The sequence below is a fragment of the Nocardioides albertanoniae genome (assembly GCF_006716315.1).
GTDB classification, from domain to species: domain Bacteria; phylum Actinomycetota; class Actinomycetes; order Propionibacteriales; family Nocardioidaceae; genus Nocardioides; species Nocardioides albertanoniae.
The window spans coordinates 2,880,816-2,990,580 of the sequence record NZ_VFOV01000001.1 but is presented as its reverse complement, the minus strand read 5'-3'; the positions used below and the strand labels follow the sequence as shown (position 1 = coordinate 2,990,580).

119 protein-coding genes and 1 pseudogene (2 of these 120 only partly in view) are annotated in these 109,765 nt (G+C 68.2%); 61 read left to right on the top strand and 59 right to left on the bottom strand.

Annotation, left to right across the window (positions count from 1 at the left end; genetic code table 11):
* The 5 genes from FB381_RS14410 to FB381_RS14390 form a co-directional block, all read right to left on the bottom strand.
* Window positions 1-359, bottom strand: the 5' end (the start) of a protein-coding gene (locus FB381_RS14410; RefSeq protein ID WP_141780919.1) for an ABC transporter permease. The gene continues 646 nt to the left of window position 1, outside the view; 359 of the gene's 1,005 nt are visible here — the first part of the coding sequence; its start codon is at window positions 357-359; its stop codon lies off the left edge, out of view.
* Complete coding sequence (locus tag FB381_RS14405; protein ID WP_141780918.1) at window positions 356-1,978, bottom strand: sugar ABC transporter ATP-binding protein; 1,623 nt, start codon at window positions 1,976-1,978, stop codon at window positions 356-358. Before FB381_RS14405 ends, FB381_RS14410 begins: the two co-directional genes overlap by 4 nt.
* A 20-nt stretch (window positions 1,979-1,998) precedes the next feature.
* Window positions 1,999-3,069 (bottom strand): ABC transporter substrate-binding protein, encoded by a 1,071-nt coding sequence (locus FB381_RS14400; protein ID WP_141780917.1) that lies wholly within the window; start codon window positions 3,067-3,069, stop codon window positions 1,999-2,001.
* 257 nt (window positions 3,070-3,326) lie between these two features.
* Window positions 3,327-4,388, bottom strand: a complete 1,062-nt coding sequence (locus FB381_RS14395) for a LacI family DNA-binding transcriptional regulator (protein ID WP_211352437.1) — start codon at window positions 4,386-4,388, stop codon at window positions 3,327-3,329.
* Window positions 4,385-6,217, bottom strand: coding sequence for a glycoside hydrolase family 2 protein (locus FB381_RS14390; protein WP_141780916.1), 1,833 nt, complete (start codon window positions 6,215-6,217; stop codon window positions 4,385-4,387). Before FB381_RS14390 ends, FB381_RS14395 begins: the two co-directional genes overlap by 4 nt.
* A 91-nt stretch (window positions 6,218-6,308) precedes the next feature.
* On the opposite strand from FB381_RS14390, the gene FB381_RS14385 reads away from it, so the two are divergent.
* The 3 genes from FB381_RS14385 to FB381_RS14375 are packed head-to-tail and all read left to right on the top strand — an operon-like array spanning window position 6,309 to window position 9,453.
* On the top strand, window positions 6,309-7,655 hold the full coding sequence (locus tag FB381_RS14385) for an extracellular solute-binding protein (protein ID WP_211352436.1): 1,347 nt from the start codon (window positions 6,309-6,311) through the stop codon (window positions 7,653-7,655).
* Window positions 7,656-7,666: 11 nt separating this feature from the next.
* The gene (locus tag FB381_RS14380) at window positions 7,667-8,590 is read left to right on the top strand and encodes a carbohydrate ABC transporter permease (RefSeq protein ID WP_141780914.1); all 924 of its coding nucleotides are present in this window, start codon (window positions 7,667-7,669) and stop codon (window positions 8,588-8,590) included.
* Window positions 8,587-9,453 carry a carbohydrate ABC transporter permease gene (locus tag FB381_RS14375; RefSeq protein ID WP_141780913.1) on the top strand — a complete coding sequence of 289 codons (867 nt, stop codon included), beginning with the start codon at window positions 8,587-8,589 and terminating at the stop codon, window positions 9,451-9,453. The genes FB381_RS14380 and FB381_RS14375 overlap by 4 nt, the downstream gene beginning before the upstream one ends.
* A 69-nt stretch (window positions 9,454-9,522) precedes the next feature.
* Here the strand turns inward: FB381_RS14375 and FB381_RS14370 are convergent, their stop codons facing one another.
* The 4 genes from FB381_RS14370 to FB381_RS14355 form a co-directional block, all read right to left on the bottom strand.
* Window positions 9,523-11,085, bottom strand: coding sequence for an AbgT family transporter (locus FB381_RS14370; RefSeq protein ID WP_141780912.1), 1,563 nt, complete (start codon window positions 11,083-11,085; stop codon window positions 9,523-9,525).
* A gap of 5 nt (window positions 11,086-11,090) precedes the next feature.
* Entirely contained in the window at window positions 11,091-12,083 is a 993-nt protein-coding gene (locus FB381_RS14365) for a CE1 family esterase (RefSeq protein ID WP_141780911.1), read from the bottom strand.
* Between the two features lie 97 nt (window positions 12,084-12,180).
* The gene (locus tag FB381_RS14360; protein ID WP_141780910.1) at window positions 12,181-12,942 is read right to left on the bottom strand and encodes a creatininase family protein; all 762 of its coding nucleotides are present in this window, start codon (window positions 12,940-12,942) and stop codon (window positions 12,181-12,183) included.
* Window positions 12,939-13,634 (bottom strand): FadR/GntR family transcriptional regulator, encoded by a 696-nt coding sequence (locus tag FB381_RS14355; RefSeq protein WP_141780909.1) that lies wholly within the window; start codon window positions 13,632-13,634, stop codon window positions 12,939-12,941. The genes FB381_RS14360 and FB381_RS14355 overlap by 4 nt, the downstream gene beginning before the upstream one ends.
* 94 nt (window positions 13,635-13,728) lie before the next feature.
* On the opposite strand from FB381_RS14355, the gene FB381_RS14350 reads away from it, so the two are divergent.
* The gene (locus FB381_RS14350) at window positions 13,729-14,487 is read left to right on the top strand and encodes an ArsR/SmtB family transcription factor (protein WP_141780908.1); all 759 of its coding nucleotides are present in this window, start codon (window positions 13,729-13,731) and stop codon (window positions 14,485-14,487) included.
* A gap of 28 nt (window positions 14,488-14,515) precedes the next feature.
* A complete protein-coding gene (locus FB381_RS14345; protein ID WP_141780907.1) occupies window positions 14,516-14,815 on the top strand; it encodes a DUF1905 domain-containing protein in 300 nt (99 codons plus the stop codon).
* Between the two features lie 24 nt (window positions 14,816-14,839).
* On the opposite strand, the gene FB381_RS14340 is transcribed toward FB381_RS14345, so the two are convergent.
* Complete coding sequence (locus FB381_RS14340) at window positions 14,840-15,772, bottom strand: esterase/lipase family protein (RefSeq protein ID WP_211352435.1); 933 nt, start codon at window positions 15,770-15,772, stop codon at window positions 14,840-14,842.
* A gap of 163 nt (window positions 15,773-15,935) precedes the next feature.
* On the opposite strand from FB381_RS14340, the gene FB381_RS14335 reads away from it, so the two are divergent.
* A complete protein-coding gene (locus FB381_RS14335) occupies window positions 15,936-16,250 on the top strand; it encodes a hypothetical protein (RefSeq protein ID WP_141780906.1) in 315 nt (104 codons plus the stop codon).
* 10 nt (window positions 16,251-16,260) lie between these two features.
* On the opposite strand, the gene FB381_RS14330 is transcribed toward FB381_RS14335, so the two are convergent.
* Together FB381_RS14330 and FB381_RS14325 are read right to left on the bottom strand one after the other, a co-directional pair.
* A complete protein-coding gene (locus tag FB381_RS14330; RefSeq protein ID WP_141780905.1) occupies window positions 16,261-17,478 on the bottom strand; it encodes an FAD-dependent monooxygenase in 1,218 nt (405 codons plus the stop codon).
* Window positions 17,475-18,872 carry an MFS transporter gene (locus FB381_RS14325; RefSeq protein ID WP_141780904.1) on the bottom strand — a complete coding sequence of 466 codons (1,398 nt, stop codon included), beginning with the start codon at window positions 18,870-18,872 and terminating at the stop codon, window positions 17,475-17,477. The genes FB381_RS14330 and FB381_RS14325 overlap by 4 nt, the downstream gene beginning before the upstream one ends.
* Window positions 18,873-18,978: 106 nt before the next feature.
* Here FB381_RS14325 and FB381_RS14320 point away from each other — a divergent pair, with 106 nt between their 5' ends.
* Entirely contained in the window at window positions 18,979-19,614 is a 636-nt protein-coding gene (locus FB381_RS14320) for a TetR/AcrR family transcriptional regulator (RefSeq protein ID WP_141780903.1), read from the top strand.
* Between the two features lie 93 nt (window positions 19,615-19,707).
* Here FB381_RS14320 and FB381_RS14315 read toward each other — a convergent pair whose 3' ends face one another.
* Together FB381_RS14315 and FB381_RS14310 are read right to left on the bottom strand one after the other, a co-directional pair.
* A complete protein-coding gene (locus FB381_RS14315) occupies window positions 19,708-20,082 on the bottom strand; it encodes a DUF3618 domain-containing protein (protein WP_141780902.1) in 375 nt (124 codons plus the stop codon).
* A complete protein-coding gene (locus FB381_RS14310; protein ID WP_141780901.1) occupies window positions 20,079-20,537 on the bottom strand; it encodes a phage holin family protein in 459 nt (152 codons plus the stop codon). The genes FB381_RS14315 and FB381_RS14310 overlap by 4 nt, the downstream gene beginning before the upstream one ends.
* A 226-nt stretch (window positions 20,538-20,763) precedes the next feature.
* Between FB381_RS14310 and FB381_RS14305 the strand changes: the two genes are divergently transcribed.
* Window positions 20,764-22,212, top strand: a complete 1,449-nt coding sequence (locus FB381_RS14305; RefSeq protein ID WP_141780900.1) for an MFS transporter — start codon at window positions 20,764-20,766, stop codon at window positions 22,210-22,212.
* A gap of 3 nt (window positions 22,213-22,215) precedes the next feature.
* Here FB381_RS14305 and FB381_RS14300 read toward each other — a convergent pair whose 3' ends face one another.
* From FB381_RS14300 to zwf, 3 genes are all read right to left on the bottom strand, one after another.
* The gene (locus tag FB381_RS14300; protein WP_141780899.1) at window positions 22,216-23,496 is read right to left on the bottom strand and encodes a cation:proton antiporter; all 1,281 of its coding nucleotides are present in this window, start codon (window positions 23,494-23,496) and stop codon (window positions 22,216-22,218) included.
* 62 nt (window positions 23,497-23,558) lie between these two features.
* Window positions 23,559-24,575, bottom strand: a complete 1,017-nt coding sequence (locus FB381_RS14295) for a 5'-3' exonuclease (RefSeq protein WP_246088118.1) — start codon at window positions 24,573-24,575, stop codon at window positions 23,559-23,561.
* Between the two features lie 97 nt (window positions 24,576-24,672).
* A complete protein-coding gene (gene zwf / locus FB381_RS14290) occupies window positions 24,673-26,112 on the bottom strand; it encodes a glucose-6-phosphate dehydrogenase (RefSeq protein ID WP_141780898.1) in 1,440 nt (479 codons plus the stop codon).
* A 155-nt stretch (window positions 26,113-26,267) separates the two neighbouring features.
* Between zwf and FB381_RS14285 the strand changes: the two genes are divergently transcribed.
* The 8 genes from FB381_RS14285 to FB381_RS14250 all read left to right on the top strand — a co-directional run bounded on the left by FB381_RS14285 (window position 26,268) and on the right by FB381_RS14250 (window position 31,717).
* A complete protein-coding gene (locus FB381_RS14285; RefSeq protein WP_141780410.1) occupies window positions 26,268-26,555 on the top strand; it encodes a WXG100 family type VII secretion target in 288 nt (95 codons plus the stop codon).
* Window positions 26,556-26,649: 94 nt separating this feature from the next.
* Entirely contained in the window at window positions 26,650-26,946 is a 297-nt protein-coding gene (locus FB381_RS14280; protein WP_170225164.1) for a hypothetical protein, read from the top strand.
* Window positions 26,943-28,076 carry a TrbC/VirB2 family protein gene (locus FB381_RS14275; protein WP_141780896.1) on the top strand — a complete coding sequence of 378 codons (1,134 nt, stop codon included), beginning with the start codon at window positions 26,943-26,945 and terminating at the stop codon, window positions 28,074-28,076. Before FB381_RS14280 ends, FB381_RS14275 begins: the two co-directional genes overlap by 4 nt.
* The gene (locus FB381_RS14270; protein ID WP_141780895.1) at window positions 28,073-28,762 is read left to right on the top strand and encodes a hypothetical protein; all 690 of its coding nucleotides are present in this window, start codon (window positions 28,073-28,075) and stop codon (window positions 28,760-28,762) included. Before FB381_RS14275 ends, FB381_RS14270 begins: the two co-directional genes overlap by 4 nt.
* On the top strand, window positions 28,740-29,390 hold the full coding sequence (locus FB381_RS14265) for a hypothetical protein (RefSeq protein WP_141780894.1): 651 nt from the start codon (window positions 28,740-28,742) through the stop codon (window positions 29,388-29,390). Before FB381_RS14270 ends, FB381_RS14265 begins: the two co-directional genes overlap by 23 nt.
* A gap of 22 nt (window positions 29,391-29,412) precedes the next feature.
* Window positions 29,413-30,291, top strand: a complete 879-nt coding sequence (locus FB381_RS14260; RefSeq protein ID WP_141780893.1) for a hypothetical protein — start codon at window positions 29,413-29,415, stop codon at window positions 30,289-30,291.
* 93 nt (window positions 30,292-30,384) lie between these two features.
* A complete protein-coding gene (locus FB381_RS14255; RefSeq protein ID WP_141780892.1) occupies window positions 30,385-31,188 on the top strand; it encodes an aminotransferase class IV in 804 nt (267 codons plus the stop codon).
* Between the two features lie 49 nt (window positions 31,189-31,237).
* Complete coding sequence (locus FB381_RS14250; RefSeq protein WP_170225163.1) at window positions 31,238-31,717, top strand: GNAT family N-acetyltransferase; 480 nt, start codon at window positions 31,238-31,240, stop codon at window positions 31,715-31,717.
* Between the two features lie 75 nt (window positions 31,718-31,792).
* On the opposite strand, the gene FB381_RS14245 is transcribed toward FB381_RS14250, so the two are convergent.
* The gene (locus tag FB381_RS14245) at window positions 31,793-32,458 is read right to left on the bottom strand and encodes a hypothetical protein (RefSeq protein ID WP_141780890.1); all 666 of its coding nucleotides are present in this window, start codon (window positions 32,456-32,458) and stop codon (window positions 31,793-31,795) included.
* A gap of 277 nt (window positions 32,459-32,735) precedes the next feature.
* Between FB381_RS14245 and aceB the strand changes: the two genes are divergently transcribed.
* The 7 genes from aceB to FB381_RS24110 all read left to right on the top strand — a co-directional run bounded on the left by aceB (window position 32,736) and on the right by FB381_RS24110 (window position 42,201).
* Window positions 32,736-34,331 (top strand): malate synthase A, encoded by a 1,596-nt coding sequence (gene aceB, locus FB381_RS14240; RefSeq protein ID WP_141780889.1) that lies wholly within the window; start codon window positions 32,736-32,738, stop codon window positions 34,329-34,331.
* A gap of 7 nt (window positions 34,332-34,338) precedes the next feature.
* Window positions 34,339-35,799 carry an FAD-linked oxidase C-terminal domain-containing protein gene (locus FB381_RS14235; protein ID WP_141780888.1) on the top strand — a complete coding sequence of 487 codons (1,461 nt, stop codon included), beginning with the start codon at window positions 34,339-34,341 and terminating at the stop codon, window positions 35,797-35,799.
* Window positions 35,799-37,013 (top strand): FAD-binding oxidoreductase, encoded by a 1,215-nt coding sequence (locus FB381_RS14230; protein ID WP_141780887.1) that lies wholly within the window; start codon window positions 35,799-35,801, stop codon window positions 37,011-37,013. The genes FB381_RS14235 and FB381_RS14230 overlap by 1 nt, the downstream gene beginning before the upstream one ends.
* Window positions 37,013-38,353, top strand: a complete 1,341-nt coding sequence (glcF, locus tag FB381_RS14225) for a glycolate oxidase subunit GlcF (protein WP_141780886.1) — start codon at window positions 37,013-37,015, stop codon at window positions 38,351-38,353. Before FB381_RS14230 ends, glcF begins: the two co-directional genes overlap by 1 nt.
* Before the next feature lie 70 nt (window positions 38,354-38,423).
* Window positions 38,424-40,046 carry an L-lactate permease gene (locus FB381_RS14220; protein ID WP_141780885.1) on the top strand — a complete coding sequence of 541 codons (1,623 nt, stop codon included), beginning with the start codon at window positions 38,424-38,426 and terminating at the stop codon, window positions 40,044-40,046.
* A 267-nt stretch (window positions 40,047-40,313) separates the two neighbouring features.
* Complete coding sequence (locus FB381_RS14215; protein WP_141780884.1) at window positions 40,314-42,023, top strand: sodium:solute symporter family protein; 1,710 nt, start codon at window positions 40,314-40,316, stop codon at window positions 42,021-42,023.
* 46 nt (window positions 42,024-42,069) lie between these two features.
* A complete protein-coding gene (locus tag FB381_RS24110) occupies window positions 42,070-42,201 on the top strand; it encodes a putative transporter small subunit (RefSeq protein WP_211352434.1) in 132 nt (43 codons plus the stop codon).
* 60 nt (window positions 42,202-42,261) lie between these two features.
* On the opposite strand, the gene FB381_RS14210 is transcribed toward FB381_RS24110, so the two are convergent.
* The 3 genes from FB381_RS14210 to FB381_RS14200 form a co-directional block, all read right to left on the bottom strand.
* The gene (locus FB381_RS14210) at window positions 42,262-42,546 is read right to left on the bottom strand and encodes an EthD family reductase (protein WP_170225162.1); all 285 of its coding nucleotides are present in this window, start codon (window positions 42,544-42,546) and stop codon (window positions 42,262-42,264) included.
* 65 nt (window positions 42,547-42,611) lie between these two features.
* Window positions 42,612-43,379: a ParB N-terminal domain-containing protein gene (locus FB381_RS14205; protein ID WP_141780882.1), complete on the bottom strand. Its 768-nt coding sequence runs from the start codon at window positions 43,377-43,379 to the stop codon at window positions 42,612-42,614.
* Between the two features lie 72 nt (window positions 43,380-43,451).
* Window positions 43,452-43,940, bottom strand: a complete 489-nt coding sequence (locus FB381_RS14200) for an Lrp/AsnC family transcriptional regulator (RefSeq protein WP_246088117.1) — start codon at window positions 43,938-43,940, stop codon at window positions 43,452-43,454.
* Window positions 43,941-44,057: 117 nt separating this feature from the next.
* On the opposite strand from FB381_RS14200, the gene FB381_RS14195 reads away from it, so the two are divergent.
* Window positions 44,058-45,245: a trans-sulfuration enzyme family protein gene (locus tag FB381_RS14195; RefSeq protein ID WP_141780880.1), complete on the top strand. Its 1,188-nt coding sequence runs from the start codon at window positions 44,058-44,060 to the stop codon at window positions 45,243-45,245.
* 12 nt (window positions 45,246-45,257) lie between these two features.
* Here FB381_RS14195 and FB381_RS14190 read toward each other — a convergent pair whose 3' ends face one another.
* Entirely contained in the window at window positions 45,258-45,470 is a 213-nt protein-coding gene (locus tag FB381_RS14190) for a hypothetical protein (RefSeq protein ID WP_141780879.1), read from the bottom strand.
* 197 nt (window positions 45,471-45,667) lie between these two features.
* Here FB381_RS14190 and FB381_RS14185 point away from each other — a divergent pair, with 197 nt between their 5' ends.
* The gene (locus tag FB381_RS14185) at window positions 45,668-47,371 is read left to right on the top strand and encodes an alpha-glucosidase (RefSeq protein WP_246088116.1); all 1,704 of its coding nucleotides are present in this window, start codon (window positions 45,668-45,670) and stop codon (window positions 47,369-47,371) included.
* Between the two features lie 40 nt (window positions 47,372-47,411).
* Here FB381_RS14185 and FB381_RS14180 read toward each other — a convergent pair whose 3' ends face one another.
* On the bottom strand, window positions 47,412-48,977 hold the full coding sequence (locus FB381_RS14180) for a glycoside hydrolase family 13 protein (RefSeq protein WP_141780878.1): 1,566 nt from the start codon (window positions 48,975-48,977) through the stop codon (window positions 47,412-47,414).
* 121 nt (window positions 48,978-49,098) lie between these two features.
* On the opposite strand from FB381_RS14180, the gene FB381_RS14175 reads away from it, so the two are divergent.
* Both FB381_RS14175 and FB381_RS14170 read left to right on the top strand, forming a co-directional pair.
* Window positions 49,099-49,332 carry a hypothetical protein gene (locus tag FB381_RS14175; RefSeq protein ID WP_141780877.1) on the top strand — a complete coding sequence of 78 codons (234 nt, stop codon included), beginning with the start codon at window positions 49,099-49,101 and terminating at the stop codon, window positions 49,330-49,332.
* The gene (locus FB381_RS14170) at window positions 49,329-49,751 is read left to right on the top strand and encodes a VOC family protein (RefSeq protein ID WP_141780876.1); all 423 of its coding nucleotides are present in this window, start codon (window positions 49,329-49,331) and stop codon (window positions 49,749-49,751) included. The genes FB381_RS14175 and FB381_RS14170 overlap by 4 nt, the downstream gene beginning before the upstream one ends.
* Before the next feature lie 26 nt (window positions 49,752-49,777).
* On the opposite strand, the gene FB381_RS23925 is transcribed toward FB381_RS14170, so the two are convergent.
* Window positions 49,778-49,921 (bottom strand): hypothetical protein, encoded by a 144-nt coding sequence (locus tag FB381_RS23925; protein WP_170225160.1) that lies wholly within the window; start codon window positions 49,919-49,921, stop codon window positions 49,778-49,780.
* A gap of 71 nt (window positions 49,922-49,992) precedes the next feature.
* Here FB381_RS23925 and FB381_RS14165 point away from each other — a divergent pair, with 71 nt between their 5' ends.
* The 7 genes from FB381_RS14165 (at window position 49,993) to FB381_RS14135 (ending at window position 58,332) form a co-directional block, all read left to right on the top strand.
* On the top strand, window positions 49,993-50,238 hold the full coding sequence (locus tag FB381_RS14165; protein ID WP_141780875.1) for a hypothetical protein: 246 nt from the start codon (window positions 49,993-49,995) through the stop codon (window positions 50,236-50,238).
* Window positions 50,239-50,307: 69 nt separating this feature from the next.
* The gene (locus FB381_RS14160) at window positions 50,308-50,730 is read left to right on the top strand and encodes a DUF5709 domain-containing protein (RefSeq protein WP_141780874.1); all 423 of its coding nucleotides are present in this window, start codon (window positions 50,308-50,310) and stop codon (window positions 50,728-50,730) included.
* 68 nt (window positions 50,731-50,798) lie between these two features.
* On the top strand, window positions 50,799-52,025 hold the full coding sequence (locus FB381_RS14155) for a cytochrome P450 (RefSeq protein ID WP_141780873.1): 1,227 nt from the start codon (window positions 50,799-50,801) through the stop codon (window positions 52,023-52,025).
* Window positions 52,022-53,032, top strand: a complete 1,011-nt coding sequence (locus FB381_RS14150) for a TIGR03557 family F420-dependent LLM class oxidoreductase (RefSeq protein ID WP_141780872.1) — start codon at window positions 52,022-52,024, stop codon at window positions 53,030-53,032. Before FB381_RS14155 ends, FB381_RS14150 begins: the two co-directional genes overlap by 4 nt.
* Window positions 53,029-54,846, top strand: coding sequence for a thiamine pyrophosphate-requiring protein (locus tag FB381_RS14145; RefSeq protein ID WP_141780871.1), 1,818 nt, complete (start codon window positions 53,029-53,031; stop codon window positions 54,844-54,846). Before FB381_RS14150 ends, FB381_RS14145 begins: the two co-directional genes overlap by 4 nt.
* Window positions 54,843-57,230: a phosphoketolase family protein gene (locus FB381_RS14140; protein WP_141780870.1), complete on the top strand. Its 2,388-nt coding sequence runs from the start codon at window positions 54,843-54,845 to the stop codon at window positions 57,228-57,230. The genes FB381_RS14145 and FB381_RS14140 overlap by 4 nt, the downstream gene beginning before the upstream one ends.
* 4 nt (window positions 57,231-57,234) lie before the next feature.
* Window positions 57,235-58,332, top strand: coding sequence for an acetate/propionate family kinase (locus FB381_RS14135; RefSeq protein ID WP_246088115.1), 1,098 nt, complete (start codon window positions 57,235-57,237; stop codon window positions 58,330-58,332).
* Window positions 58,333-58,351: 19 nt separating this feature from the next.
* On the opposite strand, the gene FB381_RS14130 is transcribed toward FB381_RS14135, so the two are convergent.
* From FB381_RS14130 to FB381_RS14115, 4 genes are all read right to left on the bottom strand, one after another.
* Window positions 58,352-60,445, bottom strand: a complete 2,094-nt coding sequence (locus FB381_RS14130) for a xanthine dehydrogenase family protein molybdopterin-binding subunit (RefSeq protein WP_141780869.1) — start codon at window positions 60,443-60,445, stop codon at window positions 58,352-58,354.
* Window positions 60,442-61,434 carry an FAD binding domain-containing protein gene (locus FB381_RS14125; RefSeq protein ID WP_141780868.1) on the bottom strand — a complete coding sequence of 331 codons (993 nt, stop codon included), beginning with the start codon at window positions 61,432-61,434 and terminating at the stop codon, window positions 60,442-60,444. The genes FB381_RS14130 and FB381_RS14125 overlap by 4 nt, the downstream gene beginning before the upstream one ends.
* Window positions 61,431-61,946: a 2Fe-2S iron-sulfur cluster-binding protein gene (locus tag FB381_RS14120; RefSeq protein ID WP_141780867.1), complete on the bottom strand. Its 516-nt coding sequence runs from the start codon at window positions 61,944-61,946 to the stop codon at window positions 61,431-61,433. The genes FB381_RS14125 and FB381_RS14120 overlap by 4 nt, the downstream gene beginning before the upstream one ends.
* A gap of 107 nt (window positions 61,947-62,053) precedes the next feature.
* Window positions 62,054-63,130, bottom strand: coding sequence for an FUSC family protein (locus FB381_RS14115; RefSeq protein WP_141780866.1), 1,077 nt, complete (start codon window positions 63,128-63,130; stop codon window positions 62,054-62,056).
* Window positions 63,131-63,224: 94 nt separating this feature from the next.
* Between FB381_RS14115 and FB381_RS14110 the strand changes: the two genes are divergently transcribed.
* Window positions 63,225-63,836 (top strand): flavodoxin family protein, encoded by a 612-nt coding sequence (locus tag FB381_RS14110; protein WP_141780865.1) that lies wholly within the window; start codon window positions 63,225-63,227, stop codon window positions 63,834-63,836.
* A gap of 58 nt (window positions 63,837-63,894) precedes the next feature.
* Here FB381_RS14110 and FB381_RS14105 read toward each other — a convergent pair whose 3' ends face one another.
* The gene (locus FB381_RS14105; RefSeq protein WP_141780864.1) at window positions 63,895-64,581 is read right to left on the bottom strand and encodes an RsmD family RNA methyltransferase; all 687 of its coding nucleotides are present in this window, start codon (window positions 64,579-64,581) and stop codon (window positions 63,895-63,897) included.
* Window positions 64,582-64,688: 107 nt separating this feature from the next.
* Here FB381_RS14105 and FB381_RS14100 point away from each other — a divergent pair, with 107 nt between their 5' ends.
* The gene (locus FB381_RS14100; protein ID WP_246088114.1) at window positions 64,689-65,087 is read left to right on the top strand and encodes a hypothetical protein; all 399 of its coding nucleotides are present in this window, start codon (window positions 64,689-64,691) and stop codon (window positions 65,085-65,087) included.
* Between the two features lie 101 nt (window positions 65,088-65,188).
* On the top strand, window positions 65,189-65,863 hold the full coding sequence (locus FB381_RS14095; RefSeq protein ID WP_141780863.1) for a DUF6766 family protein: 675 nt from the start codon (window positions 65,189-65,191) through the stop codon (window positions 65,861-65,863).
* A 42-nt stretch (window positions 65,864-65,905) separates the two neighbouring features.
* Here FB381_RS14095 and FB381_RS14090 read toward each other — a convergent pair whose 3' ends face one another.
* From FB381_RS14090 to FB381_RS14080, 3 genes are all read right to left on the bottom strand, one after another.
* Entirely contained in the window at window positions 65,906-66,127 is a 222-nt protein-coding gene (locus tag FB381_RS14090; RefSeq protein WP_141780862.1) for a CDGSH iron-sulfur domain-containing protein, read from the bottom strand.
* On the bottom strand, window positions 66,124-67,065 hold the full coding sequence (locus FB381_RS14085; RefSeq protein WP_141780861.1) for an iron-containing redox enzyme family protein: 942 nt from the start codon (window positions 67,063-67,065) through the stop codon (window positions 66,124-66,126). The genes FB381_RS14090 and FB381_RS14085 overlap by 4 nt, the downstream gene beginning before the upstream one ends.
* Window positions 67,066-67,190: 125 nt before the next feature.
* A complete protein-coding gene (locus tag FB381_RS14080) occupies window positions 67,191-68,330 on the bottom strand; it encodes a carboxylate-amine ligase (protein WP_141780860.1) in 1,140 nt (379 codons plus the stop codon).
* 85 nt (window positions 68,331-68,415) lie between these two features.
* Between FB381_RS14080 and FB381_RS14075 the strand changes: the two genes are divergently transcribed.
* The gene (locus FB381_RS14075) at window positions 68,416-69,318 is read left to right on the top strand and encodes a class II glutamine amidotransferase (protein ID WP_141780859.1); all 903 of its coding nucleotides are present in this window, start codon (window positions 68,416-68,418) and stop codon (window positions 69,316-69,318) included.
* Here the strand turns inward: FB381_RS14075 and FB381_RS14070 are convergent.
* Both FB381_RS14070 and FB381_RS14065 read right to left on the bottom strand, forming a co-directional pair.
* On the bottom strand, window positions 69,302-69,550 hold the full coding sequence (locus FB381_RS14070; RefSeq protein WP_141780858.1) for a hypothetical protein: 249 nt from the start codon (window positions 69,548-69,550) through the stop codon (window positions 69,302-69,304). The genes FB381_RS14075 and FB381_RS14070 overlap by 17 nt on opposite strands.
* An 85-nt stretch (window positions 69,551-69,635) precedes the next feature.
* A complete protein-coding gene (locus tag FB381_RS14065) occupies window positions 69,636-69,878 on the bottom strand; it encodes a hypothetical protein (protein ID WP_141780857.1) in 243 nt (80 codons plus the stop codon).
* Window positions 69,879-70,048: 170 nt separating this feature from the next.
* On the opposite strand from FB381_RS14065, the gene FB381_RS14060 reads away from it, so the two are divergent.
* Complete coding sequence (locus FB381_RS14060) at window positions 70,049-70,894, top strand: sigma-70 family RNA polymerase sigma factor (RefSeq protein WP_141780856.1); 846 nt, start codon at window positions 70,049-70,051, stop codon at window positions 70,892-70,894.
* Here FB381_RS14060 and FB381_RS14055 read toward each other — a convergent pair.
* A complete protein-coding gene (locus FB381_RS14055; RefSeq protein ID WP_141780855.1) occupies window positions 70,868-71,536 on the bottom strand; it encodes a helix-turn-helix transcriptional regulator in 669 nt (222 codons plus the stop codon). The genes FB381_RS14060 and FB381_RS14055 overlap by 27 nt on opposite strands.
* Before the next feature lie 497 nt (window positions 71,537-72,033).
* On the opposite strand from FB381_RS14055, the gene FB381_RS14050 reads away from it, so the two are divergent.
* Window positions 72,034-73,170 carry a tyrosine-type recombinase/integrase gene (locus FB381_RS14050; protein WP_170225159.1) on the top strand — a complete coding sequence of 379 codons (1,137 nt, stop codon included), beginning with the start codon at window positions 72,034-72,036 and terminating at the stop codon, window positions 73,168-73,170.
* 95 nt (window positions 73,171-73,265) lie between these two features.
* Here FB381_RS14050 and FB381_RS24600 read toward each other — a convergent pair whose 3' ends face one another.
* From FB381_RS24600 to FB381_RS23920, 4 genes are all read right to left on the bottom strand, one after another.
* Window positions 73,266-73,541, bottom strand: a complete 276-nt coding sequence (locus FB381_RS24600) for a helix-turn-helix domain-containing protein (RefSeq protein WP_141780853.1) — start codon at window positions 73,539-73,541, stop codon at window positions 73,266-73,268.
* A gap of 404 nt (window positions 73,542-73,945) precedes the next feature.
* Complete coding sequence (locus tag FB381_RS14040; protein WP_141780852.1) at window positions 73,946-74,338, bottom strand: ubiquitination-like system serine protease family protein; 393 nt, start codon at window positions 74,336-74,338, stop codon at window positions 73,946-73,948.
* Window positions 74,339-74,343: 5 nt separating this feature from the next.
* Window positions 74,344-75,672, bottom strand: coding sequence for a ThiF family adenylyltransferase (locus FB381_RS14035; protein ID WP_141780851.1), 1,329 nt, complete (start codon window positions 75,670-75,672; stop codon window positions 74,344-74,346).
* Complete coding sequence (locus FB381_RS23920; RefSeq protein ID WP_170225157.1) at window positions 75,647-75,928, bottom strand: multiubiquitin domain-containing protein; 282 nt, start codon at window positions 75,926-75,928, stop codon at window positions 75,647-75,649. The genes FB381_RS14035 and FB381_RS23920 overlap by 26 nt, the downstream gene beginning before the upstream one ends.
* A gap of 196 nt (window positions 75,929-76,124) precedes the next feature.
* On the opposite strand from FB381_RS23920, the gene FB381_RS14025 reads away from it, so the two are divergent.
* The 3 genes from FB381_RS14025 to FB381_RS14015 all read left to right on the top strand — a co-directional run bounded on the left by FB381_RS14025 (window position 76,125) and on the right by FB381_RS14015 (window position 78,420).
* The gene (locus FB381_RS14025) at window positions 76,125-76,436 is read left to right on the top strand and encodes a hypothetical protein (RefSeq protein ID WP_141780849.1); all 312 of its coding nucleotides are present in this window, start codon (window positions 76,125-76,127) and stop codon (window positions 76,434-76,436) included.
* Window positions 76,433-77,527 (top strand): XRE family transcriptional regulator, encoded by a 1,095-nt coding sequence (locus tag FB381_RS14020; protein WP_141780848.1) that lies wholly within the window; start codon window positions 76,433-76,435, stop codon window positions 77,525-77,527. Before FB381_RS14025 ends, FB381_RS14020 begins: the two co-directional genes overlap by 4 nt.
* A gap of 158 nt (window positions 77,528-77,685) precedes the next feature.
* The gene (locus FB381_RS14015; protein ID WP_141780847.1) at window positions 77,686-78,420 is read left to right on the top strand and encodes a hypothetical protein; all 735 of its coding nucleotides are present in this window, start codon (window positions 77,686-77,688) and stop codon (window positions 78,418-78,420) included.
* A gap of 472 nt (window positions 78,421-78,892) precedes the next feature.
* On the opposite strand, the gene FB381_RS14010 is transcribed toward FB381_RS14015, so the two are convergent.
* The 4 genes from FB381_RS14010 to FB381_RS13995 all read right to left on the bottom strand — a co-directional run bounded on the left by FB381_RS14010 (window position 78,893) and on the right by FB381_RS13995 (window position 81,639).
* Complete coding sequence (locus tag FB381_RS14010) at window positions 78,893-79,885, bottom strand: hypothetical protein (protein ID WP_141780846.1); 993 nt, start codon at window positions 79,883-79,885, stop codon at window positions 78,893-78,895.
* 311 nt (window positions 79,886-80,196) lie between these two features.
* Complete coding sequence (locus FB381_RS14005; protein WP_141780845.1) at window positions 80,197-80,523, bottom strand: hypothetical protein; 327 nt, start codon at window positions 80,521-80,523, stop codon at window positions 80,197-80,199.
* 133 nt (window positions 80,524-80,656) lie between these two features.
* Window positions 80,657-81,208, bottom strand: coding sequence for a hypothetical protein (locus tag FB381_RS14000; protein ID WP_141780844.1), 552 nt, complete (start codon window positions 81,206-81,208; stop codon window positions 80,657-80,659).
* Between the two features lie 8 nt (window positions 81,209-81,216).
* A complete protein-coding gene (locus FB381_RS13995; protein ID WP_141780843.1) occupies window positions 81,217-81,639 on the bottom strand; it encodes a single-stranded DNA-binding protein in 423 nt (140 codons plus the stop codon).
* 281 nt (window positions 81,640-81,920) lie between these two features.
* Here FB381_RS13995 and FB381_RS13990 point away from each other — a divergent pair, with 281 nt between their 5' ends.
* Both FB381_RS13990 and FB381_RS13985 read left to right on the top strand, forming a co-directional pair.
* Window positions 81,921-82,466 carry a hypothetical protein gene (locus FB381_RS13990; protein ID WP_141780842.1) on the top strand — a complete coding sequence of 182 codons (546 nt, stop codon included), beginning with the start codon at window positions 81,921-81,923 and terminating at the stop codon, window positions 82,464-82,466.
* A 498-nt stretch (window positions 82,467-82,964) separates the two neighbouring features.
* Window positions 82,965-83,600 (top strand): class I SAM-dependent methyltransferase, encoded by a 636-nt coding sequence (locus FB381_RS13985; RefSeq protein WP_246088113.1) that lies wholly within the window; start codon window positions 82,965-82,967, stop codon window positions 83,598-83,600.
* A 56-nt stretch (window positions 83,601-83,656) separates the two neighbouring features.
* On the opposite strand, the gene FB381_RS13980 is transcribed toward FB381_RS13985, so the two are convergent.
* The 3 genes from FB381_RS13980 to FB381_RS13970 all read right to left on the bottom strand — a co-directional run bounded on the left by FB381_RS13980 (window position 83,657) and on the right by FB381_RS13970 (window position 85,644).
* Window positions 83,657-84,136, bottom strand: coding sequence for a DUF2752 domain-containing protein (locus FB381_RS13980; RefSeq protein ID WP_141780841.1), 480 nt, complete (start codon window positions 84,134-84,136; stop codon window positions 83,657-83,659).
* Between the two features lie 109 nt (window positions 84,137-84,245).
* Window positions 84,246-84,521, bottom strand: a complete 276-nt coding sequence (locus tag FB381_RS13975; protein ID WP_141780840.1) for a heavy-metal-associated domain-containing protein — start codon at window positions 84,519-84,521, stop codon at window positions 84,246-84,248.
* A 16-nt stretch (window positions 84,522-84,537) separates the two neighbouring features.
* The gene (locus FB381_RS13970; protein WP_246088112.1) at window positions 84,538-85,644 is read right to left on the bottom strand and encodes a sulfite exporter TauE/SafE family protein; all 1,107 of its coding nucleotides are present in this window, start codon (window positions 85,642-85,644) and stop codon (window positions 84,538-84,540) included.
* 264 nt (window positions 85,645-85,908) lie between these two features.
* Between FB381_RS13970 and FB381_RS24595 the strand changes: the two are divergent.
* From FB381_RS24595 to FB381_RS13945, 5 genes and pseudogenes are all read left to right on the top strand, one after another.
* Window positions 85,909-86,289 (top strand): annotated as a pseudogene (locus FB381_RS24595) (copper resistance CopC family protein); the annotation flags it as partial.
* 499 nt (window positions 86,290-86,788) lie between these two features.
* On the top strand, window positions 86,789-87,817 hold the full coding sequence (locus tag FB381_RS24285) for a CopD family protein (RefSeq protein WP_246088111.1): 1,029 nt from the start codon (window positions 86,789-86,791) through the stop codon (window positions 87,815-87,817).
* Between the two features lie 303 nt (window positions 87,818-88,120).
* Window positions 88,121-88,630 (top strand): hypothetical protein, encoded by a 510-nt coding sequence (locus FB381_RS13955; RefSeq protein WP_141780836.1) that lies wholly within the window; start codon window positions 88,121-88,123, stop codon window positions 88,628-88,630.
* Between the two features lie 79 nt (window positions 88,631-88,709).
* Window positions 88,710-89,711, top strand: a complete 1,002-nt coding sequence (gene sbnA / locus FB381_RS13950) for a 2,3-diaminopropionate biosynthesis protein SbnA (protein WP_141780835.1) — start codon at window positions 88,710-88,712, stop codon at window positions 89,709-89,711.
* Window positions 89,708-91,135, top strand: coding sequence for an MFS transporter (locus FB381_RS13945; RefSeq protein ID WP_141780834.1), 1,428 nt, complete (start codon window positions 89,708-89,710; stop codon window positions 91,133-91,135). The genes sbnA and FB381_RS13945 overlap by 4 nt, the downstream gene beginning before the upstream one ends.
* An 82-nt stretch (window positions 91,136-91,217) precedes the next feature.
* On the opposite strand, the gene FB381_RS13940 is transcribed toward FB381_RS13945, so the two are convergent.
* On the bottom strand, window positions 91,218-91,523 hold the full coding sequence (locus FB381_RS13940; RefSeq protein WP_141780833.1) for a CDGSH iron-sulfur domain-containing protein: 306 nt from the start codon (window positions 91,521-91,523) through the stop codon (window positions 91,218-91,220).
* A 154-nt stretch (window positions 91,524-91,677) separates the two neighbouring features.
* On the opposite strand from FB381_RS13940, the gene FB381_RS13935 reads away from it, so the two are divergent.
* The 6 genes from FB381_RS13935 (at window position 91,678) to FB381_RS13910 (ending at window position 97,745) form a co-directional block, all read left to right on the top strand.
* On the top strand, window positions 91,678-91,983 hold the full coding sequence (locus tag FB381_RS13935; protein ID WP_211352433.1) for a metal-sensitive transcriptional regulator: 306 nt from the start codon (window positions 91,678-91,680) through the stop codon (window positions 91,981-91,983).
* Window positions 91,984-92,035: 52 nt separating this feature from the next.
* On the top strand, window positions 92,036-92,260 hold the full coding sequence (locus tag FB381_RS13930; protein WP_141780831.1) for a heavy-metal-associated domain-containing protein: 225 nt from the start codon (window positions 92,036-92,038) through the stop codon (window positions 92,258-92,260).
* Window positions 92,261-92,334: 74 nt separating this feature from the next.
* Window positions 92,335-93,372, top strand: coding sequence for a hypothetical protein (locus FB381_RS13925; protein ID WP_141780830.1), 1,038 nt, complete (start codon window positions 92,335-92,337; stop codon window positions 93,370-93,372).
* 52 nt (window positions 93,373-93,424) lie between these two features.
* Window positions 93,425-95,797 carry a heavy metal translocating P-type ATPase gene (locus FB381_RS13920; protein WP_141780829.1) on the top strand — a complete coding sequence of 791 codons (2,373 nt, stop codon included), beginning with the start codon at window positions 93,425-93,427 and terminating at the stop codon, window positions 95,795-95,797.
* A gap of 118 nt (window positions 95,798-95,915) precedes the next feature.
* Window positions 95,916-96,128, top strand: coding sequence for a heavy-metal-associated domain-containing protein (locus tag FB381_RS13915; RefSeq protein WP_141780828.1), 213 nt, complete (start codon window positions 95,916-95,918; stop codon window positions 96,126-96,128).
* A gap of 270 nt (window positions 96,129-96,398) precedes the next feature.
* The gene (locus FB381_RS13910; protein WP_141780827.1) at window positions 96,399-97,745 is read left to right on the top strand and encodes an MFS transporter; all 1,347 of its coding nucleotides are present in this window, start codon (window positions 96,399-96,401) and stop codon (window positions 97,743-97,745) included.
* A gap of 78 nt (window positions 97,746-97,823) precedes the next feature.
* On the opposite strand, the gene FB381_RS13905 is transcribed toward FB381_RS13910, so the two are convergent.
* Window positions 97,824-98,426, bottom strand: coding sequence for a TetR/AcrR family transcriptional regulator (locus tag FB381_RS13905; protein WP_141780826.1), 603 nt, complete (start codon window positions 98,424-98,426; stop codon window positions 97,824-97,826).
* Between the two features lie 57 nt (window positions 98,427-98,483).
* Here FB381_RS13905 and FB381_RS13900 point away from each other — a divergent pair, with 57 nt between their 5' ends.
* Both FB381_RS13900 and FB381_RS13895 read left to right on the top strand, forming a co-directional pair.
* Window positions 98,484-98,735: a hypothetical protein gene (locus tag FB381_RS13900; RefSeq protein WP_211352432.1), complete on the top strand. Its 252-nt coding sequence runs from the start codon at window positions 98,484-98,486 to the stop codon at window positions 98,733-98,735.
* Window positions 98,732-99,271, top strand: coding sequence for a DUF2269 domain-containing protein (locus FB381_RS13895; protein ID WP_141780825.1), 540 nt, complete (start codon window positions 98,732-98,734; stop codon window positions 99,269-99,271). The genes FB381_RS13900 and FB381_RS13895 overlap by 4 nt, the downstream gene beginning before the upstream one ends.
* A gap of 9 nt (window positions 99,272-99,280) precedes the next feature.
* Here FB381_RS13895 and FB381_RS13890 read toward each other — a convergent pair whose 3' ends face one another.
* From FB381_RS13890 to FB381_RS13865, 6 genes are all read right to left on the bottom strand, one after another.
* On the bottom strand, window positions 99,281-99,670 hold the full coding sequence (locus FB381_RS13890) for a four-helix bundle copper-binding protein (RefSeq protein ID WP_246088110.1): 390 nt from the start codon (window positions 99,668-99,670) through the stop codon (window positions 99,281-99,283).
* A gap of 290 nt (window positions 99,671-99,960) precedes the next feature.
* Window positions 99,961-101,031 carry a Nickel transporter NicT gene (gene nicT, locus FB381_RS13885; RefSeq protein ID WP_211352431.1) on the bottom strand — a complete coding sequence of 357 codons (1,071 nt, stop codon included), beginning with the start codon at window positions 101,029-101,031 and terminating at the stop codon, window positions 99,961-99,963.
* Window positions 101,032-101,170: 139 nt separating this feature from the next.
* A complete protein-coding gene (locus FB381_RS13880) occupies window positions 101,171-101,857 on the bottom strand; it encodes a DUF3152 domain-containing protein (RefSeq protein WP_170225156.1) in 687 nt (228 codons plus the stop codon).
* Window positions 101,858-102,004: 147 nt separating this feature from the next.
* Window positions 102,005-102,832 (bottom strand): F510_1955 family glycosylhydrolase, encoded by an 828-nt coding sequence (locus FB381_RS13875; RefSeq protein WP_246088109.1) that lies wholly within the window; start codon window positions 102,830-102,832, stop codon window positions 102,005-102,007.
* A gap of 86 nt (window positions 102,833-102,918) precedes the next feature.
* Window positions 102,919-103,485 carry a DUF305 domain-containing protein gene (locus tag FB381_RS13870; RefSeq protein ID WP_141780821.1) on the bottom strand — a complete coding sequence of 189 codons (567 nt, stop codon included), beginning with the start codon at window positions 103,483-103,485 and terminating at the stop codon, window positions 102,919-102,921.
* 85 nt (window positions 103,486-103,570) lie between these two features.
* Entirely contained in the window at window positions 103,571-104,023 is a 453-nt protein-coding gene (locus FB381_RS13865; RefSeq protein ID WP_141780820.1) for a DUF6153 family protein, read from the bottom strand.
* A 672-nt stretch (window positions 104,024-104,695) separates the two neighbouring features.
* Between FB381_RS13865 and FB381_RS23915 the strand changes: the two genes are divergently transcribed.
* Window positions 104,696-105,085, top strand: a complete 390-nt coding sequence (locus FB381_RS23915) for a M23 family metallopeptidase (protein ID WP_170225155.1) — start codon at window positions 104,696-104,698, stop codon at window positions 105,083-105,085.
* 31 nt (window positions 105,086-105,116) lie between these two features.
* Here FB381_RS23915 and FB381_RS13855 read toward each other — a convergent pair whose 3' ends face one another.
* Window positions 105,117-105,371 carry a hypothetical protein gene (locus FB381_RS13855; protein ID WP_141780818.1) on the bottom strand — a complete coding sequence of 85 codons (255 nt, stop codon included), beginning with the start codon at window positions 105,369-105,371 and terminating at the stop codon, window positions 105,117-105,119.
* A gap of 176 nt (window positions 105,372-105,547) precedes the next feature.
* Here FB381_RS13855 and FB381_RS13850 point away from each other — a divergent pair, with 176 nt between their 5' ends.
* Both FB381_RS13850 and FB381_RS13845 read left to right on the top strand, forming a co-directional pair.
* Window positions 105,548-106,171, top strand: a complete 624-nt coding sequence (locus tag FB381_RS13850; RefSeq protein WP_211352430.1) for a GNAT family N-acetyltransferase — start codon at window positions 105,548-105,550, stop codon at window positions 106,169-106,171.
* A 266-nt stretch (window positions 106,172-106,437) separates the two neighbouring features.
* Complete coding sequence (locus tag FB381_RS13845) at window positions 106,438-106,932, top strand: M15 family metallopeptidase (protein WP_246088108.1); 495 nt, start codon at window positions 106,438-106,440, stop codon at window positions 106,930-106,932.
* 9 nt (window positions 106,933-106,941) lie between these two features.
* On the opposite strand, the gene FB381_RS13840 is transcribed toward FB381_RS13845, so the two are convergent.
* The 4 genes from FB381_RS13840 to FB381_RS13825 form a co-directional block, all read right to left on the bottom strand.
* Complete coding sequence (locus FB381_RS13840) at window positions 106,942-107,859, bottom strand: M56 family metallopeptidase (RefSeq protein WP_170225154.1); 918 nt, start codon at window positions 107,857-107,859, stop codon at window positions 106,942-106,944.
* 25 nt (window positions 107,860-107,884) lie between these two features.
* On the bottom strand, window positions 107,885-108,232 hold the full coding sequence (locus FB381_RS13835; protein WP_141780815.1) for a BlaI/MecI/CopY family transcriptional regulator: 348 nt from the start codon (window positions 108,230-108,232) through the stop codon (window positions 107,885-107,887).
* A gap of 26 nt (window positions 108,233-108,258) precedes the next feature.
* A complete protein-coding gene (locus FB381_RS13830; protein WP_141780814.1) occupies window positions 108,259-109,107 on the bottom strand; it encodes a sialidase family protein in 849 nt (282 codons plus the stop codon).
* Window positions 109,108-109,320: 213 nt separating this feature from the next.
* Window positions 109,321-109,765, bottom strand: partial view of a HAMP domain-containing sensor histidine kinase gene (locus FB381_RS13825; RefSeq protein ID WP_246088107.1) — the 3' end only. 689 nt of this gene lie beyond the right edge of the window; 445 of the gene's 1,134 nt are visible here — the last part of the coding sequence; its start codon lies off the right edge, out of view — the gene reads right to left on this strand; it ends in the stop codon at window positions 109,321-109,323.

Here is a 109,765-nt window from a genome sequence, read left to right as displayed (position 1 = left end):
GCGACCAGGGTGCCGTTGACGAGGCCCGCGACGAGTCCGCCGAGGAGAGCCACGAGGATGGCGACCACCGGTCCGTAGCCGAGCCAGAGCGGGATCATCGCCGCGGCCAGAGCCATTACCGCGCCCACCGAGAGATCGATGCCCTCGGTGCCGATGACGAGCGCCATCCCGAGCGCGACGACGATGATCGGCGCCGCCTGGATCAGCTGGGTGCGGAAGTTGTCGACCGTGATGAAGCCGGCCGTGCCGAAGGCGTTGTAGACGAGCACGAGCACGATCGCCATGTAGACGCCGTTGTCGCGCAGCCAGCCACGCCAGTCGGTGCGCATGCGGAGTGCGGTGGTGGAAGCGATGCTCATGCCGGATCACCGTCTTGGTCTGGTCGTACGTCTGGTCGGTCCGAGGCGAGTGCGTCCATGAGCGAGCCTTCGGCGACCCGCTCGCCGACGAGCTCCTCGGTGGAGCGGCCGCTCTGGAGCACGACGATCCGGCTGGACCCGCCGACGAGCTCCTCCATCTCGGAGGAGACCAGCACGATCGCCAGGCCCTGCTGGGCGAGATCGGCGACGAGCGCCTGCACCTCGGTCTTCGCGCCGACGTCGATGCCGCGGGTTGGTTCGTCGAGCAGCAGCACGCGCGGCTCCGTGCACAGCCAGCGAGCCAGCACCACCTTCTGCTGGTTGCCGCCGGAGAGGTCGCCGACTCGCTGGTCGGGGCCGGAGGCCTTGATCTTGAGACGGTCCATGAAGGTGCGTACGACGGAGTCGATGCGCCGCTCCGAGACGAGCCCGAGCCGGCTGAGCCGGGGGAGCGCGGCGAGCGCGATGTTGTCGCGGATGGACAGGCCCGGCACGATCCCCTCCGCCTTACGGTCCTCGGGGAGCAGGGCGATACCGGTGCGGACCGAGGCACCGGTGGTGTGCCGGCCCATCGGCCTGCCGGCGACGGTGACGCTGCCGCCGTCGACCGCGAGGTCGCCGAAGACGGCGCGCAGGGTCTCGGTGCGACCGCTGCCGAGCAGCCCGCCCAGGCCGACCACCTCACCGGGCCGGGCCTCGAAGCTCACCCCGGCGAGCTGAGCACGCCGGGACAGGTCGAGCACCTCGAGGATCGGGTCGGCGTCGGCTGCCTGGTCGGCCGCCTTCTCCCGCAGCCGCTGAAGCTCCTCGGCCTGACGTCCGAGCATGTGCTCCACGAGCCGGCCGCGGGTCAGACCGGCCACGGGGCCGGTGTGGGCGACGCGGCCGTCGCGCAGCACGGTGACCTCGTCGCAGATCCGGAAGATCTCGTCCATCTTGTGGCTGACGTAGACCACGGCCACGCCCCGGTCGCGCAGCGAGGCGACCAGGTCGAGCAGCTGGTCGACCTCGCGCGGCTCGAGCGACGAGGTCGGCTCGTCCATGACCACGACCGAGGCGTCCACACTGACCGCACGCACGACGGCGACGATCTGCTGAAGGCCGAGACCGAGCGTACGCAGCGGGCGGGTCGGGTCGATGTCGACACCGTGCTCGGCGAGGAGGCGGCGGGCATCGGCGTACATCCTGCGCCGGTCGACGAGACCGAATCGCTTGGGCTCGCGGCCGAGGTAGAGGTTCTGCCCGACGCTCATCAGCGGCACCAGGTTGACCTCCTGGTAGATGGTGCTGATGCCGGCGCGCTGGGCCTCGAGCGGTGCGGCGAAGGAGACCGGTGCGCCGAGGAGCCGCACCTGCCCGGAGTCGGGTGCGTGCACGCCGGTGAAGACCTTGATCAGCGTGGACTTTCCCGCACCGTTCTCTCCCACCAGGGCGTGTACGCTGCCGGCCCGCGCCCGGAAGGTGACGTCGTCGAGCGCCTGCACGCCCGCGAACGACTTGCTGACACCGAGCACCTCGAGGGCCGGTGCGTCGTCTCGGGACCTCGCCGCGAGACCGGCGGCCGACCCGTGGTCGGCCGCCGGAGCGGACTCGTCGCCGTTCGCCACTGTCGTGGTCATCTGTGCTGGTGACTGCTCGGTCAGTAGGCGGAGCCGACGTCGGCCTTGGCGTTTGACTCGTCGTACTGGCTGTCGCTGATCACGATGTTCTCCTTCAGCGTCTTGCCCGACAGGAAGTCCTCGGCGGCCTGGAAGGCGAGCGGGCCGAAGCGCGGGTTGGACTCGACGACGCCGTTCATCCGGCCGTTGACGATCTCCTGCACCGCGTTGCGGGTGCCGTCGACCGAGACGACCTGGACGTCCTTGCCGGGCTCCTTGCCCGCGTCCTGGATGGCGGTCAGCGCGCCGAGCGCCATCTCGTCGTTCTCGGCGTAGATCGCGGTGAGGTCGGGATTGGACTGGAGCAGCTGCTCGGTGACCTGCTGGCCCTTGTCGCGGGCGAACTCGCCGGTCTGCTGGGCGACGATCTCCAGGTCGGGAGAGCTCGCCTCGATCTCGTCGACGAACCCCTTGGTGCGGTCGGTGGTCACGTTGTTGCCGGAGGCGCCGAGCAGGATCGCGACCTTGCCCTTGCCGCCGGTGGACTCGGCGAGGATCTTCGCGGCGCGGTGACCCTGCTCGACGAAGTCGGAGCCGATGAAGGAGACCCAGTTCTTGCAGAAGCCGGTCTCGAGCTTGCGGTCGACGGTGATCACCGGCACGCCCTTCTTGGCGGCCGCGTCGAGGGCCGGCTCGAGGCCGGAGGAGTTCAGCGGGGCCACGATCAGCACGTCGACGCCCTTGGTGAGCAAGGTCTTGATGTCGGCGATCTGCTTGGGCAGCTGGGAGTTGGCATTGGTGGTCTCGAGCGTGATCCCGCGCTTCTTAGCCTCCGCCTTCATCGACTCGGTCTCGGCGATGCGGAACGGGTTGGCCTCCTTCTCCGACTGGGAGAACCCGACGGTCGCGCCGCTGAGGTCCATCTCCTTCGCGCCATAGGCGTCAGGAGTGCAGTCGCCGCCGTTCCGATCGGCCACCTCCTGGGCCGCGGCCTTGCCCCCGCCGGAGGCCGCGCTCGGGGCTTCCTCGCTCTTCCCGCACGCACCGAGGGTGCCGGCGAGCGCGAGCACCGCGCCGGCCGCCACGAACCTGGTCCGGAGATTGATCGTCATGATGGCTCCTCATTGAGACTCGTTGGCCGACCAGTGGATTGCCGCGAATCGAGAGGCAACGGAGCCGACGCGAGATGTGACCTGGGACACAACTACGCGCAGAATAGCCTGTCAAGAGTCCAAAGATGTGCGGATGTGTCAAATTCCGTTCTGAAATGTCACATGCGGTCGGGGCCGGTGGCAGTGGCGGTGGGCGTGCGCGAGCTGTATCACGTCGTTCGTAGGACTGGTCGCCCCATCAGAGCGACCGGATAGTCCTACGAACGACGTGTTACAGCTGCGCCGTTCGTGCTCTCGCGCACCACGAGCTCGTAGGAGACCGTCACGTCGCGCGGCGGCAGCTCGTGTCCGGACTTACGTTCGTAGAGCATCTCGAGGGCGCTGCGGGCGATGGCGGTGCGGTCCTGGCGGATGCTGGTCAGGCCGGGGGTGAGATAGGCCGAGACGCCGGCGTCGTCGAAGCCGGCGACGGCGACGTCGGTGGGCACGCGGATGCCGAGGTCGTACAGCGCTCGCAGCGCGCCGCAGGCCAGGTCGTCGGAGAAGCAGAACAGTGCGTCGGGCGGCTCGGGGCCGTCCATCAGGTCGGTGACGACGGCGCGGGCGCTCTCCCGGGAGTAGTCGGGTGTGCCGACATGTCTGCCTGCGACGGGGAGGCCGGCCGCGGTCATCGCGCGGTTGAAGCCGTCCAGACGCAGCTGGGAGGTCGCGTCGATCGGACCGCCGTTGCCGCCGAGGGCCACCACGCGGGTGCGCCCGCACTCGATCAGGTGGGTGGTCGCCGCGTGGGCGGCCGCGACGTTGTCGATCCCGACATGGTCGAGCGATGAGCTGGCGGTGCGCTCGCCGAGGAGCACGACCGGCATCCGGGTGCTCATCCCGGCCAGGTCCATGCCGTCCAGATCGGTGCTGCCGAGCCCGAGCGAGCTGAGCAGGACCCCGTCGACCCAGCTCGACTCGGCAGCGTCGTCGAGCATCGCGCGCTCCCGGCCGGCGTCGCCGCCGGTCTCGTCGACCATGACGGTGGTGCCGAGCTCGCCGGCGCGCTCGACGACCTCGTGGGCGAGCTCGGCGAAGTAGGCGACGGTCAGGTCGGGCACGAGCAGCAGGATGTGCCCGGTGCGCCCCTGTCTCAGGCTCCGGGCGAGCAGGTTGGGGCGGTAGCGCAGCGCCTCGATCGAGGCCTGCACCTTCGTACGCATCGCGGGGGAGACGTGGGCGAAGCCGTTGACCACGTTGGAGACGGTGCGCGGGGAGACGCCCGCATGGGCGGCCACGTCGCGAAGCGTGACCGCCTTCGCGGGCGTCCGGTCGTTCACCGCTGGTCCGGCCTGCTCGGCTCGCCGGTCACGATCTCGCGGATCGTCTCCGCGGCAAGCTTCGGCATGCCGTCGGCGTAGAGCAGGCCGTTGGTCTCCAACCCGGTGTCCATGAGCTGTGTGTAGCACACTCCGGACAGCTCCGAGCTCGCCCGCAGCGCGTCGAACTGGGCCCGCACCGCCTCGGCGTACGCCTCCTCGGAGGTCACGCTGGAGTAGCCCCACGAGTCGGCTTCGTCGCCTTCGCGCGCCAGCGAGACCCCACCGAACTCGGTGACCATCACCGGGGTCTCACCGGCGAGATAGCCCCCTTCCTGGGCATCGCTGAGCAACGGGCGTCGGCCGTGGGGCGTGCGGGCGCGGAGCACGACGTCGTCGAGGGCGTCCCGGTCGACGTAGCGCGCTCCCATCTCCTCGGGAGAGCTGTAGTCGTGGAGGCCGAGGATGTCGCTGTCCACGTGCTCCCAGCCCTCGTTGGAGAGCACCGGCCGGCTCGGGTCGAGCGCCCGGGTGAGCTCGGCGAGCGCTCGGCTGTAGCTGCGCTGCGCCGGGCTCGCGGCGATGTCGCTCACGCCCCAGCTCTCGTTGAGCGGCACCCAGGTGACCAGGCTGGGGTGCGAGCGGTAGCGGCGCACGATCTCGGTCCACTCCGGGATGAACGCGGAGACCGCGGCGGGGGAGTAGGCGTAGGCGTTGGCCGCCTCGCCCCACACCATCAGCCCGAGCCGGTCGGCCCAGTAGAGCCAGCGCGGGTCCTCGCACTTCTGATGGATCCGTACGCTGTTGAACCCGAGCTCCTTGATGATCTCGACCTCGCGGCGCATCTCCTCGGTGTCGCGGGCGGCGAGGTGGGTCTGCGGCCGGAAGCCCTGGTTGAGCACGGACCGCACGAAGCAGGGGTGGTCGTTGAGCCGGAAGACGCCGTGGTCGACCCCGACGCTGCGCAGGCCGGTGTAGCTCGAGACCGCGTCGAGCTCGTCGCCGGTGGCGCGGTCACGCAGGCGCACCTCGATGTCGACCAGGTTCGGGTGTTCGGGTGACCACAGCAGCCGGCCGCGGTCCTGGGCGTTGCGCAGGGCGTCGATGGGGATCTCGACACCGACCACGCCGGCCTTGACCAGCGTCGACTGCTCGGCGAGCAGCTCCTCGCCGAGCCGCACGCCGATCTCGACGACCGCCTGCTCCCGCGGCGCTCGCGAGAGGGTGATCTCTCCGCTGATGCCCGTGGTCGGGTCGGGGGTCCAGGAGACGTCGTCGATGTAGGTCTCGGGCACGCACTCGGCCCAGACCGACTGCCAGATCCCGGTGGTGCGGTCATACCAGATGTCGTGCTGGCGCTCGCGCCAGTCCTGCTTGCCGCGCGGCTGGTCGGGCACCACGGGGTCGTCCTCGGCGCGCACGACGATGACGTGGTCGCTCTCTGCGGCGAGGGTGTCGGTCAGGTCGGCGGTGAAGGGTGTCTGGCCGCCCTCGTGGGTGGTGACGAGCCGGCCGTCGCACCAGACCTGGGCGCGGTGGTCGACGGCGCCGAAGCGCACCAGGAGGCGGCGCCCGTCGAGGCCGTCGGGGGCGATGGCGTCGACGTCGAGGCCGCGCCGATACCAGACGACGTGCTGGAACTGCGTACGTCCGAGGCCGGAGGCCGGCGACTCCGGCGGGAACGGCACCTCGATGCGTTCGGGCAGCGGCTCGCCGCGCTCGAACCAGCGCTCGGCGAGGCCCCGGTCGGTGGGGTCGGAGGCGAACTCCCAGGTGCCGTCGAGGCTCGTCCAGTGCTCGCGGCACAGCAGCGGGCGTGGGTGGGTGCCGTCGTGGGCAGTGGCTCTCACGTTGTCTCCCTCGATTGCTTGCAACGTTGCAAACACTGTGCCACAGTCACCCGGTGACGCACATCACACCGTCGGTTTCGAGGAGATGAACGTGACAGGTTCCCCCACACGGCGCGACTTCCTCCGCCTCTCCAGCGGCCTCGTCGTGGCAGGTCTGGCCTCAGGCTGCGCCTCGCCGGTCGTCTCCAGCCTGACCGGTTCACAACCGGCCACCGCCGACGTCATCTTCTGGCACCTCTTCAGCGGCGGTGACGGCGCCAACATGGCCACGATGGTCGAGGACGTGCAGGCCTCGGCCGGCATCAGCGTCGAGTCCACCCTGCTCTCCTGGGGCAACCCCTACTACACGAAGCTCGCCCTGGCCGCGTCGAGCGGCCGGCCGCCCGACGTCGCCGTCGCCCACCTCTCCCGGCTGCCGCTGCTCGCCGAGGCCGGCCTGCTCGAGACCGTCGAGGAGGCGGGCCTCACCGCCGCGGGTGTCACCCGAGACAGGTTCACGCCGGCCGCCTGGTCGAAGGCGACCGTCGGCGGTGCGACGTACGCGGTGCCGTTGGACACCCACCCGTTCGTCATGTTCTACAACCGCACGCTGGCGAAGAGGGCCGGCCTGCTCGACGGCGACGGCAGGCTGAGGCAGCTGGCCGGACGCGACGAGTTCGTCGGCGCGATCAGCGCGATGAAAGAGGTCGGCGGCGACTTCGGCGCTGTCGCCTCCAACACCGCCGACCCGTCGACGACGTGGCGGTTCTTCCTCACGCTCTACTCCGGCCTCGCCGGGTCGATCCTCGAGGACCAGGGCACCCGGATCACGCTGGACCGCGACGCGGCGGAGGAGACCTTCGCGCTGATGCGCGAGCTGACGGTGGGCAAGAAGCTGATGCCGCACAGCGCCACGATCACCACCGCGTCGACGCTGTTCGGCCAGGGCCGGGTGGGGTTCCTCTTCGACGGCGTCTGGCAGATCCCGACCTACAGCGGCGTCACGCTGCCCTCCGGTGACCCGCTCGCCTTCGACGTGGTGCCGTTCCCCGCGATCCTCGGCGAGGAGCCGAGGTCGTACGCCGACTCGCACGCGCTGGTCGTCCCACGCAGCGACGGCCGTTCGAGCGAAGGCTCGCGCCAGGCCGTCGCCTTCATCAAGGGGCTGCTCGAGGACTCCGCGACCTGGGCCGGCGGCGGCCACGTACCTGCCTGGCTGCCGACCCAGGAGAGCGAGGAGTTCACCAGCAAGCAGCCGCAGAGCAACTACGTCCGCGCCGCGTTCGAGGCCGTCTACGACCCACCGGGGTGGTACACCGGCGCCGGCTCCGACTTCCAGAACTCCATGGGCGGGGTCATCTCCCGAGTCCTCGCCGGCCAGGTCGAGCCGGCCGCCGCGGTGGGCGACATGATCTCCGCGCTGAAGACGTACGCCACGGCGAAGCCGCCGGTCGGTTGAGGAGGAGTCGGATGTCTTCTGTGACGATCACCCGCGCCGAGCACAGGCGTTCCGAGCGCAGGCGTTCCGAGCACAACCGTGCCGGCTGGCTCTTCTCGATGCCGTTCCTGGTGATCTACGCGCTCTTCCTGGTCGGCCCGGTGCTGGTCGGTCTGGTGGTGAGCTTCTTCAACACCGCCACCGTGGCCCCGGGCCTGGGGGAGTGGGTCGGCCTCGACAACTACGCCGAGGTGCTCGGCAGCGGAGAGTTCTGGGCGTCGATGTGGCACTCGACCCTGTTCACGCTGCTGACCACGCCGCTGCTGGTCGTGCTCCCGCTGATCGCGGCGATGCTCGCGGCCCGGGTCACCCGCAACCAGTGGTTCTTCCGGCTGGCGTTCTTCGCTCCCTACGTCGTGCCGTCCTCGATCGTGTGCCTGATCTTCGCGTTCATGTACACGCCCGAGACCGGGCTGATCAGCCACGCCTTCGGTTGGGTCGGCCTGACCGCTCCGGACTTCCTGGGCAGCGTGAACGGCGCCTGGTTCTCCGTGGTGATGCTGACCGTGTGGTGGACCTTCGGCTTCAACTTCATCCTCTACCTGGCCGCGATCATGGACATCCCCGAAGACGTCTACGAGGCCGCGGCGCTCGACGGCACCTCGCCGCTCCAGCAGATGCGACACCTGACGATCCCGATGGTGCGCTCGACGATCAGCCTGGTGGTGCTCCTGCAGGTGCTGGCCTCGCTGAAGGTCTTCGACCAGATCTACCTGCTCCTGCAGGGCGGACCGGACAAGGCGACCCGGCCGGCGATCGAATACATCTACGACACCGGCTTCACCTCCTACCGCGGTGGGTACGCCGCCTCCGCGACGATGGTCTACTTCCTCGCCCTGGTGCTCGTCGCGGTGATCTGGGCCTTGCTGCGCCGCGGACGAAAGGTGGCCGAATGAGTCTGATGAGCACGCCGAGAGCGGGACGCGGGTTCCACCCGGATCTGGCCACGAAGGCGTTCAACCGGCTGGCGACCACGTGCCTGGTGGTCTTCGCGCTGCTGTGGCTGGTGCCCTTCGCGTGGGCGCTGATCACCTCCTTGCGGCCCAACGACGAGATCACCGCCGACCCGGTCGACTTCTGGGGGAGCAGCTGGACCCTCGACGCCTACTCGAAGGCATGGGACGCGAACCCGATCGGCTGGTGGTACGTCAACAGCCTGATCATCTCGGTGCTCGCGGTCGTCCTCACGGTGGCCGTCTGCTCGATGATCGGGTTCGCGCTGGCACACCTCGACTTCCGCGGGAAGCGGGTCCTGGTGGCCCTGGTGCTGGCGGGGATCATGATGCCGATGGAGTCGCTGGTGCTGCCGCAGTTCATGCAGCTGCGGGCGTTCCACCTGCTGGGGACGTACTGGGCCCTGATCCTTCCCGCCATCGCGGCGCCGGTCGCGGTCTTCATCTTCCGGGCGTTCTTCCGGCAGATCCCCGACTCGCTGATCGACGCCGCCCGGATCGACGGTGTCGGCTGGTGGCGGATCTATCTGCAGATCTGCATGCCGCTGTGCCGCCCGGCCACCTCGGCTGTCGCGATCTTGACCTTCATCAGCACCTGGAACGCCTTCCTGCTGCCCCTCCTCGTGCTGACCCAGACCAAGTCGCAGACCATCCCCGTCGGGCTGAGCAGCCTGATCGGCGGCTCCGCGATCCAGTACGCCGAGACGATGGCCTCCTCGATCCTGGGCATCCTCCCGCTCTTCGCCGCGTTCCTGCTCCTGCAGCGCCGGATCGTGCAGGGCGTCGCGCAGACCGGCATCCGCTGAGCACGAGCATGAGCAGTGCCGGGCTCACCTCGAGGTGAGCCCGGCACTGCCGGTGGGGGAGGAGGAAGGTCAGCGGACCGGCGCCCCCGGTCCCAGCGGGATGCCGAGGCCCCACCACAGGAAGAACAGCGCGGTCCAGGCGATGGTCATGGCGATGGCCAGCGGCAGCGTGTAGGAGGCGAGGGTGCCGATGCCGGCGTCCTTGCGGTAGCGCTGCAGGAAGCCGAGCGCCATCACGAAGTAGGGGCTCATCGGGGTGATCGCGGTGGAGCCGGAGTCGGCGATCCGGAAGAGCGCCTGGGTGGTCTCCGGCGGCACCGCGAGCAGCATCAGCATGGGCACCAGGATGGGCGCTGCGATCGACCACATGGCCGAGCCGCTGGTGACCAGGATGTTGACGAAGCCGAGCAGCACCAGCACGAGCAGGAAGACCACCCAGACCGGGATGTTGCTGGTCTGCAGCAGCTCAGCGGAGTTGACCGCGAGGACGTCGCCGAGGTGCGACCACTCGAAGTAGGCCAGGAACTGGGCGATCGCGAAGAACAGCACCAGCACCGGCGCCATCTGCTTGATCCCCTGGCCCATCAGCGTCGGCACGTCGCCGGCCTTCGTGATCGATCCCGACAGGCTGCCGTAGACGATGCCGGCGAGGCCGAAGAGCACCGCGACGATCGCGGCGATCCCGGTCAGGAACGGCGACTCGGTCAGCGACCCGTCCTCACCCCGCAGCGGTGATCCGCCCGGGATCACGACCGCGGCGATGACCACGATCGCGGCAAGGAGGGTCGCCATCGCCCAGCGCAGCGAGCGACGCTCGCGACCGTCGAGCTCGAGGGTGCCGAAGTCGGCGTCGTCCGCGTCGGCGTCGGCGTCGAGGTCAGGCCGCTTGGAGAGGACGAACTTGGTCATCAGGGTGATCACGGCGGCCAGCAGCAGCGAGGACGCGATGTTGAAGAACCAGTTGCTGACCGGCGAGACGTACGCGCTCTCGTCGATGATCTGGGCGGCGGCGGTGGTGATGCCGGCGAAGATCGCGTCGTTGGGCGTGGGCACAGGGCTCGCGTCGTAGCCGCTGGCGATCGAGGTGTAGGCGACCACGATGCCGAGGATGGGCGACTTGCCCACCGCGCGGAAGGCGAGGCCACCGAGCGGCACCAGGATGATGTACGCCGCGGCGGAGGCCACGTGGGAGACCGTGCCGGTGAACGCGACGGCGAAGACGACCCAGCCGACCGGCACCCGCGAGATGCCGACCTTCATGGCGGCGGTGAGGAACCCGGTGCGCTCGGCGACCGCGACCCCCATGATGACCACGACGATGGTGGCCATCGGCGGGAACTCCGCGAAGTTGGAGACCATCGTGGAGACGGCCATGGCCAGTCCGTCGCCGCTGAGCAGGTTCTGCACGACGACCCGCTCGCCGTCTCCGGGGGAGACGACCGAGACGCCGGCCGCGGCGCAGATCGCGCTGATCACGGCGAGGATGCCGGCCAGGATCCAGAAGAGCCAGAACGGGTGGGGCAGAGCGTTGCCGACGCGTTCGACCACGCCCATGGCGCGGATGATCCAGGGCAGCTTGTCGGGGCTGTTCCCGGTGCCACCTGGTCCGGTGGTGGTTGCGGTGCTGGTCATGGCAGTCACCCTTCGCTGGTGAGGCGGTGCCGGGAGAAGAAGTCCCAGATCACCGACGCGGACTCGATGGTGTGGGTGACGTGGCCGCCACCGGAGTAGATGTCGCCGCCCGGCCAGACGTGGCCGCCGCCGTCGACGGCTACGTGCTCGACCTCGGCGTCGTGGTCGCAGCCGGTCCAGCGCGTGGTGGTCACGTCGCGGAGGGTGCGGGTGGCGGTCTCGGTGCAGCCGTTGTGGTCGGCCCAGCCCTGCGTCCACTCGGGGATGGCGGGCAGGTCGCGGTCGGGGTCGCCGGCATAGGGGATGGTCGCGTCGGCGACGCCGTGGATCTCGAGGATCGGCGTCGCCGGAGCCTCGTCGCAGCCGGTGCGGGTGCCGGGGTAGAGAGCGGGTGCGACCGGGGCGACGGCGGCGAACGTGCCGGGCAGCTGGCAGCCGAGCAGCACGGCCAGGCCGGCGCCGTTGGACTTGCCGGTGGCATAGACCCTGGAGGTGTCGATGCAGTGGTCGGCCTCGATCGCGCCGAGCAGGTCGCGGGTGAAGGCGACGTCGTCGACGCCCGGCGCCTCGTACGGTGCGCCCTGCCAGGCCTTGCGGTAGCCGGATCCGGTGCCGATCGCGCCGTCGGGATAGGCGACGACCGCGGGCAGGTCGGAGAGCTCGGAGAAGCCTTCGACCTCGACCCCGGTGCTGCCGCGGCCGTGGTAGGCGACGATCAGCGGCCAGCTGTCACGCTTGTCATAGCCCTCAGGCAGGCGGAGCACATAGCTGCGCTCGATGCCGCCGCTGGTCAGCTCGTGCTTCTGGCTGCTGTCGGGCTCCTGCTCGGTGGGCTTGGTGCACGCCGCCCTGCTCGTGGAGGCCTGAGCGGAGGATCGCTGAGCGGCATCGGAGGAGGCGGGGGACAGGGCGGTGACAGCGCTGGGGGCCAAGGACACGGCGGTCACGGCTGTGACGGCGGCGACCGGCGCCAGGAGGCGGAGGTGTCGTGGGGACATGTCGTGCTCCTTTCGGGGCATTTCGGGTGTGCTGGATCGCCCGGCGACGCGGTGCGCGTGCCGGTCGGGTCCCGAGCTTGTGGTGGCCGGTGCCGGCCTAGGTGTCGAGCCACTCCTTGATGAAGGCGACGAGCCGGTCGGTGGCCTCGGCGTAGATCGCCCGACCGTGCTCGGCGCTCGCGCGTCGCGGGTCGCCGAGCACGCCGGTGGGGGAGAGGCGGTCGTAGGCGACGGCGACGGCGGGATGGCTCACCGAGCGAGCCAGCCGGGCGAAGGGGTCGAGCTCGTCGGGCGTGGTGGTGCCAGGGGCGAGCAGGTCGTGGCGTACGAGATCGGGGGCGACGTGCAGCATCTGGGAGGTCTCGGCCTCACCGCTGTGACCGCTGATCGCGCTGAGCTCCATCTCGGCGACGGCGTCCTTGGCCAGCGCCGTGACCGGGGCCCAGGCGAACTCGATGTCGGGCCGGTCGCGCAGCAGGTCCTGGGCGATGGTGCCGAGGGTGGAGTTGTTGCCGCCGTGCCCGGTGATGACCAGGAAGCGGCGCCAGCCGTGGGCGGCCAGCGACTCGACGTACTCACGTACGACGGCGGCGAAGAGGGCCGGTCGCAGGCTGACCGTGCCGGCGAAGGCCTGGTGATGAGGTGAGACCCCGACCGGCACCCCGGGGCCGATGATCACCCTGCCGGGCAGCGCCTCGGCGACGGCGTCGGCGAGCGCCTCGGCGCGGATCTGGTCGGTGGCCATCGGGAGCGCGGCACCGTGCTGCTCGAAGGCGCCCACGGGCAGCACCACGATCGTCCCGTCCTCGGCGGCACGGGTCGCCTCGAGGGTGGTCATCTCTGCCAGTCGCGCGCTCATCCGTGCTGCTCCGTGACGTCGGTGCCGAGGGTGGCGGCCAGGGTGTCCCTGATGGCGATCAGGTGGTCGCGGGTCATCGCCTCGGCGGCGGCAGGGTCGCCGTCGCGTACGGCCTCGACGATGCGCACGTGGTCGGCGTGGTCGCGCTCGCGGTCGGTGTAGCGGTGTCGGATCTCGATCTGGTCGCGGGCTCTGACCTGCAACAACGCCTCGACCGTCTCGCGCAGGAGGTGGTTGCCCGAGGCGCCGGCGAGCGCCACGTGGAAGTGCAGCTCGGGTCGCTCGTCGCCGTGCTGCGGCTTGAGGGAGTTGTCGGCCGAGCGGGTCAGCGCCGCCAGGTCGATCTCCGTACGCTGCGCGGCGGCCGCCGCCGCGACCGGGGGCTCCAGCACGATCCGGGCGTCGAGGAGCTCGAGGACCGACTCGCTCCGCGACCCGGAGACGTGCGGGTTGACCAGCAGCCGCCGGTTCACCCCGCCGCTCACGTAGGTGCCCGATCCGTGACGGAAGCGGATCACGTCGGTCGCCTCCAGGCGGCGCAGCGCCTCGCGGATGGTCGGCGTGGTCACCTCGAAGCGCTTGGCCAGCTCGCGGGAGGAGGCCAGGGCGTCGCCCGGCTCCAGGCCCGCGGCCTCGATCATGGCGACGATGCCGTCGGCGATGCGTTCAGAGAGCGATGTGTTACTGGTCACATCAAGTGACTTAATCACTTATTGATCTAGTCGTCAAGGAAAGAGATCGGTCATCCGTTGACAGGAAACCAAATGGTTTCCTATTGTGGGGGTCATGGACTCCGTGTTCAGGGCGTTGGCTGACCCGACCCGACGAGCGCTTCTCGACGCGCTCTTCAGTGACGACGGCCAGACCCTGGCGGCTCTGACGGCCCGGCACGACATGACGAGGATCGCGGTCGCGAAGCACCTGCGGCTCCTCGAAGAGGCCGGGCTCGTGGTGAGCCGACGCCGGGGGAGAGAGAAGCTGCACTTCCTCAACGTGGTCCCGATCCGCCTCATCCACGACCGCTGGGTGAGCAAGTACACCGAGGGCTGGGCGGCCGGGCTGGTCGATCTCAAGTCCGAACTGGAGGACACCATGGAGGAGGTCTTCGAGATCTACATCCGCACCAGCCCGGAGCGACTCTGGGAGGCGATCACCGACCCGGCGATCCGCGCGCGCTACCACTTCGGAGCGGGCGTGGAGTCCGACTGGGCGCCGGGGTCTGCCTATGCGCTGAAGCACCCGGGCTCAGAGAGCCCGTTGGTCGAGGGCGAGAACCTCGAGGTCGACCCGCCGCGACGGCTGGTGCAGTCGATGCGCGCGGTCTGGGGCGAGACCGCCTCCGCCGCGGGCACCTCGCGCGTCACCTGGGAGATCGAGCCCGTCGGCGACTCCTGCCGGTTGACGGTGATCCACGACCAGCTCTCGCCCGACGCTCCCGACGAGCTCTACGGCGGCTGGCCGATGATCCTGTCCGGTCTGAAGACCTGGCTCGAGACCGGCGAGGAGCTGACCACCCCCGGATCACAGATGTACGGAGACCACTGAACGCACCACCAGCACCGAGGAGACCATCATGCACACGAGCACCATCACCGACGTCCACGCCATCGACACATCCTTCGCCGCCACCGTGCAGAAGAGCGACGCGACCGGCGGATGGACCTACGTCGTGACCGACTGGACGGCCGAGCTCTTCGGCACCCGCGGTCTCGTCAAGGTCACGGGAGAGGTCGACGGGCAGCCCTTCCGCAGCTCCTTCATGCCGCTCGGTGACGGCACCCACAAGCTTCCGGTCAAGGCCGAGCTGCTCCGTCAGATCGGCAAGGGCGTCGGCGACCAGGTCACCGTGCACCTCCGTGAACGGCTCCGGTGACGAGGCGACGCCGCCGGGGACCACTCAGTAGACGAAACCGTTGACGGGAAGCACGCGGCGGCACTCGACCGGCTCCGCGTGGGCAGGGTCGAGAGCGTTCTGCACGAGCCGGATCGCATTGGGGCTCGACGGGATCTGCAGGTGGTCGGAGTAGTCCTTGGCACAGTGGTCCTGGAGCACGACGTTCTTCATGCCGGGCTCGATGCCGCTGGTGTAGGGCACGACCACCTCGTCGTACTTCGTGACAATGTTGGTGTAGCGCACGCCCGCGACGGCGGCTCCGCCCTCGCGGATCTTGTTCATGAACGGCGACCCGGAGATCACCTCGGGGCCGAACTGGGCGATCGGCAAGACGTCTTCGGCCTTGAAGCCGTAGGCGGCGCCGGCGACCATGAGCTGGCCCAGGGTCGATACGCCGCCGCCGTGCCAGACCGGCGCGAGGCTCACGTAGTGGTCGATCTTCGCGGCGCCGTCGAGGAACTTCGCGTAGTAGGCCGGCATCAAGGTGCCCTGCGAGTGACCGACGAGGTCGACCTTCGAGGTGCCGGTCGCCTTCAGCACCTTGTCGACGAAGGCGTCGAGCTCGACCGCGCTGTCCTCCATCTTGTTCATCCCGCCGACGGGCACCGGCGACGACGTCAGCGCGGGGTTCTCGCCGTAGGTGAGCGCGAAGACGCAGTAGCCGGCGTTGGCCAGCACGGCCGAGAGCGTGCCCCAGTTGCCGGCCGCACTGCCTGCGGTGCCGTGCACGAGCACGACCGGTCGCGGGTGGGCCTCGGTCGGCTTGCAGGACCAGATGTTCTGCCCCGGTGCCGAGGGCTGCGCGCCGTACATCGCGGCGTTCTCGAGGAAGTTGTAGTTGACCGGGTGCGGCTCGTCGGCCGCCTGGGCGGCCGACCCGGTGAACCAGACCATCAGCAGGGCAAGGGTCGTCGTGATGATCGTCGTACGCCGCATGGCTCCTCAACGAGGAGAACGAGAACAAGTTACTGTTTTCCTGTGGTGGCCGCCCCGCGCGCTGCGCCGGAACCCGGTCCGCAGGCTGCGGGCACTAGGCTGGTCGAGAGGTTCGAGGCCGACGGTCCGGGCAACGTACGGATCGGTCAGGGGAGTGGTGGAGATGGTGGCGAGTCGTTCGGCGCGGGAGCGGAAGGCGGCGATCGAGGCCGGTCCGCTGGCGAAGGTGAAGATCGACGTCGGCGCCGACCAGCAGTTCGTCTACAAGGTGAGTTGCACCGTGTGCACGGCCAAGGGAGATCGTCCGTGGTCCGCCTACCGCCCCGGCGACGACAACGGCTTCATGGCGGCGATGGACCGGTGGATCTTCCACCTCAAGGAGAAGCACCCGGACGCCGAGGCGCCGTGCCTGGCCTATCTGCCCGCCGCCCAGCAGCGCCTGCACGAGCGGCGCGCCGCGCTCGATGCTCGGGGCTGACCGCCGCCGTTCAGGTCGTCGGCACCAGGTCGGGCAGGACGAGGCTCGAGTGAGCCGGGTGTGGCTGCGATGCCGGTAGCCGGCTGAGGTTGCGGAGCTGGTCGTCTCGTTGCGCCAGAGCCTCCGGCGTGGTGGGGAACAGCGTGGTGCTGCCCGTCTCGAGGAGATCCTGGTTGTCGGTGACGAATCCACGGGTCGTCTGCTCGTAGGTGTCGAAGGCCGAGAGGTGATCCTGTGTGGCGATCGCGTCGGCGAGCATGTAGGCGCCGACGAGGGCGAGACTGGTGCCCTGTCCGGTGAGGAACGATGGTGCGTACGCAGCGTCGCCGGCCAGCGCGACGCGGCCCGATGACCACCGAGACATGCGGATCTGGCTGACCGCGTCGAAGAAGATGTCGTCGGACTCGTGCATCGCCTTCAGCATGCCCGGCACCTCCCAGCCGGCGTCGGCGAAGACATCGGTGACCAGGGTGCGCTGGGCGTCGAGGTCGCGGAAGACGTCGAAGGGCTGTTCGGAGCGGGCGAAGGTGAGGAAGCCGTGCACCGGCTCGGCCTCGTCGACGGCGTAGATGGCGGCGGCGCGGCCCGGGGTGTTCCAGATGAGGCTCTCGTGGGAGAGGCCGAGGCTGTTGGGCATGGTGAAGATCGCGAAGCAGCGGCCGAGGTAACGGTGGAACTGCGCCTCGGGGCCGAAGGCGAGCCCACGGGTGTTGGAGTGGAGGCCGTCGGCGCCGATGACCAGGTCGAACTCGCGTACGGCACCGCTCGCGAAGGTGATGGTGACGCCGTGCGTGGACTGGTCGAGGACGGCGATGGAGTCGTCGAAGAGGAACTCGACGTCGTCGCGGACGGTGGCGTAGAGAGCGTCGGTCAGATCGCCGCGGCGTACCTCGAGGTCGTTCACCTGGCCACCGGTGACGGACTGCGGTGAGACCGAGGTGATCTGGTCGCCGTCGGCGTCGACGAAGGTGAACCTGCGCAGGTCGACGTGGGCCTTCTGCAGCCGCAGCAGGACCCCCATCCTGCGGACCACTTCGAGGGCGGTGCCGCGTACGTCGATGGGATATCCGCCGCTGCGCACGCCGGCGGCCTTCTCGACGACGGTGACCTCGATCCCGTGTCGGTTGAGCCAGTAGGCGAGTGTGGTGCCGGCGACGCTGGCGCCGGAGATCAGGACCTTGCGGCTCGGGCGGCGCCGGGTGTCGTCGGACTGGGTGAGATGGGTCATGAGGTCACTTCTTTCTTCATGGTGCGGGTGACGATGATGGCCAGGGCGCTGACGATGCCGGCGAGCACGAACCCGGTGACGAAGGCCGACTCGGCGGGGACGCTCGATCCTGACGGTGTGGAGACGGTGAGGAGGGCTCCGCTGATCTGGGCACCGACGGCATACCCGACGACGCGGGTGACCAGGACCAGGCTCGAGGCGATGCCGGTGTCGCTCTCGGCGACGGAGGTCGCGACGTTGGTGACCAGGGCGGTGACACACAGACCGCTCGCGAACGCGATCAGTGTCTTCGCGACGACGATGTGCCAGACCTCGGTGTGGACCATCGCGACGCCGATCAGTCCGGTGACCAGCAGGACGATCCCGATCGTGACGACGGCACGCGGACCGAGCCGACGCACGCCGACGCCGCTGACCGGGCCGGCGACCGCGGCGGCCACTGCCCCCGGGAGCAGGAGGAGCCCGATCTCGGTGGCGCTCGCCCCGAAGCCGTAGTCGGCGGTGGGCACGGCGAGCAGCTGGGGGACGAGGTAGATCGCTGCCGAGGTGCCGACACAGATCACGAACGTCAGCACGCATGATCGCCACATCGTGGGCAGCGCCAGCATGCGGAGGTCCACCATCGGTGCGGCGGCGCGCCGCTCGACGGCGATCCATCCGATCACCAGCCCTCCGAGCAGCACGAGCAGCCCGAGCAGTGCGAGCGGGCGGGAGGCGACCTCGGGTGCCAGCGACAGGGCGAGCATCAGGGTGACCAGGGCGCCGCTCAGGAGCAGCAGCCCCGCCCAGTCGAGCCGGGTCTTGTCTGTCTGGCCGGGCTCGTCTGTCGGCAGCAGACGGCTCACCGCGACGGTGGCGGCGATGACGACGAAGGTGGGGATCGCGAACATCCAGTGGCGGGAGAGCCCTTCGGCGACCGGTCCGGCGGCGAGCGTGCCGACCATCCCGCCGCCCACGAAGAGCCCGCTGATGACGCCGATGGCGACCTTCGACTCCTCGGCGGGCAGATGCTTGCGGGCCAGGATGAAGGAGAGCGGCAGCGCGCCCACCATCGCACCCTGCAGAACCTGGCCGAGAAGCAGGAACGGCAGGCTCGGTGCGAGGGCGGAGACCAGCCCGCCGACCGCGACGACCGTCATCAGGCGGGTGAGGATCTTCCTGCCGCCGAAGCGGTCGCCCAGCTTCCCGGCGACCGGCGTGATGAGCGCGCCGGTGATCAGCAGGACGATGCTGAGCAGCGCACCGTCGGCGGGGGTCATGTCGAGCTCACGCTGCAGGAGGGGGAGCGTCGGCGTCACCACCGACTCCAGCGCTCCGGTGGCGACGGCCAGCACACCGAGGGCTGAGATGCCAGCCCTTCCGACACGTCTAGGCGGTGCCGAGGTCGTGGACATGTTGTCTCCGAGATCGATGCGGTCGTGGGGCGGCGCTGCGGTGGTGGCAGGCGCCGATTCGATTCCTACACTACACCGTACAGTGTAGGTGACCTAAGATCGACCCATGACGACGACCAAGACGCTGCGTGCCGGATCGGCACAGAAGCGGGCTGCGATCCTCGTCGCAGCCAGGGAGCTCTTCCTCGCCGACGGCTTCGACCGCTCCAGCGTCGATGCGATCGCTGCCCGGGCCGAGGTGTCGAAGCGCACCGTGTATGACTACTTCGGCGACAAGCAGCAGCTGCTGCGCGCCGTCGTGGACGCGGTGGGGGAGTCGCTGGTCGCCACGGTCCGACGCACTCTCGACGAGACGATCCCCGAAGCCCCGGCCACGATCGCGCAGGTCGAGGGTGCGCTCGTCACCTTCGCATTGCGCATCGCCACCGACATGCTCGGCTCGACCGAGTATGCCGCGCTGCATCGCCTGGTGCTGGCTGAGTCCGCCCACCTCCCAGAGCCCGCCTACAACTCCCTGGCCGATGCGCCCGACGAGGCCATCGCCGAACGACTCTCCACGCTCGCTGACGCCGGCCTGCTCGAGGTCTCCGACCCCCGCCTCGCCGCCGACCAGTTCCTCGCCCTCACGTTCGGGGTCGCCATCGATCGTCTCGGCTCAGCCAATGCCGGTAAGGACGACCGGGTGGAGCGACTGATCGTGGAAGGCGTACGAACGTTCGTTCGTGCCTATCGGGCGAACTAACGGGCGGCGCCGGCCCAAGGGACGCCCACGGCACGAACAAGTCGGCACGGTTGGTCGCCCAACCGTGCCGACTCGCAGTTCAGATCGCGCCGGCTAGGAGCCGTGGCTTCCGCGACGCTTCTTGCGGATCGAGGCGAGCACGATCACGCCGAGCACCACCGCGGCGACACTCGCGGCACCCCCGAGCACCGAGGGCTTCGGGTTGCCCTGGGAGTCGGTCGCGGAGTCCTTGGCCGACTGGCCGAGCTCGGTGGCACGCTCTTGGACCAGCTTGGCCTTCTCGTTGGCCTGGCTCTTGACGTCGGCCGCGCGGGCCTTGGTCTTGGACTTCACATCGAGCTTGGCGGCGAGCTCGTCGACTGTCTCGCCGAGCTGCTCGCGGGTCTGCTCGATGTCGGCCTGGATGGCCTCGACGCCCGGCTTCCTGCCCCCGGCGCCGGTCCCACCTGAGTGCTTCGGTGCGGTCATGACGACCCACCTCCCTTCATGGTGCCAACGTCACGTTTGACACTGTCGATGGTCTTCTCCGGGGCGGCGGGTGTCGCCTGGGAGACCTGCTTCTTGCCGATCAGGGCGCCGATCCCGGCGATGACGAAGAGCACCACCGCGACGATCAGTGCGCTCGCCCAGGCGGGCACGACCAGCGCCAGCGCCAGGATGCCGGCGGTGATCAACGCGCCGAGACCGTAGAGCGTGATGAGGCCGGCGCCGCCGAAGAGGCCGGCTCCGACACCTGCGTGCTTGCCCTTGGCCGCGATCTCGGCCTTCGCGAGCTCCAGCTCGCTGTGCACCAGCCTGGTCGACTGCTCCGTGAGCCGCTGGACGAGCTCGCCCATCGACGCCTCGGTCTCCGCGCTGACCGGCGCGGAGTTGTTGGGGGTGGTGGAGGTCTGGACTGGTGAGGTCCCGGTGCCCTCAGCCATGGCGATCACCTGCCTGTTCGGCGAACGAGGAGTCGAAGGTTGGGTTGCTCAACATGTCTGGCTCCGTTCTGTGTCGAGTGGGGGCATCAGGGCCGCCGGTCGGCGACACCTGTTTCTTTACCCGTACCCATCTGCCGCGATCGCATACATCGAGATCGCGGGCCGACAGGGTTGCGAACGCCGCTCGACGGGTACCGGCCCGCCATCGAGGCAAGGAGGCGGTCGCATGGCGTCCGGAGCACAGACCGGCACGATCACCACTGACATCCCGGCTCGTCTGGACCGGATGCCGTGGGCACGATGGCATTGGATGATCGTGATCGGCCTGGGGACCGTGTGGATCCTCGACGGTCTCGAGGTCACCATCGTGGGCTCGATGTCGGCAGCCCTCAAACCGGAGGGCACCGGGCTGGGGATGTCCAGCTCCGAGATCGGGATCGCCGGGGCGATCTACGTGGCCGGCGCGTGCCTCGGCGCCCTCTTCTTCGGGCAGCTCACCGACAGGTTCGGTCGCAAGAAGCTGTTCATGATCACCCTCGGCGTCTATCTCGCCGGCACCGTGCTCACCGCGTTCTCGATGAACCCGCTGTGGTACTTCGCCTGCCGCTTCATCACGGGCACCGGCATCGGGGGCGAGTACGCCGCGATCAACTCCGCTATCGACGAGCTGATCCCCGCCAGGTATCGGGGCCGGGTCGACGTCGCCATCAACGGATCGTTCTGGATCGGCGCAGCCGGCGGCTCGCTGCTCACCGTGCTCCTGCTCAACGAGGCGGTGATCGATCCGGCCTGGGGCTGGCGGATCGCTTTCGCGTTGGGCGCGGTGCTCGCGCTCGGCATCCTCTTCGTGCGCAAGAACGTGCCCGAGAGCCCACGCTGGCTCTTCATCCACGGGCGCGAGGACGACGGCGAGAAGATCGTCGCCGACATCGAGAAGAGGGTGCGTGCCGAGACCGGCCACGACCTGCCGACGGTCGGCGAGACGATCACGATCAGGCAGCGCACCACGATCGGGCTGGGGCTGATCGCGCGCACCGTGTTCACGATGTATCCGCGGCGTACGATCTTGTGCTTCGCCCTGTTCGTCGGCCAGGCCTTCCTCTACAACGCCTTCTTCTTCACCTACGGCGACACCCTGACCACCTTCCTCGGGGTCGAGCAGACCGGCTGGTTCCTGGCGATCTTCGCGGTCAGCAACTTCGCCGGTGCGCTGCTGCTGAGCCCGTTGTTCGACAAGCTCGGCAGGGTGCCGATGATCACCGGCACCTACGTCGTCTCCGGTCTGCTGCTCGGGCTGGCCGGCTTCTTCCTCGGAAGCTTCGACGCGGTCACGCTCACGGTCGCGGGAGCCGTCATCTTCTTCATCGCCTCTGCGGGTGCCAGCGCGGCCTACCTGACCGCGAGCGAGGTCTTCCCGATGGAGACCCGGGCGCTGTGCATCGCCTTCTTCTACGCCATCGGCACCGCCGCCGGCGGGATCAGCGGACCGCTGCTGTTCGGGTGGCTGATCGAGAGGGCATCGGCCGGTGACGACATCACCGGGATCGCCGTGGGCTACTTCATCGGGGCAGTCCTGATGATCCTGGGCGGTATCGCCGAGGCGGTGCTCGGGGTGAAGGCCGAGGGCCAGTCGCTGGAGAACATCGCCAAGCCGCTCACCGCCGCCGACCGGTGAGGCTCAGCCTCGGGCGGGGTCGATGCGGGCCATGACCGGGGTGGCGAGCACGCCGTGGATGAGCACGGAGGCGACGACGGTGAAGGCGACGGTCGACCACAGCCAGTCCTGGGCCAGCAGGTCGCTCTCGCCGGAGGCGTAGGCAAGGTAGTAGATCGATCCGACCCCGCGCACCCCGAAGAACGCCGTGGCCCACCGTTGGCCGCCGGTGAGCGCGGCCGCGCCCTGGCTCCGGCCGGGCCACGGGGTGAGCGCCACGATGCCGGCCGCGGGGCGTACGACCAGGATCAGGGCCAGCCCGATGGCGATGCCACGCCAGTCGAGGGCCTCGAGCAGGCCGCGGGTGAGCGCCATCCCGAGGAAGAGCAGCACGAAGAGCGTCAGCAGCCGCTCGAGCCGCTCGGCCACCTCGTGCATGGCCGCGTGATAGTCGTGGGAGCGCTCGGCGGAGCGGAACGAGATGGCGCATACGAAGACGGCGAGGAAGCCGTAGCCGCCGACCACCTCGGCGACGCCGTACGTCGCGATCAGTGCCGCGAGCGCCAGCAACGACTCACCGCGCTCGGCCACGCGCAGGGAGCGGTGACCGGAGCGGAACGCGACGTAGGCGAGCACCTTGCCCATGACGATCCCGGCGAGGACGCCGATCAGCACCTTGGCCAGCAGGTAGTGGCCCACCCACTCCAGCGCCCAGTGGGACACGGCGCCTTCGGTGGCGAGCAGGATGGCGACGTAGACGAACGGGAAGGCGAGCCCGTCGTTGAGGCCTGCCTCGGAGGTGAGCGCGAACCGGAGCTCGTCGCTCTCGTCGACCTCGTGGTCACCGGTCTGCGGCCCGGCCACCTGCACGTCGGAGGCGAGCACGGGGTCGGTGGGCGCCAGGGCCGCGCCCAGCAGCACCGCCACGGCGGGGGCAAGCCCGGCCGCCCAGCCGAGGAGAGCGATCGAGGCGATCGTGAGCGGCATCCCGATCGCCAGCAGCCGCCACGTCGGCGACCATCGGCGCCAGCTCGCCCAGCGGCGGATGTCGAGGGGACGGTCGAGCGCGAGCCCGACTCCCATCAGCGCCACGATGACGACCAGCTCGGTGACGTGCTCGATGACCACGCGGTTCTCCTGCGGGTCCAGCGGCAGCCCGTCGGGGAGCGGGGTGAGCCCGATCAGCATGCCGACCCCGACCAGCACCATCGGCGCCGAGACAGCCCAGCGGCTGAGGAGGTCGGGCAGCACGATGGCCAGCAGCAGGCTGGCGCCGGCCACCACATAGGCAAGGTCCGCAGTCATCGCCGTCTCGTCCCGATCCGTAGCGTGGGAGGTTGTCCTCGGTCAGTCTCACCCACGACGGGCTACGGACGCGGCACCGAAGCGGGATTCGTGCTCAGCACCCGCTGCGCGAGCGATGTGGTCGCCTCGATGCCGAGGAAGCCGACGACGTGGGAGACCCGTTCGATGTCGAGCGGCAGCAGGCCGGGGGTGCCGGGGACGTCGGGGGTCAGCCGGAGGTCGAGGTCGTCGCGGCAGGCCATCATCCGCAGGTTGAAGTCGTAGCGCTCACGGCCGCCGGGTGCGGACAGGGCGGAGACGACGCGCGAGCTGATCCGGCGTACGCCGGTCTCGGCCGCCCACGCGTCGAGGATCGCCGCGGTGCCGCGGCCGGCGTTGTCGTCGATGTCGGACCAGACACCGGCCATGGGACCGACCCGGTCGAGGAGCGCGGCGGCGGTCTTCTCCCCGATGCCGGTGACGCCGGGAAGGTTGTCGCTGGCGTCTCCGCGCAGCGCGGCGTACTCGAGGTAGCGCTCGGACGGCACCCCGTACATCGCGTGCAGACGGGCAGGGTTGAGCAGCGGTGAGCCGTTGATGCCGCCGTTGATCAGCCGCAGCACCTGGGTGTGGTCGCTGATCAGCGCGAACGCATCGCGGTCGGAGGTGATCACGACGCAGTTCCATCCGTTGCGGCCCGCCCATGCCGCGGCGGAGGCGTTGACGTCGTCGGCCTCCAGGCCCGGGGGAGTGTGGGTCGCGAGACCGAGGGCGTCGAGCAGAGAGCCCGCCCGGTCGAGCTGCTCGGAGAGCAGCGGGTCCTTCTCCGGGCGGCCGGCCTTGTAGTCGGGATAGGCGTCGCGACGCAGCGACGAAGTGCGGTCGTCGAGACCGAAGAGCACCGCGTCGGGTGCGAACGCGTCGATAGAGTCGAGGATCTGCCGCAGCATCCCGTGCAGCGCCCACGCCGGCCGGCCCGCCCGGTCGACCATGCGCGTGTGCGCCCGTGCATGATGGTTGCGGTGCAGCAGCGAGGGCGCGTCGACGACGAGCAGGAGGCGGCGCGGGCCGGGCGGGCTCGGCTGGCTGGTCATCGACATCGCGACCATCGTAGGGGTGGGACACCCCGGGCCGATCCCGGGCCGATCCCGGGCCGATCCCGGGCCGATCCCGGGCCGACCTAGAGCCGTGTGCAGCCTAGGCCGGCATGCTCCTGCCCAGTCGCCATCCGCCGAGGGGCAGCTCGAGCGCGGTCTCCGGGCCCCAGGACCCCTGCGCGTAGCTCTCGACGGCGGGCAGGTGCTCGAGCACCGGCTGGCAGATCTCCCAGAGCCGCTCGACCTCGCGGGCGCTGGTGAACAGGGTGCGGTCGCCGTTCATGACGTCGAGCAGCAGACGTTCGTACGCCTCCAGCGGCCCGGAGTCGGGGGAGTCCTCGGCGAGGTCGAGGCGGAAGACCCCCTCGGTCAGCGCCATGCCGGGGCCGGGGCGCTTGGCGCGCACCTCGATCTCGATGCGGGCGTCGTCGCTGAGCTCGATGACGAGCTCGTTGGGCTCGGCCTTGCCCGGATCGGCCGGCTGCAGCCACTGGTGGCGCGGGTCGATGAACCGGATCGTGATCGTGCGCTGCCCGGCGGCGAGCGCCTTGCCGGTGCGCAGGTAGAACGGCACCCCGCGCCAGCGGTCGTTGTCGATCCACGCCTCGATGGCGACGTACGTCTCCACCTCGGAGTCGGCGGCGACGTCGGGCTCCTCGCGATAGCCGTCGTACTGGCCGAAGACCACGCGCTCGGGGTCGAGCGGACGCACGGCCGCGAAGGCAGCGGCCTTCGCCGCGCGGATCGCGCCCTCGCGGAAGGCGTGCGGGTCCTCCATCGCCACGAACCCGAGCAGCTGGCACAGGTGGGTGGTGACCATGTCGCGCAGGCAGCCGGTGCCTTCGTAGAAGCTGCCGCGGCCGGTGACGGTGAGCTTCTCGGGCACGTCGATCTGCACGGACTCGATGCTGTGCCTGTTCCAGGCGGGCTCGAAGAGGCCGTTGGCGAAGCGCAGCGCCAGCAGGTTCTGCACCGCCTCCTTGCCGATGAAGTGGTCGATGCGGAAGATCTGCTTCTCGTCGAACGCGTCGCTGAGCACGGCGTCGAGCTCGCGCGCCGAGGCCAGGTCGGTGCCGAACGGCTTCTCCGCGACCAGCCGGCTGCGCTCGTTGAGCCCCTCGCGGGCGAGCATCGCGACCATCGGCTCCACCGCCTGCGGCGGCACGGAGAGATAGAGAAGGCGCTGTACGTCGCCCACGGTCTGCCCGCTCCCCAGCGCGAGCCTGTCCTCGGCATCGTGCACCGCCTCGGCCAGTGCGGTGCCGTCGTCGGCGGAAGAGGCGACGAAGCTGATCTGCTCCAGCAGCGGCCCGGCCACGGACTCGTCGATGTCGCCCACGAACTCCTTCAGCGCCTGGCGTACGTGGTCACGGAAGTCTTCGTCGGCGCTCGGCGAGCGCCCGCTGCCGATGATCGCGAGCTGGTCGGGAAGCCGCTCGGCCAGGGCGAGCCGATAGAGCCCCGGGAACAGCTTGCGCGCGGCCAGATCACCGGTCGCGCCGAAGAGGACGAGTACGTGCGGAGCTGGTTTGGAAGGCACCCGATCAGTCTCCCACTCGGGGTCACGGAACCCGGACCTCGAACCGCCGACGACATTTTACTTTCAAGCATGTTTAGAACGCGACCGAGTGGGTAAGAGCGCTGTGGTGCCTCCCCGGGCACCGTGGAAATCAATTCGCTGAAAGGCAATGATCGATGACTGACTTCGGTGCAACATACGATGAGATGACCGGTGCGGCCGACAAGCTCGACCAGGGCAAGGACACCATCGAGTCCGCTCTTGACGAGTGCCAGGGCTACGTCGACGAGCTCGTTCAGGACGGGTTCAAGACCGAGAAGGCTTCGGGCAAGTTCCAGGACGGCTACACCGAGATGACCACGGGTCTCAAGGACGCCATCGGTGGCGTGGAGGACATGGCTCAGTCGCTGCGCGACATGGCCACGGCCATCCAGGACCTCGACAGCCAGCTCGCCGGCGGCTGATCGACCCATGAGCGCGGGGTGGGCCATCGACATGGCCCGCCCCGATTTTCAACAGGTGCGACCCGACAACAGGTATCAAGACCGGAGGTGACACGTGGACGTGTCGATGAACTACGCCGCGATGGAGAGCAGCTCGCGCGCGTATCGAAACATGCGTGATCTGCTCGGGGCGTCCACGGCGGGCATGGACGACGTGGATTCCTCCGCTGTCCCTCAAGACGCACTTCGTGACCGGCTCTCGGACCTGCACGACTCGTGGGGCAGCGGCATCGACAAGCTGGCAGAGTTCTCGGAGGGTGCCGGCAAGGCCGTCGACACCGCGCTTGATGCCTTCCGCTCTTTCGACACCGACATGGCCGCGTCCTTCGAGGGAGACGGGGGATCGGCATGAGCGGCGAGTTTCCAGCACTCGGGTTCGACCCTGCTCCTGGCGACGTCGGCCGGGTCGAGGCCTTCGTCGAGACGCTCGGGGCCGCGGCGACCGGTGTCAGCGATGCCCGGACGATGCTCGACGGGACGAACGAGGAGGACTGGTCGGGCCTGGCCGCGACCGCCTTCCGTTCCTCGATGGACGACGACTTCCGCCCGCGCCTCATCGACACGGGCGATGCGCTCCAAGGGTCGTACGAGGCGCTGAGCCGTTGGGCGACATCGCTGACGTCCTTCCAGCAGCGTGCCCGTGACCTCGAGTCTCGCGCGGCCGAAGCCTTGGCCAGCGCCAACGCGGCCGACCAGGCGCACGACGAGGCGAAGTCGGCACCCGACGGTGACGACCAGGCGACCCAGGACGCCTCTGATCGTGCCGATGCGGCGCATCAGGAGCTGGAAGGCATCCAGGCGCAGGCACGCAGCCTGAAGACGGAGGTCGACGACGAGGCGATCGCCACCGCCGGCGACCTCGAGTCTGCCGCGGAGATCCTCGACAAGCATCACGGCAGCTGGTTCGGTGACCTGGTCAGCGACGTCGGCAACGCGATCGCCGACGGCTTCGACTGGTTCATGGAGTACGTCGTCCCGGTGCTCGAGGACATCCTTCGAGCCGTGGCGCCGATCATCGGCATCCTGTCCATCTTCATTCCGGCTCTGGGGCCGATCGCGCTGGGGATCAGCATCGCACTGGTGGCGATCGACGGGCTCCAGGCGTTGACAGGTCGCGGGTCCTGGGGCGACTTCATCACCGGTGCCGCGGGACTGGCGATCGGGTTCGGAGCCGGCGCCCTGGCCCGCTCGGCCTTCGGTTCTGGTGGGTCGGTCGTGCAGTTGAACCTCCCGTCCATGGGCCCGGCTCTCGCCGGTGGCGGGGCCGCGGCCGGAAGCGTCGTCACCGTCGCGACGCTGAGCTTCAACTCGGCCAACATGGCAGCGAACACCTACTGGGCCTTCACCACCGCCAAGGGCGCGGTCGACGACAGCCAGGGCTTCGCCGACTCGCTGTCGGGGCCGTGGACGAACCTCTCCGAGCGCATGCACAACCTCACCTCCGGAGACGGACCGCGCACGAACGAGGAGCTCAGCTCATGAGCGAGACGGCTACGCCTACCTCACCGGAGCCGGCGATGCAGATCTGGCAGCGGATGCCCCCGGGCTGGATCGAGTTCCGTGCGATCGACGACCCGGACGCGTGGTGGGAGAACTATCTGGCTTCCGGCGAGGGCTGGCTCAGCGAGGAGGCGACCAGCGCGTTGACCACGGCGTTCCGCATGGGCATCTCCGCGTTCGCGGGCACGTCCTTCGACTTCGCGGGCGTGCACCTGACCTTCGACCCCGCACCTGCTGTCTGGTTGATGTGCACCCAGGTCGTGCGGACCACGAAGGACAGCGCGGCGGCGAAGTCGGCGGTCGACACCCACCGGACGCTCGCTCTGGCGAAGCTCGGGCCGAACGGGTCGGCGACCACGTTCACGGCGGGCGACGGACGAGTCGGCACGATCACCTTCACCGCGGTGCCGAGCGACGACCCCGCCCTCACCTCGGGGGGAGTGCTGGTGGCCGTCGGAGAGCTGCCGCTGCCCGACCGAGGCGGAAGCGCCTTCCTGACCGGCTTCTGCAGCGACCTCAGCCAGTTCCACGACCTGCTCATCCGGATGGCGTTCACGCTCGATACGCTGCAGCTTCTTCCCGAGGGCCAGCAGCCGCCCGCTGACCAGCCCGAGCAGGAAGCACAGACCGTTGGATCGGAGTTACGTGGCATTCTGGATCAAGGATGAGTCGCGGGAGTGGATCGACTCCGCCGAGGCGGATCGCGGCAACTCCACGGACGCGGTCTGGGCGTCGAAGCTCTTGAGCGATGACCTGATGCGCTGGTCGCGATGGTGGGTCGGGCTCGGCATGTTCGTGCTCGCCTTCGTGGCGGCCGGTTTCGTCGGGTCGCTTGCCATGATGCTGATCGTCGATGCGCCCGGCGGCGGTGAGACGGTCGTGGCGATCGTCGTCACCGTGCTGGCGCTCGTCGTGCTCATCGCGGCAGCTGGCGTCCTGTGGCGGCTGCACCGCTCCGGGCGTCGGCTCGCCCGCGCGCTGCGTTGGTGGCTCGCGCTCCGTGCCGATGCCGTGCCCAACCAAGGCTTCGGCGGATGGGTCGCGCCGCGAGCGGCTCTGTTCAACCCGTCCGTGTTCGTCCGTGTCCTGACCTCGTCCCTCGCCGGGCTCGTCGGGATCTTCGGTTTCAGCATGATCGGCTACGCCTTCAGTGAGAACGTCGTCATCCTGATCGCCGCCGTGCTGTGGGGTGTGCTGGGGGTGGCCTGCTGCATCGGCCAGCTCGGCGGTGTCATGCGGCTCGTCGCGGGTCTCGGTGACGCCGACCCGGTGTGGAGTCGGATCAGCGGCCGTTAGGCCCTGCGTACGAGCTGACGACGTGGACGACACGAACGGGGCAGGCGCTGACGCCCTGCGGGCGCGGGTGGAGCGTCGGGTCTCAGGCACGCCGACGGGTCAGATCACGGCGGCCACGGTGGACGAGATCGTTCTCCAGGAGACCGGCACCGACAAGAGCCTCACCACGCTTCTCAGCGACGCGGAGGAGACTCGATTCGGCATCACCGGCGGTGCACGGGCGGCTCTGAACGCGGGCACATCGCTCAACTGCTTCGGTCTCCTGGCGGTGGTCGCCGCCGCGGCGGCCTGGGGTGGGGTCTTCGGCCGGTACGAGTCACCAGGATGGACGTGGATGGTGCCGACATTGGCGCCGGTGGTCGCCGCCGCGGCGGTGATCGTCGCGATCTTCTCCTTGGGGCGACCAGCCACCCGGATGGCCTCCGGAGGAATATCGATCGGGTTCGTCATCATCGCCGTGGCCGGGGGAGTCACGTCGTACGCCTTCGACCTCGAGCCGACGGAGCAGTGGTCGATCTGGGCGTCGATCGCTGTCGGCGGCGCGGCGGTCGTCTGGCTGCATCTCGTGCGGCTGCTCAACTCCGACGAGTCACGTGACCTCGAGCTCGCGCTCCTGCGTGCGAGACGTGAGGCACGTGCTCTCCTGGCTGAGGAGCGAGCGAGGTTCCTGCCGAGGCTCGAAGGAGCCCTGCACGCCGCGCAGGCGGATCTCGACGAGCTCGAGACTCTCTGGACCTTTGCGGCCGACCGCGTGGCCAAGCGTGGGGTCACTCTCGACCGGGCCGACGGCCCGGTCGGAGCGTCCCTGCTCGCATCGATCCTGAGCATCCCTCACGACGCGCATGACCGCGCTGGGGAGGATGCTGAGGCCGAATGGGAGAAGAAGCGCAGCATTCAGTGAGACCTGAAGACGGGCCCATGCTCTCGTCTGTCGTCGTCAGAGGTAGGTGTCCACCACTGCATCGACTCCGCCGGGGGATGGCAGGCTGGCTGCATGGCGACGATCCACGGCATCGAGGCGACCACCGCTGAGCTGAAGGCGCTCGCGATGACCGGTTATGGACACTTCACCTCGATGCATGTCGAAGACGGTGCCGTACGCGGCTTCGACCTGCACCTGGAGCGCCTGGTCGGCAACGCCAAGGCCGTCTTCGGCGTCGATCTCGACGAGGACGCCGTGATCGCCGACATCCGTGAAGCGGTCACCGGATCGAGCGGCTCGTGCACCCTGCGGGTGACGATGTTCGACCCGGCGATCAACCTCGGAAACATCGGTGCGGTGACACCGCGGCCGGTTCCGCTGATCACGTCTCGGCCCAGTGGCGGCGGCACGCTCCCGCCGCTGCGGGTGAAGACGATCGCGTTCCAGCGCGATACGCCCGAGGTCAAGCATGTGGGCCTGTTCAGCTCGCTCCATCACCGTGTCGCGGCCAAGAAGAGTGGGTTCGACGATGTCCTGTTCGTCGATCCCGTCACCACGAACGTCTCTGAGGGCAGCACGTGGAACATCGGATTCATCGATGCCGACGGCACCGTGATCTGGCCCGACGCCGCTGTTCTTCCTGGGGTGACGATGTCGCTGCTGCGCCGGGCCGACGGCGGGCATGCCCGCCACACCGTGGCGCTCGATCAGGTCGGCCGGATGCGGGCTGCTTTCGCGACCAACGCAAGCATCGGCGTACGCCCGATCAGTGTGATCGATGGCCACGGCTTCGACTCGAACGACTCGAAGATCGTCGAGCTGCAGCGCGCCTATGCAGCCATTCCTGGTCGCCGCGTCGGCCATGGCGGGAGCTGAGCCGAAATCTGGTGGCACCAGCGTCGTGGATGCTGTCAACCTCGGTGTCATGAACGTCGAGGTGCGCACCATCACCGCTGATGACTGGTCGCTCTTCCGCGACGTCAGCCTGCGGGCGCTGGCCGACTCGCCCGATGCCTTCCGAAGGACGTTCGCCGAGGCCCAGGCGCTCACGGACGACTTCTGGTTGGAGCGGGCCGGCGGTTCATCGCCGATCCTGATGGTGCTGGAAGAGGGCCGAGGTGTCGCGATGGGTGGCGTCTTCGCTCCTCCCGAGAGCACGGTCGCCTACGTCTGGGGCATGTGGACGGCGCCCGAGGCACGCGGCCGTGGGTACGCCGCCGGGCTCCTCACCGATCTGGTGACCTGGTGCCGCGACCGCGATCTCGGCGTACGTCTGCACGTGACCGAGGGCAACGACGTCGCGCGCCGGCTCTATGCCGCCCACGGCTTCGAGCCGACCGGTGGGTCGGAGCCGCTGCGGGAGGGATCCGCGCTGCGGGTCGAGGAGCTACAGCTCGTGATGTGACTTACGGTGACGCTCGAGTCGAGACGTCCGCTGAGTGTTCACAATGCTCGGATCTCCGACGGTCTCGTCAACCAACTAGGACGATCGGATGAACGGTCGAACGGTCGTTGGGTCGGAGAGTCGTGCTCTGAAGCCTGTGCTCCCGACCGCCTTGTCGATCAGCGCCTTCAGCTGTTCCGGGCGCCACGACGATGCTTGCATCCGAAGCGCCGCCGGAGCCGTGTTCGGGCCGGCGACCGCGACCCCGGGAAACGAACCGCCGACCGTGTCAACGAGCGTGATGTCACGCCACGCGATGTGCGTTCGTCCGTCAGCCGTTCCCACTCCCTGAGGGTCGATACGGATGGTCAGGTGGAGGAACCGGGAACGGTGTAGCCACCAGGCGTACAGGCAGCCCAGCGCGAAGACGATCGCGCCGATGGTCACGCTCATCATGGACCGATAGGCGATGGTGCCAACCAGGACCGTGCCACCGAGCAGGACAGGGGTGATGACCGCGCGCTTTGCGTAGCCAGGCCGCAGCGGCAGGTACAGGCCGCCCTCTGCAGAGATAGCGTCCCCGGGGTCACCGCGGTAAGGCCTCATGTTCTGCAATGCGGTCCAAGACATCAGAGCTCCACTGAGTCCCAGTGCGACGGCAATCCAGCCGACCATATGGGAGTCGACGACCGCCGCGACTCCGACCGCGGCAAGCGCCACGCCCGCGACCATGCCGAAGCCGAGTACAAGGAGATAGAGCATCAGCAGTCTCCGCCCGTCGTGGCAATGTTAGGCGGCCGGCAGGTACACGATCGGAGGCTCAAGCATCTGTTCCGAGACCACTCGCGGGAGTATGTCAGGCAACGCCACGCAACTTGAAGTCGCTGACCGCTCCCGCTGAGAGGAAGACAGCCCCGCCGACGGCCCCGAAACAAAATTAGTGACACCAGTCACACAGATCCATTGCCCTTCTGTGCCTATTTCCTCTAGCGTTCCAATGAGTAGAAGAAAACTTCCACGATACGAAATAGGGGAGCAGATGGACCTGCCGGCCGGCGTCGAGATCACCGCACCACTGGGGGATCGGTACGACGAGATCCTCAGCCCGAAGGCACTGGAACTGATCGCTCTGCTCCACCGCGAGCTGGGCACCCGTCGCGAGGAGCTGCTCGCGCGGCGCGGCGAGCGGATCGAGCAGATCTCCGCGGGCGGCACGCTCGACTTCCTCGAGGAGACGAAGGCCATCCGTGACGACGACTCGTGGCGGGTCGCCGACCCGGCGCCGGGCCTGGTCGACCGGCGGGTGGAGATCACCGGGCCGACCGACCGGAAGATGACGATCAACGCGCTCAACAGCGGCGCCAAGGTGTGGCTGGCCGACCAGGAGGACGCCAACACGCCCCTGTGGGAGAACGTCGTCGAGGGTCCCCTCAACCTCCTCGACGCGGTGAAGGGTCAGCTCAGCTTCGACGACCCGAAGACCGGCAAGCACTACGAGGTCACCACCGAGGAGCAGCCGACCATCGTCGTACGTCCTCGGGGCTGGCACCTTCCCGAGAAGCACATCCGGGTCGACGGCGAGCCGACCGCTGGAGGCCTGGTCGACTTCGCGCTCTACCTCACCGCGTGCGGCCGGCTGCAGATCGAGGCCGGCAAGGGGCCCTACTTCTATCTGCCCAAGATGGAGTCGCACCGTGAGGCCCGCCTGTGGAACGACGCCTTCGTGCTCGGGCAGGAGCTCCTCGGCATCCCGCGCGGCACGATCCGGGCGACCGTGCTCATCGAGACCTACCCGGCGGCCTTCGAGATGGAGGAGATCCTCTACGAGCTGCGCGAGCACTCCGCGGGTCTCAACGCCGGCCGCTGGGACTACATGTTCAGCGTCATCAAGTCGTTCCGCAGCCGGGGCAAGGACTTCCTGCTGCCCGACCGCAACAGCGTCACGATGACGGTGCCGTTCATGCGGGCCTACACCGAGCTGCTCGTACGCACCTGCCACAAGCGCGGCGCGCACGCGATCGGCGGGATGGCGGCATTCATCCCCAGCAAGGACCCGAAGGTCAACGAGGTCGCCTTCGCCAAGCTCACCGACGACAAGACCCGCGAGGCCGGCGACGGCTTCGACGGCTCCTGGGTCGCCCACCCGGGCATGGTGCAGGCCTGTCGAGACGCCTTCGACAAGGTGCTCGGCGAGAAGCCCAACCAGCGCGACCGCCTCCGCGAAGACGTCTCGGTCACCGCCGCCGACCTGCTCGACGTGGCCTCGACCCCTGGGAAGATCACCGAGGCCGGCCTGCGCAGCAACATCAGCGTCGGCATCCAGTATCTGGAGTCGTGGCTGCGCGGCGCCGGTGCGGCCGGCATCAACAACCTGATGGAGGACGCCGCCACCGCGGAGATCTCCCGCAGCCAGGTGTGGCAGTGGCTCCACAACGACATCGAGCTCCACGACGGGCAGCGGGTCACCCGCGAGCTGGTCGAGCGGCTCATCGAGGAGGAGATGGCGAAGATCGGGGAGCACGCCGACACCTCGGGCGGTCACTGGGCCGAGGCTCGCGACACGTTCACCGAGATCTCGCTGGCCGACGACTACGTCGACTTCCTCACCCTGCCCGCCTACGAGCGCATGCCCTGAGGCCGTCATGACGCCACTGGAGACCCTCACCGCTCAGGCGCGGGCGCTCATCCCTGAACCAGGGGTGATCACCGACCCTGCCCGGCTGCGCACCTATGAGTGCGACGGCCTCGCCCACTACCGGGTCACCCCCGCGCTCGTCGTGCTCCCCGAGACCGCCGAGCAGCTGGCCGGCGTGGTGCGCGCCTGCGCCGAGCAGCAGATCCCGTACGTCGCACGCGGCTCCGGCACCGGCCTCTCCGGCGGCAGCCTGCCTCACGCCGAGGGCGTCTTGATCGTCACCTCGAGGATGCGGAGCATCAAGGAGGTCCGGCGCGAGGATCAGCGCGCGGTGGTGGAGCCCGGCGTGATCAACCTCGACGTCAGCCGCGCGGCCAACGCCGACGGCTACTACTACGCCCCCGACCCCTCGAGCCAGCAGATCTGCTCGATCGGCGGCAACGTCGCGGAGAACTCCGGTGGTGCCCACTGCCTCAAGTACGGCTTCACCACCAACCACGTGCTCGCCGCCGACTTCGTCGGCGCAGACGGCGATCGCGTACGCCTCGGTGACGACGCCCCCGACAGCCCGGGCTACGACCTGCTCGGCGCCGTCGTCGGCTCCGAGGGCACCCTCGGCGTCGTCACCGAGACCACGGTGCGGCTGGTGCGGCTGCCGGAGAAGGTGGTCACCCTGCTGGTGGGCTTCGACTCCACCGACCGGGCCGGCGCGGCGGTCTCGGCGATCATCGCGGCCGGGATCGTGCCGGCGGCGATCGAGATGATGGACGCGCTCGCGATCGAGGCGGCCGAGGCGGCCGTGGCCTGCAACTATCCCGACGGCGCGGGCGCGGTGCTGGTCATCGAGCTGGACGGTCCGGCCGTCGAGGTCGACGCCGAGTACGCCGACGTCGCGCGGCTCTGCGAGGAGACCGGTGCCTTCGAGACCCGCACCGCGAAGACTCCCGAGGAGCGGGGCCTGATCTGGAAGGGCCGCAAGTCGGCCTTCGCCGCCGTCGGCAGGATCAGCCCCGACTACATCGTGCAGGACGGCGTCATCCCACGCACTGCCCTGCCCGAGGTGCTCAAGGCGATCGCCGACCTCTCCGAGCGCTCCGGCGTACGCGTCGCCAACGTCTTCCACGCCGGCGACGGCAACCTGCATCCGCTGGTGCTCTTCGACGACGCCGTCGCGGGAGCCGGCGAGGCCGCCGAAGACGTCAGCCGCGGCATCCTCGACCTCTGCCTGAGCCACGGCGGCTCGATCACCGGCGAGCACGGTGTCGGCGCCGACAAGGCCGCCCACATGCCGAAGATGTACGCCGCCGACGACCTCGACACGATGCAGCTGGTGCGCTGCGCGTTCGACCCCGACCGCATCTCCAACCCGGGCAAGATCTTCCCCACGCCACGGCTGTGCGGCGAACGCCCCGGGCGACGCAAGGGCGCGCACCCGCTCCAGGAGTCCGGCGTGGCGGAGGTGTTCTGATGAGCGAGTCCTCCGCTGGTCGAGCCGCGAGCGAAGCGAGCGTGTCGAGACCAACACAGTCCATCTCCGGCGTACGCCCCGGCCGCATCGAGCGCCCGACGAGCACCGCCGAGGTCGCCGAGGTGATGCGTGCGGCGGCAGCGGCGGGGGAGTCGGTGATCCCCACCGGCGCCGGCACCAAGCTGGGCTGGGGCAACCCGCCGACCTCCGCCGACGTGCTCCTCGACCTCTCCGCGATCGATGAGGTCACCGAGCACGCCGCCGGCGACCTGATCGCCACCGCGGGCGCCGGCACGCCGCTCTCGCGGCTGCAGGAGGAGGTCGCCTCCGCCGAACAGCGGCTCGCGCTCGACACCACCGTGGCGGGCTCGACCATCGGCGGCACCCTCGCCGCCAACACCAGCGGGCCCCGGCGCCTCTTCGCCGGCACGCTGCGCGACCTCCTCATCGGGGTGACGCTCGTGCGCGCCGACGGCGTGGTCGCCAAGGCCGGTGGCAAGGTCGTCAAGAACGTGGCCGGCTACGACCTCGGCAAGCTGCTGGTCGGCTCGATGGGCACCCTGGCCGTGGTCACCGAGGCCACCTTCCGGCTCCACCCGGTGCCGCAGAGCAGCCGCTGGGTCACCGTCGGTGCCCGCGACGCGGCGCACGCCGCCGAGCTCACCCAGACCGTGCTGCACTCCCAGACCGTGCCGGCGGCCCTCGAGGTCGACGCCACACCTGATGCCATCGAGGTCTCGGTGCTGGTCGAGGGGCGCCCCGACGGGGTGGCGGGGCGTACGACCGCGCTGACCGACCTGCTCCCGGGCTCCGTGGCCGGCGAGGACCCGCCGGCCGGCTGGGGTCGCTACCCGTGGGACGACACCGCCGAGATGTGCGTCGGCATCAAGGTCACCTTCCGGCTCTCCGGGCTCGCCGACGTCGTCGAGGCTGCCGGCGAGCACGGCCTGCGGGGCTCGGCCGGCGTCGGCGTGGCGTACGTCGCCGTGCCGGCCGACCGCGACATCACCGAGATCCAGGCGGTGCTCGCCAGGTTGCGAGAGACCACCGCGCGCCACGGCGGCAGCGCGGTCGTCCTGGACGCGCCATGCGAGGTCAAGGAGCAGCTGGACCTGTGGGGTCCGGTGCCCGCGATCGACCTGATGCGGCGCGTGAAGGACGAGTTCGACCCCGACCACCGGCTCAGCCCGGGCCGATTCGTAGGAGGAATCTGATGACGGACTCGCTGCCGGCCCGCGACATCCGCGACCTGGGTGCCTTCGACGAGCACCACCCGCCCGACCAGGAGCTGCTCGACGACTGCGTGCACTGCGGCTTCTGCCTGCCGACCTGCCCCACCTACCTGCTGTGGGGCGAGGAGATGGACTCCCCGCGCGGGCGGCTCTACCTGATGAAGGAGGGCCTCGAGGGCGAGCCGATGTCGGACTCGATGGTGCAGCACTGGGACAGCTGCCTGGGCTGCATGTCGTGCGTGACCGCGTGCCCCTCGGGCGTCAAGTACGACACCCTCATCGAGCAGACCCGCGCCCAGGTCGAGCGCAACCACACGCGGACGCCCAAGGAGAAGGCGCTGCGCACGCTGATCTTCTCGATCTTCCCGCACCCCAAGCGGCTCCGGGCGATGCGCGGGATGCTCAAGATGGTGCAGCGCAGCGGCCTGGACCGCCGCCTGCGCGAGACCGGTCTGCTCGACCGGATGGCGCCGCACCTGGCCGCGATGGAGCGGCTCACCCCGACCATCACCGACGCCGAGCCGCTGCCCGAGCACGTGGCCGCGGCGGGGGAGCGGCGGGCGGTGGTCGGCATGCTCACCGGCTGCGTGCAGGGCGCGTTCTTCCCGGGCGTCAACGCCGCCACCGCACGCGTGCTCGCCGCGGAGGGCTGCGACGTGGTGATCCCGGCCGACCAGGGCTGCTGCGGCGCGCTCTCGGTGCACAACGGCCGCGAGCAGGAGGCCCAGGCCTACGCCCGCCGCATCATCGACGCCTTCGACGACGCCGGTGTCGAGCACATCGTGATCAACGCGGCCGGCTGCGGGTCGACGCTCAAGGACTATGCCCGGCTGCTCGCCGACGACCCTGCGTACGCGGCGAAGGCCGAGGCGTTCGAGGCCAAGGTGCGCGACATCGCCGAGATCCTCGACGAGCTCGGGCCGGTCGCCGAACGTCACCGGCTCGAGATGAGCGTGGCCTACCACGACGCCTGCCACCTCGCCCACGCCCAGGGCGTACGCAGCCAGCCCCGCGCGCTGCTCGCAGGCATCCCCGGCGTCGAGCTGCGCGAGATCGCCGAGGGGGAGATCTGCTGCGGCTCGGCGGGCATCTACAACATCCTCAACCCCGAGCCCGCCCGCGAGCTGGGCGAGCGCAAGGCGCGCAACATCGTCGCCACCGGCGCCGACGTGCTCGTCACCGCCAACCCGGGCTGTCTGCTCCAGGTCGCCTCGGCGATCACCGCACAGGGGCACCAGCTCGGCATGGCCCATCTCGTCGAGGTGCTCGACGCCTCGATCAGCGGCGCCTCGCCCGAGGCGCTGCGCAACCGCACCATCTGAACCGCCGACACCGCCACATCTCGGGACAGCCTCTCCACCCATCTCCCACACCAGACCCCCGGAGTCCACCATGTTCGAACCAGTAGCCGACCAGGTCGGCGGGTCGCTCGTCCTGAGCGCCCTGTGCGGAGCCCTCCCGCTGATCACGATGTTCGTCCTGCTCGGCGGCCTCAAGATGAAGGCCTGGCAAGCCGGTCTCATCTCGCTCGCGGTCGCCCTGATCGTCGCGGTCGCCCTCTTCAAGATGCCGGCCGACGACGCCCTCCTCTCCGGTGCGCAGGGGGCCCTGCTCTCGGGCTTCTTCCCGATCATGTGGATCGTCATCAACGCGGTCTTCGTCTACAACCTGACTGTGCACACCGGTCATTTCGACGTGCTGCGTCGCGCGTTCGGCAAGGTCAGCGACGATCAGCGCATCCAGGCCCTGATCATCGCCTTCTCCTTCGGCGCCCTGCTGGAGGCGCTGGCCGGGTTCGGCACGCCGGTCGCGATCACCGTGGTGATGCTGATGGCGATGGGCTTCAAGCCGGTCAAGGCGGCCGCGGTGGCGCTGATCGCCAACACCGCCCCCGTGGCCTACGGCGCGATGGCCTCGCCGATCAACGCGCTCTCGGACCAGACCGGCTTCAGCGTCGAGACCCTGGGCGCGATGGTAGGCCGCCAGACCCCGATCCTGGCGGTGCTGGTGCCGCTCATCCTGGTCTTCGTCGTCGACGGCACCCGCGGTCTCAAGCAGACCTGGCTCCCCGCGCTGCTCTGCGGCCTCGGCTTCGGCATCGCCCAGTTCATCGCCTCCAACTACATCTCGGTGCCGCTGGCCGACATCATCGCCTCGCTCTTCTCGGTCGTGGTCGTCGTCGGCCTGCTGCGGATCTGGCAGCCGCGCGAGAAGGTGCTCGCCGAGTCGGCGACCGGCGCCTCGGCCGGCGACGTACGCGACAGCACGAGCGAGGTCTTCAAGGCGTTCCTGCCCTACGTGATCATCGTGGTGATCTTCGTGATCGTCTCCGTCCCGGCGATCAAGGACCTGCTCGCGCACCGGCCGTTCACGCTCTCGGGCACCGACTACACGCCGAAGGCGATCTTCCCCGGGCTCGGCGACGTCGCCGGCGCCCAGGGCGGCTTCAAGTTCGACTGGTTCCCGGCGGCCGGCACGATGCTGCTGCTCTCGGGCATCATCACCGCCGTCTGTCTCAAGATCCGCCCCGGAGCGGTGGTGAAGACCTACGGGGCCACCTATCGACAGCTCGCCACCGCGATCGTCACAGTGATGGCCGTGCTCGGCCTGGCGTACGTCATGAACTTCTCCGGTCAGACCGGATCGATCGGCGCCTGGCTGGCCGGTGCCGGCAGCGCGTTCGCCATCCTCTCGCCGATCCTCGGCTGGCTCGGTGTGGCGGTGACCGGGTCGGACACCTCCTCCAACGCCCTCTTCGGTCTCCTCCAGGTGACCACCGCCAAGGAGGCCGGCCTCGACCCGCTGCTGATGGCCGCCTCCAACTCATCGGGCGGCGTGCTCGGCAAGATGGTCAGCCCGCAGAACCTTGCCATCGCGGCCGCCGCTGTCGGGATGGCCGGCAAGGAGGGCGAGATCTTCCGCAAGGTCTTCGGCTGGAGCATCGCGATGCTCGCTTTCATGTGCGTCCTGGTCGCGCTGCAGTCGACGGCTGTGCTCGGCTGGATGGTGCCCTGAGCCCAGGCCTCTTGCCGCGTCCGGGGAGCTCGGGACGTGGGCACCTGCCGGTTGAAGATTCAGCAACTGTTACGGTGCTCGATGTCCACAGCCTTAACTCGGCTGGGCCGGATTCCCCCGCGAGTTGATTCTCGACCGAGCGGGACCGGTTTCCCCTGATCGATCGGTCGATCGACACCCGGCGCCCTCCTGCAGGGGCGCAGATGACGGCTGCGCGCACGCGTGCGCCTCCGGGTGACGCGCAAGGAATGGCAAGGAGCAACTCTCGTGGACGGCTTTGAGTCCGCCCAGTTCAGCGTGCCCGTGATCGTCGCACTGCTGCTGTTCTTCTACGGAGGAACGTTCTGGATCTCACTGAGGATCGGCAAGAAGCAGGAGAACGCCGACGGCTACATGACCGCCGGCAACAACATCGGCTTCGGCATCTCGGCCGGCAGCATGACGGCCACCTGGGTGTGGGCCTCGTCGATGTACGCCGCGGCGACCTCCGGCTACACCTACGGCATCTCCGGGCCGATCCACTACGGGCTCTGGGGTGCCCTGATGATCCTGTTCATCTACCCCTTCGGCCGCCGGATCCGGGCGGTGGCGCCGCGTGCGCACACCCTCGCCGAGGTGATGTACGCCCGGCACGGCCGCTCGAGCCAGCTGCTGCTCGCCGGGTCCAACCTCGTCGGCAGCCTGATCAGCCTGATGTCCAACTTCATCGCCGGCGGTGTGCTGGTCGCGCTGCTCTCGCCGTTCAACTTCACCCAAGGCGTCGTCACGATCGCCGGCGGCGTGCTGCTCTACACGTTGTGGTCAGGCTTCCGTGCCTCGGTGCTGACCGACTTCGTGCAGGTGCTGGCCATCCTCGGCGCCGTGGCGCTCATCGTGCCGTTCATCTTCTTCGCCGCCGGGTTCCCGGCCGCGTTCGAGACCGGGGCTGGCAACCTGACCGCGCAGCAGGGCAACTTCTTCTCCAGCGAGGCGTTCCTCAACCAGGGCGCGCCCTACATCGCCGCGGTGCTCGCCTATGCGATCGGCAACCAGACCATCGCCCAGCGGCTGTTCGCGGTGCGCGAGGACCTGATCAAGCCGACGTTCGTCACCGCCACCGTCGGCTACGGGTCCATGGTCATCGGCGTGGGCATGCTCGGCGTGCTGGCGCTCTACCTCGGCGTGGAGCCCAGCGGCGGCGACATCAACAACCTGATCCCGCAGATGGCGGCCGAATACCTGCCCGCCGCACTGCTGGCGGTCTTCTTCGTGATGATCATCGGCGCCCTCTCGTCCACCGCCGACTCCGACCTCGCCGCGATGGCGTCGATCGCGATGGCCGACGTCTACGGCCAGAACGTGGCCGGCAAGGAGGCGGCCGACCCGAAGGTGATGCTGCTGGTCGGGCGCGGCACGATGGTCGTGGCCACTGCCGTGGCGGTGGTCTTCGCGAGCTTCCAGCTCAACATCTTGGACCTCCTCGTCTTCGTGGGTGCGCTCTGGGGAGCGCTGGTCTTCCCGGTGATCGCCAGCTTCTACTGGAAGAAGGTCACCAACACGGCCTTCACCACATCGGTCCTGGTGGCGCTGGCGGTGTTCCTGCCGGTGCGTTTCGGCTGGATCCCGCTCACCGGCATCACCGGCCTGGGAGTCGAGGTGCTCTCGGTGATCGGGATCGGCGTGGTGCTCGGCCTGATGGCCTTCGGCTTCTTCGGCCTGCGCCCGGCGCTGGTGATCGGTGTCGTAGCGGCCGTGGTCTCGGCACCCTTCGTGCTCGGCTTCCTGCATGACTACGCCACGCTGAGCGGCTCCCTGGTCGCCTACGCGGTCAGCACGCTCGTGTGCTGGGCGATGTCAGCGAGGTCGAAGACCGACTTCGACTTCGCCGACATCGACCGCCTGGTCGGCGACTTCGACGACTCGGGTGCGGCCGGCGCGAGTGTCGGGGCCTCGGAAGCGTCGCGGCGCTCGGACGACGACCTCGACCCGACGCCCTGACCAATCCCTGAACCATCCGTGACCCAGCCATAAACCAGGAGGAACCATGGAGAACATGCTGTTGACCGCGTACGTCCTCGTCTGGCCGCTCGTGACCGCGATCGTGCTGGCCGTGATCTCGTCGGCCTTCGTCAAGGAGTGGCGTCAGGCCAAGCGCGAAGGCCGCGACATCATCTGAACCCTGCTTGTGACGCCGCGTTGCGCCCCGGTCCGACGGCCGGGGCGCAACGCGTCTCAGCTACCTGACGACGTCTCCGATGACCACCTCGGGGTGCACGCTGGAGTAGTTGGCGACGTCAGCCCTGACCTCGCCGCCCTCGGTCGCCGCGCCGAACGCCTCGGCACTGGACACGAGCGCCCAGCCGATCGCCTCGTACGGGCCGTTGGTGATCCTGTCAGCACCCCAGCCGTGGCAGTGCTCGCCGAGCGCCGCCGCCAGCATCGGCATGTGCGTCGAGGTGTAGTAGCCCATGTCGAACGTCGACTCGTCGGTCTTCGGATAGAGGAACGTCACCCGGATCATGCGCAGAGTCTCGCACGCACGTGGCCGGTGCCCGTGAACGAACTTTCGTTCGCCCGGCCGCCAGGTCATTCGGCGTCGTCGACCAGCAGATCTATCTCTGCGTGGCAGCAGGAGGCGTCCTCATGGGCGGCGAGCAGCTCGCCGGGCCAGTCGAGGGCGCCGAGGCGGTCTCGGGCTGCGAGGGCGGTGACGAAGAGCTGCACGTCGGAGAGGGTCGCGCCGGCGCCCTCACGTCGCATCGTCTCGACCACCGGCTGCACCTCGTGGCGCCACCAGGCGGTGCCGAGGTCGTGCGCGGAATGGCCCCCGATCACGTCGTGGTGGGTGTATCCCCAGGCGAGCGCCGCGTCGGCCAGCCGAGCCCAGTCGGCGGGGCGGTCCAGCCAGAGCCCGCGGCTCACCTCGTCGGGCAGCGGCACCTTCTGCAGGAAACGACGCTCGGCAGCCTTCGCCGGCAGGTGTGAGACGCGCAGGCAGCACAGTGCGAAGGCGACCGTGCAGATCCGGTGAACCCTGGCCGGCAAGGTGTCCCATCCCAGCGACCTGGCCACCGAGATCCGGTGGTGTCCGTCGCTCACGAACAGCAGGTTGTCGCCCAGGCGCACCACGTCGATCGGCGGCGGGTGCGACCCGGAACGGAACAGCTCCTCCGTACGCCGCCACCGGTCGTCGCGCCTGCGCGGGGAGAAGTCGGCGTCGAAGTCATGGGTGCGTGCGACGGTGCCGACGACGTCGGCGAGCGCGATCTCGTCGTCGTAGCGCTCCATGACGCCGTCGTTGCCGAGCGCTTCCAGCACGTCGTCGAGGCGCATCAGGCCGGTCTCGTCCGCCACCGCTTCAGTGTGTCAGACAGTGCTGGACCATGCCTGGTCGTTTTCTGCTGCTCGACGCGTCGCGATTCGGCGCTATGCGGTCTCGCGCGGCAGCACACCCGGTCCGTCGCGGAGCTCGAAGACGAGCTGCGTCTCGGTCTGACGTACGACCCGATGGACGGTGACGTGCTGCAGCACGAAGTCGCGTAGTGCCTCGGCGTCCTCGACGGCGACGTGGAGGTGGAAGTCGTCCGCGCCACCGAGGTGGTAGGCCTGGATGACGCCGGGCGTCGCGGTCAGGTCGTCGTAGAGCTTCTCGACGTGCTCCTGGCTATGGCTGCCGAGCCGCACCTTGATCACCGCCTGTAGCGGGTAGCCGAGGGAGCGGGCGTCGACGTCGAGGCGGCGGCCGGTGATGACACCGTTCTCGCGCAGCGCGCGGAGCCGGTAGGCACAGGTCGACTCGGCGAGTCCGAGGCGGCTCGCGAGGGCCTTGTTGGTGAGCTCGGGGTTGGTTCCGAGCTCGCTGAGGATGCGTCGGTCGACGGAGTCGAGAGTGGCCGTGGAGGGTTGCGCTTTCACCAAGAAGATCTTCCTCGGTCGCTGGTTGTGTTGCTCGGGAATCGCAGTATTGCGGAGGATGCAGAATCTTCGACAATCAATCTGGCGTGATCTTGTGTTTCCGGCCAGCATCGAGCCATGCCGATCACGACCCCTCACCTCGACTCGCTCGCCGTCCACGCCGGACGGGAGGACTTGGAGGCGCTCGGCGTCCACGCGCTACCGCTGGATCTGTCCTCGACCAACCCGCTGCCCGACATCGAGCGCGGCGGTGCGTCCTACGAGGCGATGGCGACCGGTGGTCGGCCCGACCCCGACGGCGGCCACGTCTACCAGCGGCTGTGGAACCCGACCGTCGCCCGGTTCGAGTCGGCGCTGGCCCGTCTCGAGCAGGCGCAGACCTCGGTCGCGTACGCCTCGGGGATGGCGGCGATGACCGCGGCGCTCATCGCCAGCACGTCCTTCAGCGGCAAGCGGCACGTCGTCGCGGTCCGGCCGCTGTACGGCGGCACCGACCACCTGCTCGCCTCCGGTCTCCTCGGTGTCGAGGTGACCTTCTGCACCGAGCACGAGGTCGCTGCCTCCGTGCGGGCCGACACGGCGCTGGTGGTGCTGGAGACCCCGGCCAACCCGACCCTCGACCTCGTCGACATCGCGGGTGTGGTGGCGGCCGCGGGCGACGTACCGGTGCTCGTGGACAACACCTTCGCCACCCCGATCCTGCAGAACCCCCTCGAGCTGGGTGCGGCGATGTCGCTGCACAGCGCGACCAAGTACATCGGCGGCCACGGTGACGTCGTCGGCGGCGTGATCGCCTGTGACGAGGGGACCGCCGCGCGGCTGCGTCAGGTGCGCGCCGTCACCGGTGGCCTCCTGCACCCGCTCGGCGCCTACCTCCTCCACCGCGGCCTGGCGACCCTGCCGACCCGGATCCGTGCCCAGCAGGCCGGCGCGGTCGAGATCGCGTCCTGGCTGCGCACCCTCCCGTGCGTGGAGCGCGTTCACTTCCCCGAGGACGACGACCGCGGTCTGGCCGGCAAGCAGATGAGCGGCCCCGGTGCGATGATCTCGATCGGGCTGCGCGGTGGCTACGAGGCCGCCGCCCGGCTGACCTCGTCGGTGCGGCTCTTCACCCACGCGGTCTCCCTCGGCGGGGTCGACTCGCTGGTCCAGCACCCCGCCGGCCTCACCCACCGCCCGGTGCAGGCCGAGGCCAAACCGTCGGCGAACATCGTGCGGCTCTCGATCGGCCTGGAGAGCCCGGAGGACCTGATCGCCGACCTCGACCGCGCCCTCTCGGCGGGCTCGTCGACCGGGTCAGCCTGAGCCCTGGACCGATCAGGACCGTCGAGACCGCCAGAGGTGGGCGCGGAGAGACACCAGGGCGACGACCACGCCGCTGCCGCCTCCGATGGGCGCGATCGCGCTGGTGTGGGCCCGCAGGGGCGCCTCGTACCAACCGGCACCGACCTGCTCGGCGAAGCTCAGTGCCGCCGGGGGAGGGCGGCGACCGTAGCCCGCGGGTGCACCCCACAACGCGGTGCGGACCACGATCAGGGAGAGCCGTAGAGCGCGCTGAGGACGAGGAAGTCCCGGAACGGCCGGCGGCTCGGCCGGAGGACGGCGACCAGAGCCAGATCACGTACGGCGCCATCGCCATCTCGAGGGTCACCTGGGGCGTATGGCCGACATCCGGTGCGGTTACCGGTGGCTGGGACGACCTTCGACCAGGAGACACAGGAGACGCGATGGCCGACATGGCATCACCTGCCGACAGCAGCAGTGCCTCGAGAACGTCCGGGGCGGACGGCGGCACCGGGCCGGGGTGGTGGCGCTCCGCGGTGGTCTACCAGGTCTACCCGCGCAGCTTCGCGGACGGCAACGGAGACGGTGTGGGCGACCTCCGCGGGATCAGGCAGCACCTCGATCACCTCGAGTGGCTCGGCGTCGACGTGCTGTGGATCTCTCCGGTCTACCCCTCACCGATGGCCGACAACGGTTATGACGTCAGCGACTACCTCGATGTGGACCCGACGTACGGCACGCTCGGGGAGCTCGACGCGTTGATCGCCGAGGTCCATCTACGGGGGATGAAGCTGGTGCTGGACCTCGTCGTGAACCACACCTCCGACCAGCATCCCTGGTTCAAGGAGTCCAGCTCGAGCCCCGAGAGCACCAGGCGCGACTGGTACTGGTGGCGCGAGGAGCCCAACAACTGGGGGTCGTTCTTCTCCGGCCCGGCCTGGACCTATTGCGAGGGCCGAGCCGCGCACTACCTGCATCTGTTCACCAAGGAGCAGCCGGACCTGAACTGGGAGAACCCGGAGGTGCGGCAGGCGGTGTACGAGGTCATGCGCTGGTGGCTGGACCGCGGCATCGACGGTTTCCGCATGGACGTGGTGAACCTGATCTCCAAGGACCCCGACCTGCCGGACGCGCCGGTCCTCCCCGGTCAGAGGTTCGGCAACATGCGCCGGTCGGTGATCGACGGCCCGCGCGTCCACGAGTTCCTCGCCGCGATGCACCGGGAGGTCGTCGACCGCTACGACCGTGACCTGCTGCTGGTCGGGGAGACCGGCGAGACGACGGTCGAGGAAGGGCGCAGGTACACCGATCCGGCACGCCGTGAGCTCGACATGGTGCTGCACTACGAGCACGTCGAGATCGACCACGGCACCATCAAGTGGGACGTACGCCCCTTCGATCTCGACCGACTCCGCGACCGCCTCGCGGCCTGGCAGACCGGCCTTGCCGACGTGGGCTGGAACAGCCTCTACTGGGACAACCACGACCAGCCACGAGCCCTCTCCAGGTATGGCGACGACGGCCGGTGGCGGACCGAGTCCGCCAAGCTGCTCGCCACCGTGCTGCACCTGCAGCGAGGCACCCCGTTCGTCTATCAGGGCGACGAGATCGGCATGACGAACTACCCGTTCGCCTCCATCGACGACGTCGACGACGTGGAGGCGGTGAACTACTACCACGAGGCGATCGCCGCGGGCGCGGAGCCCGAGGAGGTGATGGACTCGTTGCGAGCGATGTGCCGAGACAACGGCCGTACGCCGATGCAGTGGGACGCCGCGACGCCCGATGCCGGGTTCACGACCGGGACGCCCTGGCTCGCTATCAACCCGAACTACACCGAGCTCAACGTCGCCGCGCAGATCGACGACGACGACTCGGTGCTCTCGCACTATCGCCGGCTGATCCGGCTGCGGCACGAGGACCCGATCGTGGTCGACGGCGACTTCAGCCTGCTCGCCGACAGCCATCCGCAGCTCTTCGCCTTCCGCCGCCGTCACGAGAGCGGGCAGCTGGTCGTGCTCGCGAACTTCAGCAGCGAGGAAGCGGATCTGGGCGAGCTCGTCGAGGAGTGCGTGGGCGAGCTGGTCATCGGAAACGGCGGGGGAGCGGTGCTGGCTCCGTGGGAGGCGCGCGTCTACCGCCAGTGAGCCGCACGCGTGGCCGCCGCACGCAAACGGCCTGGCGCGATCAGTCGTCGCTGAGCAACCAGACCGCGGTGTCAGGTGGAACCTCGTCCGCGACCTCGTCGCCGCTGGAGATCACGACGTCGCCGGGAGGCAGCGGCGTCGGTGTCACCCCGCAGTTGAGGACGACGCCGAGTCGGCCACGTCGGAAGGCGATGACGTCGTCGGGCACGTCGAGGAAGTTCACGTCTCCGCCGCCGAGCGCGTGGCGACGGCGGGCGGCGAGCGCCGACCGGTAGAACTCCAGGGTCGATCCGGGCCGGTCGGTCTGGGCGGCCACGGTCAGGTCCGCCCACTGAGCCGGCTGGGGCAGCCACGGTTGGCTCTCGCCGGGTCCGAAGCCGAACGGAGGCGCATCACCGCTCCACGGCAGGGGGACCCGGCAGCCGTCGCGCCCGTTGCCACCCTCTGCCCACGGATCCTGCTGGTGCTCCGGAGGGATCTCCACGTGCGGGAGCCCGAGCTCCTCGCCCTGGTAGAGGTACGCCGCCCCGGGCAGAGCCAGCATCGTCAGTGTCGCCGCGCGGGCTCGGGCGAGAGCCTGGGCCCCGTCGCCGTACCGGGTCCGATGGCGCATCGCGTCATGGTTGGAGAGGACCCAGGTCGGCCAGGCGCGGGTCGGTCGCAGCGTGTCCAGCGTGGACACGATCGCCGTGGTGAACTCGCGAGCAGACCAGTGCGCCTGCAGCCACCGGAAGTTGAACGCCTGCTCGAACTCGTCGATACGCAGGTAGCCCCGCAGATCCGCCGGGTGCTGGGTCCATGCCTCGGCGATCAGCATGTGCTCGCCGGGATAGGAGGCGACGAGGTCGTGCCAGCTGCGGTAGACCTCGTGGACGTCGGGATGGTCCCACATCGGATCGTCCTCGACGGCGATGTCGTACATCACCGCTGGGTCGGAGTTGGGCGATCTCCCCGCCGGGACGTACTGGTCGCGCAGCGCCTTCAGCAGGCCGTGGGCGACATCGACACGAAAGCCGTCGACGCCACGGTCGAGCCAGCGTCGCAGCACCGAACGGAACTCCGCGGCCACCTCTGCGTGGCGCCAGTTGAGGTCAGGCTCCTCCTTGTCGAACATGTGGAGATACCACTGTCCGTCCTCGACCCGCGTCCATGCGGCGCCGCCGAAGACGGATCGCCAGTTCGTCGGTGGCTCGTCGCCGTGAGGTCCACGGCCGTCGCGGAAGAGGTAGCGGTCGCGCGCCGGCGAGCCGGGTCCGGCAGCGAGGGCCTCGAGGAACCACGGGTGGGCGGAGGAGGTGTGGTTGGGGATCAGGTCGATGATGACCTTCAGGCCGAGCTCGTGCGCTTTCGTGAGCAAGCCATCGGCGTCGGAGAGTGCCCCGAAGGTCGGGTCGACGCCGCTCGCGTCGACGACGTCGTAGCCGTAGTCGATCTGTGGTGAGGGGTAGAACGGCGAGAGCCAGATCGCATCGACGCCGAGGTCGGCCACGTGGTCCAACCGAGAGGTGATCCCGGCGAGGTCGCCGGTGCCGTCGCCGTCCGCGTCCGCGAACGAGCGCGGATAGATCTGGTAGGTCACTGCCTCGCGCCACCACGGAGTGTCCATCCGAGACCGGTAACCGCAATCCGCTCGGGTCATGCCACCGCCGAGCCCGAGGCCCGAGGGCCGAGGGGCTAGCTCTGCTCCTCGCCGGGTACCGCCCGCGACAGTGGAGAGGAGACCCAGCATGCCGATGCCGCCACCGAGACCGACCGGTCGTCCCCACGACAGGCAGACCGTCCACGAGGTCGGACAGATCGTTCGTGCCTTGAAAGAAGAGGGTCCGCTGACCGCCGAGGAGCTGGCGACCCTGGTCGGGGCCAGGTTCTGGAAAGGCCACCGCTTCGATCGCGCACTCAACTATGCGGTCGGAGACGGCGTGGTCGTACGCGACGCCGACGGCAGGTTGCACATGCCATGAGCGATCAGTCGGCACCGCGGAGTCACCAAGATCATCGAGCCGCGCTCAGGCTGGGGTTCGCCGTCATCGGGGTGGTGGACCTGGAGCGTGCAGCAGAGTTCTGGACCGCCGCGCTCGGCCTCGTGGACTCCACCGAGTGGCGCAGCGAGGACTGGCGGACACTCTGCCATCCGAACGGCCCCCGGGCGCTCGGCCTTCAACGCAGCGACTCGCCGGTCGAGCCGCGGCCGCGCATCCACCTCGACCTGTTCGTCGACAGCGGCGCTGATCAGGACGCCGAGGTCGAGCGGCTCGTCGGGCTCGGCACCCAGCGGGTGCAGTGGGATCTGTACCCGCCGGACCCGGACTTCGTGGTCCTCGCCGACCCCGACGACAACCTCTTCTGTGTCGTCGACCTGAGTCATGCGCCCTCCACCTGAAGGCCGCCTGGCGTATGCGATGGCGTTCAGAGGATCACGTACGCGATCAGGCCCATGACCGCCATCACCACAAGCAAGACGGTGACCATGCCGATCAGCACGCCGACGCCGGTTCGTTCGGGCGTGGCGTCAGGATCGTCGTGCGGGCGCTCGACCTGCGGGTCATGCATGCCGATCCGGTACCCGGTCGCAGATCTCCTACGCCCCGTATGTCCCGTCGCGGTTCGGGTACCGAGCGCCGATGAACGATTTGAACCAAGATGACGCTCGTGTGCTGGCACTCCTGGGCGTGGTCGAACGGATCACGGCCTGGCAGGAGACCGCACCCGAGGGAACCATCCAGGACGAGCTCGACGAGGCGCTGCGCGAAGCCGGTGTGACCCTCACCGAGGAGCAGAAGGAGCACGTCGCCGAGCAGATCTCCAGCCGTGAGGACGTCGATCTCGACCTGCTCGCCGCCGACAGCGGTGAAGGCGGACCCGCTTGAGGCAGGAACGCCGCGAGGAGATCGACGCAGCGAAGCATTGTCGGTGCGGTCGTGGATACCGGTCGAGACATGAGTGAAGACCAGCTTCAGCCCGAAGACACGCTCGACGACCGTGGTGTCGAGGACACCTTGGACGAGGGGTACTCCCCGCCCGAGCGGCCGCGCGGTGTCAACGCCAAGGGTGTCACCCCTCGTGAGGAGACCGAGGGCGAGACCATCGACGAGCGAAGCACCCAGGAAGAGCCCGAGGTCTGGGAGGAGGCCGAGGCAGAGGCCGACGCGGACATCCTCGACGGACCGGTGACCGGCGAGGTGGGTGAAGCCCGCGCGGGTCGGCTCACGAGCCCCGACATGGGCGTGCTCGAGGACGACGAGGCAGGACTCGTCGGGCAGGACGAGGGCATCGACGGCGCCGGTGCCTCCGCTGAGGAAGCGGCGGTGCACATCGTCGACGAGGACAACGAGGACGTCGAGGACGGCGACGCCTACTGACCCGGGCGGCACATTGGTCGACCGCCTGCTGGGTACCCGAGACGGAACCCACCAAGGAGGTGCAGAACATGCGCGACCTGTTGCCCGACCTGATCCGCTCGGGCTACGAGGCCATCCCCGGAGCCCGAGCCCGGCACTCGAACCACCACTCCTTCGCCGTCCGCCTCCTCGGCAGGCCGGCCGCCGTCGTACGGGGAGAGGAGGCGAGCCGGCACTTCTACGACCGCAGCGCCGTGCGGCGTCGTGGCGCCGTCCCGGCCGCGCTGGCCAACCTTCTCTTCGGCCGAGGTGCGGTCCACGGTCTGGACGGCGATGAGCACCTGGCACGCAAGGAGATGTTCCTCGAGATCCTGGACGACTCCTCGACCGACGACCTCGCCGAGCAGGTGGGACGAGACCTGACCACGAGGAGCATCGCGTGGGCAGGACGCGAGATAGCGGTCTTCGACGAGCTGGTCAGTGTCTACGGCCGCTGTGTCCAGTCCTGGGTCGGGATCGAGCACCCCTCCGAGAAGGTCAGCCGCGACCTGGCGGCCATCGTCGACGGGTTCGGCGGTGCCGGAACGGCGTACCCCCGGGCTTGGCTGGCGCGGCGCCGCTGCGAACGCTGGGCACGCCGGCTCATCCATGGGGTGCGTGCCGGCCGCATCTCCGCTGCCTCGGGGTCGGCTCTGGAGGCCGTCGCCTTCGGCTCGGGGGCGGATCTTGGCACCCGCGTGGCGGCGGTCGAGCTCATCAACGTGCTCCGCCCGACGGTCGCGGTCGCCTGGCCTGCCACGTTCGCGGTGCGGGCCCTCTGGGACCACCCGGCCTGGGCATCATCGCTCTCGGACCGCGAACACGGCGAGGCCCGGAAGGCGTTCGCCGACGAGGTCCGGCGCACCTTCCCGTTCGTGCCGGCGCTCGCGGCCACGGCGGTGCGCGATGCCACGGTCGACGGCGTCGACGTACGCCGGGGGCAGCGCCTGATCCTCGACGTGCCGGGTACGAACACCGACCCTCGTCACTGGCGCGCCGCTGACCGCTTCGATCCGGCGAGGTTCCTCGAGGCACAGCCCTCGGCACACCAGTTCGTCCCGCAGGGTGGCGGGCACGCCGAGACCGGGCATCGTTGCCCGGGGGAGCCGCTGACGGTCAAGCTGATGGCCGAGACGCTGCGCGTCTTCTCCTGCATCGGGTTCACGGTCACCGCAGAGTCGGCCTACGACAGCACCCGCATCCCCACGACCCCGTCCGACGGCCTTCGGGTCACGGTGCCGCCGGTGGGACAGCGGCAGGAGCGGGAGGCGACATGACCGACTTCGGCTACACCCTGATGACCGAGCAGGCCGGACCGACCGACCTGGTCGAGCACTCGGTCGCCGCGGAGGAAGCCGGGTTCGACTTCGCGGTGATGAGCGACCACTACTCGCCCTGGCTGACCGAACAGGGCCACGCTCCGTACGCCTGGAGCGTCCTGGGTGCGGTGGCGCAGGCGACCTCACGCCTCCAGCTGATGTCGTACGTGACCTGTCCGACGATGCGCTACCACCCCGCCGTCGTGGCTCAGAAGGCCGCGACCGTGCAGCTGTTGAGCGAGGGCAGGTTCACCCTGGGCCTCGGCAGCGGCGAGAACCTCAACGAGCATGTGATCGGTGCGGGCTGGCCGGCCGTGGCGACGCGGCACGAGATGCTGGCGGAGGCTCTCGAGATCATCCGCGCTCTGCTCGCCGGCGAGCTGCTCGACTTCCGAGGAGACCACTTCCGGGTGGACGCCGGCCGCCTCTGGGACCGGCCGGCCGGGGGAGTGCCGATCGGGCTGGCGGTCGGCGGGCCGGCCGTGATCCGTCGCTGCGCCGCGCTGGCCGACCATCTCGTCGCCACCGAGCCGCGCTCGGACCTGATCGAGGACTGGCGCGCGACGCCCGGAGCACCCGCGATCGGCGACGGAGCACGTGCCATCGCCCAGATCCCGATCAGCTGGGATCCGAGCGACGTCGACGCCGCGGTCGAGCGCGCCCACAGGCAGTTCCGGTGGTTCGGCGGAGGGTGGCAGGTCAACGCAGACGTTCCCACCACGGCCGGGTTCGCCGGTGCGACGAAGTTCGTGCGGCCCGAGGACGTCGCACGCAGCATCCCGTGCGGCCCGGACCTTGACGCGATCGTCGAGACGGTGCGGCCCTTCTGGAAGGCCGGGTTCACCGACATCGCGCTGGTCCAGATCGACGGCGCCACCAACCCGCAGTTCCTGGGTGAGGCAGCCGAGCCGCTGCTCGCCAGGCTTCGCGACGAATACCGAGCCGAACCGACGGAGGAACGATGACCCACACTGTTGCCGACTTCTTGCTCGAGCGCCTTCGCGAATGGGACGTGCAGCACGTCTTCGGATATCCCGGCGACGGCATCAACGGGATCCTCGGCGCGTTCGGCAGGGCCGAGGACGAGCCCCGGTTCATCCAGTCGCGCCATGAGGAGATGAGCGCGTTCGAGGCGGTGGGCTACGCGAAGTTCACCGGCGGTCCGGGCGTGTGTCTCGCCACCTCGGGGCCGGGGGCGATCCATCTGCTCAACGGCCTCTACGACGCCAAGCTCGACCACGTGCCGGTGGTGGCGATCGTCGGCCAGACGGACCGGTCGGCCATGGGCGGCAGCTACCTCCAGGAGGTCGACCTGCTGAGCCTGTTCAAGGACGTCGCCGGCGACTACGTGCAGGTCGTCAACGTGCCCGAGCAGCTGCCGAACGTGCTGGACCGTGCGTTTCGTACGGCCCTGGCCCGTCGGGCGCCAACGGCCCTGATCCTGCCCAACGACGTCCAGGAGCTGGAGTACACCCCGCCGTCGCACGCGTTCAAGATGGTGCCCTCGAGCACGGGCATCGCGTGGCCGGAGACCAGTCCCGACGGCGAGGCGATCTCGCGTGCCGCGAGCATCCTGAACGAGGCGTCCCGGCCGGCGATCCTGGTCGGCCAGGGCGCCCGTGGCGCCCGGTCCGAGGTCGAGCAGGTGGCGGATCTGCTCGGCGCCGGTGCGGCCAAGGCGCTGCTCGGCAAGGACGTGCTCAGCGACGAGCTCCCGTGGGTGACCGGCTCGATCGGCCTGCTCGGCACCAGGCCCAGCTATGAGCTGATGCGTGACTGCGACGCGCTGCTGACGGTGGGGTCCAACTTCCCCTACACACAGTTCATGCCGGAGCTCGACCAGGCTCGCGCCATCCAGATCGACATCGACGGATCGCGGATCGGTATGCGCTATCCGTACGAGGTGAACATCGTCGGCGACGCGGCGAGCACGCTGCGCGCCCTGCTGCCCCTGCTCCGGCGTCATGACGACCGTGGCTGGCGCGAGAAGATCGAGACGAACGTGTCGCGGTGGTGGCAGACGATGGACGACCAGGCCCACGTCTCGGCGGAACCGATCAACCCGATGCTCGTGTTCCACGAGGTCTCGAAGCGTACGCCGGAGAACGCCGTCGTGGTGGCCGACAGCGGCACGGCCGCTGACTGGTATGCCCGGCAGATGCGCTTCCGCGGCAGCATGCGCGGGTCGCTGTCGGGGACGCTGGCCTCGATGGGGGCGGCCGTGCCGTACCTCATCGGCGCCAAGTTCGCCCGTCCCGACCGACCCGCCATCGCCTTCGAGGGCGACGGCGCCATGCAGATGAACGGGATGGCGGAGCTGCTGACGATCAGTCGCTACTGGCACGAGTGGGCCGACCCGCGCGCGGTGATCGTGGTGCTCCACAACGGTGATCTCAACCAGGTCACCTGGGAGATGCGAGCGCTGGGCGGTTCGCCGAAGCTGGTGGAGTCGCAGTCGTTGCCCGACATCTCCTACGCCGAGGTCGCCGGCTCGGCCGGTCTGGCGGCGCGTACCGTCACCGACCCCGACGATGTGGGTCCGGCCTGCGTGGCGGCGTTGGCTGCCGACCGGCCGATGGTCCTGGACGTGCACTGCAGCGCTGACGTGCCGCCCATCCCGCCGCATGCGGACTTCGAGCAGATGAAGAACACGCTGGAGGCCATGATCGCCGGTGACGAGGATCGCCGGGGCGTGATGAGGCAGGGGCTGCTCACCAAGATGCAGGAGTTCCTGCCCCACCGTGCGCCCAGCAACCGGGCGGGGGAGAGCGACCGATGACGACGCAGAGCACGGTGGCGGGCGCTCCGCTCTCCGCGACGGAGCTCGGCCGGCTGGACGCCTGGTGGCGGGCGGCTAACTACCTGGCCGTCGGGCAGATCTATCTGATGGACAACCCGCTGCTGCGCACACCGCTGGAGCCCCAGCACATCAAGCCCAGGCTGCTCGGTCACTGGGGCACGACACCGGGCCTGACCTTCGTCTACGCCCACCTCAACCGGGTGATCAGCGCCCGCGACCTCGACCTGATCAACATCATGGGCCCCGGTCACGGCGGTCCGGCGGCAGTCGCCGCGGCCTACCTCGACGGCACCTACAGCGAGCTGTACCCGCGCGTGACGCCGGACGAGCACGGTCTCGAGCGGCTGTTCACACAGTTCTCCTTCCCGGGTGGGATCCCGAGCCACGTCGCTCCCGAGACACCCGGATCGATCCACGAGGGAGGCGAGCTCGGCTACGCGCTGTCGCACGCCTACGGGGCCGCGTTCGACAACCCCGACCTGACGGTGGCCGCGATCGTCGGTGACGGTGAGGCGGAGAGCGGCCCGTTGGCCGCGAGCTGGCACTCGACGAAGTTCGTCGACCCGCGCAGGGACGGAGCCGTGCTGCCGATCCTGCACCTGAACGGCTACAAGATCGCCAGCCCCACCGTGCTCGCCCGGATCCCGTCCGACGAGCTCGACTCGCTCCTGCGCGGGGTCGGTCACACGCCGTACGTCGTCTCCGGGTCGGACCCCGAGGAGATGCATCAGGCGTTCGCCGCGACTCTCGACCACTGTCTCGACGAGATCAAGCAGATCCAGGACGAGGCCCGCGCGGTCGGTGCCGGCAGCACGGCGCCCCGGCGGCCGTGGCCGATGATCGTGCTGCGGTCCCCGAAAGGCTGGACCGGTCCCGACGAGCTGGACGGTCAGCGGGTCGAGGGCTTCTGGCGTTCCCACCAGGTGCCGATCGGCGGCGTACGCGACGACGACGGGCACCGTCAGGTGCTCGAGAGCTGGATGCGGAGCTACCGGCCCGAGGAGCTCTTCGACGACCACGGCGCACCGGTGGCCGAGATCGCCGGCCTGTACCCTCGTGGCGAGCGGAGGATGAGCGCCAACCCGCACACCAACGGTGGCCTGCTGCTCCGCGACCTGCACCTCCCGGACTTCCGTGACCATGCGGTGCCCGTCGACGGGCCCGGCACCGGAGCGGTCGAGGCCACCGACACCCTCGGTGGCTACCTCCGCGAGGTTGTGCGGCGCAACGACGACAACTTCCGGATGTTCGCTCCCGACGAGAACAACTCCAACCGGCTCCAAGACGTGCTCGAGGTGACCGGGCGCACGTGGAACGCCGAGACCGAGCCGTACGACGAAGGTCTCGCGGTCGACGGGCGGCTGATGGAGATCCTCTCCGAGCACACCTGCCAGGGCTGGCTGGAGGGCTATCTGCTCACGGGTCGCCACGGGCTCTTCTCGTGCTACGAGGCGTTCACGCACATCGTCGACTCGATGTTCAACCAGCACGCGAAGTGGCTGAAGACCACCCGTGAGCTCGACTGGCGCCAGGCGATCGCCTCGCTCAACTACCTGCTCACCTCGCACGTGTGGCACCAGGACCACAACGGCTTCTCGCACCAGGACCCCGGCTTCATCGACCACGTCGTGAACAAGAAGGCGGACGTCGTGCGGGTCTACCTCCCGCCGGACGCCAACACGCTCCTGACCGTGGTCGACGGCTGCCTGCGCAGCAAGGAGCAGGTCAACGTCATCGTCGCCGGGAAACAGCCGGCTCTGCAGTACCTCACCATGGACCAGGCCGTCGAGCACGCCGCGAAGGGCATCGACAGATGGGACTGGGCGAGCAACGACGACGGTCGGGAACCGGACGTCGTCCTCGCCTGTGCGGGCGACGTGCCGACGCTGGAGACCGTCGCCGCGGCCGCTCTGCTGCGCGAGCATCTCCCCGAGCTGCGTGTGCGGGTGGTCAACGTCGTCGACCTGATGCGCCTCCAGGCGGAGGAGGCACACCCGCACGGGCTGTCGTCTGCTGACTTCGACGCGCTGTTCACCACCGACCGGCCGGTGCTGTTCGCCTACCACGGCTACCCATGGCTGATCCACCGGCTGACGTACGCCCGGACCAACCACGACAACTTCCATGTGCGCGGCTACGTCGAGGAGGGCACCACGACCACACCCTTCGACATGACGGTGCTCAACCGGCTCGACCGCTTCGACCTGGCGATCGACGTCATCGACCACGTGCCGGGTCTGGGCGAGGAGGCGGCCGCCGTCCGCGAGATGCTGACCGACAAGCTTGCCGAGCACCGCGCCTACGTGCAGACCCACGGCGAGGACATGCCGGAGATCCGCGACTGGCGCTGGGAGACGAGGTGACGGCTTGCGCATCCTCACGGTGAACGCGGGCTCCAGCAGCCTGAAGCTGTCGGTGATGGACCGGGGCTGCACGCTCAGATCGACCACCGTCGAGCACTGGGAGGGCGAGGAGCATCTCGACCCGCTCCGCGACTTCCTCCACGATGAGGCAACGTCGCGGGAGGCGGTCGGTCATCGGGTCGTCCACGGCGGCCCGGAGCTTGCTGATGCGACCATGATCGACGACGCCGCCCTCGCGCGGATCGAGGCAGCCAGCGACCTTGCACCACTTCACAACAACCGGTCGCTGGCGGGCATCCGGGCGACGCGCCGGCTGGCGCCGGACCTTCCCGCCGTGGCGTGCTTCGACACCTCCCTCCACGCGGATCTCCCGGTGGCCGCCCGCACCTACGCCCTGCCGCGGGAGTGGAACCGACGCTGGAGCCTGCGACGCTACGGCTTCCACGGTCTCAGCCACTCCTACGCCGTACGCCGGGCCGCGGAGCTCGTCGGCCGGCCGGTCGATCAGCTGCGCATCGTCTCCTGCCACCTCGGCAGCGGCGCCTCGCTGGCCGCCGTACGCGACGGGGTCTCGGTCGACACCACGATGGGGTTCACTCCCGTGGAGGGGCTCGTCATGGCCACGCGGTCCGGCAGCGTCGATCCCGGTCTTCTGGTCTGGCTCCTGCGCCACACGGACATCGACGCGGACGAGCTCGACGACGCGGTGGAGCATCTCTCCGGGCTCAAGGGTCTCAGCGGCACCTCCGGTGACATGCGGGAGATCCTCGAAGCGCGCGACCGCGGCGATGACGACGCTGCCCTGGCCTTCGACGTCTTCGTCCACGGGCTACGTCGCGAGATCGGAGCCATGGCCGCGAGTGCCGGAGGCCTGGACCTGCTGCTGTTCACCGGCGGTGTCGGCGAGCATCTTCCGCAGGTGCGCACGTCGGCGGCCGAGGGGCTCGGCCACCTCGGGATCCGGATCGACCCGGCCACGAACGCCGAGGCCGACGCCGACCGGGACCTCTCGGCCGACGACGCCCGCGTGCGTACGCTGGTCGTCTCGGCGTCGGAGGAGACCGAGATCGCCCGCGAGACCGAACGCGTCCTGGCCGGTTGAGCCGGCCGACGAGCCGTGCTCACTGGTCCAAGAACACGTCGGCGGTCGCGGGGAGGTCGCGCACCCGCACGCCGGTGGCGTGGCTGGCCGCGTTGAGGATCGCGGCAGCGGTGCCGACGATCCCGATCTCGCCGATCCCTCGAGAACCCATCGGCGTGGACAGCTCGTCGACGTCGTCGAGCCACTCCACCCGCAGGTCGCCGACGTCGGCGTGCGAGGCCACGTGATAGCTGGCGAGGTCCTGGGTGACGACGTGCCCGAAGCGGGGGTCCTGGTATCCCTCCTCGAACAGCGCCGCCGAGAGCCCCATGGTGAGTCCGCCGAGGAGCTGCGAACGGGCGGTCATCGGGTTGATGACCCGGCCCACGGAGTAGACGCCGAGGAGCCGCGGCACCCGGATCTCGCCGGTGAGGCGGTGCACCCGGGTCTCGGCGAAGACCGCGCCGAAGGAGTGCAGGGCGTGGCCGGCGGTGTCGGGATACGCCTCGGCCGTCGTGGTGGTCTCGACGCCGGGGTCGGGATGCTCCCCGTGATCGGCCCGGAACTGTTGGGCGGTCTGGGTGATCGCCGTGCCCCACGAGTTCGTGCCGGACGAGCCGCCCGCCACCGTGGCCTTCGGAAGGTCGGTGTCGGCGATGGCCAGGTCGACGGCGGCGGGGTCGACGCCGAGCGCGTCGGCCGCGATCTGCACCAGGACGGTCCGCGACCCGGTGCCGATGTCGACCGCGCCGATCGAGACGGCATAGCGGTCGTCGTCGAGAGCGACGATGCGGGCGGCGTTGCCCGGGAAGAAGCTGCTGGGGTACGTCGCGGACGCGACGCCGGTGCCGACCCACCACTCGCCCTCGAGGGTTGCTCGAGGCTCGGTGGGCCGTCCCTCCCAGCCGAAGATCTCAGCGCCACGCTGGAGGCACTCGACCAGACGCCGGTTGTTGAACGGGTTGCCGGTCTCGGGGTCGACCTCCGGCTCGTTGCGCTCTCGGAGCTCGATCGGGTCGATGCCGGTGGCCTCGGCGAGCTCGTCCATGGCGACCTCGAGGGCGAACATCCCGGGCATCTCGCCCGGTGCCCGCATCCACGACGGCACCGCGACGTCGAGGGCCGCGACCCGGTGGCTGGTGCGACGGTGCGGCGCGGCGTACATCATCCGGGCGGGGACCGCGGTCTGCTCGACGAACTCCTTGACCTTCGACGACTGGCCGACCGCGGCGTGCTCGAGCGCGACGATGCGGCCGTCGGGCTCGGCGCCGATGCTCAGGTGTGAGACGGTCCGGGTGCGGTAGCCGGTCAGGCCGAACATCTGCTGGCGGGTCACGGCCAGCTTTACGGGGCGGCCGTCGGCCCAACGGGCAGCCAGCGCGACGGCCATCTCAGGGCCGTGAGGCAGCCCCTTGCAGCCGAAACCACCGCCGATGTAAGGCGCGATGACACGCACCCGGTCGCGGTCGATCCCGAGCATCGGGGCCAGGGTCGAGGCGACACCGTGCACGGCCTGGGTGGAGTCCCACAGCGTCAGCGAACCATCGCGCCACAGCGCGGTGGCGGCATGAGGCTCCATCGGGTTGTTGAACTCGGGCGGCGTGGCGTAGGTGTGCTTCAGCCGCACCGGTGCCGACGCCCACGCGGTGTCGAGGTCGCCCTGGTCGGTGTCGGTCTCGAAACCGCCGTTCGCGGCCTCGGGTGTGTAGGTCTCGGCGCCCTCGAGCCTCACCTCCGCGCCTGCCACCTCCTCGTGGACCCGGACCAGACGCGCACCCTCGCGCGCGGCCTCGATCGTCTCGGCGAGCACCAGAGCGACGATCTGACCGCGGAAGCCGATCCGGTCGTCCTGCAGCACGGCGAGCTCGTGATCCTCGGTGTCTGCCAGGCGGGGAGCGTTCGTGTGGTCGAGGATCGCGACGACCTCAGGGTGCGCCAGCGCGTCGCTGGCGTCGACCCGCAGCACCCGCCCCTTCGCGGTCGTCGAGGTCAGCAGCCAGCCGTGCAACGGGGCCTGGTCGAGGGCGCCATCGTGCTCGACGGCGTAGGCCGCTCGGCCGGTCACCTTCTCGCGTCCGTCCACACGGTCGAGGACCGTGCCCATCGAACGCGCCTCCAACGGTCGAGCGGTCATCGGCGGTCCTCCGTAGCGGCCAGGGGAGTCAGCGCAACGGTGGTCGCGCCGCGCAGCATCGATCGCTTGTAGTCGTTGTCGGGGCCGGTGACCGCGTCTCGGAGCTCCTCCTCGACCGCCGTGGCGATCGCGTGCTCCTCGAGCGGCTGACCGCGGAGCGCCTCCTCGGCACGGGTCGCACGCCAGGGCTTGTGGGCGACACCGCCCCAGGCCAGCGCCACGTCGGTGACGACGCCGTCATCGACGGAGAGTGCGGCAGCCACCGAGACCAGCGCGAAGGCGTACGACGCCCGGTCCCGCGCCTTGTAGTAGGTCGACCGCTTCGCCATCGGCGTGGTCGGCAGCTCCACGTGGGTGATGAGCTCGCCGTGAGCCAGGGTCGTCTCGACCTCGGGATGGTGCCCCGGCAGTGTGTGTAGGTCGCCGATCGGGATCCGGCGCTCGCCATCGGGCCCGAGCACGACGATCGTGGCGTCCAGAGCCGTGAGCGCGACCGCCATGTCGGAGGGATGGGTGGCGACGCAGGCCTCGCTGGTGCCGAGCAGAGCGTTGTAGCGTCCGTATCCCTCGATCGCCGAACAGCCGCTGCCGGGCTCGCGCTTGTTGCACGGCGTGGTGATGTCCTGGAAGTAGACGCATCGCGTGCGCTGCAGAAGATTGCCCCCGGTCGTGGCCTGGTTGCGGATCTGCCCCGACGCGCCGGCGAGCAGCGCCCTGCTCAGGCCGGGCCAGCCGCTGCGCACCAGCGGGTGCGCCGCCAGGTCGCTGTTGCGTACGTTGGCCCCGATCCGCAGACCGCTGTCGCTCTGCTCCACGGCGTCGAACGGCAACCGGCTGACGTCGACCAGCGCCCCGGGCGTGCTGAGACCGAGCTTGAGATGGTCGACCAGGTTGGTGCCGCCGCCCAGGAACCTGGCCTGCTCGTCAGCGGTCACGGTGGCGACGGCCTCCCCGGCGGTCGCCGGCACCTCGTACGTCAGCTCCCTCATCGGCCGGCCCCCTCTCGCACGGCGTCGAGGATGCCGACATAGGCACCGCATCGGCACAGGTTGCCGCTCATCCGTTCGCGGATCTCGTCGTCGTCCAGATCGATGTCGGCCTCGAGGTCAGCAGTCACGTGACTGGGTTGCCCGCGTTTGGCCTCGTCGATCACGCCGACAGCGGAGCACACCTGGCCCGGGGTGCAGTAGCCGCACTGATAGCCGTCGTGGTCGAGGAACGCCTGCTGCACCGGATGGAGATCGCCGTCGTCGCCGGCCTCGGCCAGTCCGGATGCGGTCACGATCTCGGCTCCGTCATGAGCCACGGCGAGCGTGAGGCAGGTCAGGTGTCGACGTCCGTCGAGCAGGACCGTGCACGACCCGCACTGTCCGTGGTCGCAGCCCTTCTTGGGCGAGGTGTTGCCAACGCGCTCGCGCAGCGCGTCGAGCAGCGTGGTGCGCGTGTCGACCACGACCTGGTGGTCGGTGTGATCGATCCGCAGCGAGACGGTGTGTTCCATGGGCGCTCCCGGGCTGGGCGTTCGGCTCGTCCCTGCACAGTGCCCACCGGCCGCGGAGGTCATGCGCGGCGCGACGAACAACCGTTCGTCGAGCCGCGCCGCCCAGCTCACCGGCGTACGTCCTCGTCACCGACCGGGTGCGGGATCTCCAGGCACCGCCGGATGTTGGTGACGATGCTGCCGGCGGTGAAGAGCTCGTCTTCTGAGCCGCCTGCGCGGAAGTCATGGATCCGGTCGACGAGCTCGGACAGAGCAGCTTGTGCGGCCGCCTTGTCCGCGACATCGACGGTGCGGCCGTCTCCCGATCGCAGCAGATCCGCGAGCGCGAGCAGGGCTTGCGCGGTGGGCGGCCGCAGATGCGGGCCGAGCCCGACGAGATCGTTCCCCGCGCGTTCCTCCTCCTCGAGGAGCTGGGTGAGATCCTCCACCAGGAAGCACACCCGCTCCAGGGCTCGCTCCTGCTCGAGCTGTTGTCCCAGACGACGTCGATGCCGTGACTGGCGCCTGTTGGCCCGGGACGCATCGACGACATGCTGCCTCTCTGCTCGCATGCGGTTGATCACGGGCTCGATCTGAGCACGGCACTCACGCCACTGCGTCTGCGTCGGTGGGCCCTCCCACTGCAGCGCATCTGCCAAGCGGCGGAGCTGGACGACGACCACCTCACGGACATCTCGCATCGCCCGTTCGGCGGGCGCGAGCGGCAGCTGTGGGAAGAGCACGATCATGGCGACGCCGATCGTGGCCCCGATCAGGCTGAGCCCGCCGTACGCACTCACGAAGGCGACGGGGTCCTCGGTCCCGATGATCAGCACGAACAGGGCCGCCGTCGGGACCCAGCTGCCCATGTCACCGAGCCAACGCAGGCCCGCCACCATCACCCCCACGCCGATCACCAACGCCGCGGTCAGCGGGCTGGGGCCGAGGAAAACGCCCGTGAGCAGGGCGATCGCCGACCCCAACCAGATGCTGAGGACGCTCTGCACGGAGACTCGGACCGAGCCCATCACGGTGGTCGACATCGCCATCACCGCGCCCAGAGGCGCGTAGTAGGGGAACTCGCCGGCCGGCCCGGGGAACGTCGCGCCGACCCAGAAGGCGATGGCCCCCGCGACCGCCGCCGTGAGGGTCAGACCCCACGGGAGCTCGCGTAACCGCGCTCGAGTGCGAGTCGTGCCTCCCATGTCGAGACCGGGTACCCGTCGAGGCCGGTGCGCAGCCTCGAGAGTCGGTCGAGAACGGGGTATCGGGTTGATCCTGCGCGGGTACCCCCAGGGCATGTCCCAACTGACCTGCCTTGTCCTGAACTCCACGCTCAAGAAGAGCCCGGCCGTGTCGAGCACCGACCTTCTCGGCTCTCAGATCCTCGAGGCGCTCGCCGAGCAGGGCGTCGAGGGGACGATCGAGCGGGTGGTCGACCATGACGTACGTTTCGGAGTGGGCCTCGACGAGGGCGACGGCGACGACTGGCCGACCCTGCGTGCGTCGCTGATCGCCGCCGACATCCTCGTCCTGGCCACCCCGATCTGGCTCGGCCAGCCCTCGTCGGTGTGCAAGATGGTGCTCGAGCGGCTCGATGCCGAGCTGAGCGAGACCGACGCCGAGGGGCGCCCCCAGACCTATGGCAAGGTCGCGGGCATCGCCGTGGTCGGCAACGAGGACGGTGCCCACCACGTGACCGCCGAGCTCGCGCAGGCGCTCACCGACGTCGGCTTCACCCTCCCGGCGAACGCGGTGAGCTACTGGGTGGGCGAGGCGATGCAGGGCGTCGACTACAAGGACAAGTCGCCGACACCGGAGAAGACCGTGGGCACCACGCGCACTCTCGCCGCCAACGCGGCCCATCTGGCCGGACTGCTGTCACGGTCGTCGTACCCGGCCTCGAGCTGATCTGTCGCATCGGGCAGCAGCGGCTGAGCCGTGCTCGGCGGTCGAACACTCAGTCGGGTCACCGGCCGTCGGACCCTGGTCGGCGCAGCAGCACCAGGACCCCGCGGTCGCCGAACACGCGCATCTCGTCGACCGCGAGGTCGGGGGAGCCCTGCTCGGACAACCAGTCACCGAGAAGGTTGGCCTGAGGCACGGTGCCGAGCTGCAGGAGGGCGGCCCCGTCGCGATGCAGACATGCATCGATCGTGCGCAGGCACTCCCGGGCCACGTCGACTCCGTCGGCGCCGCCGTCGATCGCGGTCAGCGGGTCGCCGGGAAACCGGTCCGTCTGCGTGTCCGGCACCCACGGTGGATCGGCGATCACGATCGCGAAGGTCTCGTCGTCGGTGAGGCATGACGCGATGGGGGAGTGGCGGATCTCGACGCGATCGTCCAGACCAGCCTCTTCCGCATTGGCGCGGGCGAGGCGGCAGGCCACCGGATCGATGTCGACCAGCACGCCGTCTCGGGAGCCTGCGGACAGCGCCAGCAACCCGATGTGACCGGCTCCAGTGCAGAGCTCGAGCAGCCGTCCGGGCGGTCCGAGGTGAGACACGTCCGCCGCCCACATCGACTGCGCAGACGTCCATGCTCGTGGGGTGAGCACGCGGTCGTCGTACTGGATCGACAGGCTGCCGAAGCTGGTGCGACGGGCCGACTGTCTCGGTGTCGTCTCGGAGCTCTCGGCGGTGGACGCGGGGTGCATGCCGGCTCCGGTACCCGGCAAGCCGAGTCGGATGCAGCCGCGCGGCGGCCCGTTGGTCGGCATCGTCGGTTCGGCATGAAGTTTCCGCCGCCGGGTACCGACAACACATGATGAAGTGGTCTGCCGCGGCCCTCGTGCTGCTCCTGCCGGTTGCCCTGACCGGGTGTGATCAGGGGCAGGACGCAGCGGTGCGCGAGAGCGCCGAGGCGTTCGGCCAGGCCGTCTCCGCGCAGGACTGGGCCCGTGCGTGCCAGCTTCTCGCGCCGGAGACCCGCTCGGAGGTGGAGTCCGCGGCCAAGAGCCCGTGCGAGAGTGCGCTGGCGGAGGAAGATCTGTCCGCACCCGGCCTCTCCGGTCGGGCGGAGGTCTTCGGCACCACGGCGCAGGTGCGCTACCGCGGCGGCGCCTTGTTCCTGACCAGGTTCGCGGACGGATGGCGGGTGCTCGCGGCCGACTGTGCTCCGCAGGCACCCAAGCCCTACGACTGCACGGTGCACGGAGGCTGAGATGCGAGTCATGTACGTCACCTATCTGGCCGTCATAGGAGTCGGGCTGCTCTACACGCTCGTCCTCGCGCTACGGCACGTATGAGGGGAAGGGGTGCCCAGTGCACCGATTCATCAAGGAGAACTCGCTCAGCATCGTCTTCGCGCTGCTCTTCGTGGCCGCGCTCGCGGGCCAGGCGTTCGCCGGCTGGCAGCAGCTGAACGACGAGCTGTTCGCCGAGGACCTCCATCAGCTCTCGCTGGGGAGGTATCTCACCTCGGCGGACTTCGCTGTGGACGTGACGGAGAACTGGCAGAGCGAGTATCTGCAGTTCCTGCTCTACATCGTCTTCACGGTCTGGTTGCTGCAACGCGGTTCCCCGGAGTCCAAGCCGCTGCACAAGACCGGTGAGGAGTCCGACGAGGCGCAGAAGGTCGGAGACCATTCCCGCGATGATTCCCCGCGGCTGGCACGGGTCGGCGGGATCCGCACCGCGCTCTACTCACGATCCCTCGGCATCGTCATGGGTGCCATCTTCCTGCTCTCCTGGCTGGTGCAGTCGGTGGCCGGGTGGGCGGCGTACAACGAGACGAGGCTGCAGCAGCTGCGCGACCCGATCCCGTGGGGCTCCTACCTGATGAATGCGGACTTCTGGGCGCGCACCCTGCAGAACTGGCAGTCCGAGTTCCTCGCGGTCGGCTCCATGGCCGTGCTCGCGATCTACCTCAGGCAGCGCGGCTCGCCGGAGAGCAAGCCGGTCGGCGCGCCCCACGACGCCACCGGCGTGGAGGGCTGAGGGGACGGAGCCGAACCACGGAGCCGAACCACCGGGGCGCTGCTACCGGTCGGACGGCTTGTGCGTACGCGCCCGGTCGGCCAGCAGCCGGTGGGTGCCGTCGCACCACGGTTTGATGGCCGACCCGCCACACATGCACACCGCACTGACCGGGCGAACCGTGTGGTGGGGGTTCCCCTCGGAGTCCATGACCTCGTGGTCGCCGCGCAGCAGCATCGGTCCCTGCGGGCACAGCACGATCGAGGGATGTTCGAAGTCGGTCACGATACCTCCCAGGTGGCGAGCATCCGGCGGGCATAGCGAGCCTCCAGATCGAGGCAGGTGAAGGCGCCGAAGAGCACCCGGGCGCCCTCGCTCGGCTCGTCGTCGAGAAACGAGCCACACAGGTCGCGTACGGCGACCTGCTCGTGGACCGAGTCCGCCTCGACGTGCTCGTCGTAGTAGGCCGCCATCTCGTCGGGGAAGTCCAGCCGGCGCAGACCCTGGGCGAGCTGCCGCGACGGCGCCGAGCTCGTCGACTCGAAGGCCGCGAAGTGGCCGATCGCTGCCCCGCGGAGCCTGCGGTGCAGGCCGAACATCGACAACGCGTTGTTCATCGCCAGGATCTCGACCGGTGCGTCGTCCACGTACGCCGCATGCTCGGTGCGCAGCCCGGCTGCCTCCATCCCACGGCGGAACAGGTGATGGTGCAGCCGGTTCGGGTCACCGCAGCCGTACTCGTCGAACTGGATCTCCATCAGCGCTGCCTTCGCCCGAGTCTCGAGCCGCGGGATGACCCAGGTGGTGGGATCGGCCTCCTTGAGGTGGTAGATCGAGCGGTGCCGCAGGATCTCGAGCACCTGCGCGCGGTCTGCCTTACGCCGCACGAATCGTGCCAGCGACGGTCCGTCGTACCCACGGATCAGTCCGGTGAGATCCAGCTCAGGGTCGTCCCGGAATGCACTGTGATCCCACCGCCCGAGCAGCTGCTCCTCGAAGACTCTCTCCAAGCCTCGACGCAGCCGGAGCAGATCGGCGTCCCACTCGAGGTCGGCGGCCACCTCCTCGAAGCCACGGTAGTGGAGCTCATAGAGCGCCCACAGCGCGATCTGAGCGTCCTCCTCCGACTCAGGCTCGGGCGCCGTTGCGAGGTCGGCGGTGGCGCCACTCTGCACAGCGGCGAAGACCGCCGCACTCATCTCGCCACGTGGCTTCGGCAGCATCTGCTCACTCCTCTCGTCGTGCCGTCAGGTACCCAGCGAGCCGTCAGGTGATGCTCGCGCCTCGGGTGCAGAGGCGCCCTCTACGCGGTCGCCCGCAGTGGGCGCCGGCGCTGGAGGTCGGGCCCTCAGGTGAGCTCGGCCAGCCGGATGACGGTCCGGTCGAGCCGACCTTCCTCAGCGTGAATCGTCCGTTGGGTCGTGGAGCCGGTGCCGCGCGAGAAGACCCGCTCGACGCTCTTGTGGACACGTGCCATGTCTCCGGTCGCCTCCAACGCCGGTCTGATGTGCGCGACCAGGCGATCCACCACCTCCCGAGCGGGTCGTGGCCGGTGCGTCTGCGGATCGAGGAGGTTGCCCGCGAGCCCGTGCCGAGCCGCCTGCCACATCGCGAGCCGGAGCAGCGCGACCGGAGCGGGATCGGCCCGCCGTTCCTCCCGCCACTCGCGTGCCCCTGTTTCGACCAGCGCCCGCGAGAGAGCGGCGACGAGCACGGCGTCGCGCGGGTCGAGGCAGACGTCCGCGACCCGCACCTCGAGGGTCGGGTACTTGCGGGAGGGGCGGGCATCGAAGTAGGCCATGCCCTCGTCGAGCGGCACACCCGTGTCGACAAGCATGCGCAGGTGGTCGAGGTAGGCCTGGCCGCTACCGAAGACATCGGTGGGCCCGTTGGTCGGCCAACGTGTCATCGCCTGCGACCGATAGCTCTGGTAGCCCGAGTCGCCGCCCTGCCAGAACGGGGAGTTCGCACTCACCGCGAGCAGGACGGGCAGCCAGGTGCGGATCCGGTCGAGCGCCCCGATCGCCTCGTCGTCGGACTCGACCGAGACGTGTACGTGGCACCCGCAGGTGAGCTGCTCGCTGGCGGTCAGCCCGAACCGCTCGGTGATCGCTGCGTAACGCTCGTCGTCGAAGGTCTGCGGGCGCACCGTCAACGGGGTCGTACCGCTGGCCAGGATCAGCGCGCCCGCCTCGGCAGCGGCAGTGCGAGCCTTCTCACGCCACCGCCGCAGCTCCATCTCGAGAAGCGCGAGGTGCTCCTCCGGCGGGGTGTCGGTCTCCAGCTGCTGCTCCTGCAGCTCGGGCCCCACCGATCCACCGGCCTCACCTGCCTCGACCTCGGTGTCACCGCGTCGACGCGCGACCCGCAGGACCTGGCTCGACACCGATCGAGGGGCACCGGTCTCGGCGTCGACCAGGAGGAGCTCCTCCTCGACCCCGACTGTCCTTGCCTGGTCCTGGGTACTGCTCGTGGGATGTCTATCCATCGCTCGCACCTGACTCATGCCGGTCGGCAGCGCGATCTGACCGGCAACGCGTGCGGCGAGACCGACGGAAAGGAGCTGCCTGAGGATGTGCCGCCTGTTCGGATACGTGACCAAGTCGCCGTGTGCCGTCGCCGACCTGCTGGGGGAGGAGGGTCTCCACGCCTTCACCTCGCTCACCACGGTGCACTCCGACGGCTGGGGCATGGCCTGGCACACGCCCGAGGGAACACGCACGGAGAGCTCGCCGCGTTCGGCGGATCTCGATGAGTCCTACCGCAGGCTCGTCGAGGTTCCGCTCTCCCATGCGGGCCTGGTGCATCTGCGTTGGGCGACCGGAGGGATCGACGTACGTCCGGAGAACACCCACCCGTTCTTGAGCGACGACGCGGCATTCGCGCACAACGGCCACATCACTCCGATCGCTGACCTCGAGGCGTTGCTCACCGCGGAGTCCCGAGCCCGGCTGGGCGGCGACACCGACAGCGAGCGCTACTTCCAGTTCGTGCACCAGAGCGTGGAGCAGTGCGGCGACGAGGCCGAAGGAGTCAGCCGGGCCCTGGCCGCGCTCGTCAAGAGGTTCCCCCGATGCAGTCTGAACGCGCTCGTGCTCACGCCGACCCACATGTTCGCCATTCACATCAACTCGCGTGCCGACTCGCCGCTGCGTGCCCTGCGTCAGCTCTTCGACGACGAGGGCGACATCCCGCCCCGGCACACGACGGAGTACTTCGCCATGGACTACCGCGAGACCTCTCGTGGCCTCGAGGTGGTCTCCAGCGGACTCGGACAGCCCGGGTGGATGCCCGTGCCCGCCGACACCGCGGTGATGGTCGACCTGCCACCCGGGAGGTCACCCACCTGGACCCCGTCGCTCGGCTCGGCGACGACGCGGTGTGAGACCGCGTACGGCCGGCTGTTGTCCATCTGCTGCACCTCCGCTGCGAGGTTGGTCCGGGGTGGGGCGCGCCTCCTCAGGACCCGCTGGTGACCCGGTCGCTGACACCCGTCACACCCACTGACTGGGCACAGTGGGCGCAGCAGAACATGTGCTCCTCGTTCTCCACGCCGTGGCCGAGGATCCGGGTGCCGCAGTTGACGCACTCCGGCGCGATCCGGCTCGCCGCACATTCGACGGAGTCGAAGACGAAGCTCTCTCCCGAGGCCGTCGTCACCTCGAAGCACCTGTCGTAGTCGTTGCCGCACGTGTCGCACTTGCCCATGGTCGATCCTTTCGTCGGTTCATCCGGGTCCGGCTCCGATGCCTGTGACAGGCACCGGAGCCGCACGTTGCTCAGCCGCAGATGCTCATCCGCCGGCGTCGAGGCGGGTGCGGAGCAGGTCCTTGGCCTCTTCCGCGCCCTGGAGCGAGTTGGCCTGGGCTCGCATGAACAAGCCCTCCAGATCGGCATCGCCCGAACGGCGCGCGTCCTGGATGTAGGTGTCCAGGCGCAGCACGTTGTCCAGGCACGCCTCGGTGAACCAGATCAGGTTGTAGTCCTTGTCGGGGGTCCCCGTGCGGTCGCCGGTCTCGACGTTCGTGGTGGTCATGCAGATCACTCCTGGTGTGTTGTTTCCTCGTACGCTCCGCCCGGTACCCCCACGATGAGGGGCTAGCCCTCACCCGTACGGGTGAGCTGCTGCCCGAAAGATCGCACCCCTGCGGGTGAACCCCGTCGCGCAGGCCTCGCACGGCTCGAAAGAGGGGCCAACATGGAGAAATGACGAACACACAGGCCGCGACAGAGCCCGGTATCGAGCCGGGCCCTCGGTGCGACACCGAGGTATTCGAGAACGACATGCCGCGTGCCGAGCGTCAGGAGCTGACCTCGGAGCTGTTGGAGCGCGCGGACCACACGGAGGGCGAGGAGCGCGATGACCTCGTCGGCGAGGTGATCTTGCTCAACGCTGTCGTCGCGCGCTCGATCGCGCGCCGCTACGCGGGGCGCGGCATCGCGCAGGCCGACCTCGAGCAGGTCGCGTACGTCGCGCTGGTGCGTGCGGCGAAGGGGTTCCATCCCGACCGTGCCGACGACTTCTTGACCTACGCGGTGCCGACCATCCGAGGTGAGGTCAAGAGGTGGTTCCGTGACCACGGCTGGACGGTGCGTCCGCCGCGGCCGGTCCAGGAGCTGCAGGGCACGCTGCTGCGGATCGGGTCGGAGCGGGGCAGCCTGCCGGTCTCCGAGCTGGCCGAGGTCGCGCACGTGCCGGAGCAGCGGGTGCGCGAGGCGCTCGACGCCCGCGGCTGCTTCACCCCGACCTCGCTGGATGCCCCGCTGCGCGCCGGTGGGCAGTCGGACTCCGGGGGTGCCACCATCGGCGACATGCTGCCCGACGTCGACGGATCGCTCGCGAGCTGCGAGACGCGACTGGCTCTGGAGCAGGCGGTGCACACGCTGTGCCCGCGCGACCAGCAGGTGGTGCGGCTCCGCTTCCTCGAGGACCACAGCCAGGCCGAGATCGGTGAAGCCATCGGCGTCACCCAGACGCAGGTCTCCCGCATCCTCGCCCGTGTGCTCGAGGAACTCCGCGGGACGCTAGCCGACGCCGGGTTCGCGGCCTGAGCCAGGCGCACGCTCGGCGGGGTCGGACTGCTGCTCGGCCGGTGTCTCCTCGGTGATCATCCGCGCGCCCACAGACGCTCCCGACTCGGAGGCTTCGGGGCTCGAGGGGGCAAACCCGTGGGTGATCGCCCAGCTGATCGCCTGACCGCGAGTGACGACCTCGATCTTGCGGTAGATCTGCCGCACGTGGCTCTTGAGCGTATTCGGACTCAGGACCAGCTTGGCGGTGATGGCCTTGTTGGACAGCCCGAGGGCGATCAGCGAGAGCACCTCGACCTCCCGGGTCGTGAGCCCCGCCACCGTGCCGAGGCGGTCGTGCTGCTCGTCCAGGGGTTCCCTGGCGGCGGTCTGCTCGATGCTGTGCACCAGGTCGCCCGCGTGCACGCTCATGGACACCCAGGCCCTGGCTCCCAACGAATACGCTCTGACCCGAAGATCGGGGCGCATGTCGCGGCTGAAGATCAGCACCTCGGCGTCGGTGCCGTGCAACAGGTGCTCGAGATCGGAGCCGTCGCCCAGGTGGAGAACGAGGGTGTCGTAGAGGATCACGTCGACGCCGGTCGCCTTGCTGCGTACGGCCGGAAGAGCGGTGACGACAAGGCGATCGGGAAAGTCGGCGAGCATCGTCGTGAGCCCGCGCATGACCACTTCCTGCGGACTCACCACCGCGACGACCAAAGCCCCTGCCCGCTTCACTCCTGAACTCTCTCAGATCGGAGGTCGCTTGGACAGACACCTGGGTGCCCGATGGCCCGGAACGAAGTGTGGCCCTGACCCGGTCTCCCGGGTCAGGGCCACAATCCCTTGCGTGCGCGAGGGGGGACTTGAACCGCATGAAACCCCTGAGGTCAGGCCGACTTTTGGCCGTCTCAGGCGTGAATTGACCTCCCGTTAGCTCCTGTTGACTCCTGTTCTGACCCGTGTCGTGCCCGGTGTCCGGGCACGGGTTCGCACCTGGATGCACGGAGGTGCAGGAGATGGTGTGGATCGAGAAGCACAAGCGCAGTGACGAGGTGGTCTCCGCGTACGTGGTCTGGCGGCTTGGGGGTGGACGAGACGGCGAGAGGCAGTTCGAAACATTCAGCGCGGGTACGACGGAGCAGAACCTGGCTCGAGCTGAGGGGTTCAAGAAGATGGTGGTGTCCGCCGGGAGCTACTGGCCAGACGGTTGGGTGAAGGGTGAGGGATTCGTACGTCCGCGCGGCAGCGATCCGACGGTGGAGGCTCCTGCGTTCCCTGTGATCGGTGAAGAGTACGTTCGCCAGATCGTCGACATCACACCGGGACAGCGCAGGAAGTACCTGTCGCAGGTCCGGACCCTGGCGCGCACCGAGATCCGCGGGGTTTCGCCGTTCCAGCGGTCGGTGGCGATGATCGGAGAGCAGGACATCAGGGCGTGGCTGATTGACTGGGACCGTGCTTTGAAGACGAAGGCCAACTACCACGGCCTCATGTACGGCATCTTCAGCTATGCCGTCGAGCGGGGCTTTCTTACGGCGAATCCGTGTGCTCGGACGGCGCCGAAGCGTCGGCGGGTCAAGGAGTCCCAGGCCGAGCTGCGGTTCCTCAGTGAGGACGAGTTCGTGACCGTCACAGCTAAGGCGGAGGGGTATTCCTACTCGGCCGCGGATCTGGTCCGGGTCACCGCTGGGACGGGTCTGCGGTTCGGTGAGATCACCGCACTGTGGGTCAGCGACATCGACCTGCGCAACCGGACGATACGGGTGAACAAGGCCTGGAAGCGGGTGGGGGAGAACGGCGAGACGGAGATCCCGTCGTGGCTGAAGAAGCAGCTGCGGGACAAGCACAAGATGCGCCAGCACTACCTAGGTAACCCGAAGACACCGAAGTCGCGCCGCACAGTCTCGATCTCTGAAGGGATCGCGGAGATCTTGGAGAAGCTGGTCGATGGCAAGGCTGCCAACGACTTCGTCTTCGTCTCGCCGACGGGGTTGCCGGTGCACAACTCTGACTTCTACACCCAGGTCTGGCAGCCGTTGACCGACGAGCTGGTCGAGGACGGTATCGCGCCGTTCCGGTTCCACGACCTGCGTCACACGCACGTGTCGTGGCTCATCGTCGGCGGGGCGCCGCTGCCGCACATCCAGGCTCGACTGGGCCATGAGTCCATCACAACCACGATCGACACCTATGGCCACCTGTTGCCGGCCGGGGATGAGCTGATCTCTGACATCGTCGACGCCGTGCTGAGCGGCAAGCAGATCCGACCGCCTCTCCACCTGCTGCGCGGCGGAGTCGACGCCGCGGTCGCCTGAGCAACCGGATCGTTGGGCATCGGTCTTGCGCTGCCTGGTCGGTTGGCGTGGCATCGTCTCGCCTCGCCAACCGACCATCAGGACAGTCCTGAAGGTCAAAGACGCGAACGGCTCGCCCCTTTGGGCCTGAGGGTGAGGACGCTTTCCTCGCTAGGCACAGTCACGGGTTGTTCGCCAGCGGCAACGAGCTCGTCGAGGTGCTCGATGCGAAAGCGCACGTGCTTCCCAATCCGCGTGTATCGAATCCGGTGCTGACGTACCGCGTCCGCCACCCAGCGCCGGGGCACGTTGAGGTACGCCGCTGCTTCGTCGACGTTGAGAAGCGGCGGTGGGAAAGTTGTCGGCGCAGATCGAGCGGGTCGGGTCGGCATTGGTCTACTCCTCTCCGTGGATACACGACACTCGATCTAGAGGTGTGACGGGCTTTCCAGCCCGAGAGCCGTGACGTGTACGACCACGTCGCCGGGGGAGTTGACCGTTGGCGTTGGCCGTTGTGCGTCGATTCGCCCAGAAGGACGCCGGGCGAGTTAGGCCAATCATCGCGTTCGGAGTTGGTTCATGAGTCTGATTCGCCGGCCAGCAGGATGAAGCGAGCGCGTCCCAACGCTGAGCCTGGGCATCCACCCGGGCTCATGGCTCGGTCGGACGCCCGGGCGGCACTCAGCCCTTGCCCAGGGTGCTTCCGGCCTTGGACTTCGCTCCCTTTGACGACGGTGACGAGAGCGGCTTCCCGGCCTTCGACAGCGCAGCCTTTGATCGGCTTGCCCATGTTTGTTCACCCTCTTGTGGTGCTCATACCTCGTACTAGGTCCCAGAGGCGGCGCCATCGCGCCTTCGGCGCGACCACGACAGGAACGTGGGCAGCTCGGTCTCGCGCGAGCGCCGCGTCGGTTGCGCGAGCAGAAATGCGGGGCAACCAGTCGATGTGGTCGTGACGGATGTAGTAGTGCGAGCGACAGGGCTGCTGGCCGTTGCCGATCGATGGGCGGAGGCTGACGCTGCCATCGAACGAGAGCACCCAGTCGTTCGGTCCGAGTGGCGTGACAACCTTGGTACCGCATCCGCAGGCACAGAGGTGAACGGCAGTACGGTACTCGAGCGAGACGTAGAGGGTCTCCGGGTCCGGCGCGGCCGGGATGGATGTCGTGAACACGGTGTTCAGGATCATCGCCTTCACGCAACCTGCCCTCCCGAATCCTCGGCCTCGACTTGCACCCTCTCGACCTTCCGTACGTGCTCGACCAGGCCATCAGGGTCGCCGTCCATATCCAGGCCCTCGTCGACCGGGCCAGTTTCGCGGCCGGGATGGGCGTTGTCACTGGTGCCGTAACGATGGTGAAGGTCGCCAGAGTTGACGACGAACACGGTGTGACGCTCGTCCTCGACGTCGGCGTAGAAGCGCAGCCACTTCTTGTACCGGATGATGGCGAGATTGGCCGTGATCGCGTTAATCTCGCCGACCTGGAGGTTGGTGTCGTACTCGGCGTCCTGACCCGCGAAGTACGAGATTAGCTCGTCACGGGCGATGTGGTCGCTGCGGCCGGGCGTCGAGGTGGTGATCCGAATCTGCCCGGCAACGCCGTTCGCATGCTTGCTCAGGCCGACGCCAGTGTCGATGAACGGGATGCCGTTCTCAATGAGAGTCTCGACAATCACCTCCTTGTCTTGGCCTGTATCGAGGGCGAGGAACACGAAGCTGGCGTCGAGGAGTTCGACAACGTTATCGGCGGTGACGTTGACCGCGTGCGGGACGATGCCGCGCCGCATCACCGAATACACCTGGGTGTAGTAGTCGACCTTCGTCAGGCCGGCCTCAAGGTGCTCGAGGGTGGCTGCGCCGGGGGCACGGAAGGCGTTGTGACTGTGAAAGAAGTCGGCGTCATAGAGGTGGAGCGTGAGCGCCGGCGCCTTGGCCAACCCGTCCAGGATGTGCGCTCCGGTGCCGCCGAGCCCGACAATGACGACCTTCTCAACGGCCAGTCGGTCGTTGAGCTCGGTGATGCCAGCTCGGCTGGAGAACGTGTCAACGTAGATGAAGACGCCGTCGTCCTCGTCGGTCTGAATCGGCTTGAATGTGTACGGGTGCACGTCAGGGTCGACCGCCTGGGCGGAGCTGATGACCATGGCGGTGTAGTAGGTGACCTTCTCGTAGAAATCCCGGTAGCCACCTTCGGGCTTCTGGGAGAACCCGCAGGTCGCGGTGAGCTCGGGCGCAGCCGACCACTTCTCAACGCCGTCGTTAACAAGGTCCTTAATCGGATTGCCGTTGTGATCACGGGGGACGCCCCCGACGAAGCACATGACGTGCGTCGCCGGGGGCGCCGTGGTGGTGCCGGCCAGGTCCAGGGGGCAGAGAAAGTGACCCCACTGAATCTGACCGGCGTCGTCCACGTACGGGATGTCGCCGATGACGAGGAACCCGTTGACGATGCGTAGTGCGAAGCCGTCCTGGACCAGGCGGGCCAGGTCGGGGCTGCTACGAACGAGTCGTGAGCCGGACATCGAACGTGGTGCCCTTCTTCTTGACCGTGACCTTCTCGCCGGCGATCAGGGTGCCGTTGAGCTGGCCGCCGCGGGACGGGTCGGCATTGCGGTAGGTGACGGTGAACTTGGCCTCGGGGTCGTGGCCGGGGTGGGCGAGCTGACCGAGCTCCTCGTAGGTCAGCACGTTGTGGTCAAGGGACATCTCAGTGCCGTTGATGGCCACCTCGAACGGCTTGTCCTTCTGCGTGATCTTCTCCTGGGGCGCTGCCGTCATGGCAGTCCTCCTCTCGACGGGCCCCCGGGCGGGAACCATTGGAATGAGATTAGCATATACATCTTCACCCTTTGGGTGATGACCATGATGCGAGTTAGCATCGGCGTGTCGCAGATTGCTCCACGGGTGGGGCCGGTAGCGTCCAGACAACGAAGGCAGTGCAGGCGTCAGCCGATGGGTGATGGAGAACATTCGCGTGGAACGGGAGTACCTGGATGAGGAGTTGCGTCGCCTCGCCACCGATCCCGAGTTCCGGCCGGCGGGTTGGAGCGGTCAGGAACTTCGGGAGTTCCACCGGCTTGTTCAGTGCGCTCGTGCCGCGCACGTCGAAGACGACATGCGGAACATGCGCCTGCTGCGGATCGAGCCCCACGACTCAGGTGACCCCGTAAGGGCACAGGCGACATTGAGTTCGGGCCGCACGATCGACCTCACGTTCAAGAACACCAACAGCCACGGCGTTGTGGTCGTCGGGCTCTTGACTCCAGAGACGGAAACCCCGCGATGAGCAACACAACCCACGACCCGCTCCCTATCGACCAAACACCCGTTGGAGAACTACTCGACCTTGAACTCACCGCCCGTGGCTGGTCCCAGGTGGACTTCGCTGCGGTCCTCGGCCGCCCTACGCAGTTCGTGTCGGAGATCGTGACCGGAAAGAAGGAGATCACCCGGGAGTCCGCCGCACAGATCGGCGCGGCCCTCTCCCAGTCGCCGGAGTACTGGCTCAGGCTTCAGGACCAGTACCTGCTGGCGAAGCAGGAGAGGAACGTCAAGACCCAGGCCAAGCTCGACGAGGTCCGCCGGCGCGCCCGCCTCAACCGGCTCGGCCCAATCCAACTTCTGCAGAAGCGTGGGTTCCTGAAGGGCGTGACCTTGGACGACCTCGAACCCCAGGTGCAGGACCTATACGAGCTGACGTCGCTCGACGACGAACCCCGTTGCGAGATCGCCGCGAAGCGCGCCAACCAAGGCGAGGCCATCACGCTCCTGCAGCGGGCCTGGGTTTTCTGCGTGCGTCGCGAAGCACGCAGAAAGCCGCCGGTCGACAAGTACTCGCCAGCCAGGCTTGCCGAGCTTGCCGCAGCTCTTCCTCGCACGATCCAGACCCCCGAGGACTTCGCGACGCTTCCCGAGCAGCTGGCTGATGTGGGCGTACGTCTGGTCTACGTCGAAGCGCTCCCGGGCGCCAAGATCGACGGATGCGCCATGTGGGTCGGCAAGTACCCAGTCATCGGCCTCTCCGGGCGCGGCAAGCGCTTCGACAAGGTTCTGTTCGCCCTGCTCCACGAGATCGCGCATGTCTTGCACGGGCACGTCGCTAACGACCAGGTTATCGTCGAGAACCTCGACGACAAGCACGAGTCGGCCCAGGAAAAGGAGGCGAACGATTCCGGACGCAACTGGATCTTTCCCGACGGGTATCCGTCCATCCCGGCACGAATAAGCGGGCCGTGGGCCGAGGAGAAGGCCGCCGAGCTCGGCATCGCGTACATCGTCCTCATCGGCCAACTGCAGAAGAAGGGCCAACTCGACTGGCGCACCACTCTGGTCAAGGGAGCACCTTCGGTCGCGGACATCCTTCCGACCTGGAACTAACTCCGTCGGGATACGTCTGCGCCCGTTAGGTTTCTCTTAGCTGGGTCGCTGTGCCCGTTTCAGACATTAGGAGTGCCGTGACGTCCTGGCTACAGGTGGCCCAAGTTATTGCCTCGGCTGCTTCGACGGCCGAGACTACGGAGGACTCCGGCAGTAGCGTGTGGGATCAACTCGGTGAGGCGGGGCGCTGGGTGACGGAGCGGCTCGGCGATGCCTGGTTCTGGGCTGTGGAGCTGATCCAGGACCTTGCTCACGGCATCATTCACTTCTTTCATGCTAATCCTGGCCCTGCTTTCACCCTCCTGGGCGCTCTGGTTGCGCTCAGCACAGCATGGCTCGTTCACTTGGATCGCGCGCGGCGAGAATCTAACGAGCGCATTCGGAGGCTGCTCGGCGACTTTGTCGCGGCTGTCCAAGAGCGCCAAGATGCTCGCGTCACGCTGCAGAAGCGTCTGGACAGTCGCGCGCGTGACACGGACGTGATGGACTTCGTCAACCAGCTGAAGATGAAGTCACCTTCACCAGCCACCCAAGCTCTCAACGCACGGGTTGATGATGCACAGGAAGCCGTTCGACGCGCACAAGGCCGGGTGGGAAGTCTCCTATTTCAACTCAGCATCGCTCAGGGAAAGCGGCAAAAGCATTTGGTCTTTACAGCAAAGCTTCTGGATGCTGCTGAGACCGACCTGGAGTACGCCAACGCGTACAACTTCGCGTTGAGCCTCGCCGTACACCTCTTCGCAGACTCATGGCAAGAGCGGCGGAGGGAGCGCGCTGCGTTCCGGAGGAAGTATCGGATCGTTCTAGACGACTGGGAACGCCACATTGCAGAACGCGACCCTGTTGATGATCTGGGCGACGAGGAGTCGGCGACCGCACCCTCAGCCGGGTAGTCGTCGATCGGACCTCGGTCAGCCAGCAAACGCTTCCAGCTGATGTACCTCCAAGTGGTCGCATAGTTCCCCCAGTACACGGCGATGCCGAATCTGGGTGCGGCCATTGTTCGTTGAAGTACGCACGGCGAGACTGCGGTCCCGCCTCGTCCACAGCGCTCGAAACCCCACGCCCGGACACGCGTCATATCGCCGCGTATGGGCCGGAGGAGCTTGGGCTGGCGTGATCGGCGTTCGCGACGTTGCTCGGCGAACTCCTGCACTGAGGCCGGCGTGAGCACGGATTCGGCTGAGGATCTCGATGGAATCGATCGCTATCGCGATGGTCAAGTTTGGGTCATTGACCGCGTCAGGTGGCTGCACGACGCCGCGCAGGAGACCGCCACGGCGCACCAGACCAGCAATTGACGGTTGGTGAAAGTGGGAACTACGAGGGACCATCGACCCTCGAGCTGGAGCAATCGGGCGGATGCTAAAAGGTTGCCCCGCCGGTCCTGCGTCGATGGTTGACTGCGCTGCGGAGGTCAGCACGGGAGATCGCGGCATACCCTGGCGGCGCCATCCTTACTGGGTCGGCGCGCAGGGAGCGACGTGCGACGGCTATGAGGGGCGTACGTCCTTCGCGCTGGAGTGGCTCGAAGATCTGGCGTGCCTGGTGGGGCTGGAGGCCGTCTGCGGGGTCGATGCGGGGGAGGGTGTTGCGGACGAGGTAGATGCGGGTGTTGAAGCCGTGCTCGATGGCCCGGTGCAGGGCGTTGTCGACGTGGCGGAAGAGCTTGTCGAGGTTGCGGAGCGCGTCGACATCGATCATCGCGCCGACGGGGATGGTGACGAGCAGACGTGTGGCGTCGGCGCTGTGCTGAGTGGCGCTGGCGCCGGTGCCGGCCAGGCCTCCGGCGGCTCGGGCTGCTCTCGAGACCTTGGCGAGGTTCTGCTCGCGTCTGCGGAACTGGGCGGCCTGTTCGGGTGCGATGTCTCGGGCGCGGAGGGCGGCAAGGTTGGAGAGCTCGCGCTGGGAGTGGAGCAGGTGGCGAAGGTTGGCCATTGAGGGGACGGTCGTGAGGGAGCTGAGGAGGCGGTGCTCGGCGGCGAGGACATGGGTGATCGTGTCGGCGTCCGGGGATATCTCCGGCTGTGGTGGGTGCCACCCGCGCCAGTCGATGTTGTAGTCGGGAATGCCGTAGCGCGCCTGGCTGTGGGTGGCGCAGTCGTTGATGTGCTGGTCGAGGCCGCGTACGCCCTTGAGGCGCTCCCAGCCCGGGAGGTTGCGGTAGCGGTGGTCGAGGATGTGCAGGGCTTTGGTGATGTCGGCGATGTCGCCGACGAGGGTGAGCCACTCGCGGTGGGTGAGGATTCCGCCGCCGAGGCCGCCGTCGAGGTCGTGCTCGGCAAGGGCTGCGGCCTTGGCCGCTCGGCGCCAGTTTTCGAGAATGCCGATCTCTTGAGGAGAGGCGAGCTCGCTCAAGGATGGCAGGGGTCCAGGATTGCGGTGCCGCAGTCGGGTCAGTGCTCTGCACAGCCAGTCCGGTGGCTCATAGAGTTCCGGGCTGCGCTCGGCTTTCGGGTTCGGGTTGGCCTGCTCGAGTGCTTGGTGACACCACGTCAGTATGGTCCGCCGGTAACGGAGGATCTGCCTGGTGAGCTCGATCTGTCGGGACGCGGTGGCATGTGGCGGGTGCGTTCGGCTGATCTCGAGGAGCAGGCGGTAGTTGACTCGGTACTGGCCGAGCAAGGTGACGAGTGCGTTGCGGAGTTCACCGCCGTTCTCGCCGTACATCACGACCGCCCGGTGCTGCCGTTCACCGTGGTGTCGGTCTCGCGGGCCTCGAGGAGAGCTGCGAGGACGAGCTCGATCTGGAGGGCGTCGACTCCGTGGCGTACGAGGTCTTCGATGGTCTTGACCGCGAGGACGTAGAGCTGATTGGCGGCCAGTAGACCGGGGAGAATCTCTTCGTGTGCCGGGGACTGGTCGCCGTGGACTAGGTCGAGTTGGAGAAGTACGCGTTCGTAGGCGATGGAGCCCTCGACGGTGCGGGCGTTGTCGGCGAGCGCGGCGAGGTAGGAGCGTGCTTCGGCAAGGGTGACGGCGTGTGCGAGCAGCATGACGGTCTCCGTTCGCGGTGTGGTTGCTGAGGAAGGTGCAGGCTGAGCGACGGTGCGCTCTTGACGGAGCGCGACCCGGTGGCCTGTGGAGAAGCCGGTCCTGGGCGTGGGCTGTGATGGAGCGGCGTACGTTTCACTTCGTGCTCTTGCGAGCGGCCGCGTCTTCGGCCAGAAACTGTTCGAAGTCGGCGCGGCGGTTGGAGATCGGGTTCTCGGCGCTGGTGCCCGCGTCCGCCTCACCGGGCCAGGGCGTCTGGCGGGTTGGCCGGTCGCGGTCGATGCGCGTGCCGCAGGTGGAGACCCACTCACGCAGCCGCGCGCGGGCCTCGGTGAAGTCGTGATGCCACTGCAGCGGCGCGGAGCCTGAGGAGTTCGGGTCGTAGCACTCACGCCAGTGGGTCTGGAGCGCGGAGAGCTCCCACACAAGCTCGTCATGGCGGTGCCACAGGGGAGGGACGATCGTGGCCGGCAGCCCGTAGGTGCGACGCAGCCAGTCGACCCACTCGTCGAGATCGCGCCACTCCGCCTCCGCCTCATCGGCGCTGAGGCTGTTCCAGTCGATGGGACGTACGGGTTCGGGGATCTCGAGAACAGCGCGGTCGGTGGGGAGTTCGTCGGCGTCGCCCTCAGGCGGATGCCAGGGCTCGGGATCGGGCTCGAAGGGGTCCTCGGGGGTATCAGACATGGCGCCGCTCAGATCGCGTGCAGGCTCGGTGCGGGCACCTGGGTGGCTGGCGGAGGCGTTGGCGGCGTGGGCGAGGGTCCGCGGGCGACGGTATAGCGGGTGCGGTGCGCGTCGTGTCCGATCTGACGGGCGATGAACTCCTCGCGCTGCTCGACGGCGCCGTTGCGTTCGACCTGGTACTCGTTGACGTACCCCGAGGCGATGATCTGGTCACCGACTTGGAACTGGTTGTACGCCTTCTCGGCCTTCGTCCCGAAGATCGCCATGTTGTGGAAGGTCGGATCGAGCTTGGTGAAGTTCCCGTCGGCCTCCTTGCGGTAGTGCTCGACGCCAACGCGGGCGAAGAACCGGGCGATGCCGGTATCGCCGAAGGTCAGATGCGGAACGGTGGCGATGAACCCATGCAGGCTCATCTGGGTCGGGATCGTCATGACGTCCTCCTGCGGTGCTCGCGGCCACTGCGGTCGTGGCAGCTCTCGGCGATGAGGTGCGCATACCTGCCCGGCGGCCCGTGGGCGACGTGAATGGGACACCTGGCTGAGGAATCCGCCGCACCGGCGGAACGCCCAGCGATCCATGGAGCCAGCCGATGTATCTCCGACGTGGTCTCAGCAGCGCCGCCCTCGTCGTGGCCGCGACGTCTGCCTGTACGTCTCCACTGGCAACAGGCGAAGACGGCGCAACTCTCACCGAGGCTGGCGCAAGGAGCGCGATGCTCATGGAGAGCGACCTTCCCGGCGAATGGCGTACGACGGAGGCGCCTGCCCGTAGCGACAGCTCGATCTCTGACTCAGGGGGCCTGGAATCCGAGTGCGGCGAGGCCACAGGCCAGGTGCTGGAAGAGGCCTCGCGCTGGGCCGATGCCGATGTCGCCGTCGAGGGGACATGGCAGTCATTCGGTGGTGACATGACGCTGAAGCAGGAGATCGTCGCCGACCGTCAGCTCGACGCTAGTCACCTCGTCGCGCGTCTCGTGCGGCAGGCTCACGAGTGTTCGGACGTCCTCGTGGCCGCTGACGGCATCACCGTCGAGTCGCATCTGCGTAGCTGCAGCCTCAGCGGGGGCGTGCGAGGCGTACAGATCGTGCAGGCATGGGCGGCGAGCGACGGTCGCTCCGGCTCAACACGGCTTGCGTACGTCGACGCCGGCCATGCCCTGATCGTCATGACACTCTCGGCTGGAGATGACGACAGCACCTGCGACCACGCCGTCTTCGACCCCGTGGTCACCGCGGCTGCGGCAAAGCTCGCCCGATAGCGGTCAACGGGGCAGAGTCCGCAAGGCCTGGACCTTCACCTGGCGCTGTGGATCCGGTAACAGGTCGGTGCCGTATCCAGCCCGGCCGAGCATCACGCGACTCGGGATCAGGACCGCGTCGGATCTGATTGGAGTACCGACAGATCTTGAACGCCGGCCTGGTCGGGTTCGGCGACGTACGGCTCGCAGCCCAGATGGGACTCGTGACTGCTCGACTGGCTGGCTCTCGTTCACCCACGGCCTCTACGGCGCCTTGCTGCTCGCCTTCGTCTTCGTGCTGCTGCGGGCTGTCGAGGCGTCGTTCCCGCTCCGTTGATCCCGAGTCCGGACACTGTCTTCGTATCGATACGCACGGATCAGTCACGGATTGAGGCGCCGCACCGAATGTCTGAGATGTGGCCCGCCACGTCTCACTGGGAACGCGGGTGCGCTCGTTGCTCGTCTGATTGGTCGCTGCTCGACGAAGGTTCGCTTGGCGGGCCGTGTAATGGTGGCGGCGTGAAGATCCCCGTTCCCGACGTTGCGCTTCGGATGCTCAGCCGCCAGCTCGGCGGCCCGGCAGGACCACTCGGTGCCGTGGTCGCACGCCTCCTCAACAAGGGCAATCGCACCGCAACCGAGTCCGCCGTCAATGCCCTCAAACTCGGAGGAAACGAAACGGTGGCCGACATCGGCTTTGGCGGCGGCGTTGGGCTCGAGCTGCTTCTTGCGGCGGTCCCGGACGGACGGGTGCAGGGGATCGAACCGTCGACCGACATGCTCGCGCGTGCACGCCGGACTTTCAGGAATGAACTGCAGTCGGGACAACTCGTCCTGTATGAGGCAGCGATGTCTTCGCTTCCCATCGCCGATGCGACTCTCGGTGGCTGGATCAGCCTCAACACGATCTACTTCATCGCTGACCTGGAACCTGCGTTCGCTGAGCTGGCACGGGTCCTTGCTCCAGATGGCCGCGGCGTTCTTGGCGTTGCTGATCCGGACTGGATGGCCGCTCAACCGTTCGCCAAGCACAGTTTCACGCTGCGCCCGATCAACGATGTCATCGGCAAACTCCGAGAGGCAGGATTCGTCGTCGAGCGGCTCGAGATCGACCGCGATGGATCTACGTACAGCCTCCTGGTCTGCACACGCTGACCATCGCACCGCCGGACCCCTCGCCAGGTGAAGCCGCGAGGGAGGTGGGTCTGGCGTCAGAAGAGGGGATAGTCGACGAAGGTGAAGGTGTCGTCCATCAGGAGTTCTGCTCGACCTTGCTGTCTGACCTCGAGCAGGACAACCAGGATGACCGCCACCGCGATCATGATCTGGCGAGCGCGGGGTGACCAGGTCACCCGGAGTGTCGGCCAGCGGCAGGTCACGAGGCCGACGGCGCCGCGGAGCAGGAGAGCACTCACGGCCAGCACGGCGAGGATCCCGAGCGGGTTGTAGTTCCAGGCTGCTGCCCACTGGCCGAGTACTGTGTAGCGGGCCGCGCGGGTGCCGCCGCAGAGTGGGTCCATGATTCCGAACCAGTGAGTCGGCGGGTGCAGATCGATCGGCGGTAGGCCGAAGACGGCCATCGCTACGGCGAGGGTGACGAGTCCGGTCGCGCCGAGGGTGACCCAGCGATACGGATCGCGTGGCTCGATAGTCAGTCGGACCGCGAGGCGATGCGTGGTCGGGGTGTTCATATGCAGGTCCGTGCGCCGAGCGCTGCAAGCGCGAACCCAACGAGCAAGAAGGCGCTGAAGGCGTGGACCGGCCACAGGCTCGTCCGCGAGCGGCCATTCGTCGGGGTTATCATGACGTGGCGCGCCGTCGGAACCATGATCGCCGCGTCGGCGTGAGGTCGTGTTCGGTTGCAGGGGTGGCCTCGTATCCGGCGTCGCGAATGGCGTCGACGACTCGGTCGGGCTCGCACACAGCCGGGTCAAGGGTGACGGTGGTGAGCTTCTTCTTCAGCGAGGTCGTCGAGGACGTCACGCCGTCGAGCTCTTCGACGGCTTCGTCGATGAGGATGCTGCAGCTGGTGCAGTGCATTCCGGACACGCGCCAGGTGTGAGTGGTGGTCGCCACGGGTCTCTCCTCTGTCTCAGGTGACGGTGATGGTGCCGGAGTACATGCCCATCGAGCATGAGTAGTCGATTTGGCCGGCCTTGATGACGCCAAGGTCGATCGGGGTGTCGCCGGTTGCTGGCAGCACCGCCTGCACGCCAACGGAGGGGACCTCGAGCGCGGCCACACAGCCGAAGGCATCTTGCGACCGGAAGATCAGGGTGGTTGGGAAGCCGGACTTCAGAGCCAAGTTCGCGGGGCTGTAACGGCCGGCAGTGACCGTGATGACGCCCGTCTGAATGCCTTCGGTCACTGTGACCGTCGAGGCGTCCGGAGCGGCGGCCTGGCCGATGCCGACGGCGCGGGTGAGGTTCTGGGCCGCCAACGGGGAGCCCATCAGGGTCAGCCCTTTGTTGAACGTGTACAACCCGGCAGCGAAGACCACGAGGCCGGTCGCAGTCGCCAGTCGACCTTTCCAAGAGGTGGCGGCTTTGTTGGCGGCGTACCCGATGAGGGTGAACAGGGGAGCGGTGCCGATGACGAACACGGACATCGTGGTGGCGCCTTGCCAGGCCGAGCCAGTCGTCATGGCGATAGCCATCACTGAGATGGTGACGCCGCAAGGGATGAGGATGGCGGCGAAGCCGAGGATGGCCGGGGCAAAGGCGCTGGTGGAGCGGGCGCGGATGCGGACGAGGCGTACCCACGAGTCCGGGGGAGACAGGGTGAAGCCCTTGAACCCAGGCACGCCGAGCTGGGCGAGGCCGAAGGCGACGATGAGCAGCCCGGCCAGGATCTGGACGGTTGCGCGCAGGTGAGCGGAGAGCTCGATGGCCGAGCCGAGGGCACCGAGCAGGGCCCCGAAAAGAGTGTGCGATACCAGCTTTCCGGCCAGGAATCCGGCCACCGGAGCAAGGTCATCGCCAAGCTGTCCGCGCCAGGAGCCGGCTGGCTGCGAGATCGCCGTCGCGGTAGCGCCCGGCCCGTCCTGCGGGGTCCGGCCCTTCTTGGGCGTCGCTGCCGCCTCGGCGCGCTGCTGTCGCGTGACGAGCCCGGCGAGGAGGCCGCCTTGGACGGCGGCGCACGAGACGCCGCCAGCGAGGAGGCCGGTAAGAAGTACAGCCCAGAGGTTCACCAGATCCACTCCGCCCGCAGATTGATCGTCAAGGTGGTGCTCAAGAAGACTCCGATCACGGTGGTAGGGCATCGAGGTGCGTGGCCTAGGAGGCGGTTACTATCGCAGATAGTAGATAATCGGAGGTTGCGTGTCGGGGCCAGGGCCCAGCAAGCGCGCGCTCACGCTTAGGACGTTCTCTTGCAGGATCCAACAAGCGACGATCCCGTCGTCGTTCCTGGGGCCGCCACCGCCAGCAACGGCCTTCGGCTGTGTCACATCCCGACCCTTGCTGTGCGCCCCCTGACCCGGCCTCGCCATGGGGCTGGGCGGCGGGCCCTGGCGAGCCTGCTGCTCGTCCTCGTTGCGGCAATCGTCTTCGCGACGCCGGCGCATGCACACGCGACGCTCCTATTCACCACGCCGAGAGTCGATGGTGCAGTTCCCGACTCCCCGCCGGAGGTCCAGCTCGTCTTCGATCAGCCCGTGGTCCTGACGAGATCGACCCTGACCGTGACCGGACCTGATGGGGCGACGGTGCCGCTCGGACAGGTGACTTCCGGGCATCAGGGGCAGACCGTGACGGCGCCGGTGGGTACCGATCTCGACACGGGCGAGTACGTAGTCGAGTGGTTGGTCACTGCCAAGGATGGCGACACCATGACCGGCGAGTTCCGATTCGCCGTCGGCTCGGGGGTCGGCCTCGGCCAGGCCGCGGTCACGACTGGCACTCGCGCTGCCGGACTCATCACCGCACTCAGATGGCTGCTCTTCGCCGGCCTCGCGCTGTTCCTTGGCGGTGTCGTGGGGGACGGGCTCCTACGCCGTACCGCGGTCGGCGTCCCGACGCCGCGCCCTTGGCTCGTGCAGGGGGCGCTCATCTCTGCGCTCGGTGCCCTCGGCCTCGCTCTCACTCAGGCTGGCGGCGGATCCCTCGTCCAGGGAGTCCTAGACCCTTCGGTGTCGTCCATGCTCGCTTCCGGGCCTGGACGGCTCGCCGCACTCGAACTGCTCCTGCTGAGCATCACCAGTCTCCTCCTGCTGGTAGCCCGTCGAACGGCACGCACTGCCCCGCCCGTCGTCGTGCCCACTGTCGCGTTCACGGTCGGGGTGGCCGTACTGGAGGGCCTCCGCGCCCCACCCGGACGCGATGCTCCCCGGGTGGGGCGCGGCAGTGGTCACGGTCCACCTGATCGCGGCCGTGATCTGGGTAGGCGCCCTCATCCACGTCGTCCGCATCGCTTTCGCTCGACGCCGCGCGGGGCAGGCCACTCTTGCCATCATCGTCGCCTACGCCCGGATTGCACTGTGGCTGGCGGTCGTAGTCGTCACCGCGGGTACTCTCTCCGCGCTCGTGGTGATCCCTCTTGGTGAAGTGCCCTCGGTGATCCCAGGCACCACCTACGGCCGCTGGCTGATCGCCAAGCTCGTCCTCGTCGCGCTCGCCCTCGCCCTCGCGGTGTATGCCCGCTGGCACATGGCCCGCCGCAGGAGCCAACCTTTGGCGGCGGTACGCATCGAAGCCGTGGTCCTGGCCTGCGTCCTGGTCACCTCCGCCGCGCTCACTGCGCTCGCGCCACCGGCCCCAAAGGACCTGCCCCTGCCATTCCCGCCGCCCGCCGTCGGACCTGTCGTCGCCGTCGGCGACCGCGCCGGGTGGATCGGTATCGGTGCCACCGCCAGCCAAGGCCAGCTCGTGATCCGTCTCTCGACACCCGATACGACCGGCGGCCTCGACCCAGCGGCCGCCGAGGACTACAGCCTCGTCGGCAACCTCGCCGCCTCGGATGCCACCGAACATCAGCTGCGGTTCCGCCGCTGCGGGGCCGCGTGCTTCGTCGCCGCTGTCGACTGGGCCCCTGGGCACAGCACCATCACTCTTGAGGCCGACGCTGAGCGGTTCGCGGGCGGCAGCGCGGCCGTCGTCATTCCGTGGCTCCCCGCGCAGCGGCCCGAACTCCTCCAGGCCGCGGTCAAGGCCACCGGCGCCGAACGACAACTCGTCGTCTACGAACAGGTCACCAGCGACACCAGGAGCGGACTCGGCGACCTCACCGGACTCCCGATGGCCGGCGATGAGTACGTCGGTGTCGGCCCCTACGGCTCCGGCAGGGCACCAATCGTGGTCCTGCTCGACCGTGCGGACGGCGAGCGCACCATCGCCCTCGGATACCCGGGCGAGGCGACGTACGTCCGGCCTTGAGTCGCGCAGCCTGCTCTGTTTCGGATCGTCTCGGCGAGGATCCTGGCGATGGCCGCGATCACGCCTTCGACGATGGTGCAGGCAACGGTGGTGCCGACATGAGATCGATCGCTGGAGTACGTACGAGGCCGAGGCACGAGAGAACCACCTCACGAAGCAAATGGATGAGACGCGACGAGAACTGACAGATAAGAGTCGCCTGCGGATAGTGCGGAATGTCACGTCGTGGTGTCAGGGTTTCTTCAGGGTCGACTGTTAGTTTGGCTGCGCCGGACCATCAAGGATGATGACGCAAGGAGGCGTATGGGCTCGCGGGCTGACTCGGCGTTCGCCTCCCGTTTCCGTTCCTTCCCGTTCTCTGGGGGTCGGCCGCGCGTGGTGGTGGCTTTGGTTGCTGCCATGGTGTTTGCGGTGCACCTGCTGAGCATGCACAGCGGGCATCACGGCGATGCCGGTCATGACGTCGCGGGGTCTGTGGACGAGTCCGCAGCGCTGTCGGTCGCCCATGTAGATGGGGTTGATCGTGGGTCGGTCGAGCATGATCACGACCGGTCCTCTGATCAGCCGTCGGTCGGCGACGGCGGCCCCGCTGGTGAGGTCGACGTCATCAAGGTCGAGCACCCCCATGGCGAGGTGGAGTGTGGCGAGATCACTCAGTCGCGTCTTGGGGTGGCTGCTTCGGAGTTGATTCCGGCGCTGGGGTGCCTGTGGGTAGTTCCGCGCCAGGGTGGTCTCATCGAATCGCAGCGGCCTGCTGATCTGCCGCGATGGACCCCGCATCTCGTTCGCGAACTCGGCGTGCAGCGGGTGTAGGAGCCCGGTGTCGTTTCTTGACGACGCCCTCCTGCCCCTCTTCAAGCACTTTCGACTTCATGAACGAAGGAACTTTGGCATGCCCGAAAACATCCACAACTCCCTCACCACGTGCGTCGGCAACACTCCCTTGCTGCGTCTGGGACGTTGCTTCCCAGACCCGGATCGGGAGGTGATCGCTAAGCTCGAGATGCTCAACCCCGCGGGGAGCATGAAGGACAGGCCGGCCCGCTTCATCATCGAATCTGGACTGGCCTCAGGTGAACTGCGGCCCGGGATGCGGCTGGTGGAGAGCACCTCCGGGAACCTCGGGGTCGCGCTGGCAACGATGGCCAGGCTTCACGGGTTGGACTTCACCGCCGTGGTCGACCCCAAGACCACCTCGACCAACCTTCGGCTCCTCCAGACCGTCGGCGCGGATGTGGAGCTGGTGACCGAGCGCGACGAGAGCGGCGGTTATCTGCACACTCGGGTTCGGCGGGCACAGGAGCTGGCTGATGCCAGTTCGGACAGTGTCTGGGTGAACCAGTACGCCAACGATCTCAACTGGCGCGCCTACTACGAGACGACCGGCCGCGAGGTCCTCGAGGCGATCCAGACCCCGGTGGACTATCTAGTGGCGGCCGTGTCGACCACGGGTTCGATCCTGGGGCTGGCTCGACGCCTTCGCGAGCGCTATCCCGCGATGCAGGTGGTGGCTGTCGATGCGGTCGGGTCGGTCATCTTCGGTTCCCCAGCGGGTCCGCGTGAGATCCCCGGGTACGGCGCCAGCCGGGTCCCGGAGCTGCTCAGCCGCACGGAGATCGACCACGTGGTCCACATCGACGATGCCCGAGCTGCCCTGGGTTGCCGGCACCTGGTTGCCACTGAGGGTGTCCTCGGTGGCGGTTCCTCGGGTGCGGTGGTCGCAGCCATCACGCAGTTCCTGCCGACCACACCGCCCGGCAGCCGCATCCTGACGGTGCTGCCGGACCGGGGGGAGCGCTACCTCGACCTGGTCTATGACGACCAGTGGCTCGAGATGGTCTCCACCGTTGGCGGCGCATCTGATCAGCGACTGGATGCCTCGACTCGGGCATGACTGAGCACTTGACCCTGCGGCGGACGGACATGGGGCTGCTGTGGGTATCCCAGTTCGTCAACACCGCCGGGCTGATGGCGCTGGTGCCGATCATGCCGCTGTACATGGCTTCACTCGGCGCCTCCGACGCCACCGTCGGGGTCTGGGCGGGGGCTGCGATCGCGGCCCCCGCCCTCCCGCTGGCGATCACCACGCCACTGTGGGGTCGGCTGGGTGACCATATCGGTCCCAAGTGGATGGTGGTCCGCGCCCTGGCGGGCTTGTGTCTGGCGATGGCTCTGATGGCCGCCGCCGGCAGCCCGCTGGCGTTGCTGGCCGCCCGGATCGTGCAAGGCACGTTGGGCGGGGTGGTCGAGGCCGCGGCGGCGTACGTGGGGTCGGCTGCTTCCGAGGGCAGCCGGGGTCGCGCACTGGGACGCTCCTACAGCGCCACCGCCGCCGGCGCCCTGGCCGGCCCGGTCGCCGGCGGCACCCTGGTGGCCACCGGTGATCTCAGACCGCTCCTGATCGGGATCGCCCTCGCGGCCCTGCTGCTCGGGTGTGTCTGCACGATCCGCCTGCGGAACCCCCACGATCCAAGACGACCACCCAACGGGACCGAACCTGCGCGCGCCGCTCTCGTGTCCGTGTGCGCGCGGATCGGCTGGATCCCGTTGGCCGGGGGATTCCTCGCATTCTTCGGCGTCTACGGTCTGATCCCGATCTATGCCGCCTTCCTCACCGAGCTGGTACCCGATCCGCAGCAGGTCGGACCGTGGGTGGGCGGGCTACATGCGGTGATGTGGGCCGGAACCCTGGTCGGCTCACTGTGGTGGGGCCGAGTCAACGACAGAACCGGTCACCCGTTGCAGACGTTGGTCATCGCGAGTGGTGTCACGGCCGCGACCGTGCTCGTCCAGGCAATGGTGGGCTGGCTACCGGCGCTGGTACCGCTGCGATTCATCCAGGGATTCTGCTTCGCGGCACTGGCACAGTCGCTGATGTTGTACGCCTCCCAGAAGGCCGGCCCCCACGAACGCGCCGGGTACGTCGGTGCCGCCAACAGCTTCCTGCTCGGTGGGCAGTTCCTCGGCCCGCTCTTGGCCGGGAGCGCGATGGCGCTGCTCAGCCCGTCCCTCGGCGTGCTGATCACAGGGATCTGCGTGACCGCCGCGGCTCTGCTCGTCTTGGCCCCGGTCATCGCAGCCGCCCACGGATCCAGCAGTGACGCCGCCCAAGCGGCGGCGACACCGTTCGCCTCGAGGCGCCGCCGTACCCGGCCGGTCGGTCGACACGCAGCCCCTCGTCGATCGCGGCACCGCAATGGAAGCAGGGCGGGACGGCGGATACGCGGTGAAGGTCCGGGGCGGGCCCCGGTCTTGCCACCACATGGAGTATCCGCACGGCCCCGCGAGCCCCGACCGAGAGTCGACCGACGAGTGTAGTCCTGGGGCAGAACCACTTCTCGCGGAACACTTCCTCTGGCCCGACGCGAACCGTCCCGTCGGGCCAGAGGCCGATGTGCCTTCAGCTGGCGGCTGTCTCCTCGCTACCGGCCCGAAGGCCCTCGGACTGGACAGATTGGTCATCCTGCGCTGGGGTCGCACGCTGGCTGGCAGCAAAGCCGATCTTGGCGTGGGTGCCGTCGCAGAACGGCTTGTTGCTGGATTCGCCACAGCGGCACAGGAAGATCGTTCTGCTCGTGCTGAAACTGTTGCCGTCGTGGTCGACGAGCTGCGCTGGGCCCTTGATCTGGAGTGGCCCGTTGTCGACTGTCTTGATGGTGGTGGGCTTGGCCTGGTTGCTGGGCTGCGGTGCCGAGCTGTCGGTCATGTGCGGGTGCTCCTTCTGCGTTGCTGGTCCGGTCTGTCACGGTAGACATCCGTACCTTAGGGGGGTATGGTTCCTTTCATCGCGACGGGCATACCATACCGGGGTATGGTGTTGAGGCAAACGAAGACGGCATCGGCCCAGCAGAGGAATGAACATGGAAAGCCACGAGCACCAGAACGAGCACGGCTACATGCATCGACAGGACGACTACCTCAAGCGACTGCGACGCATCGAGGGCCAGGTGCGCGGCCTGCAGAGGATGGTCGAGGAAGAGAAGTACTGCATCGACATCCTCACGCAGGTGTCCGCGACGACGAAGGCACTGCAGTCTGTCTCCCTCGCCCTGCTCGATGAGCACCTCAGCCACTGCCTCATGCGGGCCGCCGCCGCGGGTGGGACGGAAGCCGACGAGAAGATCAAAGAGGCCTCCGACGCCATCGGCCGCCTGGTCCGCTCCTGATCCCCAGACTTCGACCGCACAACCAGACCACTACCCCTAAGGAGTACCCACCATGGCCACCGGAGTCCACACCACCAACTTCACCGTCGTCGGCATGACGTGCAGCCACTGCGTCGCTTCGGTCACCGAAGAGGTGAGCGAAGTCAGTGGCGTGACCGATGTCGACATCGACCTCGCCACCGGCCGACTCACCGTGACCAGCGACGCGCCGCTCGATGAAGCCAGCATTCGCTCGGCCGTCGATGAAGCCGGCTATCGAGTCGCCGACGCCAGCTAGCCACAGCGCGGTGCCCGTTCCGCGGCATCGCCCTCAACAGCCAATTCCGACTTGGTCCCACTAAGGAGCCTCCTGTGAAGACCTCTCTCAAGCTCGGCGGCTTCATCGCCGCCCTCGCTGCCATCCTTGCCGCCTCATTCGGCGTCGGCAACGCCATCGGGCCCATCGGCCAAGCCGCGCAGACCACCAGCCACTCAGGAGATGACATGAAGCACGACGCAGGCCGCGAAGAGGCCGGTCACGAAAGCACGGGCAGTGGCGCCAGCGGTCACGCCGGCCACGGCGGAGCTGCTGCCAAGCAGCCCGGCGGGCTGATGATCTCCGAGCACGGATACACGCTGGACCTGGACTCGACGATCCTGCCGGCAGGGCGAACCCAAGTGAAGTTCCGGGTGACCGGACCAGACGAGCAGCCCGTCACCGACTACGAGCCCACCCACGACAAGGAGCTCCACTTCATCGCCGTCCGGCGAGACATGAGCGGGTTCCAGCACGTACACCCCACCCTGGCCACGTCAGGTGATGAGGCGGGCACCTGGTCGACCAAGCTCGATCTCACACCCGGAGCGTGGCGGGTCTTCGCCGACTTCCGCGCCACCGAACACGGCGAGACCATGACGCTGGGCGGCGACGTATCGGTCGCGGGCGCCTACGAGCCGGAGCCGCTGCCGCCGGTCAGCCAGACCGCGGAGGTCGACGGCTACACCGTCACGCTGAAGGGGCAACTCGTCCCTGGTGAGTCCTCGGAGCTGACGCTGACGGTGAGCCGCGACGGGCAGCCAGTGACTGACCTGCAGCCCTACCTCGCTGCCTACGGGCACCTGGTGGCGCTGCGCTCGGGAGACCTGGCCTACCTGCACGTGCACCCCGACGGTGAGCCCGGGGATGGCACCACCAAGCCCGGCCCGGACATCACCTTCTTCGCAACCGCCCCCTCCGCCGGACCGTATCGCCTCTACCTGGACTTCCAGCACGACGGCGTGGTTCGCACCGCCGAGTTCACCGCCCAGGCCGGCGAGCCTGTCCCGGCGCCGCGCGAAGGCAGTTCGACTGCGCCCGCCGCCCAGCCCAGCGGTTCTGGTTCAGGCGACCAGGGCGAGCACAGCCACTGACTCAACGAACAGACCTACGCAACGAGAAGCACCCGATGAGGAAGGAAAGACCATGAGTGCGCTCAACGACGTCACACCTGAGAGCGGTGTCCCTGGCAACCAGGTCGAGCTCGCGATTGGTGGCATGACGTGCGCCTCTTGCGCGAACCGTATCGAGCGCAAGCTGAACAAGCTCGAGGGCGTGACCGCAACGGTCAACTACGCCACCGAGAAGGCCAAGGTCACCTACGCCGACGGCATCGAGCCGACCGCATTGGTCGAGACGGTCGAACAGGCCGGCTACACCGCGCGACTCCCGGAACCGAAGGGAACGCCGGCCACGGCGACCTCTGAAACCGGAGCAGAGGATGACCCCGTTCGAGCCCTGCGCAACCGGGTGGTCGTCTCGGCGGTCCTGACCGTGCCGGTGATCGCGATGGCGATGATCCCTGCCCTGCAGTTCGACTACTGGCAGTGGCTCTCGTTGACGCTCGCCGCGCCGGTGGTGGTCTGGGGCGCGTTGCCGTTCCACAAGGCAGCCTGGACCAACCTCAAGCACGCCACCTCGACCATGGACACGCTGATCTCCATGGGCACACTGGCAGCGCTCGGCTGGTCCCTGTACGCGCTGTTCTTCGGCACGGCCGGTGCCCCGGGTATGACCCACCCGTTCGAGCTCACCATCGCCCGCACCGATGGATCCGGCAACATCTACCTCGAGGCTGCCGCAGGCGTGACCACGTTCATCCTGGCGGGTCGCTACTTCGAGGCGCGCTCCAAGCGCCGCGCCGGCGCAGCGCTACGGGCACTGCTCGAACTGGGTGCGAAGGAGGTCGCGGTCCTCCGCGACGGCCCCAGCGGCCCCACCGAGGAACGGATCGGCATCGACCAACTGGCCGTGGGCGACCGGTTCGTCGTCCGCCCCGGGGAGAAGATCGCCACCGACGGTCGGATCCTCGAAGGTTCCTCAGCTGTGGACGCCTCCATGGTGACCGGTGAATCCGTGCCGGTCGAGGTCGGCCCCGGAGATCTCGTGATCGGGGCCACCGTCAATGCCGGCGGCCGGCTCGTGGTCGAGGCGACGCGGGTGGGTGCCGACACCCAGCTGGCGCAGATGGCCAAGCTGGTCGAGGACGCCCAGAACGGCAAGGCTCAGGCCCAGCGACTGGCGGACCGGATCTCGGGGATCTTCGTGCCGATCGTGATCGGCCTGGCTGCGGCGACCTTCGGGTTCTGGGCAGGCACCGGCGGCGGGATCGCCGCCGCCTTCACGGCGGCCGTCGCGGTGCTGATCATCGCCTGCCCGTGCGCGCTCGGGTTGGCCACGCCGACCGCCCTCATGGTGGGCACGGGTCGTGGCGCCCAGCTAGGCATCCTGATCAAGGGTCCCGAGGTGTTGGAGTCGACGCGCAAGGTCGACACCATCGTCTTGGACAAGACCGGCACCGTCACCACTGGCCAGATGACCCTGGTTCGTACGGTCGTCGCCGACGGTGAGGACGTCGACGAGCTGTTGCGGTTCGCCGGCGCCCTGGAGGACGCCTCCGAGCACCCGATCGCCCAGGCCATCGCCAAGGGGGCGGCGGCACGAGTCGGGGACCTGCCGACAGTGGAGGACTTCGCCAACATCGAAGGCCTCGGCGTGCAGGGGATCGTCATCGACGGGGAGGCCTCGCACGCCGTCCTGGTCGGACGACCGCAGCTGCTTGCCGAGTGGTCCCAGTATCTGACCCCGACCCTGGAAACGGCGATGACCGAGGCGGCGGAGAAGGGCCAGACCGCGGTCGCGGTCGGGTGGGACGGCCGAGCCCGCGGGGTTCTGGTCGTGGCCGACGCCATCAAGCCGACCTCGGCCGAAGCCGTCGGCCAGCTGCGCGCCCTGGGATTGACCCCGGTGCTGCTCACAGGAGACAACGCCAGGGTCGCCACGGCGGTTGCGACCGCGGTGGGCATCGATGCGGGCCCCGACACGGTCATCGCCGAGGTGATGCCGTCGGAGAAGGTCGATGTGATCAAGCGACTGCAGGAGCAGGGCAGGACTGTCGCCATGGTCGGCGATGGTGTCAACGACGCCGCGGCACTGGCTCAGGCCGACCTCGGTCTGGCCATGGGCACCGGCACCGATGTCGCGATCGAGGCCTCCGACCTGACCCTGGTCCGCGGAGACCTCCGCGTGGCCGCCGACGCGATCCGGCTCTCTAGGCGGACCCTGGGCACCATCAAGGGCAACCTGTTCTGGGCCTTCGCCTACAACGTCGCCGCCCTACCGCTGGCAGCCGCTGGACTGCTCAACCCGATGCTCGCCGGAGCCGCCATGGCGTTCTCCTCGGTGTTCGTGGTCTCCAACAGCCTCCGGCTGCGCAGCTTCCGAGCGACCAACAGCGACCCCCGAGCTGGCACCGATGCCGCCACAGAGGTGTCCAGGCCCGAGCCAGTCAACGCCTGACCCTGCGCTTCTGGGCTTCCCGAGACGAATCGGGGGCCCAGAGGACCTGCCCCTCGGAGGGGCAGGACCACAACACCCGGCCCAACCCGGGCACGGAATCCACCAGAAAGGTTTCACGATGGCAACCAACGCCACCTATAACGTCGCCGGCATGACCTGCGGCGGATGCGCCGGCAAGGTCACCGACCAGGTCGAGCAGATCCCCGGCGTCCTCGACGTCGACGTCGACCTCGCCGCCGGCGCGATCACTCTCACCAGCGAGAGCGACATCAGCGACGCGTCCGTGAAGCAGGCCGTCGAAAAGGCCGGCTACAAGCTCGCCACCGCCTGAGACCGCACAAACCGTAAGGCTCCGACACTCCCGGCCCGACCGGCGTTGTCAGCGTACGCGCGGCGAAGGGCCGGGAGTATCGGATCCACGACGAGTAGCTCTGCCGGGCGCCAATAGCGCCCAACCCACGGTCGCCGTCCAGAGCGGAGAAGGCGCTCCGGCTGGACGGTGGCCGGACAGACCAGGGACAGCGACGCGAGACATGTTCTCTTCGAGAGAAACCACGACGCCAGGCCATGAAAGCGGCCTGGCCTGAGAAAGGTTAGAACCATGGGGTTGTTCGCGATCCGCGACTACCGACGCCTGTTCAGCGCGCAGGTGATCGCACTGTTCGGAACCGGTCTGGCCACCGTCGCGCTGGGTCTGCTCGCCTACGACCTGGCCGGTCCTCGCGCCGGCGCGGTGCTCGCAACCGCACTGACCATCAAGATGGTCGCCTACGTCGTGGTCGCGCCCCTGGCAGCGGCGTACGTCGATCGGCTGCCTCGGCGCTTGTTCCTCACCATCCTCGACGTGGTCCGTGCCTTGGTGGTCCTTGCCCTGCCGTTCGTCACCGAGGTCTGGCAGATCTATGTGCTGATCGGTGTCCTACAAACAGCGTCTGCGGCATTCACCCCCACGTTCCAGGCCGTCATCCCTGACATCGTCACCGAAGAGGCCGACTACACGCGCGCCCTCTCTGCCTCGCAGGTGGCCTACACCATGGAGAGTCTGCTGAGCCCGGTGCTCGCGGCAGTCGCACTCTCGCTCATGTCCTTCAACCTGCTGTTCCTCGGCACCTCGCTCGGGTTCGCCGCCTCCGCGGTGCTCGTGCTCTCCACCCGCATCCCCAACGCCCGCCCGAGCGCGCACGTCAGCGCCGTGGACCGGGTTGTCTCCGGGATCCGGACCTTCGCCGCCACGCCCAGCCTGCGCGCAGTGATGGCGCTGAACCTCGTGGTTGCTGCCGCCGGATCCATCGTCGTCGTCAACACCGTCAACTACGTCCGTGACGTGCTCGGTGGAACACAGTCCGACGTGGCCTGGATGCTCGCCGCCTCAGGAACCGGCACCCTCCTGGCAGCCCTCGTCCTCCCCAGAATCCTCGACCGCACCGGGGAACGGATCGTGATGCTCACTGGCGCTACCGTGCTGGTCATCGCAGTCGCCGCGGCCCTGGCAACGGTCGCGCTGGATCTCGCCCTTCCGCAGCTCACCGCGCTCATCTGGGTCACGATCGGCGGCGGGATGGCGCTCATCATCACCCCGACCGGCCAAGTGCTGCGGCGCGCGGTCGAACCCGATGCCATCCCCGAGGTCTTCGCCGCCCAGTTCTCCCTCTCGCACCTCGCCTGGCTGATCACCTATCCGATCGCAGGATGGGTTGCCACCAACGCCGGGTTCCCCACCACCTGGACCATCCTCGCCATCCTCGCCGCGATCGGCGCCGCCGCAGCACCGGCCCTGTGGACCCGCGAAGAAGCAGCACTGGACGAAGGAGCATCGGCGGCCGAGCCGATCACTGAATCATCCAGCGCTGCGGATCGCGGCGGTGTCGATGTGCTCGTCCGCACGGCTGCGGAGACAGCCGAAGGCACCCTCGCCGCGTGCCAGTGCTCATGCGTGCACGCTGTGTGAGTCCCTCAATCCTGGGGCCGGTACCTGCCTGCAGTTGAGGCCTCGGGCAGACCAGGGCATGGTGTTGGCCGTCGGGTCCTAGTCGCTCTCGGACCCGACGGTCTTCCCATGCAGGTGCAGAGATTCCGCGACGAGCTCGACCAGGTGGTCGATCGCGCTCGCCGCCCGTGCCTGCCCGGCAGCCTCGAGTGCGTGCAGGCTGTAGGCGGCCAGTTCCTCGGCCGCTATGTCGGTTCGCGCCTGTCCGCGGTCCTGTGCGTCGCGCACGGCCTTGGTGAACAGGGTCATCACATCCGCGCTGTTGCGCTCGTGCTCCTCGCCACGGTGGACCAGGCCGTGCAGGTCGGCTGTGGCTGATGCTCCCCGGTGGAAACAGATTCCTGCGTAGCCCTGGAGCATCGCGCGCAACCCGGCTCCGGCAGTCGGCGCCTCGCTGCGGACCGCTTCGAGGTGGGAGAGGTGCTGCGCGACGTGCTCGGCATGACCGGCGACGAGCATCTCGTCGATGCCGTGAAAGTACTTGTACAGCGTCGCGCGGCTGATGCCCGTCTGCTCGGCGACGAGGGCCATCGTGATTCCTCGGACACCCCGCTCGCGCGCGAGCGCCCAAGCGGTCTCTAGGATCGCCGTCCGCACGTCATGCCGGTGCTCCTCGACGGTGTCCTTCCAAAGCTTCGGCATGGATCAACGATACGCCTTGTCGCAGAGCAAGACACCACGCACACTTACGTAGACACAATGTCTTACAAACGAGGAGAGTGCGCGATGGCGCCCGGCGACAACCAGACACCGACCGCTTCGGGTGAGCACGAGATGCCCCCAGGCATGCCGTCGTGGGTCAAGCTCCTCCTCGGGGCACTGCTGGCCGTGATCGTGCTCGCCGTGCTGGCAATGATTCTCCTCGGCGGCGAGCATGGGCCGGGACGTCACGGCGGCGGGATGCACTCCGCTCCGGCAGCGGAAGCGGCCATTCGCGGGATCAGCCTGTGACTGTCGGCCCCCGCGTACGCCGGCTCCTGCTGGCTCTGCACCTGAGCTGCTCGGTCGGCTGGATCGGCGCAGTATGCGCCTACTTGGCGCTGGCCTTCGCAGTGCCGGCCACGGGTGATCCCGAGGTTGTGAGAGCGGCCTGGATCGGCATGGAGCTCGTCGGCTGGTACGCGATCGTGCCGCTCGCGCTCGGGTCGCTCGCCACCGGCGTGCTGATGGGAGCGGTGACGAAGTGGGGGCTGCTACGCCATTACTGGGTGCTCATCTCGCTGGTGGGCACGGTCATACTGACGGCCGTCCTCATCATGCATATGCCCGACGTCACCGTCGAGGCCGATCGGGCGCGGACGCTCGAGGAGGAGGGGCTGCTCGCGATGGGCAGTGACATCGCACACGCCGTCATCGGGCTCGTCATGCTGATCGGCATCCTCGTCCTGAACCTCTACAAGCCTCGCGGCCTGACGAAGTACGGGTGGCGCAAGGAGCAGGCGGCGCGTTCTCGTGCCGCACCGACGCGTACGTCGACGTCAGCCTGAAGGACCTTGTCAGCCCAGGTTCGCGATCAGATCGCGGCATGCCTGCTCGCACGATCGGCACGCCTCGGCGCAGGCGCGGCAGTGCTCGTGCATGTCGGCGTGGCGCGAGCACTCGTCACCACAGGCCTTGCACGCCGTCGCGCAAGCCTGCAGGAACGTCCTGGTGATGTTGGCGTCGTAGCCGGTGTGGCGCGACAGGATGTTCGCGGTTGCCGAGCATGCGTCGGCGCAGTCCAGGTTGCTGCGGACGCACTTGGTCAGGTCTGCGACGGTGTCTTCGCTCAGGCAGGCATCCGCGCACGCTGTGCAGGCCTGGGCGCATTCGACCAGGCTCTGGATCGTCGCAGCGAGCTTGGCGGTGTCGATGCCGCCTAAGTCCTTGGGGTAGGTCTTCAGCATCTGCTCGACGGTGTGCATGGCACTCCCTCTCGTCAATGGCACTGTTGTCGACGAGCCGGATGGCCCGATGCCCAAGAGGTACCCGCCCGCGGCCTATCCATGAGCGCCACGCACCCAAGAATCACCGAGGTCAGTGTCCAACCAGATCCACCCGGGCGGCCAGGGAATGGCAGTGCAGCCACCCACGACCACCTGGGTCATCTCGGCGATCGACAACGTCGAGGTCAAGGCGACCATCCCAGTTCTGCCGAGCCGGACCCACTCGATGAGCTCATCGATCAGCCAGACCTCTAAAGAGGTGTGGCTGATTCGGTGGGGCGGATCTCGATTCGCTCTTCGAAACGGCCGAGCTTCCACGCGAACAGGCTGATCGTCCAGACCACGACGAAGAGGCCGACCAGGAGGTAGCCGACGTACTGCAGGTCGAGCCGCGTCACCCACGACAAGGCGGTGAGATGGAACTGCTCAGCGAGCAGCTGCAGCAGGACGATGCCGCCGATCACCAGAGCGACCACCACAGACAACGTTGTGACGGTCAGGTTGTAGTAGACCTTCCGGACCGGGCTGAGGAACGCCCACTTGTAGGCGTGGGCCATGAAGACGCCGTCGGCGGTGTCGAAGAGGGTCATCCCAGCAGCGAATAGGACCGGGAGCACCAAGATGGCATACCACGGCAGCGTGCTGGCCGTGCCGCCCGCGAGGACCAGGAGCGCGACTTGGGTCGCGGTGTCGAACCCGAGGCCCATCAGCAAACCGATCGGGTAGAGGTGGCGGGGCTTGGTGACCCGGCGGGTGGCCCGGTTGAAGAGCCGGGCCATGAGGCCGCGTTGGTGCAGGTGGTGCTCGAGCTTGTCCTCGTCGAAGGTTCCGGCTCGCATGTGCCGGAATACGTGCACGATGCCGAACAGTGCGCTCAGATTGGTCAGCCCGATCACGATGAGGAAGGTCCCGGCGGTAAGCGTGCCCACCAGACCGAGTGTGGTTTGTAACGTGGAGTCGTCGTTCTGCACCGGGCCGGCGAGCGCACTCACCCCGACAGCGAGTAACAGGGAAAGCCCGAAGACGACACTGGAGTGGCCCAACGAGAACCAGAAACCCACGCCGCTGGCGGGCCTGTCCTCACCCACCAGTTTGCGCGCGGTGTTGTCGATCGCCGCGATGTGGTCGGCATCGAAGGCATGTCGGACACCCAGTAGGAACGCCGTCACTCCCAGGCCCACGCCGAACACACCGGAACCGCCGACCCGGTATTCCTGGGGCGCGACCACCGCGATCAGGACGACCCAGCCGACGATGTTCAATACGACGACCACGCACGCCATCGCCAGCAGCGCGGTTCGTTCCCGGTGGCGGGCGCTCATAAACACGTCAGCACCTTATCGCCACTCACTTGCAACAACATTCTTGTCGCGCGGGTTGGACATCGCGGACCGGAGTTGCGCCGTCGCACTGCGTTGTGGCGATGCCCCCAAGGGGCGCGTGCCCGGCAGTTGCTCAGGGTCAGTGATCGATCAGATCCGCCCGGGCAGGCCAGGGATTGGCGGTGCAGCCATCCAGTCCCTTGGTCTGCTGCAGCATCACCGGCGCGGCCGCGCCGTCGCCGGGGCATCCGACGTGCGGGTAGCCGAGCGCGTGGCCGGTCTCGTGGTTGACCACGTAGCGACGGTAGGCCGACAGGTTGTCGGCGTAGCTGTCGGCGCCGAAGTGCCATCGCCAGGCGTTGAGAACGACATCGCTGCCGTTGCGGCACGACAGCCTGCCATCGGTGTCAAGCGGAGCGCACAGTTCGTCGGCGGTCTCGGGCGTGGCCAGGACGATCCGCAGGTCGGCGTGGCCGTCGACGCGTGCGAGTCGGTGTTCGGCAGCCCAGCCACGGTCGTCAGAGAGTGTCTTCTCGATGAAACGAGCGACCTGTTTGGTCGCGTACGGCACTCCCTTCTCTACCTCGACCCGGTAGGTCGTCGCGTCCTCCGAGGGTCCGGAAGGAGCGGCCGCGACCTCAAACCTCCCGGACCCGCGTTCGGGTATCGCCACCGACGACGCTGGCGGCTCACTCGGTCGGGAGACACGGCCTTCGGCTGCGGCGACCTCGCCGTCGGGAAGCTCCGATCCTGAGCTCGGCGAGGCGGCGATCGACGAAACCGGGCCGTGTTCACTCTTCGTGGCGGGATCACCGTCGCGCGCCATCGCGACGAGCGGGAGGGTGACCGCCAGTGCGGTGAGTGCGACGGCGAGACCGGCGTTGCCGGCGGAATCCTCAGCTACGCGCCAGGCGCGGCGCGGTTCCCGGCGTCGGTGAGATGCAGTTCGGTGCTTGCTCATCGTCTCGCCGACCTACAGGACCTGTTCCCAGGTGTCGCCGTTGTCGTCCGAGTGGAATGCCTCGTCCGAGGTGGCGGCGTACCAGCCCTGCTCGGTGATCGTGAAGGCCGCGGGCTGGCCACCGATCGCTCCAGTCTCCTGCCACGTCTTTCCCGCGTCGTCGCTGACCCGGACGACGCCGTCGGGGCCGATGCCTGCCAGCCCACCTTCCGTAGTGGCGTCGAGGTAGGCGGTGATGGGGCCGCCGAGTTCGCGGGTCTGTCCCGTGGACGCATCGATGCTGATCAGCTGGCCCTTACCGGTGGTTGCGAACAGCTGACCAGGTTCCTTGGTAGCGGCGACGCTGATGAGGTCGCCCGAGTAGAACTCCTCGAACCGCTCCCGGTCAACGGTGCGGAGCAGGCGTTCCGTGGTGGCTTCGTACGCGTAGAGGACGTCGCCGGCCTGTTCGAGGATGTGGAAGTCTGCCTCACCTTGCAGCGCGAGCGGCGCCCAGCTCTCGCCGGCGTCGGTGGACTCGATCAGCCCCAGGTACGGAGGCAGATCCTCGGTCAGGTCGGGGTGTCCGCTGCCGAGAAAGTGGCCGGGGCCGACGACGGTGAAGGCCATGGTGTCTTGCCATCTGTCGGCGACCCGGGTCGGCTTGCCGCTGTAGGGAACGTGGAAGAGGCCGAAATGGGTTGCCACATACAGGCTGCCATCGGCGGGGTCGACCCCGAGGCCGTGGATGTGGCCGACTGAACTGTCCTCCGCGGCCTTGTCGCTTACCGCCGAGGAGTTGGAATCCGTGTCCGCTGCGCAGGCAGATGAAAGGAGAGCCGTTGCCACGGCGACCGCCATCGCGAGGCGGGATGTTCGGTTCATGAGAATGCTCCGGTTTTGAGAAGATGCCGGGCAGGCGCGGGCCTGCCCGGCTTGGATGACGGTCAGGACTTGAGCAGTGCCTGCATCGTCTGGATCTCCTCGGTCTGGGCGGTCTCGATGTCCGCGGCCATGGCCTTGGCGTCGGGGAACTCGCCGTCGGCCTGCTCGGTCTGGGCCATCTCGATCGCACCCTCGTGGTGCTCGGTCATCATCGTGAGGAACATCTGGTCGAACTCGGCGCCAGAGGCGTTCTCGAGCTCGGTCATGTCCTCCTCCGACATCATCCCGGTCATCTCGTCCGAAGACATGTCGCCGTGGTCCATGCCGGGCATGCCCTCGTCTGGGACGTCCTCGCCCCAGCTCTCGAGCCAGCCGGTCATGGTCTCGATCTCCGGGCCTTGCGCCGCCTCGATGTCGGCGGCCAGGTCCTTGACCTCTTGGCTCTCGGCCCGGGTTTCGGCGATCTCTGCCATCTCGATGGCTTGCTGGTGGTGCGGAATCATCTGCTGGGCGAACGTGACGTCGGCATCGTTGTGGTCGGTGGAGGTGGCGCTGTTGTCCTCGCTGCCGCACGCAACGAGAGTGATCAGCGCGGCCGCAAGGGTCGCGGCCATCAGGGCCTTACGCATGGGTATTGCTCCATCTGTGTGTGATCTGGGTCTGGGCAGGCGAAAGTCCGAGTCACCCCGATGGGTGCCTCGTGCCTCGGGCCTATCAGCAGCGGATCACGCAGAGTTGCAGCAGATCGGGCGGGTCACGGTCTCGTCCGTAGAGGATCGTGGCCGACCAGGTGGGAACCAGGTGCCTGAGGACCCGGATGCCGCGCCTGGCCATCAGCAGAGCGAAGCCCAAGATCAATCCGGTGAGGATCGCGAGACAGAGACCGAGGATGCTCCCATCTCCCACGCCGCCAGGCACCTCGGAACCTGCGGCGCCGTCGGGCAGAGTGGCCACGGGTTCGTTCTTAACGGCGCCAGCGAGATCGTGCGGGCCGCCATGGCCGACGGCCACCAGCACGCTCGCGCCGTCGGGCTCGGCACTCATGGAGTGAGCGCCGGCGTGGGACCCCCAGCCGTGCATCGACATGAGTCCGAACAGCGCGACCGCAACAGCGGCGAGCGCAAGGCGCGCGCCACCTGTATGCGTTGCCGTCCGGAGGTCCTGCATGGCATCGATACTAGGCATACGCCACGCGTAACGAGAACTCGCTTGGATGAATCCCGGCTGGTTCGACATGACACGCCCGAGTTGGTCCGCAACCGCCGATCTACTACGGTCCATAGTAGAAGCGGGATTTCTCCCTCCCTTGGTGGGTGCCCGGCTTCCCCGTTATGGGCACCCACCACTTCATGCCTGTGGCGCGGTCGTGCACGCGATTCGGTGGGACGAGGAGAACAGGTGCGCCCTGGTCGACACAAGCGGATTGATGACAACAGGCAAGGTCGGTCGCAGGCTGACGCTGGAAGACTTATGGTGACCCCGCATCGGCTGGGGCCGATCGACGGTCGGCATCGACTCGAACGTCGCGGTGCGATCGGCTGGCGAGGGGCAGTGCCGCAGGTGCTGACTGTCGTTGCGGTCGCGGGCGTTCTGGGCGGCGGTTCTGTCGTTCGAGATTCGGTGGACCCGGCAGTATCGACGGAGCCGACGGCCGACAGTTCGGTGCCGCCGGCGGCGCTCGATCGGCAGGACAGCGTGAGTAGGTCCGCAGAGCGGCGGCCTTCGGTGGATAGGCGGCGCGAACCTCCCACTCCCGGCCCTAGTCGGCCTCCGAAGGGCAAGCCTGAGCGGCCCCGTCATGTCGAAAGGCTCGCGGTCGAGCGTACGGATGAGCGATGGGTGCTCCCGGTCGACTCGTATCGCCTCACCGGCACTTTCGGCGAGGGAAGCTCATTGTGGAGCAACACGCATACGGGCCTGGACTTTGCGACGTCATGGGGTTCGAGGATCGTCGCGGTGGCAGGTGGGCGCGTCGTCGAGGCCGGTTGGGCGGGCTCGTACGGCTACCGCACGATCATCGAGCTACCCGATGGTACCGAGATCTGGTACTGCCATCAGGCACGCATCGAGGTCGATCCCGGCGAGCTGGTCGGTCGAGGGCAGTCAATCGGCGACGTCGGAAGTACCGGCAACAGCACCGGCCCTCACGTGCATATCGAGGTGCGCCCGGACGGCGGGGAACCGATCGATCCGAAGGTCGCGTTCGCGGAACATGGCGTTCGCCCGTAGGGCGGGCGTGCCTACTGCAGGAGACGCGGCCTCAGGCCCCTGGGTCGGGATCCATGGCGATGCCCCCGCCGATCGCGAGCAGGATCGCCATGGGGTAGCCGACCAGGAGATCCTGCCAACCCATCGAGATCGGAAGTGGTTGGAAGCCGCCGTGCGCGAGCAGGTGCTGGACTGCCACCAGTCCCGCGGCCGCGAACAGGGCTGTCGACAGGATGCGCCGCCGGGTCCACTTCGACAACTGCCTCTCGGCAGCACTCTTCTTCTGTCCGCGTCGAGTACGTGCCATGTGGTGTTCCTTCTTGAAATCTGAGCCTGAAGACGATCTACTATCGATGATAGTAGATCACCTAGGGAGGCGGCAGGCAGTTGCTACGACGTACTGCACCAGGACGTACCGCACCAGGCACTGGCGGGACGGAGCCGAACGAACCCGCCGATGAAGTGACCGTGAGCATCAGACGGATGGGCTTGCAGGATCTGCCGGACGTCGTTGCCGCTCATCGCCAGCACTTCCCCAACGGATTCTTTGCGCGTCTCGGACCGCGGTTCCTACGCCGCTACTACCGGACGTTCCTCGACGGTCCGCTGGCCGTAGCACTCATCGTCGAGGTGTCCGGAGTGCCATCGGGCTACCTCGTCGGCGTCCTGGATCCCGTCCAGCACCGCCGCCTTCTGCTGACATATCACGGAGTCGCGCTGGCGGCATGTGGGCTGTTCGGTCTGATGCGCAGGCCGACGGTGCTGACCCGCTTCGTCCTGACGCGGGCACGCCGATACTTGACCGCATTGAGGCGGTCCCGCGACCGCGTCATTGAGTCCGTGGACGGGCCCCGAATTGCGGTGCTATCGAATGTCGTCGTGGCGGAGCACGCCCGCGGCCTCGGACTGGGGACGCTGCTGGTGGACGCCTTCCTGGCTCAGGCGCGCGACGTGGGACGGGACCGCGCATGTCTGGTCACCGTCGCCGGCCCGGACGGCGCCGGCTCGTTCTACACGAAATCAGGCTGGCAACACACGCGTGACGCAACAGGAGCCGATGGGCAACGCCTCTCCCACTTCGAACGCGATCTGTCGGAGATGGTGTGAGGTCGGTCCGACGGGTGGCCGCCATACTGGTCCTGCCCTTGGTGCTCTCGGGATGCGCCAGCGCGGAGGACCGCGACCAGCAGAAAGGGCAAAAGACCACATCTGCGACGGGGTCTGCGAGCCCGTCTGGGAAGCCATCGCCGTTGGACTCCGCCAACCCAGTGATCGAACCGATTCCCCTACGTCAGTGGCAGGCGATGAAGAGGGCGGGAATGGTTCGACCGGGGTGTCCCATCGTGCGACGCGGTCAACTGCGTTCCGTGTGGGTGAGCTTCGTCGACTTCGAGGGTGTAAAACAGCGCGGTCAGTTGGTCGTCAACCGGGATGTGGCGGCCAGTGTGGCCCGAATCTTCAGTGCTCTGTACGACGCTCGATTTCCGATTCGGAAGATGCGGCCAGTGGAGAAGTACGACGGCGACGCGAATGCCAGTCTTGCCGACGACAACACCTCCGCGTACAACTGCCGCACGGCGGACCAGATCAACGCACCATTTCGGGAGTCTCCTCACGCAAACGGGCGGGCGATCGACATCAACCCGTTCGAGAACCCCTGGAAGGACCTTCGCTGCAAGTGCTGGTTTCCCTCTGACGAGAATCGGGCGCGTAAGGAAGGCCCTGGAGTGATCGTCCGAGGTGGCGTGGTCTGGAAGGCGTTCCGCCAGGAAGGGTGGATCTGGCAAGACATCGATGTCCCCGACTACATGCATTTCGACACGGGCTATCCGTCTAAGCCATTCCGCTCGGACCCCGACGTGGGGTGAGCGGCGGGATCAGCCGATGAGGCAGATGCCCTTCCAAGCCATGGCAACTGCGGGCGCCGCTACGAGTGACAGTGGAATGACCACGAGTGTCGCGATGGCGAGCCCCGTGAAGATCGCGACGTGGCTGCGCAAGGTCACGGCGTTGTCGTCTAGCCGGCGCAAGCGCTGCTCGACGTCGCTACCACTTGCCGCCATAGCGCCCGTGGGCGATGGGAGGACGGCGAGACGCTCAAGTGCAGAGCGAAGGGACCTGGCGCCGATCTGGCGGCGGGCGCAGTCGTCGGCGGACAGCTCGGCGAAGAGGTGGACGTGCCGCATCGCTGCACGGAATGCGGGAAAGAATGGCGCCAGGGCTCCGAACAACGCGCGACACGTCACCAGCGCGAGGTGGTGTCGCTGTCGCAGGTGGGCTGCCTCGTGGGCGAGAACAGCGTCGATCTCCCGCTTGTCGAGTGTCGCGAGCAGACCGCTTGTGACCACGACCCGGTGTCTCTTGCCGCCGATGCAGAACGCGTAGGGCGCTTCGTGGTCCAACACCAGGACGCCTGGGACGATGTCCGAGCGGCCAAGCACGTCGAGGACTGCAACGCGTGCTCGGCGTTCACGTCGGTCCTGTAGCGAGACACGGAAAGCGCACCACAGTATCCGGCCCAACAACACGCCGGCCGTGGCCAGTCCGAGCGTCGCCAGAAATGCGCCGCCTGGGGAGGAGTAGCCGTGCTTCAGATTCTCGGCGCACAGATCGAACAGTCGCGCGATGTCACCTCGGACGTGCTGGAACCCGATCGACAACGCAATGCCAAGGGCGAGCAGGCTCAGCAGAACCGATGAGGCCAGGGCCTGCCACGCCGCGATCGCCAATCGAGGGGCCGAGGTCGTCCAGGTCGACTGGGTGAGCATGGCTGCGCCCCACGTGCCTGCGGTCACAGCGAAGACAAGGAGCAGTGCGGCGCTAATCATTCAGTGCTCGCTTCAGCCGCTCGACCTCATTGTCTGACATCCGGTCAAGGAACCGCATCAGCGTGATTGAGCTGTCACCGCTGTCGCTGAGCAGCTCATGCATCAGGTCAGCGGTGTGTTCCGCCCGTCCCTTCGTCGGCTGATATCGGAAGGCACGGCCCGCTTTCACCCGCTCCAGAAATCCTTTGCGGTGGAGGTTGTCCATGACGGTCAGCACCGTCGTGTATGCCAGGGGCGGCTCGCGGTCGATGCGCCCCAGCACCTCGCGTACGGTCAAGGCGTCGTCGGTGGACCACAGGTGCTCCATGACGACAGCCTCGAGTTCGCCCAGTGGACGCATGCTCGTCCCTTCCTAGTGATCTGCTTTCACGTCAGCGAATCCCACTCGCCGTCTACGGCCCGGAAGACCTTTGCGCGGTCACCTGACATGGTGGCCACCACGAGATCGCCCTTAGAAGTGTAGGCGGCCGCGCTCGTGCCCTCAGGCACATCCAGGGTTGACCAGGTCGTACCTCCGTCATCGCTGGACTCAGCGCCGCCCATTCCGATGATGACGAGCCGTTCGCCTGAACCGTCGACAGCGACCGCCATGGATCCGGGCAACGACCCTATCGGAGCCCATGTCGCACCACCATTCGTTGTCTTGACGGCACCCGACTTCATCGAAGGGGCGATGGCGACGTCGGGATCTGCAGGGTCAACCCAGATCGATCCCATCAGATCGTGCCCGGCGCTGCTCGCACGTTGGAAAGACCGGCCGGCGTTATCGGAGACGAGAACGCCGGCCGGCGAGCCGAGATAGACCCGCTCGTCGGCAGCACCTAGTGCGTGTACATCTGAAAGCGGAAGACCCGGCACAGCTGCAAACGTTGAGCCGTCGCTGGAGCGATACAGCCCCGCGTGACCACCTGCCAGAATCCCGCCGCCCGATTGAGCCCAGGCCATGACGTCCTTGTTGTCGAGGGTGTCGATCTGCGTCCAACCACCGGTGATGCGGCGGGAACCCGCGCCGCCGTGCCCACCGACGAACAGTCGACCATCCAGCTCGCCCACCACATGCAAGTCATCACCCACGACCGGACCAGCCATGTCGCCGCCGCGGGTCAGCAGCGTGCCCACGATCATCGCGGCGAGCGCGAGGGCGAGCATTGGAAGCATGACGCGACGGGCTTTCGGGGAAAGCCCCAGCTTGCGGTCGCTGGTGTGGGCGGTCATCGGCGGTACATCCTTCGCTGCTCCAGTTTCGAGATGGCAGGGGCGCCCCATCTATTATCAACTATGAAGGATAGTAGATGGGGGTTGGTGTGGCGGACCGAACGGGGGCGGGCCGAGCCTGATTGTGGCGGTCGTGGTGATCGGCGTGGGCTGCCCCGTGCTCGAGCCCAGGAGCCAGGAGGATGTCGCCGCCGTCCTCGGAGGTGGAGCGACTCATCCCTGTCCGCTACCGCGGAGGCAGGATGACGCACCCTCTCCGTTAACCGCCAGGGTTGGGATCCTGATTGTGAAGGTTGCGCCTCTACCGGGCCCGTGGCTATATGCGTCGAGGCGCCCTCCGTGTGCCTCGACGATTGCGCGGCTGATGGTGAGGCCGATCCCGGATCCTTGTTCGTCGCGGCTGCGGGCAGCGTCGCCACGATAGAAGCGCTCGAAGATGTGTGGCAATTGAGCCGGTGGGATTCCGTCTCCGGTGTCGGTGACGGAGACTGTGATCCAGTCCTCCTCGCGCTGGGTGTCGATGGTGACGGTTCCGCCTGCCGGTGTGTGTCGGCGCGCGTTGTCGAGAAGGTTCGTGAGCACCTGGAGGAACCGGGTCCGGTCGACCTCGACCTGTCCTGAGCCGGTCGCCGTCACATCGATCCGGATGTGCTTCTCC

Bases quoted from the DNA above. Each gene is read 5' to 3' on its own strand.
- FB381_RS14405 (WP_141780918.1), bottom strand. From the start codon at position 1,978: ATGACCACGACAGTGGCGAACGGCGACGAGTCCGCTCCGGCGGCCGAC.
- FB381_RS14400 (WP_141780917.1), bottom strand. From the start codon at position 3,069: ATGACGATCAATCTCCGGACCAGGTTCGTGGCGGCCGGCGCGGTGCTC.
- FB381_RS14380 (WP_141780914.1), top strand. From the start codon at position 7,667: ATGTCTTCTGTGACGATCACCCGCGCCGAGCACAGGCGTTCCGAGCGC.
- FB381_RS14375 (WP_141780913.1), top strand. From the start codon at position 8,587: ATGAGTCTGATGAGCACGCCGAGAGCGGGACGCGGGTTCCACCCGGAT.
- FB381_RS14370 (WP_141780912.1), bottom strand. From the start codon at position 11,085: ATGACCAGCACCGCAACCACCACCGGACCAGGTGGCACCGGGAACAGC.
- FB381_RS14365 (WP_141780911.1), bottom strand. From the start codon at position 12,083: ATGTCCCCACGACACCTCCGCCTCCTGGCGCCGGTCGCCGCCGTCACA.
- FB381_RS14360 (WP_141780910.1), bottom strand. From the start codon at position 12,942: ATGAGCGCGCGACTGGCAGAGATGACCACCCTCGAGGCGACCCGTGCC.
- FB381_RS14350 (WP_141780908.1), top strand. From the start codon at position 13,729: ATGGACTCCGTGTTCAGGGCGTTGGCTGACCCGACCCGACGAGCGCTT.
- FB381_RS14345 (WP_141780907.1), top strand. From the start codon at position 14,516: ATGCACACGAGCACCATCACCGACGTCCACGCCATCGACACATCCTTC.
- FB381_RS14340 (WP_211352435.1), bottom strand. From the start codon at position 15,772: ATGCGGCGTACGACGATCATCACGACGACCCTTGCCCTGCTGATGGTC.
- FB381_RS14335 (WP_141780906.1), top strand. From the start codon at position 15,936: ATGGTGGCGAGTCGTTCGGCGCGGGAGCGGAAGGCGGCGATCGAGGCC.
- FB381_RS14330 (WP_141780905.1), bottom strand. From the start codon at position 17,478: ATGACCCATCTCACCCAGTCCGACGACACCCGGCGCCGCCCGAGCCGC.
- FB381_RS14325 (WP_141780904.1), bottom strand. From the start codon at position 18,872: ATGTCCACGACCTCGGCACCGCCTAGACGTGTCGGAAGGGCTGGCATC.
- FB381_RS14320 (WP_141780903.1), top strand. From the start codon at position 18,979: ATGACGACGACCAAGACGCTGCGTGCCGGATCGGCACAGAAGCGGGCT.
- FB381_RS14315 (WP_141780902.1), bottom strand. From the start codon at position 20,082: ATGACCGCACCGAAGCACTCAGGTGGGACCGGCGCCGGGGGCAGGAAG.
- FB381_RS14310 (WP_141780901.1), bottom strand. From the start codon at position 20,537: ATGGCTGAGGGCACCGGGACCTCACCAGTCCAGACCTCCACCACCCCC.
- FB381_RS14305 (WP_141780900.1), top strand. From the start codon at position 20,764: ATGGCGTCCGGAGCACAGACCGGCACGATCACCACTGACATCCCGGCT.
- FB381_RS14300 (WP_141780899.1), bottom strand. From the start codon at position 23,496: ATGACTGCGGACCTTGCCTATGTGGTGGCCGGCGCCAGCCTGCTGCTG.
- FB381_RS14295 (WP_246088118.1), bottom strand. From the start codon at position 24,575: ATGTCGATGACCAGCCAGCCGAGCCCGCCCGGCCCGCGCCGCCTCCTG.
- FB381_RS14285 (WP_141780410.1), top strand. From the start codon at position 26,268: ATGACTGACTTCGGTGCAACATACGATGAGATGACCGGTGCGGCCGAC.
- FB381_RS14275 (WP_141780896.1), top strand. From the start codon at position 26,943: ATGAGCGGCGAGTTTCCAGCACTCGGGTTCGACCCTGCTCCTGGCGAC.
- FB381_RS14270 (WP_141780895.1), top strand. From the start codon at position 28,073: ATGAGCGAGACGGCTACGCCTACCTCACCGGAGCCGGCGATGCAGATC.
- FB381_RS14255 (WP_141780892.1), top strand. From the start codon at position 30,385: ATGGCGACGATCCACGGCATCGAGGCGACCACCGCTGAGCTGAAGGCG.
- FB381_RS14250 (WP_170225163.1), top strand. From the start codon at position 31,238: ATGAACGTCGAGGTGCGCACCATCACCGCTGATGACTGGTCGCTCTTC.
- FB381_RS14245 (WP_141780890.1), bottom strand. From the start codon at position 32,458: ATGCTCTATCTCCTTGTACTCGGCTTCGGCATGGTCGCGGGCGTGGCG.
- aceB (WP_141780889.1), top strand. From the start codon at position 32,736: ATGGACCTGCCGGCCGGCGTCGAGATCACCGCACCACTGGGGGATCGG.
- FB381_RS14235 (WP_141780888.1), top strand. From the start codon at position 34,339: ATGACGCCACTGGAGACCCTCACCGCTCAGGCGCGGGCGCTCATCCCT.
- FB381_RS14230 (WP_141780887.1), top strand. From the start codon at position 35,799: ATGAGCGAGTCCTCCGCTGGTCGAGCCGCGAGCGAAGCGAGCGTGTCG.
- glcF (WP_141780886.1), top strand. From the start codon at position 37,013: ATGACGGACTCGCTGCCGGCCCGCGACATCCGCGACCTGGGTGCCTTC.
- FB381_RS14220 (WP_141780885.1), top strand. From the start codon at position 38,424: ATGTTCGAACCAGTAGCCGACCAGGTCGGCGGGTCGCTCGTCCTGAGC.
- FB381_RS24110 (WP_211352434.1), top strand. From the start codon at position 42,070: ATGGAGAACATGCTGTTGACCGCGTACGTCCTCGTCTGGCCGCTCGTG.
- FB381_RS14210 (WP_170225162.1), bottom strand. From the start codon at position 42,546: ATGATCCGGGTGACGTTCCTCTATCCGAAGACCGACGAGTCGACGTTC.
- FB381_RS14195 (WP_141780880.1), top strand. From the start codon at position 44,058: ATGCCGATCACGACCCCTCACCTCGACTCGCTCGCCGTCCACGCCGGA.
- FB381_RS14185 (WP_246088116.1), top strand. From the start codon at position 45,668: ATGGCCGACATGGCATCACCTGCCGACAGCAGCAGTGCCTCGAGAACG.
- FB381_RS14180 (WP_141780878.1), bottom strand. From the start codon at position 48,977: ATGGACACTCCGTGGTGGCGCGAGGCAGTGACCTACCAGATCTATCCG.
- FB381_RS14175 (WP_141780877.1), top strand. From the start codon at position 49,099: ATGCCGATGCCGCCACCGAGACCGACCGGTCGTCCCCACGACAGGCAG.
- FB381_RS14170 (WP_141780876.1), top strand. From the start codon at position 49,329: ATGAGCGATCAGTCGGCACCGCGGAGTCACCAAGATCATCGAGCCGCG.
- FB381_RS23925 (WP_170225160.1), bottom strand. From the start codon at position 49,921: ATGCATGACCCGCAGGTCGAGCGCCCGCACGACGATCCTGACGCCACG.
- FB381_RS14165 (WP_141780875.1), top strand. From the start codon at position 49,993: ATGAACGATTTGAACCAAGATGACGCTCGTGTGCTGGCACTCCTGGGC.
- FB381_RS14160 (WP_141780874.1), top strand. From the start codon at position 50,308: ATGAGTGAAGACCAGCTTCAGCCCGAAGACACGCTCGACGACCGTGGT.
- FB381_RS14155 (WP_141780873.1), top strand. From the start codon at position 50,799: ATGCGCGACCTGTTGCCCGACCTGATCCGCTCGGGCTACGAGGCCATC.
- FB381_RS14150 (WP_141780872.1), top strand. From the start codon at position 52,022: ATGACCGACTTCGGCTACACCCTGATGACCGAGCAGGCCGGACCGACC.
- FB381_RS14145 (WP_141780871.1), top strand. From the start codon at position 53,029: ATGACCCACACTGTTGCCGACTTCTTGCTCGAGCGCCTTCGCGAATGG.
- FB381_RS14140 (WP_141780870.1), top strand. From the start codon at position 54,843: ATGACGACGCAGAGCACGGTGGCGGGCGCTCCGCTCTCCGCGACGGAG.
- FB381_RS14130 (WP_141780869.1), bottom strand. From the start codon at position 60,445: ATGACCGCTCGACCGTTGGAGGCGCGTTCGATGGGCACGGTCCTCGAC.
- FB381_RS14125 (WP_141780868.1), bottom strand. From the start codon at position 61,434: ATGAGGGAGCTGACGTACGAGGTGCCGGCGACCGCCGGGGAGGCCGTC.
- FB381_RS14120 (WP_141780867.1), bottom strand. From the start codon at position 61,946: ATGGAACACACCGTCTCGCTGCGGATCGATCACACCGACCACCAGGTC.
- FB381_RS14115 (WP_141780866.1), bottom strand. From the start codon at position 63,130: ATGGGAGGCACGACTCGCACTCGAGCGCGGTTACGCGAGCTCCCGTGG.
- FB381_RS14110 (WP_141780865.1), top strand. From the start codon at position 63,225: ATGTCCCAACTGACCTGCCTTGTCCTGAACTCCACGCTCAAGAAGAGC.
- FB381_RS14105 (WP_141780864.1), bottom strand. From the start codon at position 64,581: ATGCACCCCGCGTCCACCGCCGAGAGCTCCGAGACGACACCGAGACAG.
- FB381_RS14100 (WP_246088114.1), top strand. From the start codon at position 64,689: ATGATGAAGTGGTCTGCCGCGGCCCTCGTGCTGCTCCTGCCGGTTGCC.
- FB381_RS14085 (WP_141780861.1), bottom strand. From the start codon at position 67,065: ATGCTGCCGAAGCCACGTGGCGAGATGAGTGCGGCGGTCTTCGCCGCT.
- FB381_RS14080 (WP_141780860.1), bottom strand. From the start codon at position 68,330: ATGGATAGACATCCCACGAGCAGTACCCAGGACCAGGCAAGGACAGTC.
- FB381_RS14075 (WP_141780859.1), top strand. From the start codon at position 68,416: ATGTGCCGCCTGTTCGGATACGTGACCAAGTCGCCGTGTGCCGTCGCC.
- FB381_RS14070 (WP_141780858.1), bottom strand. From the start codon at position 69,550: ATGGGCAAGTGCGACACGTGCGGCAACGACTACGACAGGTGCTTCGAG.
- FB381_RS14065 (WP_141780857.1), bottom strand. From the start codon at position 69,878: ATGACCACCACGAACGTCGAGACCGGCGACCGCACGGGGACCCCCGAC.
- FB381_RS14060 (WP_141780856.1), top strand. From the start codon at position 70,049: ATGACGAACACACAGGCCGCGACAGAGCCCGGTATCGAGCCGGGCCCT.
- FB381_RS14055 (WP_141780855.1), bottom strand. From the start codon at position 71,536: ATGCGCGGGCTCACGACGATGCTCGCCGACTTTCCCGATCGCCTTGTC.
- FB381_RS24600 (WP_141780853.1), bottom strand. From the start codon at position 73,541: ATGCCGACCCGACCCGCTCGATCTGCGCCGACAACTTTCCCACCGCCG.
- FB381_RS14040 (WP_141780852.1), bottom strand. From the start codon at position 74,338: ATGATCCTGAACACCGTGTTCACGACATCCATCCCGGCCGCGCCGGAC.
- FB381_RS14035 (WP_141780851.1), bottom strand. From the start codon at position 75,672: ATGTCCGGCTCACGACTCGTTCGTAGCAGCCCCGACCTGGCCCGCCTG.
- FB381_RS23920 (WP_170225157.1), bottom strand. From the start codon at position 75,928: ATGACGGCAGCGCCCCAGGAGAAGATCACGCAGAAGGACAAGCCGTTC.
- FB381_RS14020 (WP_141780848.1), top strand. From the start codon at position 76,433: ATGAGCAACACAACCCACGACCCGCTCCCTATCGACCAAACACCCGTT.
- FB381_RS14005 (WP_141780845.1), bottom strand. From the start codon at position 80,523: ATGCTGCTCGCACACGCCGTCACCCTTGCCGAAGCACGCTCCTACCTC.
- FB381_RS14000 (WP_141780844.1), bottom strand. From the start codon at position 81,208: ATGTCTGATACCCCCGAGGACCCCTTCGAGCCCGATCCCGAGCCCTGG.
- FB381_RS13995 (WP_141780843.1), bottom strand. From the start codon at position 81,639: ATGACGATCCCGACCCAGATGAGCCTGCATGGGTTCATCGCCACCGTT.
- FB381_RS13990 (WP_141780842.1), top strand. From the start codon at position 81,921: ATGCTCATGGAGAGCGACCTTCCCGGCGAATGGCGTACGACGGAGGCG.
- FB381_RS13980 (WP_141780841.1), bottom strand. From the start codon at position 84,136: ATGAACACCCCGACCACGCATCGCCTCGCGGTCCGACTGACTATCGAG.
- FB381_RS13955 (WP_141780836.1), top strand. From the start codon at position 88,121: ATGGGCTCGCGGGCTGACTCGGCGTTCGCCTCCCGTTTCCGTTCCTTC.
- sbnA (WP_141780835.1), top strand. From the start codon at position 88,710: ATGCCCGAAAACATCCACAACTCCCTCACCACGTGCGTCGGCAACACT.
- FB381_RS13945 (WP_141780834.1), top strand. From the start codon at position 89,708: ATGACTGAGCACTTGACCCTGCGGCGGACGGACATGGGGCTGCTGTGG.
- FB381_RS13940 (WP_141780833.1), bottom strand. From the start codon at position 91,523: ATGACCGACAGCTCGGCACCGCAGCCCAGCAACCAGGCCAAGCCCACC.
- FB381_RS13935 (WP_211352433.1), top strand. From the start codon at position 91,678: ATGGAAAGCCACGAGCACCAGAACGAGCACGGCTACATGCATCGACAG.
- FB381_RS13930 (WP_141780831.1), top strand. From the start codon at position 92,036: ATGGCCACCGGAGTCCACACCACCAACTTCACCGTCGTCGGCATGACG.
- FB381_RS13920 (WP_141780829.1), top strand. From the start codon at position 93,425: ATGAGTGCGCTCAACGACGTCACACCTGAGAGCGGTGTCCCTGGCAAC.
- FB381_RS13915 (WP_141780828.1), top strand. From the start codon at position 95,916: ATGGCAACCAACGCCACCTATAACGTCGCCGGCATGACCTGCGGCGGA.
- FB381_RS13910 (WP_141780827.1), top strand. From the start codon at position 96,399: ATGGGGTTGTTCGCGATCCGCGACTACCGACGCCTGTTCAGCGCGCAG.
- FB381_RS13905 (WP_141780826.1), bottom strand. From the start codon at position 98,426: ATGCCGAAGCTTTGGAAGGACACCGTCGAGGAGCACCGGCATGACGTG.
- FB381_RS13900 (WP_211352432.1), top strand. From the start codon at position 98,484: ATGTCTTACAAACGAGGAGAGTGCGCGATGGCGCCCGGCGACAACCAG.
- FB381_RS13890 (WP_246088110.1), bottom strand. From the start codon at position 99,670: ATGCTGAAGACCTACCCCAAGGACTTAGGCGGCATCGACACCGCCAAG.
- nicT (WP_211352431.1), bottom strand. From the start codon at position 101,031: ATGAGCGCCCGCCACCGGGAACGAACCGCGCTGCTGGCGATGGCGTGC.
- FB381_RS13880 (WP_170225156.1), bottom strand. From the start codon at position 101,857: ATGGCGCGCGACGGTGATCCCGCCACGAAGAGTGAACACGGCCCGGTT.
- FB381_RS13875 (WP_246088109.1), bottom strand. From the start codon at position 102,832: ATGGCGGTCGCCGTGGCAACGGCTCTCCTTTCATCTGCCTGCGCAGCG.
- FB381_RS13870 (WP_141780821.1), bottom strand. From the start codon at position 103,485: ATGCGTAAGGCCCTGATGGCCGCGACCCTTGCGGCCGCGCTGATCACT.
- FB381_RS13865 (WP_141780820.1), bottom strand. From the start codon at position 104,023: ATGCAGGACCTCCGGACGGCAACGCATACAGGTGGCGCGCGCCTTGCG.
- FB381_RS13855 (WP_141780818.1), bottom strand. From the start codon at position 105,371: ATGGCACGTACTCGACGCGGACAGAAGAAGAGTGCTGCCGAGAGGCAG.
- FB381_RS13850 (WP_211352430.1), top strand. From the start codon at position 105,548: ATGGGCTTGCAGGATCTGCCGGACGTCGTTGCCGCTCATCGCCAGCAC.
- FB381_RS13835 (WP_141780815.1), bottom strand. From the start codon at position 108,232: ATGCGTCCACTGGGCGAACTCGAGGCTGTCGTCATGGAGCACCTGTGG.
- FB381_RS13830 (WP_141780814.1), bottom strand. From the start codon at position 109,107: ATGACCGCCCACACCAGCGACCGCAAGCTGGGGCTTTCCCCGAAAGCC.